This window comes from Streptomyces sp. NPDC107517, from assembly GCF_055582645.1.
Genome location: NZ_JBVJPM010000003.1, coordinates 395,452 through 510,794, shown reverse-complemented (window position 1 = coordinate 510,794; position 115,343 = coordinate 395,452). Strand labels below are relative to the sequence as shown.

The following is a 115,343-nucleotide window of genomic DNA, read 5'->3' as shown; positions in this document are numbered from 1 at the left end:
ATCGCCGTGCGGATCTCCTGGATGGTGACGTCCAGCTCGTCGACGGCCCTGCCGACACCGACCTGCACCTCGGGCACGACGGACCTGCGCTGAACGCTCTCCAGCATCATCCCCGTGGCGAACAGGCGCTGGATGACCAGGTCATGGAGATCGCGGGCGATCCGGTCGCGGTCCTCGTACACCGCGAGCCGCTCCCGGTCGCGCTGCGCCTCCGCCATCATCAGCGCGAGTGCGGCCTGCGACGCGAACTGGGTGGCGAGGGTGCGCTCCGCGTCACTGAACGGCCGGGCGCCACGCGCGCGTGGCGTGACAAGGGTGCCGAGGACGCGGCCGTCGCTCTGGAGGGGCAGCATCATCGCCGGTCCGTATTCGTGCGCGAGATCGGTCAGTATGCGCGGGTCGGTGGACACGTCCTCGATGAACTCGGCCGCGCCGCCCAGGAGTTCGGTGACGATCTCGCTCTCGGCCGGGATGATCACGCCGAGGGCCTGCGACGGCTCGTCCGACGAGGCGGCGACGATCTCCATGCCGCCCTCCTCTGCCGGCAGGAGGACGAAGCCGGCCGCCGATCCCGACAGGTGCCTGGCCTGTTCGGCGACGACCTGGAGGGCATCCTCGGCGTCGCTGCCCGACAGCAGGGCGGTCGTGACGGCCACGGACCCGTCGATCCACCGCTCGCGCTGCCTGGCGGCCTCGTACAGGCGCGCGTTGCCGATGGCGATGCCGGCCTCCGTGGCGAGGACGCGGACCATGTTCAGGTCGTAGTCGTTGAACTCGACCCCGCCCTGCTTCTCCGTCAGATAGAGGTTGCCGAAGATCTCCCCCTGTACGCGGATGGGGACGCCCAGAAAGGTCCGCATCGGCGGGTGGTGGGCCGGAAAGCCGCAAGAGCGGGGGTCGTCGGCGAGGTCTGCGAGGCGAACCGGGTCCGGGTCGTCGATGAGCGCACCGAGGAGCCCGCGGTGGCCGTCGGGCAGCCGTCCGATGAGCTCCGCCGTCTCTGCGTCGACTCCGTGGAAGACGAAGTCCGAGAGAGCCTCGCCGTCCTCCGAGACCACGCCGATCGCCGCGTAACGGGCGTCGGCGAGCTCGGCGGCCGTCTCGCAGATGCGGTCGAGGGTGGAGTGCAGCTCCAGGCCGGTGCCTACGGAGCGCATCGCTTCGAGCAGTTGCGGCACCCGCGCGGTCAGCTCGGCGGACAGTCCATGAAGCCCGCGCGTCGCCTGCGTCGCCGCCTCCAGCGCGTCGGAGGACTCCCGCTCACCGTCGGACGGTGGGGTGGCGCCGGGCCCCGGAGCAGCTGACATGCCTTGAGACTAGTTAGTCCCATTTGGAGAGGAAAGTCGGGACGAGTCCCGCCCGGTCGCCCGGTCCGCACGGCTATGCGCCGACCAGCAGCTCCGCCTCCCGCTCGCGTTCCCACAGCGCGCGCAACGGCCCCTCGACCGCGACCAGATCCTCGTACGTGCCGCGCTGCACGACCCTTCCCGCGTCGAGGACGATGACCTCGTCCACGGCGTCGAGACCGGCCATCCGGTGCGTGATCAGCAGCGTGGTCCGGCCTTCGGTCGCGGACAGGAGGTCCGCCGTCAGCGCGTCCGCCGTCGGCAGGTCGAGGTGCTCGGCGGGCTCGTCGAGCACGAGGACGGGGAAATCGGCGAGGAGGGCGCGGGCCAGGGCGAGCCGCTGCCGCTGGCCTCCGGACAGGCGCGCGCCGTGTTCGCCGACGAGGGTGCCGAGCCCGTCGGGCAGCGAATCGACCCACTCCAGGAGGCGCGCGGCAGCCAGGGCTTCGCGCAGTCCGTCGTCGGTGGCGTCCTTCTTCGCCAGGAGCAGGTTCTCGCGCACCGAGCTGTCGAAGAGGTGCGCGTCCTGCGCGCACAACCCGACGAGCCGCCGCACCGCGTCCCCTTCGAGCCCGTACGCGTCCTGCCCGGCCAGGGTGTACGACCCCTCACCCGCGTCCAGGAAACGCAGCAGGACCTGCGCGAGCGTCGTCTTGCCGGACCCGGACGGGCCGACGACGGCGACCCTGCGGCCCCGCTCCAGCGTGAGGTCGACCCCGTGGAGCGCGTCCCGGCCCTGCCCGTCGTGGCGCGCGGCGAGACCGCGCACGACCAGAGGGAAGGGATCCTGCGGCGCCTGCGCGGGCGATTCCGGCTCCCGTACGGGGACCGTCGCGTCCAGGACCTCGTGAACGCGTTCGGCGCTCTTCTTGACCCGCTGGCGGTACTGCACGGCGAGCGGCAGGCCCATGACGGCCTCGAACGCGGCCAGCGGCGTCAGGACGACGACCGCGAGCTGGACCCCGTCCAGGCGGCCCTCGCGCACACCCTGCACCCCGGCGAGGGCCGCACCGGCCACGGTGAGACCGGTGATCAGCGCGGTGAGTCCGTCGCCCAGCGCGGTGGCAGTGGCGGCGCGGGACGCGATCCGCGTCAGCACGGAGTCGGCGGTCTTCGCCTGCGAGGTCCGCGCGGAAAGCGCTCCGGAGACGGTCAGTTCGGCGGTGCCGGTAAGGAGTTCGGCCACGTGGGTGGCCAGCGTCCCGCGCGCGGGGGCCAGCCGGCGCTCGGCGCGGCGGGCGACGGCTCCGGAGAGCAGCGGTACGCCGACCCCTGCGAGCAGCAGGCCCGCGGCGAGCACGGCACCGGCGGAGGGCAGCATCCAGGCGGTGAACGCGACGGAGGCCGCACCGACCACCGCGGCGGCCGACGCGGGCAGCAGCCAGCGCAGCCAGTAGTCCTGGAGGGCGTCCACATCGGCGACGAGTCGGGAGAGCAGATCGCCGCGGCGCGTCGCGCGCAGGCCCGCGGGGGCGAGCCGCTCAAGGCGCCGGTAGACGGCGACCCTGGTGTCGGCCAGCATCCGCAGCACGGCGTCGTGCGACACGACCCGCTCGGCGTACCGGAAGCAGGCGCGGCCGATCCCGAAGGCGCGGGTCGCCGTGACGGCGACCATCAGGTACATCACGGGCGGCTGTTGCGAGGCCCGCGAGATGAGCCACCCGGAGGTCGCCATGAGCCCGACGGCGCTGCCGAGAGCGAGCGCTCCGAGCAGCAGAGCGAGCGCAAGGCGCCCCCGCCGCGCCCGCGCGGCACCCCGCACGCGCGCGAGCACACTGCCCGCCCTCTCTCCGGAGTGATCGGATACCTGACGGTCCTCTCCGTGTACGGGCACTTCGGCCGCCTCGGCCGACGGCACGGGTCGCACCTCAGCCTCCCCCGCCACCGCAGGGGAACGCGGTACGTCGAGACGCACCACTCGGTCCGCGACGGCCAGCAGCGCGGGACGGTGCACCACCAGCAGGACGGTCCGGCCGGCGGCGAGCCTGCGGACCGCCTCGACGATCCCCGCCTCGGTCTCGCCGTCGAGCGCGGCCGTCGGCTCGTCCAGCAGCACCACGGGCCGGTCGGCGAGGAACGCCCGCGCCAGGGCGAGGCGTTGCCGCTGCCCGGCGGAGAGCCCGGCCCCGTCCTCGCCGAGCAAGGTGTCCGCGCCGTCGGGCAGCGCACGGACGAAGTCCTGGGCCCCCGCCTCACGCAGCGCCTCCTCGACGTCCGCGGGCGACGCGTCGGGCCGCGCGAGCCGCACATTGTCCGCGACCGACCCGGCGTACAGCTGCGGCCGCTGCGGCACCCAGGCCACACGCGCGTGCCACGCCTCCCGGTCGAGACCGGCCAGATCGGCGCCACCGACGAGGACTCGCCCCGCGTCGGGACGGACGAATCCGAGCGCCGCGCTCAGCAGCGTCGACTTACCCACGCCGCTCGGGCCGACGAGTGCCACCGTCTCCCCGGGCGCGACCTCGAAGTCGGCCTCCGAGACGGCGTCCGTGGACCGGCCGGGATAGCGGACGGTCACTCCGTCGAAGGCGATACCGGTGGCGGCGGGCACCGCTCCGGCGCCGGAGCGCGGCACCGGGGTCTCCAGGACGGCGAAGATCTCCTCCGCGGCGGCGAGCCCCTCGGCCGCCGCGTGGTACTGCGCGCCGACCTGACGCAGTGGCAGATAGGCCTCGGGCGCGAGGACGAGGATGACAAGGCCCACGTAGAGGTCCATGTCGCCGTGCACGAGCCGCATGCCGATGGTCACGGCCACCAGGGCGACCGACAGTGTCGAGAGCAGTTCGAGGGCGAACGACGACAGGAAAGCGATGCGCAAGGTCCGCATCGTCGCCTGCCGGTACTCGCCGGTGATCCGGCGGATCGACTCGGCCTGCGCCTTGGCCCGGCCGAACACCTTCAACGTCGGAAGTCCGGCGACCACGTCCAGGAAGTGCCCCGAGAGCCGGGACAGGAGCCGCCACTGACGGTCCATGTGGGACTGGGTGGCCCAGCCGATGAGGATCATGAAGACGGGGATCAGGGGCAGTGTGCAGACGATGATCGCCGCGGACACCCAGTCCTCGGTGACGATGCGCGCGAGCACCGCCACGGGCACCACCACCGCGAGGCCCAACTGCGGCAGACAGCGCGAGAAGTAGTCGTCGAGCGCGTCCACACCCCGCGTCGCGAGCGCCACCAGGGATCCGGTCCGCTGCCCGCTGAGCCACCCCGGACCCAGCTGGGAGGCGCGCTCCAGCAGCCGTCCGCGCAACTCTGACTTGACCGCCGCGCTGGCCCGGTGAGCGGCCAGCTCGGTCAGCCAGGAGACAGCACCGCGCCCGGCCGCCACCAGAGCAAGCAGCAGGAGCGGTGTGCGCAGGGCGGCGACATCAAGGCCGTGCTCGAAGGCCCCCACCACCACTTCGGCGATGAGCATCGCCTGAGCGATGACCAGGCCCGCCCCGGCCACGCCGAGGACCACCACCGCGATCAGGAAGAGGCGAGTGGCCCTGGCGTACCGGAGCAGACGCTGGTCGATCGGTTTCACGTGAAACACACCCTCGGATCAGGGGCTCAGTGTGCGACGTCGGCGATGTGCTGGGTGCCGATCCGCTTGCGGAACACCCAGTACGTCCACGACTGGTAGAGCAGCACGATGGGCGTCGCCACCGCCGCGCACCAGGTCATGATCTTCAGGGTGTAGGGGCTCGACGAGGCATTGGTGACCGTAAGGCTCCAGTCCGGGTCGAGCGACGACGGCATGACGTTCGGGAACAGCGTCAGGAAGAGCATCGCGACGGCTGCCGCGATCGTGATGCCGGACAGCGCGAACGACCAGCCCTCACGCCCCGCCTTGATGGCGATGATGGCACCGACGAGGGCGGCCACCGTGACAATCATCGCGATCAGCGACGAGCCGTCGCCCTTGTCGGCCTGGGTCCAGATCAGGAAGGCGAGCGCGAGGGCCGCGGCGACGGGACCGAGCCCCAGCGCCGTCTTCCGCGCCCGCACCCGGATGTCGCCCACCGTCTTGAGCGAGGCGAACACCGCACCGTGGAAGGTGAACAGCGTCAGCGTCACCAGACCACCGAGGAGCGCGTACGGGTTGAGCAGGTCCCAGAAGCTGCCCACGAACTCCTTGTGCGCGTCGATCTTCACTCCGCGCACGATGTTCCCGAAGGCCACACCCCATAGAACCGCCGGTATCAGCGAGGTCCAGAAGATCGCGTGCTCCCAGTTGGTCTGCCACTTCTCCTCGGACCGCTTTGCCCGGTACTCGAAGGCGACACCGCGCACGATCAGGCAGACCAGGATCATCAGGAGCGGCAGGTAGAAGCCCGAGAAGAGCGTCGCGTACCAGTCCGGGAAGGCGGCGAAGGTCGCGCCGCCGGCCGTGAGCAGCCACACCTCGTTGCCGTCCCAGACGGGTCCGATGGTGTTGATCAGGACGCGCCGCTCGGTGCGTCCGCGGGCGAGAACCTTGGTCAGAACCCCGATCCCGAAGTCGAATCCCTCCAGGAAGAAGTAGCCGATCCACAGGACCGCTATGAGTACGAACCAGACGTCGTGAAGTTCCATGCCTCAGCAGCTCCTCAGTCTCAGTACGAGAAGGCCATGGGCCGGTCGGCATCGGACGCGTCGCCGGAATCCGCTCCGGATCCAGGACCGCCGATCTTGGTGGGCGGGTTGAGGTCGGCCTCGGTGAGCTCGGGCGGCCCCTGCTTGACGTACTTGAGCATCAGCCTCACCTCGATGACGGCGAGTGCGGCGTAGACCAGCGCGAACACGATCAGGGAAGTGAGGACCTCGCCCTGCGAGACGCCGGGGGAGACCGCGTCCTTGGTCCTGAGCACGCCGTAGACCACCCACGGCTGACGCCCTGTCTCGGTGAAGATCCAGCCCCAGGAGATGCCGATGATCGGGAAGATCAGCGTCCACTGGGACAGGCGCCACCACCAGATGCCCACCTTCGGCATCAGCTCCTTGTTCTTGGTGAGCATCAGCCTGGGCACTTCGTCCTCGCCGGTGCGGCGCTCCGGCGCCAGCCAGAACCTGCGCCGGGTGAGCCACAGGCCAGCCGTGCACAGGGCCATCGAGACACCGCCGAAGCCGATCATCCAGCGGTACGACCAGTAGGCGGTGGGGATGTTGGGGCGGTAGTCACCGGGCCCGAACTTCTCCTGCTCCGCCTTGTTGATGTCGTTGATCCCGGGGATCTCGGCGTTGAAGTCGTTCTTGGCGAGGAAGGACAGCACACCGGGGACCTCGACGGCGACGGTGTTGTGGCCCTTGGAGACATCGCCGTACGCGAAGATCGAGAACGGCGCCGGCTTCTGCGTGTCCCACAGCGCCTCCGCGGCCGACATCTTCATCGGCTGCTGCTCGTACATCACCTTGCCGAGCGTGTCCGCGCTGACGACGGTGAGGAGCGTGCCGACCATGGCCGTCACCAGGCCGAGGCGCAGCGACATCCGCATGGTGCGGATGTGCTGCTTCTTGCGCAGGTGGAAGATCGCTATGCCGGTCATGAACGCGCCACCGACCAGGATGGACGCGCTGATCACGTGCCAGAAGTTGACGAGCACCGTCTCCTGGAAGAGCACGGCGGCGAAGTCGGTCAGCTCGGCACGCTTGGTGCCGTCCCGCTCCACGATCCGGTAGCCGACCGGATGCTGCATAAACGAGTTGGCGGCCATGATGAAGTACGCCGACAGGATCGTGCCGATGGACACCAGCCAGATCGTGGCGCAGTGCAGCTTCTTCGGGAGCTTGTCCCAGCCGAAGATCCACAGACCGATGAAGGTCGACTCGAAGAAGAAGGCGATCAGCGCCTCGAAGGCGAGCGGAGCGCCGAAGATGTCGCCGACGAAGCGGGAGTAGTCCGACCAGTTCATGCCGAACTGGAACTCCTGCACGATGCCGGTCACGACACCCATGGCGATGTTGATCAGAAAGAGCTTGCCCCAGAACTTGGTCGCCCGGAGGTAGTGCTCCTTGCCCGTGCGCACCCAGGCCGTCTCCAGGATCGCCGTCAGCGCGGCGAGCGAGATGGTCAGGGGGACAAAAAGGAAGTGATAGACGGTCGTGATGCCGAACTGCCATCGCGCCAGAGTTTCCGGCGCCAGAGCCATCAACGTCGGGTCCACTGCGTCATCTCCTTAAGTCGCCGTGGGTCAGCGGCAATTTGCCCCTTTAATCCCACTGCTCTCCGGATCAACCGGACACGCTTGTGAAAGCGTTCACATTCACAAGCATTATGTACTACCGGCTCCGGACAGCAGAAGGGGGGTCCCCCCTTACTCCGGGGAACCCCCACCGCGCCACAGAGCGGCCGCAGCCGCCCGGTCTACAGCTCCTTGCGGAACGCCGCCGCCGTGTTCAGGAAGACGTCGTTGGCCTCGGCCTCCGCGATCGTGGCCCGCATGCCCTCGCCGGCGAACGGCCGCACGACCACACCGGCCTGCTCGCACGCCGCGGCGAAGTCCGCCGTGCGCTCCCCCAGGCGCAGCCACACGAAGTTCGCGTGCGTCTCGGGCACGGTCCAGCCCTGCCCCCGCAGCGCCTCGACCACGCGATTGCGCTCGCACACCAGCGAGCCCACCCGGCCGAGCAGCTCGTCCTCGGCCCGCAGCGAGGCGACCGCCGCATCCTGCGCGAGCTGGCTCACGCCGAACGGCACCGCCGTCTTGCGCAGCGCGGCCGCCACCGGCTCGTGGGCGATGGCGAAACCGACCCGCAGGCCCGCGAGCCCGTACGCCTTGGAGAACGTCCGCAGCACGGCGACATTCGGACGGTCCCGGTAGATCTGTACGCCGTCCGGCACCTCGGCGTCACGGATGAACTCGCGGTACGCCTCGTCGAGCACGACCAGCACGTCGCTCGGGACCCGGTCGAGGAACCGCTCGAGCTCGGCCCGGCGCACCACCGTGCCGGTCGGGTTGTTCGGGTTGCACACGAAGATCAGGCGCGTGCGATCGGTGATCGCGTCGGCCATCGCGTCGAGGTCGTGGACCTCGCCGGACGTCAGCGGCACCTCCACCGCCTTGGCGCCGCTGATCTGCGTGATGATCGGATACGCCTCGAAGGAACGCCAGGCGTACATGACCTCGTCGCCGGGGCCGCTGGTCGCCTGGAGCAGCTGCTGCGCGACCCCGACCGAGCCGGTGCCCGTGGCCAGGTGCGTGACCGGGACAGCGAATCGTTCCGCCAGCTCGTTCATCAGCCCTGTGCAGGCCATGTCCGGGTAGCGGTTGAAGGAACCGGCCGCCGCGATGGCGCTCTCCATCACGCCGGGAAGCGGCGGATACGGGTTCTCGTTCGAGGACAGCTTGTACGCCACCGGCCCACCGGCCGCGGCAGCCTTGCCCGGCTTGTAGGTGGGAATACCCTCCAGCTCGGCACGCAGCTTGGGGCTCGTCTCGCTCACCGCAGTCCTCCTCGCGACCACCATTTCAATACTGCTCACCTTAAGAGGATTCGCGGCAGACCCCAATGGCTCGGGGCCCTCGACCTCCCGGGTGGTCGTCCGACACCACCCATGACGACGGCCACGGACCTCCCACAGGCGTACGGAGGAGGGGGAGCGCTCCCCTTTTCAGCGCGCGCCGGTAGCTCGCGCCGTGGCGCGCATCGCCCGTGAAGGTGAGTTGAGACCTACTCGCAACATCGCCGACTTGGCAGGCCCACGCGCGCCGACAAGCGACGTCCTGGCGTCGATACGCTCAACTCCCTTGATTTCCAAGGTCATTGACGTGCTTCGGCCATGCAGAAACGTCCCTGTCAACGCGTGCATATGCACTCACGCCACCCCGCCACATGAGCCCTACTATCGGCTCGCCATGACAGCAGCAGGGAAGCACCAGGTGAGCCGGGCAGAGACCACCCGGCGGGGCACCCGGCAGGTGCGGGCGGGCATCAGAGACGTTGCCGCCGCCGCCGGGGTCTCCATCACGACTGTCTCCGATGCCCTCAACGGTAAGGGCCGGCTCCCGGACGCCACCCGACGCCATGTCCGCGAGGTCGCCGACCGGTTGGGCTATCGCCCCTCCGCGGCGGCCCGAACGCTCCGTACCGGAAAGTCGGGCCTGATCGGCCTGACCGTCACGACCTACGGGGATGAACCTTTCACCTTCACCGAATTCGCGTACTTCGCGGAAATGGCGAGAGCAGCCACCTCGGCGGCGCTCGCCCGCGGGTACGCCTTGGTCATCCTGCCCGCCACCTCACGCCATGACGTCTGGTCGAACGTCGCTCTCGACGGCACCGTCGTCATCGACCCCTCCGACCACGACCCGGTCGTCACCGAGCTGGTCCGCCAGGGCCTGCCCGTCGTCTCCGACGGACGCCCCGCCGGCACGCTCCCCGTCACCGCCTGGGTCGACAACGACCACGAGGCCGCCGTCCTCGGCATCCTCGACCACCTCGCCGCCGCGGGCGCCCGCCGCATCGGACTGCTCACCGGCACGACCACGGACACCTACACCCATCTGTCCACCTCCGCGTACCTGCACTGGTGCGAGCGGATCGGGCAGGAACCCGTGTACGAGTCGTATCCCGCGCACGACCCGTGCGCGGGGGCCGTCGCCGCCGACCGGCTCCTGGCCCGCCCCGACCGGCCCGACGCCGTGTACGGACTCTTCGACCCCAACGGCACGGACCTGCTCGCCGCCGCCCGCCGCTACGGCCTGCGCGTCCCCGAGGACCTGCTGCTCGTCTGCTGCAGCGAATCGACCGTCTACGCCACCACGGAACCGCCCATCACGACCCTCTCGCTCAAGCCCCGGCGCATCGGCACCGCGGTCGTCCAGCTGCTGATCGACGCCATCGAAGGGGTTGAATCGGACCAGCCGGTCGAGCAGGTGATACCGACGGAACTCATCGTCCGGACCTCGTCCCAGCGCCGTCCGCCCCGCACGAAAGTCAGCCCGCCCCGCTCCCCGGGACACGGCTGAACGACGGCTTCCGGGTGGTCGCCCCGAAGACCACCCGGAAAAGCCCGTACCAATTCGGGAGAAAAGCACGGTGAACAGCCGTCCGGATCCGATTCACCACCCCTGGTGCATCACACAGCGCGAGCCGCATTCCTATGATGGGCGCACGACACCGCGGGCGGCTGCGACCAGGCAGTCCGATCGGGTGCAGAGGCGGCGCAATGGTGGTGGAGGGGTCGATGACTCAGGGGGCCGGTCAGGGACCCGAGGTGCGCACGGCGACGCTGCGCGACTTCCGCGTTCCGGCGTACGTCCATGACGTACCGGCATACGTCCAGGAGCCCGGCCACGACCCCGCTCCGCCCACTCCTGCCATGCCCGCGCAGGCGGAGCCGGATCCCGCTCACCAGGAGCCGTCGTACCCATCGGCGTCGCACCCGAATGCGTCTCACCCCGAGCCCTCTTACGCGGAGCCGTCCCCTCAGGACCCCGCGTTCGACCAGCCCGACGGGTACACGCCCACCCAGCGCGACCTGCCGGTCATCAACCGCGGTGACACGGTCCAGGTGCAGATCGACACCGAGCCCGCGCCCCGTCCCGCCGAGGGGCTCGGCCCCCTGTACGTCGTCGGCGACGTGCACGGCTACCTCGACGAACTGATCGCGGCCCTGTACGAGCAGGGCCTCATCGACGCCGAGGGCAGCTGGTCGGCCGGCACCGCCCGGCTCTGGTTCCTCGGCGACTTCACCGACCGCGGGCCGGACGGCATCGGCGTCATCGACCTCGTGATGCGCCTGTCCGCGGAGGCCGCGGCCGCGGGCGGCTACTGCAAGGCCCTCATGGGCAACCACGAACTGCTCCTGATCGGCGCCAAGCGCTTCGGCGACACCCCGGTCAACTCGGGCGCCGGCACCGCCACTTTCCAGGCGGCCTGGCTGCTCAACGGCGGGCAGAAGTCGGACATGGACCGCCTCCAGGACGTCCATCTCCAGTGGATGTCCCGGCTCGACGCGATCGAGCTGGAGGACGACCACCTCCTGATGCACTCCGACACGACCTCGTACCTCGACTACGGCGACTCGATCGAGGCGGTCAACGACACGGTCCGAGAGACCCTCACGCGTAACGACGCGGACGAGTGCTGGGACCTCTTCCGCAAATTCACCAAGCGCTTCGCGTTCCGCGACGATTCCGGACCCGAAGCCGTGCGTGAGCTCCTCGACACCTACGGCGGCGCGCGCGTCGTCCACGGCCACAGCCCCATCCCGTACCTCCTCGGCGAGGTGGGAACCGAGGACGCGGCGGACGGATCCGAGGACAGCCGCCCGCAGATCGAGGGCCCGCATGTGTACGCGGGCGGGCATGCGATCGCGATGGACGGCGGAGTGACCATGGCCGGAAAGCTGCTGGTCCAGCAACTCCCCATGGATAGCTAGGCGTTCCCCGGGCAGGCGCACCGAACGGGGGCTGGTCCGGCCACCGGGCCGAATTCGGGAAACCCCCTGTCACCGCGTGCCGTCGCCGCTCTACCATCGGCTTATCCGTAGCAGGCTCCCCTCCGTTTCTGCCCGACGGCTCGTACCCATGCGAGCCCCCAAGCCCTACGGAGCATCGGGGGATGCACATGAACAGCGCTCCGCACCTGCTGAACGAGGACCGCCCCGAGTTCGAGCGGATCCTCGACGATGCGCTGCGTACCGCACCGGACCGCCCTGATCTCGCCGCAGTGGGTCAGCGGCTCAACCCCGAACAACTGCGCACCATGGCGCTCAACGCCACCGCACTGATCGCGGCCGCCGCCGCGACCGAGTACCAGAACTACGTGAAGGTCCGCGCCGACCTGCGCGCCTCGCCCCGGCCCGTACGTCCCCTGCGCGAAGGAGAGAGCGCGGCGGAATCCGGCGGCGGAGCGATCGGCCTGGCCGCCACCGTGGGTGAGGTGGCGGAGACCACCGGCGCCGGCGTCATAGCCGTCGTCGCGGTGCTCGCCCCCGTGCTCGCCGGGACGGCCGCCGCGATATTCCTGCTCGTCGGCTACATCCTGAAGATGCTCGATCCGGAACCGGCTTTCGCCCAGACCCTGTTGACGGCCGGCTGGGTGTTCGGTGCGCTCACTGCGGCGGGCATCCTCGTCGCCGGAGTGGGCCTGCTGCTCACCGCTCTGCGCAACGGCTCGACGTCCTTGCCGGCCGGCGCGCACATCGAGTCGAACGAGGAGGTGGACCGGGCCAGGGAAGCCTGGTGCCTTGTGCTCCTGGAGCGCGGCATCCTGCCGTTCCTCCGGGAGGCACTCGCGGAACCACCGCCAGCCCCCGCCAATCGCGGGGGCGTCCCCGGAGCAGCGGGCCGCATGCCGCACCTCGGGTACAACAGGCCCGGGTTCAGCAGCCCGGGCACCGACGGCGGCTCCCCTGCGGGCCCGCGCCCGACGTACTCGAGCCCGGACTTCACAAGCCCCGACTTCGGAGGCCCGGACCACAAGCCGGACTAGGGCCGGCAGGCGCTGGTCCCGGAACACCCTGTCCACCGGCCGCGAAAGGCGACCGGTGGACAGCGCGCGGCGCCCGCATGGGCGTGGGCGGGGTCAGTCCGCGATCGGCAGATAGACCCGGTTGCCCGCGGCGGCGAACTCCTTGGACTTCTCCGCCATGCCCTCCTCGATCTCGCTCTTCGTCCCGCCGTGCTGCCGGCGGATGTCCTGGGAGATCTTCATCGAGCAGAACTTCGGCCCGCACATCGAGCAGAAGTGGGCCGTCTTCGCCGGCTCGGCCGGGAGCGTCTCGTCGTGGAACTCCCTTGCCGTGTCCGGGTCGAGGGCCAGATTGAACTGGTCCTCCCAGCGGAACTCGAACCGTGCGTCGGAGAGCGCGTCGTCCCAGTCCTGGGCACCCGGGTGCCCCTTGGCGAGGTCCGCCGCATGGGCCGCGATCTTGTAGGTGATGACGCCGGTCTTGACGTCGTCCCTGTTCGGCAGACCCAGGTGCTCCTTGGGCGTGACGTAGCAGAGCATGGCCGTCCCCCACCACGCGATCATCGCGGCTCCGATGCCGGAGGTGATGTGGTCGTACGCCGGGGCGATGTCGGTCGTCAGCGGGCCGAGTGTGTAGAAGGGCGCCTCCTCGCACACCTCCTGCTGAAGGTCGATGTTCTCCTTGATCTTGTGCATCGGGACGTGCCCGGGGCCCTCGATCATCGTCTGGACGTTGAAGCTCTTCGCGATCGTGTTGAGCTCCCCGAGCGTCTTCAGCTCGGCGAACTGCGCCTCGTCGTTGGCGTCCGCGATCGAACCGGGCCGCAGGCCGTCACCCAGCGAGTACGTGACGTCGTACGCCGCGAGGATCTCGCAGAGCTCCGCGAAGTTCTCGTAGAGGAAGCTCTCCTTGTGGTGCGCCAGGCACCAGGCGGCCATGATCGAACCGCCGCGCGAGACGATGCCCGTCTTGCGGTTCGCGGTGAGCGGGACGTACGGCAGCCGCACACCGGCGTGGACCGTCATGTAGTCCACGCCCTGCTCGGCCTGCTCGATGACCGTGTCCTTGTAGATCTCCCAGGTCAGCGCCTCGGCGCGGCCGTCGACCTTCTCCAGCGCCTGGTAGAGCGGCACCGTGCCGATCGGGACGGGGGAGTTGCGCAGGACCCATTCGCGCGTTGTGTGGATGTTGCGGCCGGTGGAGAGGTCCATGACGGTGTCGGCGCCCCAGCGGGTCGCCCATGTCATCTTCTCCACCTCCTCCTCGATCGACGAAGTGACCGCGGAATTGCCGATGTTGGCGTTGACCTTCACCAGGAACCGCTTGCCGATGATCATCGGCTCGATCTCCGGGTGGTTGACGTTGGCCGGCAGGACCGCGCGGCCCGCGGCGATCTCCTCACGGACGACCTCGGGCTCCACGTTCTCCCGGATGGCCACGTACTCCATCTCGGGCGTGACCTCTCCGCGCCTGGCGTACGCGAGTTGGGTCACCGCCCGGCCGTCCCGCCCGCGCCGAGGCTGGCGGGGGCGGCCGGGAAAGACCGCGTCGAGGTTGCGCAGGCCGCCGCGCGGAGCGGTGTGCTTGATGCCGTCGTCCTCGGGGCGGACCGGGCGGCCCGAGTACTCCTCGGTGTCGCCGCGGCCGATGATCCAGTTCTCCCGCAGCGGGGCAAGGCCCCTGCGGACGTCGGTGTCGACACTCGGATCGGTGTACGGCCCGGACGTGTCGTAGAGCGTGACCGCCGTGCCGTTGGTGAGGTGCACCTGGCGGACCGGCACCTGGAGGTCGGGGCGCGAGCCCGTGACGTACCCCTTGTGCCAGCCGATGGACTTCCCGGCCTCGCCTGTCTCTGCGGACAGGTTGGAGGCAGGCGTGCGTGCGTCCGATGTGGTCATGAGACCTACTCCCTACGCCGGCATTACCCGGTAACAGGTTCGGCGGTCGACGCAGCGGCTTCCGTCGGGCGATGTTTCATGTGAAACATCGCCTAAGCGGAGGTCAGCGCCCTCTCAGCCCGGTGCTCCGAGCTCCCGCGTGTGCAAAGGTGCCCCCACGCTAGCGTCATTTCTGGCGCGCTGAACAGAGGGCCCCTGCCGTTCTTGCGATGATCGGGCGGTGACCAGCACGCCGCAGTCTCCGCCCGCGCCGCCGCATCCGCCCCATGGCCAAGGGAGCGCCGAACACGGGCACTCCCACAGCCACGGCCCCGCCGCGCCCGTTTCCAAGCACTTGCGCAAGGTCATCGCCGCGGTGCTGATCCCGTTCTCCATGGCGGTCGTGGTCGGCCTCGTGGCGCTCTGGCCCGGCGGCGCCCCGTCCCACGCCCGTACCGGCGTCGGCTTCGACCGGCAGACCCAACAGGCCACCGTCACAAAGGTCGACAAGGTCGACTGCAAGTCCGTCAACGCCTCCGGTGACACTCCCACCGGCGATACGTCGACCGCCGAGGGCCGGACCGCCGAGCAGCAGGCGAAGGGCACATGCGAGAAGGCCACGGTCCGTGTCGACAGCGGCAAGGACACCGGCCGTACGTTCACGGAGATCGTGCAGCCGGACTCACCACGGCAGTTGCACGAGGGCCAGAAGGTGATCGTGGCCTACGCTCCCGACGCTCCGAAGGAACTTCAGTACTCCGTCACCGATGTGGACCGCAAGTTCCCGATGGCGCTGCTCGCCGGGATCTTCGCGCTGGCGGTGGTCGTCGTGGGCCGGCTGCGGGGTCTCATGGCGCTCGTCGCGCTGGCGATCAGTTTCATGGTGCTGACCTTCTTCATCCTGCCCGCGATCCTGCAGGGCTCGAATCCCCTGGTGGTGGCGGTGATCGGGGCAAGCGCCATCATGCTGATCGCGCTCTACCTGTGTCACGGTCTGACGGCCCGGACGTCGGTCGCCGTGCTCGGCACGCTCGTGTCGCTGGTCCTGATCGGTCTGCTCGGCTCGCTGTTCATCGGCTGGGCGGCGCTGACCGGCAACACGGACGACAACACGGGCCTGATCCACGGTCTTTACCCGTCCATCGACATGAGTGGTCTGCTGCTCGCCGGCGTCATCATCGGTTCGCTCGGTGTGCTCGACGATGTGACGGTCACACAGACGTCGGCGGTGTGGGAGCTGCATCAGGCGGACCCGACTATGGGCTGGCGCGGTCTGTACCGCGCGGGCATCCGGATCGGCCGCGACCACATCGCGTCCGTGGTCAACACGCTCGTCCTGGCGTACGCGGGCGCGGCGCTGCCGCTGTTGCTGCTCTTCTCGATCGCGCAGAGCAGTGTGGGCACCGTGGCCAACAGTGAGCTGGTGGCCGTGGAGATCGTGCGGACCCTGGTGGGCTCGATCGGGCTGGTCGCCTCGGTACCGGTGACGACCGCGCTCGCGGCCCTGGTGGTCTCGGCCGACCGGCCGGGATCCCCGTCCAGGCCGGGATCCCCGTCCACTGCCGCGGCCGGTCCGGCACGCGGAGGAAGGGGCCGACGACGGAAGCGCTGAGCCCGTGCGAGGGCACTCCGAGGGCACCGGTCTGCTGAAGCGTTACGTCAGTTGATGGTCCGCGGACCCCCTGGAGCCCGTCAGCCGGCGCTCTGCTCCTCGGCGAGGATCCGGTCGAGCGCCTCGTCGAGATGCGCCTCGAAGTCGGCGAGCGCCCGCTCCTGGCCGAGCGGTACGAGCTTGTCGGTGCGGTCGAGGAAGGCGACGAGGGGAGCGACGCCCGCCCGGAACAGCGCCTGGTCACCGCCGACTTGGAGCCTGATGTGCACCTCGCCCGGCATCTCGCCCGGTCTGCCGGCCAGTTCCACCGGCTCGATGCGCACATCGCCGTCGCCGCAGGGACCGGCCACCCCGTCCACCAGGAGCTCTCGGCCGAAGGCCCAGGTCACCGGGGCGTCTCCGGGGAGGTGGAAGGTCAGCCGCACGGCGTAGGGATCAGCGGCGGCGTACCGCAGCTCCACCGGGATGCGGAACGAGAGTTCCTCGGAGACGAGGAAGCTCATCATGACCTCTGCTTGTACTGCCTGTACCGACTCGCGCATCGCCTACCCCGTCAATTTGCCGTCGATCGGCCGGGAACAGCCTTCCCGGCACCCTTCGCATCTTGCTTAACGTACATGCGGGATCACAAGGAGTGAGTTTTCAGATGCTGATAGAGAAGGCGAGTGTCCTGACGAGTTTCCCGACTTCGTTCTGCAGCTGCCGTGCCGCGGGCAGCAGACGACCGGCCTGATGGGACGGGAGAGACACCGCCATCGTGGCCGCGGTGGACCCGACGGTGATGGGAAATGCCGCACAGACCGTGCCCAACGCGTACTCCTGGCGCTCCACGACCGGTTGCATGCGCCCCAGCCCGTTGAGGCGTCGTAGCAGCGAGCGATCGTCGCGCACCGTGTACGGGGTGATCGAATACGCGGGATAGCGGTCGAGGTGGTCGCGTCGGCTCTCGTCGTCGAGCTGGGCGAGGAGGCACTGGCCGATCGCGTGCGCGTGCCCCGTCTCGCGGAAATCGGCCCATTCCGCGACCGCCGGATTCCCGGGCGTGTCGGCGACGGCCACGACTTCGATCTCGCCCTCGCGGTAGACCGAGAAGTACACCGGGACGCCGATGGCGTCGCGCCAGTGCTGCAGGGCGTCGGTGATCATGCCGCGACGATTCTGCTGGCCTGCGCTGCTACTCAGCCGCTCGGCCGCCGCGCCCAGAACGAACAGGCCCTTCTCCTTGCGGAGATAGCCCTCGTGGGCGAGCGTGCGCAACAGGTGGTACGCCGTGGGAAGCGCGAGGCCGGCCTCGCGGGCGAGCTGCTTGGCCGGCGCTCCCTCTTCGTGCGACGCGACGGCCTCGAGGAGGCGCATCGCGCGCTGGACGGAACCGATGAGGGTGGGCGGGGCGCCGGTCGGGCCGCCTTCGGGGTGGGCCTCGGCCTGAACGTCGTCGTAGCTGTCCGTGCGACAGCCGAGGGGTGGGGGCATCGCGTGTGGGGCCGTGGCGTCGGCAGACATGGTGTCGGGGGACGTGATGTCGGCGGACAACGGGGCGGCGGAAAGCGGTTCAGCCGTGGCCAAGGTTCACTCCCGAAACGCGTGGGGTCCCCCCCGCTTCTCGGGAATCACGGGGGTGCGGCCGTCGAGTTGTGGACTCTAGCCCTGGCCACCACTTCAAGAGAGCCCCGCGGGGAAACTTCCCCCGCGCGAGGGAACCGTTGCCCAGAGCTACCAGTCGCTGCGTGAGGACGACCCCGTTATGAACTTCCGTACGACGTAGATGAGTCCACCGACCAAGGCCACGAAGACGAGCACCTTGAAGAGCAGACCGATCACGAAGCCCACGACGCTGGCTATCAGTCCGCCGAAGACGACCAGGGCGATGACCGGCACCGCGACCCACTTAACCCACCACGGCATGCCCGCGAAGATCTCTCGCACTGCCATCGTCCTTACCTCTCTCCCTAGCCGTACCGCTTCGATACGGCTTCTGCATTCGATGCTGGCATGCCGAGGCGCCGTGTGGGGGCCGCGGACCCCTTGTCCTCCCCTGAGCGACCCCCTAGGGAACCCCGAGATCCGCCGTCAGCTCTCAGGCGGAGAGAACACCACCAGAACCCGCAGGTCCTCGCTGATGTGATGGAACTTGTGGGTCACCCCGGCCGGCACGTACACGACGCTGCCGCGCGCCACCTGGGTCGTCTCCATGCCGACGGTGATCGAACCGCGACCGCTGACGACGAGATACACCTCGTCCTGCTGGTGGGGCTGCTGCGGGTCCTGGTCCCCCGCGTCGAGGGCGTAGAGCCCGACCGACATGTTCCGCTCCTGCAGGAACTGCAGATACGCGCCGTCGTTCGCGGCGCGTTCCGCTTCCAGTTCGTCCAGCCGGAATGCCTTCATCCCACTTGTCCGCCTCTTGCCCGCGAGCGGCCTCGCAGGGCCGCTCTCATGATCCGGTCTCGTCTGCCACGATCAGACACATGAAGAATTTCGTAGTCAAGACGATCGCCAACGCGGGGGCCCTCGCCGTCGCGGTGTGGCTGCTCGACAAGATCACGCTGACAGGTGACAGCACCGGCAAGAAAGTCGGCACGCTGATCATCGTGGCGCTGCTGTTCGGCCTGGTGAATCTCCTGGTCAAGCCGATAGTGAAGCTCCTCACCTTCCCGCTCTTCATCCTGACTCTGGGCCTGATCACGCTCGTGGTCAACGCCCTGATGCTGCTGCTGACCTCATGGCTGGCCGACCAGCTCAACCAGAGCTTCCATGTCGAGGGGTTCTGGACCGCCGTCCTCGGTGGCCTGATCATTTCGGTCGTCTCCTGGGCGCTGAACGTCGTCCTGCCCGACGACAAGGACTGACTCCAGCCCCATGTCCTTCCATCTGTGCTTCGTCTGCACCGGCAACATCTGCCGCTCGCCCATGGCCGAGTCGGTCTTCCGCGCGCGCGTCCACGAGGCCGGTCTCGCCGGCCTCGTGGAGGTGGACAGCGCGGGCACCGACGGCTGGCACGAGGGGGACGGTGCCGACCACCGCACCGTCTCCGTGCTGACGGCCGGCGGCTATGAAAGCGGCCATACGGCCCGGCAGTTCAGCGCCTCGTGGTTCTCCCGGCTCGACCTGGTGATCGCCCTGGACGCCGGGCATCTGCGCACCCTGCGCCGGCTGGCACCGACCCCGCAGGACGCCGAGAAGGTCCGCCTGCTGCGTTCCTACGACCCCTCGGCAGGGACTGACCTGGACGTCCCGGACCCGTACTACGGCGGCATCGATGGCTTCGAGGAGTGCCTGAGAATGGTGGAGGCGGCGAGCGACGGTCTGCTCGACGCGGTACGCGCGGCGCTGGAAGGGCGGGTGGCATGACGCAACCGACACAGATCGGGGACGGCACAAGGGCAGTGCGGGCCGGGCTGCCCGAGGCCTCGAAGAACGATCCGACGCTCCCAGGGCCTGTCTTCGCCGCACACTTCCACCTGCCGGGCGATGTCTCGGGGCCCTATACGTACGGCCGGGACGCCAACCCGACGTGGACCCACCTGGAGCGGGCCATCGGCGAGCTCGAGGCGCCCGGCGAGGAGGATGTCGACACCCTCGTCTTCGCGTCCGGGATGGCCGCCATCTCGGCAGTGCTGTTCTCGCAGCTCAAGGCCGGCGACGTGGTCGTGCTGCCGAGCGACGGCTACCAGGTGTTCCCGCTCGTCCGCGAGCAGCTCACAGCGTTCGGCATCGAGGTCCGCACCGCCCCCACCGGCGGCGACGCCCAGCTCGGCGTCCTGGACGGCGCGAAGCTCCTGTGGATCGAGACACCGTCGAACCCCGGTCTCGACGTGTGCGACGTGCGGCGGCTCGCCGAGGCGGCACACGCGCGTGGCGCCCTGGTGGCGGTCGACAACACGCTCGCCACGCCGCTCGGCCAGCGCCCCCTGGAACTCGGCGCCGACTTCTCCGTGGCCAGTGGCACCAAGCAGCTCACCGGCCATGGCGACATCCTGCTCGGCTACGTGACCTGCCGCGACGCCGAGCTGACCGCGTCGGTTCGGGGCTGGCGCAAGATCGTCGGTGCGATTCCCGGCCCGATGGAGGCCTGGCTCGCCCATCGCTCCCTCGCCACGCTCCAGTTGAGGGCGGAGCAGCAGAACGCCAACGCTCTCGCGCTCGCTCTCGCCCTGCGCGACCGCGACGACATCGAGGGCCTGCGTTACCCGGGTCTGCCCGGCGACCCCTCGCACAAGGTCGCCGCTCAGCAGATGCGGCGCTTCGGGTGCGTGGTCTCCTTCACGCTGCCCACGCGCGCGCGTGCCGAGCAATTCATGGAGTCCCTGACGCTGGTGGACGACGCGACGAGCTTCGGCGGCGTGCGGTCCACGGCCGAGCGCCGTCGCCGCTGGGGCGGGGACGATGTCCCGGAGGGCTTCATCCGCTTCTCCGCCGGCGCCGAGGATCCGGACGACCTGGTGGCCGATGTGCTGCGCGCACTCGACGAGGCGGCCATCTAGGGCCCCTCACGGGCCACTTCATGCCGCGCGCGGCCTCGGTCTCATCACCGGCTACGCACAATGGACGGCCCGAGCCTCCCCCCTCGTGGCTCGGACCGTCCCCGGTTCTTGCGCGCTAAGAACCGCGCGCATAAGGCTAGTTGACTCTGTGTCAGTGTCCAATCACGGTAGCGACAGAGACCTATCGACATATTTATAGTTGGGGCCGACCCGGAGGCCGAGAGGGGAGGGCACCGCCATGGATCTCGCCCTGCTGCGCACGTTCGTGACCGTGCACCGGGCGGGTTCCTTCACGCGGGCCGCCGCGCTGCTCGGCCTTTCGCAGCCCGCGGTGACATCTCAGATCCGCACCCTGGAGCGGCAGTTGGGCCGCCCCCTGTTCCTGCGCCAGGCGCGCGGCGTGACCCCCACCTCCATCGGCGACGAACTCGCGCACAAGGCCGCTCCGCACCTCGACGCCCTCGTGGAGATCACCGAGACCGGCATCGACGAGGAGTCGCCGGTGCGCACGCTGCACCTCGCGGGGCCTCCCGAGTTCACCGCCGAGCGCGCACTGCCCGCCCTCACCGCGCTCACCCGTGACGACGGCCAGAGCTTCGCCCTGCGCGCCTCCTTCGGCAACGCCGAGGAAGTCCTGGAGGGGCTTGGCGCCGGACATCATGATCTGGCCATCACGACAGCCCGCCCGCGCGGCGCCCTGCTCACCGCGACTGCGCTCTGCGACGAGGAGCACGTCCTCCTTGCCTCACCGCGGTGGGCCGCCCGCATAGGGCCCGGCACTCTGCGCCGCAACGGCGCGGCCGCGCTGGAGGATCTGCCGCTTGTCGAGGCGCACGAGTCACTGCCGTTCGTCACCCGCTACTGGGCCGCTGTCTTCGACTCCCGCCCGGCCACGTCGGGCACGGTCATCGTGCCGGATCTACGCGCTGTGCTCGCCTGCACCATCGCCGGTGCCGGGCTCTCGGTACTGCCGCGCTACCTCTGCGCGCCGGCCCTGGAGCGCGGCGAGATCGTGGCCCTGCTCGATCCCCCGGTGCCCCCGCTGCGGACGTACTTCCTCGTGGTGCGCACGGGAACGCTGGCCATGCCGCACATCGCGCGAGCGCACGAGTGGCTGCTGCGCACCGCCGTCGATTGGTGCTGATCCGTTCGTGCTGGACGATTCGTGGTGATCAACTAGCGCTGGTCAATCAGCGTCTGCCTGAGGCCAGGTCGGTACGGAATGTTTCACGTGGAACCGGCGGGGCCACATTTCTCCCATGACCGTCCGACCCGTGGTCAAGCGCACCGCACGCGCCGTCCTGCTCGACGGCGACGACCTGATCCTGATCAAGCGGACCAAGCCCGGCCTGGATCCGTACTGGCTGACCCCTGGCGGCGGGGTCGAACCCGAGGACGAGACCGTCGTCGACGCCCTGCACCGCGAGGTGCACGAGGAGCTCGGCGCCAAGATCCTCGATGTGGTGCCCTGCTTCGTGGACACCGTCGAGCACATCGGCGAGGACGGCGGCGCCACTGGCGTGAAGGTCCAGCACTTCTTCGTCTGCCGCCTCGAGTCGATGGACCTCAGTCAGCGGCACGGCCCCGAGATCGAGGAGCCGTGCGGCGAGTACGAGATCGTGCGAGTGCCTTTCACCCGCGTCGGCATCGCCTCGGTCCATCTCGTCCCGCTGTCCCTGCGGCACTATCTGGACGGCAACATCGAGGGTGTACGTGCGATGCACGCGCCTGACCTGGGCTGACGGAGCGGGGCTGGGACTTCCCGTCTGGGCTTCAGAGCCAGCGCCGCGGGCCTGGTCCGGGGGCGTCTGCTGTACGCGGCTCTCTTCGGGCCCGGCACTCGGCTGCCGGCGTCAGCTGCCGGTCACGACGAGCTCCTCCACGGAGTCGTGGCGGATCCGGTCCACCGGGATCCCGATGTCCCGCAGGGCGTCGACCCCGTTGCGGATCATGCCGGGCGGGCCCGACAGATAGGCGTCGTACTCGTTCCAGGGGCCGTACTCGCGTACCGCGTCGGGCAGTTGCAGATGGGCCTGCTGATCGACGATCGGGCGGACCGCCAGCCACGGGTGGGTCTGCTGGAGCCGCAGCATCGTGTCGATGTCGTACAGGTCGTGGTCGGTGCGAGCCCCGTAGAACACCTCGACCCGGCGCCGCTGGCCGTGCTCGGCGACGTCCTCGACCAAGGCCTTGATGGGCGCGATCCCCGTACCACCGCCGAGACAGAGCAGTCCGCTGTCGGAGCTGTGGTCCACCGTCATCGAACCGGAGGGCGGGCCGAGCCGGATCACGTCGCCGGGACGGGCGCGGTGCACGAGCGCGTTGGAGACCCACCCCGCAGGGACGGCCTTCACATGGAACGAGAGCAGCCCGTCGGAGCGGGGCGCCGAGGCGAAGGAGTAGTGCCGCCAGATCCGCGGCCACCAAGGCGTCTCCAGGCTCGTGTACTGCCCGGCGAGAAACGGGTACGGCTGGTCGGGCCGGACCGTGACCACGGCGATGTCCGGGGTCCTCAGGTCGTGCGAGACCACCTCGCCGTACCACCACGCGGGCGCGCGCAGCTCGTCCGCTGCCGACGCGTCGATCATGACCTGCGAGATCGTCGTGTACGTGCGGACCCAGGCCGCCTCCGTCTCCTGGTCCCACGTCGTCGTCGCGTACCGGGTCAGCGCGCCGATCAGGCACTCGCCGACCGCGGGGTAGTGCTCGGGCTGCGTGCCGTACTTGCGGTGCCCACGGCCGAGGTTCTGCAGGTACGGGACGAGGACGCTCTTGTTGTCGGCGTGCTCGGCCGCCGTCAGCAGAGCCTTGAGGAGCCGGTCGCGCTGGGTGTCCATCGAGGCGGGGAACAGGGGCCGGAGTTCGGGGTGACGCACGAACAGCAGCGCGTAGAAGTACGAGGTGACCTTGTCGGCGTCGGGGCCGACCTCCTCCAGCGTGCGGCGGATGAGCCGCGCGTCGGGGGAGGCTTCGGGCGCGGGAGCGGGGCGGGGGGTGGCCTCTGCCGTGGGCTCCGGTGCCGGCGCCGGGGGCGCGGAGTACTGCGGGTGCGTGGGGCTCGGCCCTTGTCCGTGCTGGGCGGCGTGGGGGCGCGCGGTCGCGTCCGGGTCGGGCTGGGCAGGGCGCGCGTTCCCACCGGGGGCGGTGGCCTGGCGAGGGCGAGAGGCAGACGCGTGCTGAGGTGCGGGCGCGCCCTCCGCAGCCGGGGCGGGGTTCTGCGCGGGCACCGTCTCCGCGTGGTCGTCCGCTATTCGCTCGGGCCGGCCCACGGGCCGTATCGGCGTGACCTTGCGCCCCTCTGACGGCCTGTCCTGGTCCGTGCCCGGGCCGGTGGGCGGCGCCTTGCGCGGAGTGAACCAACCGCCCCCGCCGCCGGAGCCGGAGTCGGCCGACGTAGTGGTCGGAGCGTCCATGCTGTGCCTCGCCTCGAACATCTTTCGGTCGGTCTGCGTACTCCCGCGATCGGAAGTCGCTCTTTCCCCGTTCTGCCGCGGCAGAATGCGGCGGCCCAAGTGAACCCGCATTCCGGTCCGCTACGGACAAGTAAGGGAGGAATGTGACATTGCCCGCAGTTCCTCACCGCAGCGTGCCACCCGGCGCGACCGCGCAAGCCGCATAGCGGAAATAGCAGGTCTTCGATCTCTCCGTCCCGTTAGGCTGTCCACTTGGCCTGCGTGCACGGCCCGGGATCTGCCGAGCGCGCCGGCCCTCGGACCGGAGTCGACCATACCGGCACCCGCCAAACGCACAAGTCCCCCTTGCCCAGCAAGGAATTCAACAGGGGATATGCCCCTGCAATCCCTCAATTGGCGGGCGTGCCACTCCAATTTGCATGCCTCCCGCAGATCACGGCCGGCATACGAGTGAGTCGCCAGACCCCCGACGTGCTGATCCACATTGATCGCGACCGATACCGGCACGGCGCCGAACAGCTCCGCCTCGTCGAACGAGTCGCCGCAGGCAGTGCAAGCGGCCCGTGACACCTCGAACTCTTCACAGAGTCGGTCCGTGATCTTCACCTTTGCCGCGGCGCCGAGCAGGACATGCACTCGCCGCACGTACTCCGGCGGTCCGATGCGCTGCGCGCCGATCTCACGGCCCAGGGCCACCATCTCGGCCTCGAGCCCCGGTTGACGGGAGATTTCCACGGCATCGCCGTTCCGTGCAGCGGCCTTGCGTCCAGATCGAGGGGATGCAGCCGCGCCACGTACGCCGAGGCTAGTACCCGGGGTTACTCCCTCTGTCGGACGCCCTCGATGGGCGCTCCCGGCACGGTGTTTCACGTGAAACTACGCCGTCCCGCTCGCCGGGCCACCCTCGTCGTCCATGTGACGTTCTCCGCTTGCTGGCTGGGGCTCACACTCGGCCTGCTCGCGCTCGCCGTCACGGCGATCACCACGGGTTCCGACCCGATGGTCGAGGCCGCCTGCCGCGCCATGAAGGTCTTCACGGACTGGCTGGTGATCCCGCTCGCTCTGCTCACTCTGCTGAGCGGCCTGCTGCTGTCACTGGGCACCCCCTGGGGCCTCGCCCGGCACCGCTGGGTCTATGCCAAGTTCTGGCTCACGCTCGCCACAACCGCCGCCTCGATCTTCGCGCTGCGTCCCGGCGTGAACGCCGCGGTCGCGACGGTCACGGCAGGTACTCCGCTGCCCCAGCCGAGCGATCTGGTGGCCGGCCCCGTTGTCTCCCTGACCGCCTATCTCTTCATGACGGTGATCTCGGTACTCAAGCCATGGGGGCTGACGCGACGTGGCCGAAAGCAGCATGCTGCCCGCAAAGCGGTGGACGCGGACCGGCTGCGTCAGTCAGCCTGACCTGCGTGTCGACACCTCCCCTCTCCGATCTGCCCATCCGCCGGCTCACCCCGCGCGACCTCACGGCGTGCGCCGATCTCTCCGAGGACCGCGGCTGGCCCCGCGAGGAACACAAGTGGGGCCTGCTGCTCGCGGCCGGTACCGGCTACGGCATCGACGACCCCGACGGGGGCCTGGTGAGCGCCTGCGTGGTGACCGACTACGGCCCGCCGAACCGACCCTCGCTGAGCGCCATCGGCATGGTGCTCGTCGCCGAACGCCACGCCCGCCGCGGGATCGGCCGCCGCCTCATGCAGTACGTCGCCGAGCAGGCGGACACCACACCGCTCACCCTGCATGCGACCCCGTACGGCCGCCCGCTCTATGAAGGTCTGGGCTTCAAGGTCACCGGGCGGGCGGAGATGGTGCGGGGACACTTCACCCCCGGTGGACCGATGCCGTCCGTGGCCACGCGCGCCGCGACCGCTGAGGATCTCTCGGCCATGCTTCGCCTGGACGCAGAGGTCTTCGGCCCCGACCGCACCCACATCCTGACCCGCCTCCCGGCCTTCGCGGATCAGTTGCGCGTGGCCGAGGACGGAGGCGAACTCATCGGCTTCGCGGCCGCCTGGCCCAACATGGACACCCATGTCATCGGCCCGCTGATCGCCCGCGACACCGAGACGGCGAAGGCTCTTGTCAGCTCGCTCGCAGCCGGTACGGATCGCCCTCTGCGTACCGACATCGACGTGCGCCATGAGGAACTGCTGGCGTGGATCAAGGCACGAGGGGTGGAGTCCCAGGCCTTCAACGCCGTGATGACCTACGGCGCCCCCGAACTTCCCGGCGACTGGACACGCCGTTTCGCGCCCCTGACGGTCGCCGCGGGCTGACCTGACCGGGCAGCGCGTGCGCAGAAGTCCGCCCCTGAACACCGTGGGATCACGGCGTCCAGGGGCGGACTTCTGTGTGGGGAGGCGCGTCGCGCTCGGGCCTCGTGGCGCGTCAGACGAGCTCTGCCACGGCTGCCGTGGCGAATCCGTGGTCCTGCTCCGGTGCCCCGCCGCCGACACCGACCGCGCCGATGAGGTGACCGTCGCGGTGGACGGGGAGGCCGCCCGCGATGAAGAGCAACGGCCGGTCCAAGGCAGTGGCCAGGCTGTGGAACGGGCCGTCGGGCTTGACCAGATCGACGAGGTCCGCGGTCGGGGCGTTCAGCTGGAGGGCGGTGTACGCCTTGCGGGTGCTGGTCTCACCGGAGATCAGCACGGCCCGGTCGTCGCGCCGGAAGGCGAGCAGGTGTCCGCCGGCATCGAGAACGGTGACGCTGACGTTCACTCCGGCGGACTCGGCCGCACGACGGGCGGCGGTCACGAGGATCTCCGCGTCCTGGATGGTCAGCGGCGCGACAGCCGTGGTGGTGCTCATGAGGAGTTTCTCCTTGCGGGGATGTGCGGTGGAACGGGTGCGGGGACGACGTCGGCCCCGGGGGTAGGGGTGAAGTAGTGAGGGTCTGCGGACCGCTCAGCTGTGAGCGGGTCAGCCTGCCGGGCCGACGGGTCGCTCAGCTGTGAGCGGGTTCCGTCTGTCGGGCCCCTGCGGGAGTCGCGCTTGCGACGACCGGACTCGAGGCCTTGGACTGGCGCTCAAGGCCGGCGGACACTACGGCCAGGACGAGTGCGGCGGCGGCGAGGACAGCGCCGACCCAGTTGGGGGCCGTGTAGCCGAGGCCGGCCGTGATGACGATGCCGCCGAGCCAGGCCGAGAGAGCGTTGCCGAGGTTGAAGGCGCCGATGTTGACCGCGGAGGCCAGCGTGGGGGCGCCGTGGGCCTGGTCGAGAACCCTCTTCTGCAGCGGTGGCACCGTGGCGAATCCGAGAGCGCCGATCAGCGCGATCGAGATCGCCGCAAGGACCTTGTTGTGAGCGGTCAGCGTGAACAGGGCCAGCACGACGGCCAACCCGCTCAGTGCGACGTACAGCAACGGCATCAGCCTGCGGTCGGCGAACTTGCCGCCGATCAGGTTGCCCGCGACCATGCCGAGGCCGAACAGAACGAGGAGCCAGGTCACCGACGTGTCGGCGTAACCGGCGACGTTCGTCATCATCGGTGCGATGTAAGTGATGGCGGCGAAGACTCCTCCGAACCCGAGCACGGTCATGGCCATCGCCAGCAGGACCTGGACGTTCTTGAAGGCGGCGAGTTCGTGCCGCAGGTGGACGCCTTCGGCCTTGGGCATGTCGGGGACGAGCTTGGCGATGCCGAGCAGTCCGACGACTCCGAGCGCCGCGACGGCCACGAAGGTGACGCGCCAGCCGACGCTCTGGCCGATGAGCGTGCCCAGGGGTACGCCGACGACGTTGGCCACAGTCAGACCGGTGAACATCATGGCGATGGCTCCGGCCTTCTTCTCGGGGGCGACCAGCTCGGCCGCGACGACCGCGCCGATTCCGAAGAAGGCGCCGTGCGCGAGTGAGGCGACCACGCGGCCGATCACCATCACGAGGAAGACGGGCGCCACCGCGGAGAGCACGTTGCCCAGGATGAACAGGCCCATCAAGAGCAGCAGCATCCGCTTGCGCGAGATGCGGGTGCCCAGAATCGTCATGAGGGGGGCGCCGAACATGACGCCGAGGGCGTAGCCGGTGACCAGGAATCCGGCCGTGGGGATGGAGACGCCGAAGTCACCCGCGACCTCGGGGAGCAGCCCCATGATCACGAATTCCGTGGTTCCGATCCCGAAGGCCCCGATCGCGAGAGCCAGAAGCGCGAGAGGCATAGGGTTCACCTTCCCAGACTGTTGCAGATGCGCTTTGCGTGCGTTCACAATACTTGCATACGCGCACTACTTGCAAGCGCCGACAATTTCATGCGTGGACTATCCTGGGTTCAGCCGCTTCGGGACGGAGGAACCAGAGCCATGACCGCCACAGACCCCGCACTGACCGCCCTGGCCCAGGGCTGGTGCGCCCTCTCCCTGCTCCACGGGAGGATCGAGAGCCACATCGAGCGCGCTCTGCAGGCCAAGCACGACCTGAGCGTGCGCGAGTACTCGCTGCTCGATGTCCTCAGCCGCCAGCACGACGGTGAAGGCGGTCACCTGCAGATGAAGCAGGTCGCGGACGCCGTTGTCCTCAGCCAGAGCGCCACCACACGTCTGGTGACGCGTCTGGAGGACCGCGGTCTGCTCGCCCGCTACCTCTGCCCCACCGACCGTCGCGGCATCTACACGGACGTGAGCGAGACGGGACTGGCCCTGCTCGCCGATGCGCGGCCGACCAATGACACCGCCCTGCGCGAGGCACTCGACGAGGCGGCCAAGAACCCCGAACTCGCCCCGCTGGTCCGCGCGGTCGAAGCCGTACGCGTCCCCGCCTGAGACGTCACCCCGAAAGAAGCACCGGGGGGCCGCCCGGCGCCGGGCGGTCCAGGACTGACGACACCATCGCCGCATAGGCTGCGGCCATGGGAGATCTTGAGATACGGCCTGCCGTGGCCGCCGACATCCCGGCCATCGTGGAGATGCTGGCGGACGACCCCCTGGGCGCCCGCCGCGAGTCGCCGGACGACCTCACGCCATACCTGGAGGCGTACACGCGCATCGCCGGTGACCCGAACCAGCACCTGGCCGTCGCCGTGCGCGAGGGGCGCACTGTCGGCACCCTTCAGCTCACCGTCATCCCCGGGCTCTCCCGGAAGGGCTCCACGCGCTCGATCATCGAGAGCGTCCGCATCCACGCGGACGAGCGTGGCAGCGGGCTCGGCACGTTGCTCATCGAGTGGGCCGTGGAAGAGTCCCGTCGGCAGAACTGCCAGTTGGTGCAGCTGACCTCCGACGCAACCCGGACCGACGCCCATCGCTTCTACGAGCGACTGGGTTTCGAGGCCTCACATGTGGGCTTCAAGCTCCAGCTCTGACAACGCCGAGGGGCCGGGTGGTCGTCTGTTTCACGTGAAACAGACGACCACCCGGCCCCTTCACCATCCCGACCAGGAACTAGGCCGGACAGGAGCGATCCTGACCGGAAACAAGACCGGCTAGGACCGAGGAAGCCCTCGCCAGCCCTCCGGGTCCACACCGCCGGGAACCGGCGCCCCCTTCTCGTACGGCTCACGCGTGAAGACGAACGATCCGAGATCGAGATGGCTCACCGACCCGTCGGACCGGCGCTCGACGTGCAGGAGTTCCCCCGCGTAGTAGCCGTCCAGTCCGGTCCAGGTGCCGTCGCCGTTCGGGCGGAATCGCGAGTCCCGCGCCCCAACCGTCAGCGGTCCGAGCGAGACTCCTCCGTCGGCCGTCAGCCGCAGCACCGTGCTCTGTGTGCCCCAGTACCAGGGCCCGGCGAGCTCCAGCACCGTCACATCGACGTCCGGCAGGGGCCGCCACGGCTCGGGGATGCGCGGCTCGGCCTCGGCGACGATGCGGAGGAGGTCCGTGCTGACCGTCGATGCGGGCACGCCCGACGTGCAGTTGGCGAGCGTGACCGCGGCCAGACCGTCCTCCTCGCTCAGCCACAGCCCCGCCACGAACCCGGGGAGCGAACCACCGTGCCCGGCCAGCACCCGGCCGTTCCTCCGTGCCAGCTGAAGACCGAGGCCGTACGAGGTGTCCCAGTCCCCCGACAGCGTGGGCGCGGCGGGCGTACGCATCTCACGTACGGACTGCGCACTCAGAACCCGGTCGTCGCCCTCCATCAGGAATACAGCGAACCGCCCCAAGTCCGCTGCCGTCGACCAGAGTTGTCCCGCAGGAGCCATCAGACCCAGATCTTCCGCGGGCTCCGGCATCATCACATCGGCCCAGGGATGCACGGCCCAGCCACCGGCATGCGGGGCCTGCGGCTGCCCGCTCGTCCGGTCCAGACCGAGCGGCTCCAGGACCTCGCGACGCAGGACGTCCTCCCAGGGAGCACCGCGCAACGCCTCGACCAGCGAACCCAGCAGCGTGTAGCCGGGATTGGAGTAGTGATGCTGCTTGCCGACCGGATGCCTGAACGGCTTCTCGCCCAGCACATCGGCGAGCTCGGGACGCAGCGTGGAAGACGAACGCTCCCACCAAGGACCAGGAGTCTCGGCCGCCAACCCACTCGTGTGCGCCAGAAGTTCGGCGATGGTGACCTGCCCGGCGCCGGTGTCCGGCAGATGCTTCTCCAGCGGGTCCCCGAGGTCGAGCACACCCTCGTCCCGCAGCCTCAGCACCAGTACGGCCGTGAACGTCTTGGTGATCGAGCCGATCCGGTATTGCACGTGCTCGTCCGGAGCATGCCCGTCCACGCAGGTACGCCCACCGCTCCACACCAGCTCGCCGTCGCGAACGACCGCCGCCACCAGCGAAGGGGAACGGCCTTCCGCCTGAGCGGTGGCAATGTGGTGCAAGAGGGCTCGGCGCGTCGTGGGCAGCAGCTCTTCAGGGGATGTCGTCATGCCCCAAGTCCACCCCGCCGGCCGCCAGGCGTCGACCGCTTTTAGGCCTACAGCTCCAGGTCGCACGTCCATGCCGTGCGGTTGCGGTCGTGCGGGGGCAGGTCGTACGGGATCAGGTCTGCGCCATGTCCACGAAGCGCGAGTAGTGGCCCTGGAAGGCGACCGTGATCGTTGCCGTCGGACCGTTACGGTGCTTGCCCACGATGATGTCCGCCTCGCCGGCGCGGGGTGACTCCTTCTCGTAGGCGTCCTCGCGGTGGAGCAGGATCACCATGTCCGCGTCCTGCTCGATCGAGCCGGATTCACGCAGGTCGGACACCATCGGCTTCTTGTCCGTGCGCTGCTCGGGGCCACGGTTCAGCTGGGAGAGCGCGATGACCGGCACTTCCAGCTCCTTGGCGAGCAGCTTCAGATTTCGCGACATGTCCGAGACCTCCTGCTGACGACTCTCGGAGCGCTTCGAACCACCGGCCTGCATCAGCTGCAGATAGTCGATGATCACGAGCTTGATGTCATTGCGCTGCTTGAGGCGACGGCACTTCGCGCGGATCTCCATCATCGACAGGTTCGGCGAGTCGTCGATGTAGAGCGGTGCCGCCGAGACCTCGGGCATCCGGCGCGCGAGCCGGGTCCAGTCCTCGTCCGTCATGGTGCCGGAGCGCATGTGGTGCAGCGCGACCCGCGCCTCCGCGGACAGCAGACGCATCGCGATCTCGTTCCGGCCCATTTCCAGGGAGAAGATGACGCTGGGCAGGTTGTGCTTGATCGAGGCGGCCCGGGCGAAGTCCAGCGCGAGCGTGGACTTACCCATGGCAGGACGGGCGGCGATGACGATCATCTGGCCGGGGTGCAGGCCGTTCGTCAGGGAGTCGAAGTCGGTGAACCCGGTGGGCACACCGGTCATCTCGCCACTGCGGGAGCCGATCGCCTCGATCTCGTCGAGCGCGCCCTCCATGATGTCGCCGAGCGGGAGGTAGTCCTCGCTGGTGCGCTGCTCGGTGACCGCGTAGATCTCGGCCTGCGCACTGTTCACGATCTCGTCGACGTCGCCGTCGGCCGCGTATCCCATCTGCGTGATGCGCGTGCCCGCCTCGACGAGCCGACGCAGGACCGCACGCTCGTGGACGATCTCGGCGTAGTACTCGGCGTTCGCCGCCGTCGGAACCGTCTGGACGAGGGTGTGCAGATACGATGCGCCACCGACCTTGGTGATCTCGCCACGCTTGGTGAGCTCGGCCGCGACCGTGATCGGGTCGGCCGGCTCGCCCTTCGCATACAGGTCGAGAACCGCGGTGAAGATCGTTTCGTGCGCGGGGCGGTAGAAGTCGTGGCCCTTGATCACCTCGACGACGTCGGCGATCGCGTCCTTCGACAGGAGCATGCCACCGAGGACGGACTGCTCGGCGTCGAGGTCCTGGGGCGGTACCCGCTCGAAGGACGGAGCTCCGTCGTCCCAGCCGCCGTCGCCACCGCGGTCGTGCTGCTCCTCGCGCCCCCTCCCGCCGCTGCCACGCTGGCGGGAGACAGGCAGACGGTCACTGGGACCGCTGTCGGCCCAGGGGTCGTCCAAAGGCTCGGAGATACTCACCGGGCCACCTCCTCCAGTCCGCCGGGCGGACCTCGCCGTGCCCTCTTTCTTACGGCACGACACTGACAAATACGGGGACCCGACTCCGGTTCTGACGCGTCGGTTCATGACGTTTCCGAGGCCTGAAATCGTGGCGGGCGCCGCACCACGGTAGGCCCCTGGGCACCTTCAGCCAATCTGGTTATCCACAGGCGGTGTGGATGAAGGGCCTCTCGCTGTGGAGAACTCCGCAAAACCTGTGCACGACACGGTGGACAGCCTTGTGAACAAGCCCTCAGGAAGCGCGCAGAAACGTGCCTGACCTGCAACTTTCCCGTCCACTGGCTGTGCAGGAAAAATACTTTCCCGGTCGGCTCAAGATCGCCGTAAACGGTGCGTGACGCCGCGCCCGCTAGGCGCAAAAGTAAGGACTCAAAGGCGGTTGCATCTCTTACCTGTGGAAGATTACATTGGTGCTCATGACACAGGCTCCCGCGGCGACCAAGGCCGCCCGGCGTCGGCATGACCGCGAGATCGTCGCGCTGGCCGTCCCCGCCTTCGGCGCGCTCGTCGCCGAGCCTCTTTTCGTGATGGCCGACAGCGCCATCGTCGGACATCTGGGCACCGCACAGCTGGCCGGCCTTGCTGTCGCCTCGTCCCTCCTGATGACCGCCGTCAGCGTCTTTGTCTTTCTGGCCTACGCGACCACGGCCGCGGTGGCCCGCCGCGTCGGCGCCGGAGATCTGCAATCCGCGATCCGTCAGGGCATGGACGGGATCTGGCTCGCGTTCCTGCTCGGTGCCGCGGTCATCGCCGTTGTCCTTCCCACCGCTCCCACGCTCATCGAGTTGTTCGGTGCCTCGCACACCGCGGCGCCCTACGCGATCACCTATCTGCGGATCTCCTCGCTCGGCATCCCCGCGATGCTCGTCGTCCTCGCCGCGACAGGAGTCCTGCGTGGCCTCCAGGACACCAAGACCCCGCTCTATGTCGCGGTCGGAGGCTTCGTCGCCAACGGCGCACTCAACGCGGGGCTCGTCTACGGCGTCGGCCTCGGCATCGCAGGATCCGCCTGGGGCACCGTCGTCGCCCAGGTCGCCATGGCCGTCGTCTATCTTTTCGTCGTCGTACGCGGGGCCCGTCGTCACGGCGCTTCCCTGCGTCCCGACGCCGCCGGGATACGGGCCTGCGCCCAGGCAGGCGCGCCGCTGCTCGTCCGCACCCTCTCGCTGCGCGCCATCCTCATGATCGCCACCGCTGTTGCGGCCCGGCTCGGCGACGCGGACATCGCCGCGCACCAGATCATCATCTCCCTGTGGAGCCTGCTGGCGTTCGCGCTCGACGCCATCGCCATCGCGGGCCAGGCCATCATCGGGCGCTACCTCGGAGCGGGCGACGCCCAGGGCGCACGGGATGCCTGCCGCCGCATGGTGCAGTGGGGCATCGCCGCAGGAGTCGTCCTCGGACTCCTGGTGATCGTCTCCCGACCGCTCTTCATTCCACTGTTCACGAATGATCAGGTGGTGCAGAACGTGGCACTGCCCGCTCTCCTGATGGTCGCGCTGTCCCAGCCCATCTGCGGCATCGTCTTCGTTCTCGACGGGGTCCTGATGGGAGCGGGAGACGGTCCGTATCTCGCCTGGGCGATGCTCGCGACCCTGGCGGTCTTCACGCCGGTCGCCCTGCTGGTGCCGGTCTTCGGCGGGGGGCTCACCGCGCTGTGGGGCGCGATGACTTTGATGATGACCGTGCGGATGGTGACCCTGTGGCTGCGTTCGCGCTCCGGCCGTTGGATCGTCACGGGCGCCACGCGCTGACCCGTTTCACGTGAAACGGTGATTGTGAAACGCGTTGGGCCGCACCCCCGAGGGGTGCGGCCCAACGTTTGCTTCAGCTCTGCCAAGCGCAGTGCTTAGGCGGAGACGACCTCGACGCTGACCTTGGCGGCAACCTCGGGGTGCAGACGCACGGTCGCCTCGTGGGCGCCCAGCGTCTTGATCGGCGAGCCCAGCTCGACGCGTCGCTTGTCGACCTTCGGGCCACCAGCGGTCTCGATCGCCGAAGCGACGTCAGCCTGGGTGACGGAGCCGAAGAGACGACCGGCGTCGCCGGAGCGGACGGACAGGCGGACCTTGACGCCCTCGAGGCGGGCCTTGATCTCGTTGGCCTGCTCGATGGTCGCGATCTCGTGGATCTTGCGGGCGCGGCGGATCTGCGCCACGTCCTGCTCGCCACCCTTGGTCCAGCGGATCGCGAAACCACGCGGGACCAGGTAGTTGCGGGCGTAGCCGTCCTTGACGTCGACGACGTCGCCGGCGGTGCCGAGGCCGGAGACCTCGTGGGTCAGGATGATCTTCATTAGTCGGTCACCCTTTCCTTATCGCGCGGTGGACGTGTAGGGCAGCAGCGCCATCTCACGGCTGTTCTTCACGGCCGTGGCGACGTCACGCTGGTGCTGGGTGCAGTTGCCGGTCACGCGGCGGGCACGGATCTTGCCGCGGTCGGAAATGAACTTCCGCAGCATGTTCGTGTCCTTGTAGTCCACGTACGTGACCTTGTCCTTGCAGAAAGCGCAGACCTTCTTCTTAGGCTTGCGCACAGGCGGCTTCGCCATGGTGTTTCTCCTGTGTGATCAAGAAGTGTGGGTGCGGCCCACCCTTGGCCCTGGGGCCTAGAAGGGGGGCTCGTCCGAGTAGCCGCCGGAGGAGGAACCGCCGGAGCTTCCGCCCCAGCCGCCTCCGCCGCCCTGCTGGCCGCCACCGGCCGGCGCACCGGTCGCCCAGGGGTCATCGGCGGGAGCACCGCCACCCTGCTGCTGACCGCCACCGGAGCCACCGCCCCAGTTGCCGCCGCCCTGCTGGCCGCCGCCACCGCCGCCGTATCCGCCCTGGCCACCGCGACCGGTGGTCTTGGTGACCTTGGCCGTGGCGTTCTTCAGGCTGGCGCCGACTTCCTCGACGTCCAGCTCGTAGACCGTGCGCTTGACGCCCTCACGGTCCTCGTAGGACCGCTGCTTCAGCCGGCCCTGCACGATGACGCGCATGCCTCGCTGGAGCGACTCCGCGACGTTCTCCGCCGCCTGACGCCAGACCGAGCAGGTCAGGAACAGGCTCTCGCCGTCCTTCCACTCGTTCGTCTGACGGTCGAAGGTGCGGGGAGTGGACGCGACACGGAACTTCGCGACCGCCGCACCGGAAGGGGTGAAGCGCAGCTCGGGGTCGTCGACAAGATTGCCGACGACCGTGATGACGGTCTCGCCTGCCATGGGGGAACCTCTCGGCGGGTTTGCTGCTGGCTGCTTGCTGCTACTCGAAACCCGAGTGCCGCTGAGCTAGGAAGCTCAGTGGGTCTCGGGACGGAGGACCTTGGTCCGGAGGACCGACTCGTTCAGGTTCATCTGGCGGTCGAGCTCCTTGACGACCGCAGGCTCGGCCTGCAGGTCGATGACCGAGTAGATGCCCTCGGGCTTCTTCTTGATCTCGTACGAGAGACGACGACGGCCCCAGGTGTCGACCTTCTCAACCTTTCCGTTGGCCTCGCGGACAACGGAGAGGAAGTTCTCGATCAGCGGGGAGACAGCGCGCTCCTCGAGATCGGGGTCGAGGATGACCATCACTTCGTAGTGACGCATGTGGAACCCACCTCCTTTGGACTCAGCGGCCACGGTCGTTCCGTGGCAGGAGGGTCGTGATGCGTACGCAACGGTATCGGCGACCACTGACAATCGGGCCCCGCTGGCGGGGATCCCTGGTCAGGGCGTGAGCAGACACCGGTGCAGACGGTACAGACTACCCGCACCACGGCTTCCGGTTGAAATCCGACCGCGGGAGGGCACAATCTGTACACATCGGGTGTGTATGGCGCTACGATGCGCCGCCTTCCGCAGGAGGTGCCACATGGCACAGGCAATGCGACCCAATACCGCGACATCTCTCCTCGCCACGGACGGGAAGCCCCATCACCTTCAGGACTCGCTGGTCGCGGTGGCGATGGTTCTCGGGGCGATCGCCATCATCTCTTCGCTCTTCAGCAGCCTCCACCTGCTCAGCTCCTGGGCAGGGCTGATCGGCGTCCTGACCGCCGGATACGGCCAGTTCATCTCGGTGACGACGCGCGAGCGCTTCGGTCTCATCCTGGGCCTCGGCGCCTCGGCGATCGGCCTCTTCATCGGCATGGCCCACGGGGGTCTGTTCGGCGGCGTCGTCGGCTGACGGCCCGCGTAGCTCCCATAGGCCCATTCGGGGCGCTCCCAGGGCGCAGTAGGCTTCGGCGCGAGAGCCGGAGCCCTTGTACCCATGGGGACACACCAGCCCGAGGAGCGCCCCGAATGAGCCTGACCCTGAGGACCATCAGCCGAGAGCAGCATCTGGCATACATCCAGAGCCTGCCCTCGGCTAGCCACATGCAGGTCCCGGCATGGGCTGATGTGAAGGCGGAGTGGCGCTCCGAGAGCCTGGGATGGTTCGACGAGCGGAACGGCGAGATGGTCGGCGCGGGCCTGGTCCTGTACCGGCAGCTGCCCAAGATCAAGCGCTATCTCGCCTATCTTCCCGAGGGCCCGGTCATCAACTGGTTCGCTCCGAACCTCGACGACTGGATGCGTCCGATGCTGGCGCACCTCAAGCAGCAGGGCGCCTTCTCCGTGAAGATGGGCCCGCCGGTGATCATCCGGCGCTGGGAGGCCACATCGATCAAGAAGGGCATCCAGGACCCGGACGTCAAGCGCCTGCGCGACATCGAGGCCGACTTCATCGAGCCGCGCGCCTTCGAGGTCGCCGACAAGCTCCGCCGCATGGGCTGGCAGCAGGGCGAGGACGGCGGCGCCGGCTTCGGCGACGTACAGCCCCGCTACGTCTTCCAGGTGCCGCTGGCCAACCGCTCCCTCGAGGACGTGCACAAGGCCTTCAACCAGCTGTGGCGCCGCAACATCAAGAAGGCCGAGAAGGCCGGCGTCGAGGTCGTCCAGGGCGGCTACCAGGACCTCGCCGAGTGGCAGCGTCTCTACGAGATCACGGCTGTGCGCGACCACTTCCGGCCGCGCCCGCTGTCGTACTTCCAGCGCATGTGGACGGCCCTCAACAGTGAGGACCCCAACCGCATGCGGCTGTACTTCGCCCGCCACAACGGGGTGAACCTGTCGGCGGCGACGATGCTGGTGGTCGGGGGGCACGTCTGGTACTCCTACGGAGCCTCCGACAACATCGGCCGTGAGGTCAGGCCCTCGAACGCGATGCAGTGGCGGATGCTCCGCGACGCCTACGCGCTCGGCGCGACGGTCTACGACCTGCGCGGCATCAGTGACTCGCTCGACGAATCGGACCACCTCTTCGGTCTGATCCAGTTCAAGGTGGGCACCGGTGGGCAGGCTGCCGAGTACCTCGGCGAGTGGGACTTCCCGCTCAACAAGCTGCTGCACAAGGCCCTCGACATCTACATGTCGCGGCGCTGAGCCCCTCCCGGTCAGCCCGGCCCACACGGCCCGGGCGGACCCTGCACAATTCAGGTAGCTCCAAAGCTTCTCCATACCTCTGATACACCGCAGCCACGAGAAAGGTTCCGGGACCGGCCATGGCGCTCACGCTCTACGTCGACACCGCGCGCTGGCGGGCACACCACAAGCACGTGCTCGAGCAGTTTCCGGGGATCGTCCCGGTCTGCAAGGGCAACGGCTACGGCTTCGGCCATGAACGGCTCGCGGACGAGGCCACCCGCTTCGGCTCGGACGTCCTCGCCGTCGGCACGACCTACGAAGCCGCCCGGATCAAGGACTGGTTCAGCGGTGACCTGCTGGTCCTGACCCCGTTCCGGCGGGGCGAGGAGCCCGTGCCGCTGCCCGACCGTGTGATCCGCTCCGTCTCCTCCGTCGACGGCGTGCACGGCCTCGTCGGCGCCCGTGTCGTCGTCGAGGTGATGTCCTCGATGAAGCGGCACGGCGTGAGCGAGCAGGAACTGCCCCAGCTCCACTCCGCCATAGAGGACGTCCGGCTCGAGGGCTTCGCGATCCACCTGCCCCTGGACCGCACCGACGGCTCCGACGCCGTCGAGGAGGTCATCGGCTGGATGGACCGTCTGCGCGCGGCCAGGCTGCCGCTGCACACGATGTTCGTCAGCCACCTCAAGGCCCAGGAACTCGCCCGCCTTCAGCAGCAGTTCCCGCAGACCCGGTTCCGGGCGCGCATCGGCACGAGGCTCTGGCTGGGCGACCACGACGCCACCGAGTACCGCGGCGCGATCCTGGACGTGACCCGCGTCGCCAAGGGTGACCGCTTCGGTTACCGCCAGCAGAAGGTCGCCTCGGACGGCTGGCTCGTGGTCGTCGCCGGCGGTACGTCGCACGGCGTGGGCCTGGAGGCTCCCAAGGCGCTGCACGGCGTCATGCCGCGCGCCAAGGGCGTCGCCCGCGCGGGCCTCGCGACCGTCAACCGGAACCTGTCGCCGTTCGTCTGGGGCGGTAAGCAGCGCTGGTTCGCGGAGCCCCCGCACATGCAGGTCTCGATCCTCTTCGTGCCGTCCGACGCCCCCGAGCCCCGGGTGGGCGAGGAGCTGGTGGCCCATCTGCGGCACACCACCACGCAGTTCGACCGGATCCTCGACCGCTGACCGAGGCTTGGAACAGGCCGGGCACGCGGACAAACGAAAAGGGCCGGACACCATCGCGGTGTCCGGCCCTTTTCATGCGTTCGCTCAGAGCGAACGCTCTTCGTCCTTGCCCCAGCCCCAACTCACTTGTGGCCGCTCCTCGTTGTGCACCGCGTGCCGTGGGGGATGGGCGGCGCGTCCGAGCACGAACACGTCCGGCGCTCCGTCCAGGACACCGCCCGACGGGTCGTCATCCCCGGAGCGTCTGACCACGTCCCGTTCCGGCATCAGGATGTCGCGCACGATCACCGCGCACAGGTAGAGCGTGCCCAGCAGGTGGATGAGGATGACGAGGTGGTAGCCGTCCGTGGGCAGCCCTCGGTGCTTGTCACCGCTCGTGGTGTACGCGAGGTACATCCAGATCCCCAGGAAGTACGCGACCTCACACGCCTGCCAGATCAACAGATCCCGCCAGCGCGGCCGGGCGAGGGCCGCGAAGGGGATCAGCCACAGGACGTACTGCGGCGAGTAGACCTTGTTGGTGAGGATGAAGGCGGCAACGACCAGGAAGGCCAGTTGTGCGAGGCGGGGCCGGCGTGGCGCCGTCAGGGCGAGCGCGGTGATACCCAGACAGGCCAGGACCATCAGCACCATCGCGTAGGTGTTGGCGTCGTCGGGGCTGATCTGCGCGTCCCACCGCTGCTGGATGATGAGCCAGACGGACCCGAAGTCGACGCCGCGTTCCTGGCTGAAGCGGTAGAACTTCGACCAGCCCTCGGGGGCGAGCAGCATCACCGGCAGGTTCACGACGAGCCACGCGCCCACCGAGCCGGCCAGGGCCTTCCCGAAGTCGCGCCAGCGTCCGGCGCGCCAGCAGAGCAACAGCAGCGGGCCGAGCACCAGGAACGGATAGAACTTCGCGGCCGTGGCCAGACCCAGCAGGACCCCGAAGGCGACCGGCCGGCCCCGCGACCACATCAGCATCGCGGCCGCTGTGAGGGCCACGGCGAGCAGATCCCAGTTGATGGTGGAGGTCAGCGCGAACGCGGGCGCAAGGGCGACCAGGAGGCCGTCCCAGGGGCGTCGCCGATGGGTGCGAGTCACGCAGATGGCGATCGCCACCGCGCAGATCATCAGCATCCCGGCGTTGACCATCCAGTACACCTTCTCCAGGTGCTGAATGGAGCCGCCGCCCAAGGTGAGCCAGGACGCGACCTCCATGAACACACCGGTCAGCACCGGGTACTCGAGGTAGTCCATGTCGCCGGGCAGCTTGTCGAAGTACGGCACCAGGCCGTCGGCGAAGCCCCGCCCCTGATAGAGGTGCGGGATGTCCGAGTAGCAGGCGTGCGTGTACTGCGAGCTGGCACCGAAGAACCACGCGCCGTCGTAGCAGGGGAACTTCTGCACCATGCCCAGCGCGAACATGCCGATCATCACCAGCGCGATGACGCGTACAGGGGTCCACCAGGAGCTCCCGAGCAGCGCCCATCGTCCGATGGGTCCGCCGATCAGCTCGCTTCCCGCTGCGGCGACCTCGTCCTCCTTGGTCGGCCGTACCGGGTCCGGCTGTTGCACACGCGTGCGCGTCGTCTCTGCACTGGGCATGCCGCACATCCTGCCGTACGCGCCTGAGAACGGGGCGAGGGCCGCCGCACCCGATCGGTGCGGCGGCCCTCACTTGGTAGAGATCACGCTCTGTTTCACGTGGAACACGCAGCGTTTCACGTGAAACAGGCAGCGTGGGATCCCTTCCGGCTAGCCCGTTGGGCCTCCGAAGATGCCTCCGTTGCCATTTCCGTTGTTGCCACCGTTGCCGCCGTTACCTCCTGGCGACGGCGAGTTGGTCACGCCTCCGTCGGTACCGCCTGTGGGTGTCTCACCGGTGCCACCGTCCGACGTTCCGCCGTTCTGGTTGCAGTTCCACGACCAGCTGCTGCAGGACTCGCTGGTCGACGGCGACGGGCCGGGGGAGGACTGACTGGGCGACGGTTCCACCGTTGCCGAGTCCGAGGGAGAAGGAGTTGCCGAGGGAGTGATGCTCGGGCTCGGAGTGGCGCCGACGATGGTGCCGATGGGCTCGGGCGTGGGGAACGGCATGGGCTGCGTCCCCTTGAGGGCCTCCATCATGTAGTCGTGCCAGATCTCGGACGGGAACGAGGCACCGTGGATCTTCTCCTGGTTACCCGTGCCGTACATCTCCAAGAACTGGCGCTTCTTGCTGTTCTCGTCGTCGTCCATCCGGTACATCGTGATCGCCGTCGAGAGCTGGGGGGTGTACCCCACGAACCAGGCCGACTTGTTGCCGTCGGTCGTACCGGTCTTGCCCGCGACCTGGCGGCCGGGCAGCTTCGCGTTGGTACCCGTTCCCTTGTCGACGACGGTCCTCAGGACGTCGGTGACGTTGTTGGCGACCGCCGGCTGGAAGGCCCTGACCGACTCCTTCTCGTGCCGGTAGACCGTGTCGCCTTGGTAGTCGACCGACGTCACGGAGAACGGATCGTTCCGCTGCCCGCTGGCCGCGAAGGTGCCGTAGGCGCCAGCCATGCGGATCGCGCTCGGATCGGAGGTGCCCAGGGAGAAGGACGGATAGTTGGCGCTCGCGAAGCTGGTGTCCTTGATGCCCGCGTCGCTTGCGGCCTTCTTCACCTTGTCCAGGCCCACGTCCATGCCCAGCTGGACGTAGGCGGAGTTGACGGACTCCCGCATCGCCTCACGAAGGTCGATCTGGAAGGTCGGCCGGTTGTAGGACTCCCCGCCGTCGTTCGTCTGGAGCCACTCCTTGCCGTCCTTGTCCGTCCAGACCTCGCCGTTGTACTTCTTGATCTTCAGCTTGTTCTGGCCGCTGTAGAGACTCTTCGGGGAGACCGGGATGCGCGTCCCTTCACCTTGTTCCTCGCCCCCCTTGGGGTCGCGGACGCCGTCCCTCATCGCGGCAGCCAGCACGAACGGCTTGAATGTCGAGCCGACCTGCGCACCGGTCTGGTCGGCATTGTTCGTGTAGTGCGTTGTCGCGTCCTCACCGCCGTAGATGGCCTCGATCGCGCCGCTCGTGGGGTTCACCGAGGCTCCGCCGAACTGGACGTACTTGTCCGTCTTCGGGCGGAGTTTTTGGTTGATGTTCTCCTTGCGGACCTTCTTCACGGCGTCTTCGAGCTTTTTCACCTTCGTCTGGTCGAAGGTGGTGTGGATCTCGTAGCCGCCCTTCTGCAGGTCGAGGGCGGTGATCTTGCCGTCGCTGTTGTTGATCACGTAGGCCTTCGCGAGGTCCACGAGATAGCCGGTCTGGCCACCCAGTGAGGGGTTGGACCGCGGGTTCTGCAGATGGGGGAACTCGCTGTAATCGCGTCGCTTCGCGGCGCTCAGGTGCTGGTCCTTGACCTCTTCGTCAAGGATCCAGCGCCAGCGCTTCTCGGCTCGGATCTTGTTCTTCTGGGGTGTCGCCTGGACCGGGTCGATCTCAGGCGCACCGGCGGGGTCGTAGTACGTGGCGCCCTTGAGCACCGAGGCCAGGAAGGCGCACTGGCTCGCATTGAGCCCGGAGGCGTCCTTGTCGAAATACGTCCGGGCGGCCGCCTGAATCCCGTAGGCACCGCGTCCGTAGTACGCGGTGTTCAGGTAGCCGGCCATCACCTTCTCCTTGGGCTCCGTACGGCCCACCTTTATGGAGACGAACAGCTCCTTGACCTTGCGCGAGATCGTCTGCGACTGGTCGTCGAGCATCGCGTTCTTCACGTACTGCTGGGTGATGGTCGAGCCGCCCTGCGTCGCGCCGCCCTTGGCCATGTTGACGAACGCGCGGGCGATGCCCATGGGGTCGACGCCCTTGTCCGTCTCGAACGTCTTGTTCTCGGCGGACATGACGGCGTACCGCATGGCCTCGGGGATCTCTTCGTACTTGATGATCTGCCGGTTCGTCTCGCCACCGGTCGAGACCATCGGCTTGCCGTTGGCCCAGTAGTAGACGTTGTTCTGGGCCTTGGCCGTGTCCGCCGTTTTCGGGACGTCCACCAGGGCGTACCCGATGCCCGCCGCGGCCATGAGGCTGCCGCAGAGAGCGACGAAGAGACCCGTCACCAGGCGCCAGGACGGCAGCCAGCGGTGCACCCCGTACTTGTCGGAGCGCGGGTAGTCGATGAATCTCTTCTTCTGCGGCGGTCGTGAGGGGCCGCGACCCCTGCCGCGCCCCGGCCCGCTCGATCCCTCGGGGCCACCTCCACCGCGGCGGCCGCCGCCTCCGCGGCCACCGCCGCCGTCGGGTGCCTTCCTGCGGCCCCCTCCGGCGCTGCGCTGCGCGGCTCGGCGCGCTTCCGCCCGGCCTCCGTACGGGCGGTCGTCGCCCGTGGAGCCGGACGGTCCTGCGGACCCCGGTGTTCCATATGCATCAGAAGGTGATCCGGTGGCGTCACGCGGTGCCGCGCGACGGCCCGGCGATGCGCCGGACGTGCCGCGACGGGCCGCGGCACGTCCGCCGCCCTGTGGCTGCGGCGGTTTGCGACGGTGCTCGCTCATCGAACGACTACTCCTCGGGCAGGCGCTGTGATACGCGCCTGGAAACGGCGGCTGGTTTCCGGTCCCCCCGAAATACGGATGCGCCCCTTCTGGCACTCACCCGCAATGCACCGGGGACAACGACGCCCACAGGTGTCACTTGGTTCCCGGCGGTCTGCATGGCGGACAGACTACGCACCGCCAAAACCCGCCTAGGGGGGAAGTTCACCCCAAATCAGGCAACTCGCTTGGTATGAATCGGTGATGTGACGCCGTTCACCGTGATCCCTCTTGTCCCATCCGTGGGGCCGTTCTATCGTCGTGATGTATCGAGTCGATACATCAGCTCGGCATAAAGAGTCCGTAAGAGGTCGTGACACCGACCGCGGCAGAGGAGGAGGCGACGATGAGCCGACGTTCCGGCATCCTCGAGTTCGCCGTCCTCGGACTGCTCCGCGAGTCCCCGATGCACGGCTACGAGCTGCGGAAACGACTCAATACATCGCTGGGGGTCTTCCGCGCCTTCAGCTACGGGTCCCTCTACCCCTGCCTCAAGACGCTGGTCGTAAGCGGCTGGTTGATCGAGGAATCGGGGAGCACACCCGAGGACGCCCTCGCCGCACCTCTCGCAGGGCGTCGCGCCAAGATCGTCTACCGGTTGACGGCGGAAGGTAAGGAGCACTTCGAGGAGCTGCTCTCGCAGACCGGCCCGGACGCATACGAGGACGAGCACTTCGCCGCGCGCTTCGCCTTCTTCGGGCAGACCTCGCGTGACGTACGCATGCGCGTGCTCGAAGGCCGTCGCAGCCGACTCGAGGAGCGCCTCGAAAAGATGCGCATCTCTTTCGCCCGCACCCGGGAACGTCTTGACGACTACACCCTTGAGCTCCAGCGGCACGGAATGGAATCCGTGGAGCGCGAAGTGCGCTGGCTGAACGAGCTCATCGAGAGCGAGCGGGCGGGGCGGGATCAGCGGCGATCCGACCCCTCCGACGCAGCTCAGCAGGACACATCTGGAGAGACGGGCGGCCTGCCCCGGCACCGGGACAGCACCCGGCCGGATCCGTCCGACGACACCGCCACGTGAGGCCCATTCGGGGTTTCACCGATACACACAGGGAGCAACCGGAATGGGTTCGGTTCGCGTAGCCATCGTCGGCGTGGGCAACTGCGCCGCCTCGCTGGTCCAGGGCGTCGAGTACTACAAGGACGCCGACCCGGACACCAAGGTCCCGGGTCTGATGCACGTCCAGTTCGGCGACTACCACGTACGTGACATCGAGTTCGTCGCCGCCTTCGACGTCGACGCGAAGAAGGTCGGCCTCGACCTCTCCGACGCCATCGGTGCCAGCGAGAACAACACCATCAAGATCTGCGACGTACCGAACACGGGCGTGACCGTCCAGCGCGGCCACACCCACGACGGCCTGGGCAAGTACTACCGCCAGACCATCGAGGAGTCCGCCGAGGCCCCGGTCGACGTCGTCCAGGTCCTCAAGGACAAGCAGGTCGACGTTCTGATCTGCTACCTGCCCGTCGGTTCCGAGGACGCCGCGAAGTTCTACGCGCAGTGCGCCATCGACGCCAAGGTCGCCTTCGTCAACGCCCTTCCGGTCTTCATCGCCGGCACCAAGGAGTGGGCTGACAAGTTCACCGAGGCGGGCGTGCCGATCGTCGGTGACGACATCAAGTCCCAGGTCGGCGCCACCATCACGCACCGCGTCATGGCGAAGCTGTTCGAGGACCGCGGTGTCCGTCTCGAGCGCACCATGCAGCTGAACGTCGGCGGCAACATGGACTTCAAGAACATGCTCGAGCGCGAGCGCCTGGAGTCCAAGAAGATCTCGAAGACGCAGGCCGTCACCTCGCAGATCCCCGACCGTGAACTGGGCGAGAAGAACGTCCACATCGGCCCGTCGGACTACGTCCAGTGGCTCGACGACCGCAAGTGGGCCTACGTCCGCCTCGAGGGCCGCGCCTTCGGTGACGTTCCGCTGAACCTGGAGTACAAGCTCGAGGTCTGGGACTCCCCGAACTCCGCGGGTGTCATCATCGACGCCCTGCGCGCCGCGAAGATCGCCAAGGACCGCGGCATCGGCGGCCCGATCCTCTCCGCGTCCTCGTACTTCATGAAGTCCCCGCCGGTTCAGTACTTCGACGACGAGGCCTACGCGAACGTCGAGAAGTTCATCAAGGGCGAGGTCGAGCGCTAACCACACACAGTGCGGCGCGCACCAGTGGTAACGCGCCTCTGCTTGTGGGCTGTTGAGGTCCCCGGATGCACCTGGTGTGCACCCGGGGACCTTTCCCGTGTGTGAGGCTGTGCTCCATGGCTGTCGTCCGTGACCTGCGGGTACTCCTGCGCTTGAGAGACTTCCGGCGCCTGTTGGCGCTGCGGCTGCTCTCGCAGGGCGCGGACGGCGTCTACCAGGTCGCACTGGCCACCTATGTGGTGTTCTCGCCGGAGAAACAGACATCGGCCGGCGCCATCGCCTCGGCCATGGCCGTGCTGCTTCTCCCGTACTCGGTCGTCGGCCCGTTCGCGGGCGTCCTCCTCGACCGCTGGCGCCGGCGCCAGGTCTTCCTCTACGGCAACCTCCTGCGGACCGTCCTGGCGTCCGTAACGGCCGTCCTGATGCTCGGCAATGCGCCGGACTGGCTCTTCTACGCCTCCGCCCTGTGCGTCACCGCCGTCAACCGGTTCATCCTCTCCGGGCTCTCCGCCGCCATGCCGCGCCTGGTCGACGCCGAGCGCCTGGTGATGGCGAACTCGGTCTCGCCGACGGCGGGCACCCTCGCCGCCACGCTGGGCGGCGGACTCGCGTTCGCCGTGCGGCTGCTCATCTCGGACTCCGACGCCCTCGTGGTGCTCGTCGGGGCGGCCCTCTACCTGTGCGCGGCGCTCGCCTCCCTGCCCATGTCCGCGGAACTGCTCGGTCCGGACGCGGAGTTGGTGCGTCCGGGCCTGCGGACGGCGCTCACCGGCACGGCGCAGGGGCTCGCCTCGGGCGTACGTCATCTGACCGCGCGCCCCGCGGCAGCCCGCGCCCTGGCAGCCATGACGCTGATGCGCTTCTGCTACGGGGCGCTGACCGTCATGGTCCTCATGCTCTGCCGCTACTCCTGGTCGTCCACGGAGTCCGACGGACTGGCCCTGCTGGGCCTCGCCGTGGCGATCTCGGGGGCCGGATTCTTCGCCGCCGCCGTGGTCACGCCCTGGGCCGCGGGGCGGCTGGGCCCCGCGGGGTGGATCATCGCCTGCGCGGCGGCGGCAGCCGTCCTCGAACCTGCCCTCGGACTCCCGTTCGCACCCGCCCCCATGATGGCCGCCGCCTTCGTCCTGGGCCTGACGACCCAGGGAGCGAAAATCGCCACCGACACGATCGTGCAGTCCTCGGTGAACGACGGCTTCCGTGGCCGAATCTTCTCCGTTTACGACGTGCTGTTCAACGTCGCGTTCGTCGGCGCGGCCTCAGTGGCCGCACTGATGCTGCCTCCTGACGGACAGTCGGTCCCGCTGGTACTCACAGTGGCCCTGATCTACGCGGCGATTGCTGGCGCTATGGCACGATTCGACACCCAGTAAGTGTCACATCAATGACACAGAGCCCCTCCCGACTTCAGAGTTGCCAGTCGGTACGGATAACTTACGGGCGTCTTATCCGCGCCATCGCGCCTAAGTTCGAGGGGGACCCCCAAAGTGACCACTCCGCCGCCGCAGGGCCAGAATCCGTTCGCCCAGGGCCAGCAGCCCTCTGGCCCGCCGCAGGGCGGTCCGTACACTCCGGCCGCCGGCCAGCCCGGGGTTCCCCAGCAGCCGTACCCGCCGCACGCGCCGGGTACGCCCATCCCGCCCGGGCGCCCGTCGGGCAGCGGTAAGAAGAAGGCCCTGCGCATCGTCGCGCTGATCGTGGTCGCCATCGCGCTCTACGGCGTGAAGTGGTACCTCGGCCAGAGCGACGCCGAGACGTCCGCGGTCGGCAGCTGCCTGCACAACAACGGCACGACGTCCGCTCCGAAGCTGAAGGACGTCGACTGCTCCTCGAGCGACTCCGAGTACAAGGTCATCGAGAAGTTCGACGGCACCAGCGACGTCAAGAAGTGCAACTCGGTTCAGGGCACCGAGGTCTCCTACTACCAGAGCGGTGGCAGCCACGACGTGGTGCTCTGCCTGAAGGAAACCAAGTAAGACCTCGCATCACCATGCCGAAGGGCGCTGTTTCACGTGAAACAGCGCCCTTCGGTATGTCTGCCCCGGGTCCATGTTTCACGTGAAACATGGACCCGGTTCACTCACTCGGCGTTCTACTGTGCCGCCCACCACTCCTTGAGCGCCGCCACCGCCGCGTCATGCTCCATCGGCCCGTTCTCGAGCCGCAGTTCCAGCAGGAACTTGTACGCCTGCCCGATCGCCGGCCCCGGCTTGATGCCCAGGATCTCCTGGATCTGATTGCCGTCGAGGTCGGGGCGGATCGAGTCCAGCTCCTCCTGCTCCTGGAGCCGCGCGATGCGCTCTTCCAGGCCGTCGTACGCGCGCCCCAGCGCGTTCGCCTTCCGCTTGTTGCGCGTCGTGCAGTCGGAGCGGGTCAGCTTGTGCAGCCGGTCAAGCAGCGGACCCGCATCACGGACGTAGCGGCGGACGGCGGAGTCGGTCCACTCGCCGGTGCCGTATCCGTGGAAGCGCAGGTGCAGCTCGACCAGTCGCGAGACGTCCTTCACGAGCTCATTGGAGTACTTCAGCGCTGTCATGCGCTTCTTCGTCATCTTGGCGCCCACCACCTCGTGGTGGTGGAAGGAGACCCGGCCGTCGCCCTCGAAGCGCCGCGTCTTCGGCTTGCCGATGTCGTGCAGCAGCGCCGCGAGACGGAGCACGAGATCCGGGCCGTCCGACTCCAGCGCCATCGCCTGCTCGAGGACGATCAGCGTGTGGTCGTAGACGTCCTTGTGCCGGTGGTGCTCGTCCCGCTCAAGGCGCAGCTCGGGCAGCTCGGGCAGGACATGGGCGGCGAGGCCCGTGTCCACGAGGAGGGTGAGGCCCTCGCGCGGATGTGCGGAGAGGATCAGCTTGTTCAGCTCGTCCCGCACCCGCTCCGCGGAGACGATCTCGATGCGGTCGGCCATGTCCTTCATCGCCTTGACGACCTCGGGGGCCACCTCGAAGTCGAGCTGCGCGGCGAACCGCGCGGCCCGCATCATCCGCAGCGGGTCGTCGGAGAAGGACTCCTCGGGGGTTCCGGGCGTGCGCAGTACGCGCTCGGCAAGGTCGTCGAGCCCGCCGTGCGGGTCGATGAACTCCTTCTCCGGCAGGGCCACGGCCATCGCGTTCACGGTGAAGTCGCGACGCACGAGGTCTTCCTCGATGGAGTCGCCGTACGAGACCTCGGGCTTGCGGGAGGTCCTGTCGTACGCCTCGGAGCGGTACGTGGTGACCTCGATCTGGTAGCCGTCCTTCTGGCAGCCGACCGTCCCGAAGGCGATCCCGACCTCCCACACGGCATCCGCCCAAGGCCTGACGATCTTGAGCACATCTTCGGGACGCGCGTCCGTGGTGAAGTCCAGATCGTTGCCGAGCCTGCCGAGGAGTGCATCCCTGACCGAGCCGCCGACCAGGGCGAGGGAGAACCCCGCCTCACGGAATCGACGGGCGAGGTCGTCGGCGACAGGGGCCACCCGCAGCAGCTCGCTCACCGCGCGGCGCTGCACCTGGCTCAGGGCACTGGGATTGTCTTCATTGGCGTTCGGCACAACAGAAAAGGGTACGTGGCCCGAGCCCGGGGTTCCGCCTCGTTTTCCCTGGGTGTGCGCGGGCCCTGCCGGATGCCCCCTACCCTGTCTTCCGATCATGTGGAGCAGTCCGCGGCACTTCGCCACAGCGCACCTCGTTACCATGCGTGGACTATCCGACGACCACTGACGACGACGAGGGACGGATGAGCGCGTGGCCGAGGCGGCAGACTTCCCAGGGATGACTCCCTCACGTGCCCGTCGAAGGTGGCGGCGTACGGGGGCGTTGCTCGCCGGAGCGCCTCTGCTGGCCGCCCTGACCTTGTTCGGCGGCTCCCCCGGATATGCCTCCCCGCAGACGCCGGCGGCCGACGCGATCGGCACGAGCACCGTCGATGTCGCCGTGAACTCGCTCACTCCGAGCGCACCGGTGGACGGCGACACGGTCACTGTCACCGGCACACTCACGAACGACGGCAAGCAGACCGTCTCGAACGCCCACGTGGCGCTCCGCCTCGGTTCCCCCCTCGGCGGGCGGGCCTCGATCGACAACGCATCCCGGCACGCGGCAGGAGGGGTGCCGGACGGCACGGAGATCGGCGGCAAGTACGCCAAGAAGATCTCCAGGCTGGCTCCTGGAGCGACGCAGGGCTTCAGCCTGTCCGTCCCCGTCAAGGAGATGGATCTCGGCGCCGACGGCGTCTACCAGCTCGGTGTCGCGCTGACCGGCCAGACGGAGACACAGCCGTACCAGCAGACGCTGGGCATCCAGCGGACCTTCCTCCCCTGGCAGCCCGAGGCCGCGGACACGAAGACGAAGATGACGTTCCTGTGGCCGCTCATCTCGCAGACCCACCTCACGGCGGAGACGGGATCGGACGAGCAGCAGACGCGCGTCTTCCACGACGACAGCCTCGCCAAGGAGATCGCTCCGGGCGGGCGCCTCCAGCAGATGCTGTCCCTGGGTACCGCCCTCGACGTGACCTGGGTGATCGACCCCGACCTCCTGGCCTCGGTCGACGCCATGACGCGGCCGTACAAGATCAAGGAGCCGGACGGCACCGAGATCAACGGCAAGAATCAGGCGGTCGCCAAGCAGTGGCTGAACGACCTGAAGAACGCCGTCGCCGACCAGAAGGTCGTCGCCCTCCCCTTCGCCGACCCGGATCTCGCGTCGCTGGCCCACAACGGCACGAAGGTGACCGGTTCCCTCGGGCACCTCAAGGACGCCACCGATGCGGCCTCCACGACCGTGGAGACCGTCCTGCACGTCAAGCCGGACACGAGCTACGCCTGGCCCGCCGACGGCGCGATCGACCCGAGCATCGTCAGTGTCGCGACGTCCGCCGGCGCCGACAAGGTCATCGCCCGCAGTGACAGCCTCGAGGAGCCCCGCGGCCTGCCGTACACGCCGTCGGCGGCCCGCCCCATCGGCCGCGGCACGACGGCCGTGGTGACCGACGCACGGCTGTCGGAGGCCTTCCAGGGCGATATGACGAAGGCCGAGGACTCGACGCTCGCCGTGCAGCAGTTCCTCGCGCAGAGTCTGACGATCAACCTTCAGGAGCCGGACAACGAGCGCAACATCGTGGTCGCGCCGCAGCGCATGCCTTCCGCCAGCCAGGCGCAGTCCATGGCGCGGGCGCTCAAGGCAGAGCAGGGCAGCAGCTGGTCGGAGTCCGAGGACCTGGCCGCCGCCACGAAGGCGAAGCCCGACCCCGAAGCGACGACCCGGGTCCCCTCCTCCCGGTCCTACCCCTCGTACCTGCGCAAGCAGGAACTGCCCCAGTCGGCTTTCCAGGCGATCCAGGACACCCAGACCAAGCTCACCAACTTCCAGGTGATCCTCTCCGACCCGTCCCGAGTGGTGACGCCGTTCGGACGGGCCATGGACCGCCAGATGTCCACGTCCTGGCGGGGCCGCCCCGCCGAGGCGCAGGCGTACCGCGACGGCGTCGCCGATTACCTCTCGGCGCTCACCAAGCAGGTCAGGCTCATCGACAAGTCCGAGGCGAAGCTGTCCGGGCGCAGTGCGACGATCCCGGTGACGGTCCAGAACAACCTGGTGCAGGGCGTCGAGCACCTCCGCCTGCGCCTCACGTCGACGAACGGCACCCGCCTCAAGATCGGCGACGGACCGTACGACGAGCAGCCGGTGAAGGTCGCCGGCGGGCACAGCCAGTCGGTGAAGTTCACGACCACCTCCAACGCCAACGGCAGGGTCCCGGTCTTCGCTCAGCTGTACACGGAGGACGGCCAGCCCTACGGCGCCGAGGTCCGGTTCGACGTGAACGTCACCGAGATCACGCCTACCGTGATGCTCGTCATGGCCGGCGGCGTCCTGCTCCTCGTCCTGGCCGGGTTCCGCATGTACACGCAGCGCAAGCGTGCCGCCGCGCAACGCGCCGAGGAAGGGCCTGACGACGGTACGAACGGGGAGTCGGGCTCCGAGCCCGGGGAAGGCGACCCCGAGCAGCCGAGTGACCCGACACCGGACACCGCTCCGGAAAGCACGGACCCGTCCGGCACGGGTGAGAGAGTGGACCGTTGAGCGATGTCGTGGCCGTGGGCCCGGGGACTATGAGGTGGGGTAACCATGAACGCGCCGTACGACGGTGACCGTGGCCAGGACCCGGGCGGCTCAGCCTCGGCCGGGAGCCCGCCCTCTGGTCATCAGGGAGCGCCGGGCCAGGTCCCGCCGTCCCACCCCGCCCCGGACGCGTATCCGCAGGACGCGTACTTCCAGGACGCCTACGACCAGGATCCGTACCGGGCCCAGGACCTCACTGCCCAGGATCCGGTGACGGAGGCGCTCTACGACCGTGCCGCGCATCCTCCGCCGCCTCCGGGCACCTATGAGGCTCCTCAGCCGCTCTACGCCCCGCCGCCCGCGGCCCAGTACCCCCCGGACCCGCGCGTGTGGGCCCAGACGCCGGCTCCCGAGCCGGAGGGCCCCTCGCAGCTCCTTCCCTACGGCGACGACGCCCGGACCACGCAGTTCCTGGGCGTCGACGATCTGATGACGCAGGCCGGCGAGGAGCAGCACGAGCCCGACGCCTTCGCTCACCTCTTCCGCGACCAGCAGAGCAACGGCGGCGGCCGTCCGCCGGCCGACGCCCCCGGCGTTCCGGCGCCCACCGCCGGAACGGCGCAGCCTCCCGTCCAGGGCGGCACGCCTGCACCTGCCCCCGCCCCTGCGAAGGGGGGCCGCGCGTCGAGCCTCCTGAAGTCGAGTGCCGTCATGGCGGCGGGCACCCTGGTCTCACGCCTCACCGGTTTCGTACGCACCGTGGTCATCACGGCGGCTCTCGGCTCCGCGCTGCTCGGTGACGCCTGGACGGTGGCGTACACCCTGCCGACGATGATCTACATCCTGACCGTCGGTGGCGGCCTCAACTCGGTGTTCGTGCCGCAGCTCGTGCGGTCCATGAAGGAAGACGAGGACGGCGGCGAGGCCTACGCCAACCGCCTGCTGACGCTCGTCATGGTCGCGCTCGGCGTGATCGTCGCCGTGGCGGTCTTCGCGTCGCCGCTCCTCATCCGGCTGATGTCGACCTCCATCGCCAACAATCCGGACGCGAACAACGTCGCCGTCACCTTCGCCCGCTACTGCCTGCCCACGATCTTCTTCATGGGCGTGCACGTGGTCATGGGCCAGATCCTGAACGCCCGCGGAAAGTTCGGCGCGATGATGTGGACCCCGGTCCTGAACAACATCGTCATGATCTTCACGTTCGGCATGTTCATCTACGTCTACGGCACCGCGGCAGATTCTCAGCTGCGTGTCGACACGATCCCCGCGGACGGCGTCCGGCTACTCGGCATCGGCACCCTGCTCGGTCTGACCGTGCAGGCGCTGGCGATGATCCCGTACCTGCGCGAGACCGGCTTCCGGTTCCGGCTGCGGTTCGACTGGAAGGGCCACGGCCTCGGCAAGGCGGTCAAGCTCGCCAAGTGGACCGTGCTGTTCGTCCTCGCCAACCAGGCGGGCGTCCTCGTCGTCACCCAGCTCGCCACCGCCGCGGGCAAGGAGTCCGACCTGTCCGGCGCGGGCATCATGGGCTACTCGAACGCCCAGCTGATCTGGGGCATGCCGCAGGCGATCATCACCGTCTCCGTCATGGCGGCGATGCTGCCGCGGATCTCGCGCGCGGCCCACGACGGCGACCCCGGAGCGGTCCGCGACGACATCTCGCAGGGCCTGCGCACCTCCGCGGTCGCGATCGTCCCGGTCGCCTTCATGTTCGTCGCCCTCGGCGTCCCGATGTGCACCCTGCTCTTCGGGTCCAGCGGCGCCGACGGCGCCCGCTCCATGGGCTACATCCTCATGGCGTTCGGCCTCGGCCTGATCCCGTACTCCGTGCAGTACGTCGTGCTGCGCGGCTTCTACGCGTACGAGGACACCCGGACGCCCTTCTACAACACGGTCATCGTGGCCGCCGTCAACGCGGCCGCGTCGGGGATCGCCTACCTCCTGCTGCCCGCCCAGTGGGCCGTGGTCGGCATGGCCGCCTCGTACGGTCTCGCGTACGCGATCGGTGTGGGCGTCGCCTGGCAGCGCCTGCGCAAGCGTCTCGGCGGTGACCTGGACGGCTCTCAGGTCATCCGTACGTACGCCCGCCTCTGCATGGCCTCGATCCCGGGAGCCGTCGTCGGCGGCGCGGTAGGTTTCCTGATCATGGGTGCGCTCGGCAGCGGCGCGGCTGGTTCGATCGCGGCGCTGATCGTGGGCGGGGCCGTACTGCTGGGCGTCTTCTACGTCGCCGCCCGGCGCATGCGGATCGAAGAGCTCAACTCGATGGTCGGAATGGTCCGCGGGCGCCTCGGCCGCTAGCGGACCGGCGGGCCGCACAACCATCGCGGGCTGCCGCGTGTCGTGCTTATCGCCGGACTGTGGGCACAATTGGCTTTGGCGTCGCAGAGCGCGCAACGGATGGGGAGGCAGGAACGACGGTGGCGGAACGGAGTACGGCTGCCGTCGACGTGGCAGACAACAGTGGTGACGAGCCATTGACCGCGAAAGCGGAGCAGACCACGGCCGACGGGGTGGCCCAGACCCGGGAGCGGGACACGGCAGCGAACGAGGACGCGGAGGACACCGACGGGTCGACGAGCCCCGGCTCGTCCACTCCCCCCGAACTGCACAGCGGTCACAAGCTCGCCAGACGCTATCGCCTGGAGGAGTGCGTCACCCGGCTGGACGGATTCAGCAGTTGGCGCGCGGTGGATGAGAAGCTCCGCCGGGCTGTCGGGGTGCACCTGCTCCCCGCGGACCATCCGCGGGCACGGTCCGTCCTCGCGGCGGCCCGCTCATCGGCGCTTCTCGGCGACCCTCGATTCGTCCAGGTCCTGGACGCGGTTGAGGAGAACGACCTTGTTTACGTGGTGCACGAGTGGCTGCCCGATGCCACGGAGCTGACCGCGCTGCTCGCCTCGGGTCCCCTCGAGGTGCACGAGGCGTACCAGCTCGTGAACCAGGTCTCCCAGGCGATGGCCGCCGCGCACCGCGAGGGCCTCGCGCATCTGCGGCTCACTCCGAGCGCGGTGCTGCGCACCTCGACCGGCCAGTGGCGCATCCGCGGCCTCGCCGTCAACGCCGCCCTGCGCGGCATCGCCTCGGAAACACCGCAGCGCACGGACACCGAGGCGATCGGTGCCCTCCTGTACGCCGCTCTGACGCAGCGCTGGCCCTACGAGGACGACGCGTACGGCCTGTCCGGGCTGCCCAAGGACATCGGCCTCATCGCGCCCGACCAGGTGCGGGCCGGAGTGCACCGCGGGCTCTCCGAGCTGGCCATGCGTGCCCTCGTCAACGAGGGGGCAACGGCGTCGCGGCAGGATCCGCCGTGCACCACCACCGAGGACCTGGTGAAGGCCGTCGGCGAGATGCCCCGCATCCGGCCCCCGGAGCCCGTTTTCACGGCCCCCGCGGAGTATCAGCGGACGACCTACCAGCAGGGCACCTACGGCCGTCCGGCCCCGCGTCCCGGTGTGGCGCAGCCCATGCCGGCCGCGCCCCCGCCGCCGCTGCAGAGCCGGACGGGCAAGGCGCTCAAGTGGGCCGTGTCGGCATTGCTCATCGTGGCCCTCGGCCTCGGCAGCTGGCAGCTCGCGGAAGCCCTGATGGACCGCGGCACGTCGAGCGACTCCAACACGTCGCACAACACCGACGGCAACGACAAGGGCGACGATCACAAGCCCACGAAGCCGATCACCATCGAGGACGCCAGGGAGTACGTCGTCAAGGGCGAGGCACAGGCCCCGGGGGACGTGGCGAAGACCTATGACGGTGACAGCAAGACCTTCTGGCGTACCAAGACCTACAACGACGGCCCGAAGCTGGCGCCCTACAAGCCCGGCGTCGGTATCGTCTACGACCTCGGCTCGGCCAGGGACGTATCGGCCTCGTCGGTAGCTCTTCAGTACGGCGGCGACCACACGACGGTCTCCCTGTACGCGACCGATTCGCTGTCGCCCACGACATCGATCGATTCCATGAAGAGCATCGGTACGGACACCACTACGGGCACCACCGCCAAGATCGAGGCCGACAAGCCGGTGAAGACGCGGTACGTGCTCCTGTGGATGACGGCCCTGCCGCAGTCCGGATCCGACGGTTACTACGGCGCGGGTTACAAGCAGGCTCTCACCGACGTGAAGTTCACCGGCTGAGGGCTCACCTGGGGGAGGGGGTTCGAAAGTGGACGACGCCGCCTACGGCGAAGCAAGCGATCAGGACCTCCTCACCAGCCATGTCGCGGGTGACAAGGACGCCTTCGGTGAGCTCGTGCGCCGCCATCGTGACCGGCTCTGGGCCGTGGCCCTGCGCACCCTGGGAGACCGGGAGGAAGCCGCCGACGCCGTCCAGGACGCCCTGGTCTCCGCCTACCGGGCGGCACACACCTTCCGCGGGCAGTCAGCCGTCACGACCTGGCTGCACCGCATCACCGTGAACGCCTGCCTCGACCGGGCCCGCAAGGCCGCATCGCGGAAGACCTCGCCCGTCGAGGACACGGAGCGCCTGGAGCAGCTCCTCGAACCTCACGAGTCCGCGTCCGCTCCCGCCGAACGCAACGACCTCCACCGCGAGCTCTTCGAAGCGCTGGGCACCCTTCCCGTAGACCAGCGGGCCGCGCTCGTCCTGGTCGACATGCAGGGCTACCCGGTGGCCGAGGCGGCCCGCGTTCTCGGCGTTCCCACCGGCACGGTCAAGAGCCGCTGCGCGCGCGGCAGAGCCAGACTCCTGCCGTTGCTCACCCATCTGCGGATCGACAACGGCGAGAGCGAGAGTGGCAAGAACCCGCCTGCGGACGCGCCCGGAAGGAACCGGACGCAGGGGACATCCGTCCCACCGGCAGCAGGGCCCCGGGACGGGGCAGGACCAAGTGATTCAGCTGCCGTGAAGGGCGGAGGTGGGCGAGCGTGACATCCACGACCGACACGGCCGAGCACCCCGAGATCGCCGAGATCTCCGAACTCACCGAGGGCCTCCTCGCTCCGTCGCGCACGGAGGAGGTACGGGAGCACCTGAACGGCTGCGAGCTGTGCGTCGACGTCTACGCCTCCCTGGAGGAGATCCGTGGCACGCTCGGCACGCTCCCCGGGCCGCCGCACATGCCTGCCGACATCGCGGGCCGCATCGACGCCGCGCTCGCCGCGGAGGCACTACTCGACACAAAGGCACCGGCCTACACCGAGCACGAGGCCGAAGTGGAAGCCGGAGCGGAAGCCGAAGCACCGTCCGCGTCGCCTGTTTCACGTGAAACAACGCCTGAGACCACGCCGACCGACTCACCGACCGCCCCCGCGGACCGCCCTTCCGGTCATCCCCGTGCCACGACAGGGCCGGGGCGGGGCAGCCGGACGCGCACCCGGCGCCGTCGGGGCGCCGCGCTCGGAGCCGTCTTCACAGCCGCCGCGATCGGCATGGGAGTCCTGCTCCTGCAGAACGGGGGCAGCACACCTACCGGCGCTCCCGAGAGCGGCACGCCCCGTCAGGCGAGCTCCGCACTCTCCTTCTCCGAGAGCAAGCTCGAGAACCAGGTGCAGAGCCTTCTGACGGAGAAATCCTCCGCGCCCTCCGCGCCCTCCGACTCGTCGACGTCCAAGCCGTCCCTCCACACCGAGCAGTCCGGACCGAAGACCCCCAGGACGAACTCCCCGATGCGAGGGAAGACCGTCGTGGTGCCGGACTGCATACAGCGGGGCACCGGCCGTGAGACGCCCGCCCTCGCCATCGAGCGGGGAGACTACAACGGCACCGCCGCCTACCTCGTCGTGTTGCCTCACCAGTCGGATCCTGCCCAGGTCTCGGCCTACGTCATCGACGCGACCTGCGTGAAGCAGGCGTCCTCGGCTCCGGGCAAACTGCTGCTCACCCACTCCTACGCGCGGCGCTGACTTCACACGGGGGCACACTTCGCGTGTGCTCCCGGACACGGCGGGAATGCGCGCCCCGTAGGATCCGTTGGGTGGGGTGAGAGTCCGGAGACGGGCTCCCCCGGCAGTACGCAGCAGTCCCGCAGAGACGAGGAATCAAGCCGTGAGCGACGTCCGTAACGTGATCATCATCGGCTCCGGGCCCGCCGGTTACACGGCGGCCCTGTACACCGCACGCGCGTCGCTGAAGCCGCTGGTGTTCGAGGGTGCTGTCACCGCTGGCGGTGCCCTGATGAACACCACCGAGGTGGAGAACTTCCCCGGCTTCCAGGACGGCATCATGGGCCCCGAGCTCATGGACAACATGCGCGCCCAGGCCGAGCGCTTCGGCGCCGAGCTGGTCCCGGACGACATCATCTCCGTCGACCTGACGGGCGAGATCAAGACCGTCACCGACACGGCGGGCACCGTGCACCGCGCGAAGGCCGTCATCGTCACGACCGGCTCCCAGCACCGCAAGCTCGGCCTGCCGAACGAGGACGCTCTCTCCGGCCGCGGTGTCTCGTGGTGCGCGACGTGCGACGGCTTCTTCTTCAAGGACCAGGACATCGCCGTGATCGGCGGCGGTGACACCGCCATGGAGGAGGCCACCTTCCTCTCCCGCTTCGCCAAGTCCGTGACGATCGTCCACCGCCGCGACACGCTGCGTGCCTCCAAGGCCATGCAGGAGCGCGCCTTCGCCGATCCGAAGATCAAGTTTGCCTGGGACAGCGAGATCGCCGAGGTCCACGGCGACCAGAAGCTCTCGCACCTGACGCTGCGCAACGTCAAGACGGGTGAGACCTCCGAGCTCCCGGTCACCGGCCTGTTCATCGCGATCGGCCACGACCCGCGCACCGAGCTCTTCAAGGGCCAGCTCGAGCTGGACGACGAGGGCTACCTGAAGGTCGAGGCCCCCTCGACCCGGACGAACCTGACCGGCGTCTTCGGTGCCGGTGACGTCGTCGACCACACCTACCGCCAGGCGATCACCGCGGCCGGCACCGGCTGCTCCGCCGCCCTTGACGCCGAGCGCTTCCTCGCCGCTCTCACAGACAGCGAGTCCGCCGCGGCCGCCGCCGTCTGATCTCACACCCGCATCACCAAAGTAGCTAAGGAGCCAGCCGTGGCCGGCAACCTCAAGAACGTGACCGACGCTTCCTTCGATGAGGACGTCCTCAAGAGCGACAAGCCCGTACTGGTGGACTTCTGGGCCGCCTGGTGCGGACCGTGCCGCCAGATCGCGCCGTCCCTCGAGGCGATCGCCGCCGAGTACGGCGACAAGATCGAGGTCGTCAAGCTCAACATCGACGAGAACCCGGCCATCGCCGCGAAGTACGGCGTCATGTCGATCCCGACGCTGAACGTCTACCAGGGTGGCGAGGTCGCCAAGACCATCGTCGGCGCCAAGCCGAAGGCCGCCATCGTGCGCGACCTCGAGGACTTCATCGCCAACTGATCGGCGATGCGGCTCCACGGCGGAGCGATGTTTCACGTGAAACACGAACGGGCCAACCCAACCGGGTTGGCCCGTTTGCGTGACCGCAGCAGATGGATCCGGGCTCACAGAGGGCGGAGCGCCGGTTCCTTCTGCACCGCTCCGAGGAGCCGGTCCAGGGCGAGCTCGACGTCCTCCTTCCACGAGAGCGTCGTACGCAGCTCAAGGCGGAGGCGCGGATAAGAGGGGTGAGGACGCACGGTCTTGAAGCCCACGGCCAGCAGATGGTCCGCGGGCAGCATGCAGGCCGGTTCCTTCCACTGCGCGTCGCCGAACGCCTCGATCGCCCTGAACCCCCGGCGCAGCAGATCCTTCGCGACGGTCTGCACGATCACCCGGCCGAGCCCCTGCCCTTGATAGCCGGGCATGATCCACGCCGTCATCAGCTGCACGGCATCGGGGGAGACCGGGCTCGTGGGGAAAGCGGTCGATCGGGGGACATACGCCGGCGGCGCGTAGAGCACGAAGCCGACCGGCGCATCGTCCACATAGACGACCCGTCCGCAGGAACCCCACTCCAGGAGGACAGCCGAAATCCAGGCCTCCTTCTCCAGCTCCGGAGTGCCTGCCTCTATCGCGGCTTGGCCGCTGACCGGATCCAGCTCCCAGAAGACACACGACCGGCAACGCTTGGGAAGGTCCGGAAGGTTGTCCAGTGTGAGCGGTACGAGCCGACGCCCCATGAAGGCAGATCCTCACTTCCTTCGCCCGCCGCGTCACGGGCGGCTGTGAGAGCGCTCCGTTCCCTGAGCAGCATGCCGACGAACCCGCCGACCGCGCCCAGCCCGAGACCTGCGGTCATCAGCCCGGCACGACTCACCGATTGCATGACCCGCCTCCCGAATGAGGTGACTTTGAGGGGTGCGCTCTTCCCCGTCGCATCGTATCCACGAAGCGATTCCATCGATACCGACAGAAAGCAAAGAGCAGGCCGTGTTCCGGTACACACCGGACACGGCCTGCTCTCCTGAGACTTTCGTCGAACGGGACCAGCCCCCGTTCTCCTAGACCTCGTTCTCCTGGTCCTCGTCCTCCGTCGCTCCATGCTGGAGGACGGGCCCCTCACCCGGAGCGAGCTGACCGAGGATGCGCTCCAGATCGTCCATCGAGGCGAACTCGACGACGATCTTGCCCTTCTTCTGCCCGAGGTCGACCTTCACTCGCGTTTCGAACCGGTCGGAGAGCCGCGTGGCAAGTTCGCTGAGCGCCGGCGAGAGACGAGTCCCGGCCCGCGGACCCTTGGCGCGCGCCGGGCTCGCCGGGCTCGCCGGGTGTGAGCCCATCAGGGTCACGATCTCCTCGACGGCGCGCACCGAGAGACCCTCGGCGACGATCCGGTGAGCGAGACGGTCCTGCTCCTCCGAGTCCTCCACGGAGAGCAGGGCACGCGCATGCCCGGCCGAAAGCACGCCCGCGGCCACCCGGCGCTGAACGGCAGGAGAGAGCTTCAGGAGCCGCAGCGTGTTGGAGACCTGCGGCCGCGAACGGCCGATCCGGTCGGCCAGCTGGTCGTGCGTGCAGTTGAAGTCCTTCAGCAACTGGTCATAGGCGGCTGCCTCTTCCAGCGGGTTCAGCTGAGCGCGGTGCAGGTTCTCCAGGAGCGCATCGAGGAGAAGCTTCTCGTCGTCCGTCGCCCGCACGATCGCCGGAATGCGCTCCAGACCGGCCTCGCGGCAGGCGCGCCAGCGGCGCTCGCCCATGATGAGCTCGAAGCGCGACGAGCTCAGCTGCCGTACGACGACGGGCTGGAGAAGCCCGACTTCCTTGATCGAGGTGACGAGCTCGGCGAGGGCGTCCTCGTCGAACACCTCGCGCGGCTGCCGCGGGTTGGGCGTGATGGCGTCAATCGGAAGCTCGGCGAAGTATGCTCCCGCCGGCGCTTCCGGAGCGTCCACCGGACCGCCGAACAGATCCTCGGTTTCATGTGAAGCCTGGGGCTGCGGAAGGGAGGCTACCTTCGCCGCCGCCACTCCGCGCTCCGCCGTCAGGATGGGCCCGGCGGAAGGTGAACCGGGGGCACCTCCCATCGCGCCGCCTGGTGCCGTCTTGTCGGGGGTGGGGGCTGCTGGAATCAGTGCGCCGAGGCCACGGCCCAGTCCCCTCCGTCGCTCGCTCACTGGATACCCTCCACCGTGCTGTGCTGGTCAAGTTGAGTGCCCGTATGGGCGTGCTGAGCGTCGTAGCGGATACCGACCCCGCGCAGCGCCATCTCCCGCGCCGCCTCGAGGTAGGAGAGCGCACCGCTCGACCCCGGATCGTAGGTGAGCACGGTCTGCCCATAGCTCGGGGCCTCGGAGATCCGCACGGAGCGCGGGATGCTCGTCCGCAGGACCTCTTCGCCGAAGTGGCTCCGGACCTCGTCGGCGACCTGCGACGCCAGCCGGGTGCGGCCGTCGTACATCGTGAGCAGGATCGTCGACACATGCAGATCCGGGTTCAGATGCCCGCGCACGAGATCCACGTTGCGCAGAAGCTGCCCCAGGCCCTCCAGCGCGTAGTACTCGCACTGGATCGGGATCAGCACCTCGGCGCCGGCGACCAGAGCGTTGACCGTCAACAGGCCGAGCGATGGGGGGCAGTCGATGAGGATGTAGTCCAAGGGCTGCTCATACGCCTGAATCGCGCGCTGCAGTCTGCTCTCGCGGGCCACCAGCGAGACCAGCTCGATCTCCGCACCGGCGAGGTCGATGGTGGCGGGGGCACAGAAGAGGCCCTCTACATCGACCACGGGCTGTACGACTTCGGAGAGCGGCTTGCTCTCGACCAACACGTCGTAGATCGAAGGGACTTCGGCGTGATGGTCGATTCCCAGAGCCGTGGAGGCGTTGCCCTGTGGATCCAGGTCGATCACCAGGACGCGGGCACCGTGCAGTGCCAGCGAAGCGGCAAGGTTGACCGTTGTGGTGGTCTTACCGACCCCGCCCTTCTGGTTGGCAACCACCATGACGCGGGTCTGCTCAGGTCGTGGCAGGCCCTCGCCTGCGCGACCAAGAGCTTCTACCGCCAGCTGGGCAGCACGACCGATAGGGGTGTCGTCCATCGGAGGCGGTGTTTCACGTGAAACATCCTCCCCCACCGACTCGGTACGGGGACCGGGGACCGGATCGGTCATCGGTCCCGCGATGTTGGCGTCGGACCGCAAGGATTCACTCTCCTCGACTTCAGGCTCGCAATGAACAGAGCCTCCCATGCTTTCGGGGTCGTGAACCAGCGAGGCCCTGTCTTCTGTGGAGGAAACAGCCTCTGTGGACAACTCCGTGCCCGATTCGAGGGATCCGAGAGGTCTTCGGTCGCGGGGTGCAGACGCGGCGCGACCGCGACTGATGATGCCATGCAGCAGTGAGCGACGTTTCACGTGAAACACGATGCACCGCAGCCCGGTCGGCACCCGTGCGACACCCCGACATACATACGTTTGGCAGGTTTCGCGGAGTGCAAGTCGTCGCCAGGGGGGATCACTGCGGATGGATCAGTGCCAGTCCGCCGACGTCTCTCGGAGTGAGTCAACCCGCACCCTTCGGAGCCGACCGGCGCACGAACACCGGCAGGAGATCCGCGCCGCCGACGCCAGACGCAAGAAACCCACGAGACAAGCATCACCCAAAAAGCAATGGCCGCTCAGGACCCAAGGGCCCGAGCGGCCATCACCGCGAGAAGCGAACTGTCGCCTAGAACACAGCTGACGCCTCGAAGACGAGGAGCGACGTCAGCGTCGACGCCGGACCCGCCCGACGCGAGCCGCCTTGGCGCGCTTCGCCGCGAACCGCACCCCGCCGGGGCTCTCTCCCACCTCGACGCGCACCACGGTCGAGAGGGGGTCCACCACGCCCTCACCGACATGCAGCACCGAGGTGGCCACCGCACCGAGCTTGCTCAGGGCGGTCCCCGCGCTCTTGACCTCTTCCTCGGCGGTGTCCCCCTTGAGGGCGAGCATCTCGCCGTACGGCCGCAGCAGCGGAACGCCCCACGCCGCGAGGCGGTCCAGCGGAGCGACAGCGCGCGCCGTGACCACATGGACGGGAGTCAGCTTGCCGAGAACCTCCTCGGCACGGCCGCGGACCACGGTCACATGATCGAGGCCGAGGAGCTCAACGACCTCGGTGAGGAAGGTCGTGCGCCGCAGCAGCGGTTCCAGGAGCGTGATCTTCAGATCGGGCCGGACCAGGGCCAGCGGGATGCCGGGCAGTCCGGCGCCGGAGCCCACGTCGCACACGGTGACGCCCTCCGGCACGACCTCGGACAGCACGGCGCAGTTCAGGATGTGCCGCTCCCACAGTCGGGGCACCTCCCGGGGACCGATGAGACCACGCTGCACACCCGCGTCGGCCAGCAGCTCCGCGTACCGGACCGCGTCCGTGTAACGCTCGCCGAATACCGCTCGGGCCTGTTCAGGAGCCGGGGGAAGCTCTGCTGCCTCCGTCACGTGGACCGTCCTTCCGTACCGCGCTGCCGCGTTGGGTGGCTGACTATCAGGCTGACAAAGATCGGCCCCGCCTGCGAACAGACGGGGCCGTAGAGCGACGTACCGCTCAGGCAGGGAGCACGACGACGAAGCGCTGCGGCTCCTCGCCCTCGGACTCGCTGCGCAGGCCGGCGGCCTTGACCGCGTCGTGGACGACCTTGCGCTCGAAGGGCGTCATCGGGTCGAGCTTGACCGGCTCGCCGTTGCTCTTCACCTCGGCCGCGGCCTTGGCGCCCAGCTCGGAGAGCTCCGCACGCTTCTTCGCGCGGTAACCGGCGATGTCCAGCATGAGGCGGCTGCGGTCCCCGGTCTCCCGGTGAACCGCCAGGCGGGTCAGCTCCTGGAGGGCCTCGAGGACCTCACCGTCGCGGCCGACCAGCTTCTGCAGGTCGCGGGTGGACGCGTCGCTGACGATCGAGACGGCGGCGCGGTCGGCCTCGACGTCCATGTCGATGTCGCCGTCGAGGTCGGCGATGTCCAGCAGACCCTCGAGGTAGTCCGCCGCGATCTCGCCTTCCTGCTCGAGGCGAGTCAGGGTGTCGCTGCCCTCAGGAGCGGCGGAGGTGGTGCCTTCCGTCACGGGATGGACTCCTTCTTACTTCTTGGACGGGGACTTGGGCCGCTGCGGGCCCTTGCGCTGTCCGGACTTGGCTTTGCTGCGGGCAGGGGTGCCGGAAGCAGGCTTGTCGCCGGCCGGCTTGGCCTCGGGCTCGGCGCCTTCCGCCTCGTCCTTCTTCTCGAGGGACGTGGGCTCCGGCGCGTCGGACTCGCCCTTGGCCCCGCTCTGGGCGGTGCCGTGCTGGCGCTGCGACTTGGACTGGCGCTTGGGCTGCTGCCTCTTCGGCGTACCGCCCGTCGTCTGAGTCCCGTCCTCATCCTCGGTCAGAGTGCCGGCCGCGCTCTTGATGACCGTTCCGTCGGCCTGGGCGGCGAGGTTCACCTTGGTCAGGCCGTTGATGAACTTGCGCTCGAACTCGTTGCGGTCGCGGCCCTTGGCAACGATCGCCTTCACGATGCCGCGCTCCCGACGGTTGCGGGTCTTCTCGGCGTGCGTGACGTGCTTGAGCAGGCGCTCCAGGTGGGCCGCCTGGGCCTTGCTGCCCGGGGTCGGGTTCTGGCGGATGACGTACATCTGCTGGCCCATGGTCCACACGTTGGTGGTCAGCCAGTAGACGAGAACACCGACCGGGAAGTTGATGCCGAAGACGGCGAACATGACCGGGAAGACGTACATCAGCATCTTCTGCTGCTGCATGAACGGCGTCTTGACCGTCATGTCGACGTTCTTCGTCATCAGCTGGCGCTGCGTGTAGAACTGCGACGCCGACATCAGGACGATCATGATCGCGGTGACGACACGGACGTCGGTCAGCGTGGCACCGAGCGAGGCGACCTTGTCCGCGGAGTCGGTGAACTTGGCCGCGAGCGGGGCGCCGAAGATGTGCGCCTTACGCGCGCTCGCCAGCAGGTTGTCGTCGATGACACCGATGGTGGTGCCCGTCGCGATGCCGTTGAGCACGTGGTACAGGGCAAAGAAGAACGGGGACTGCGCCAGGATGGGAAGGCACGAGGAGAGCGGGTTGGTACCCGTCTCCTTGTACAGCTTCATCATCTCTTCGGACTGGCGCTGCTTGTCGTTCTTGTAGCGCTCCTGGATCTTCTTCATCTCGGGCTGCAGCGTCTGCATCGCCCGAGTGGCCTTGATCTGCTTCACAAAGAGCGGGATCAGGCAGATACGGATCAGGATCACCAGGGACACGATGGACAGGCCCCAGGCCCAGCCCGTGTCCGGGCCGAAGATCGCCCCGTACAACGAGTGGAACTGGACGATGACCCACGAAACGGGTGTCGTGATGAAACTGAAAAAACCGGCAATCGTGTCCACTAATCAGGCTCCTTGAGCATGGGACGGGGTCTCGGCGGCGGGGCTCGAGGGGCTGGTGTGGCCACACTCTGAAGGCGCGCCGGCGGCGGAAGGCCCGCCCTTGCGTTCGCGCCAGGCGTTACGCAGCATTTCGTGCCACCGCGGACGCTTGCGCGGCGGAACGTGGTCGACACCGCCGAGCGACCACGGATTGCACCGGAGGATGCGCCAGGCGGTGAGAGCTGTTCCCTTGATCGCACCATGGCGGTCGATCGCTGTGAAGCCGTAGTGGGAACACGACGGGTAGTACTTGCACACAGGCCCCAGCAGCGGGCTGATGGTCCACTGGTAGAGCTTGATCAGAGCAAGCAGCGGGTATTTCATCGCGCGCCCCCTCCCAGCAACCGCTGAAGGGCGGCATCCAGGTCTCGGGCCAGCTGTGCATGGTCGGCGTCACCCGCGCCGGGCAACGCACGTACGACTACCAGGCTACCGGGGGACAACTGTGCGAGTCGGTCGCGCATGAGGTGGCGAAGTCTGCGCTTCACCGCGTTACGTACGACAGCTCCACCGACTGCCTTGCTCACGACGAAACCCGCACGCGTCGGGGGAACGCTCTCCCCAGGCGCGTGCGGGTCCGTTGCACCGCTACGTAGATGGACGACGAGGAGCGGGCGGCCAGCCCGGCGTCCTCGGCGTACCGCGGTCGCGAAGTCTTCGCGCCGCCTCAGCCGATTCTCGGTAGGCAGCACGTCATGACCTGTACGCGATCAGGCGGACAGGCTGGCGCGACCCTTGCCACGGCGGTTCGCGAGAATCGCGCGGCCGGCACGGGTGCGCATCCGCAGGCGGAAGCCGTGGGTCTTGGCGCGACGACGGTTGTTCGGCTGGAAGGTGCGCTTGCTCACTCGGGGGCTCCAGAAATGATTGTGTGGTGGCGGGACATCGCCTGGCTGTCACCGTGCGCCCACGAGAAGCTCGCGTATACGCACCGAGTGCACCGCTTCACAATCACAGATCGTGATCTTTGCCCATCGGAGGCAGGCGGCAGCAGCCATCGACAACTCGACCTGGTCACGGTACGCGCGGCTCAGCCATCCGGTCAAACCGGCATCGGGTGAGGGACACTGTGCACAGCCTGTGGACAACAACTTGAACCGCACCGGTTGCCCTGACTACCGTGGCTGAACTCCGATTCGTTCCCTTCTCACCGCCCCACCCCGATTTTCTTCCGAACCGTCCCAGAACCACACCTTCGTGGGACCTGCGAGAGAGCGTGCCCTGTGGCTGACGTACCTGCCGATCTTGCCGCAGTGTGGCCACGAGTTCTGGAGCAGCTCCTCGGGGAGGGCCGTGGGCAGGGCGTCGAGACGAAGGACGAACACTGGATCCGGCGCTGCCAGCCTCTCGCGCTGGTCGCCGACACCGCGCTGCTCGCCGTTCCGAACGAGTTCGCGAAGGGCGTACTCGAAGGACGGCTCGCGCCGGTCGTGGCCGAGACGCTGAGTCGCGAGTGCGGCCGCCCGATCCGCATCGCGATCACGGTCGACGACTCCGTCGGTGAACAGCCCGTTCCGTCCGCACCCCCCGTACCGCAGCACCGCTACGAAGAGCCCGAGCTGCCGCCGGCCCAGAACCAGGGCCAGAACCAGGCCCACGAGCCGTACGACCCGTACGGCCGCCGGGCGGACGACCACGCGCAGGGCCCCCGCGGGGATCAGTCCCAGGGCGCCCGCGCCGACCAGCTGCCGACCGCCCGCCCCGCGTACCCGGACTATCAGCGTCCGGAACCGGGCGCCTGGCCGCGGTCGCAGGACGAGTACAGCTGGCAGCAGCCGCGGCTCGGCTTCCCCGAGCGCGACCCCTACGCGAACCCGCCCCAGCAGCACGACTACCGGCAGCAGGAACGCTCCCCCTACGAGCCGCAGAACGAGCGCTCCCCTTACGAACAGCAGCAGGAACGCTCTCCCTACGAGCCGCAGGAGCGCTCGCCCTACGACCAGCAACCGGACCGGACGGGATACGACCAGCAGCCGGACCGCAGTGGTTACGACCAGCAGCCGGACCGCAATGGTTACGACCAGCAGGTCGAGCGCTCCGGATACGAGCAGCAGTCGGATCGGTCGTCGTACGAGCAGCAGATGTCCGACCGTCAGGGGCGGCACGGCCGGCACGAGCGCCGCGACCTCAACGACGGTCCGATGGGCGGCCGTCCCGGGCAGGACGGTGGCCGAGGCCGCGGTGTCCCCAGTGGCGCCCCCGGACCGCTCGCCGCGCAGCCCGCGCCGGCGACGGGTCCCGGGGAGCCGACCGCGCGACTGAACCCCAAGTACCTGTTCGACACCTTCGTCATCGGTGCCTCGAACCGTTTCGCCCACGCGGCCGCGGTCGCCGTCGCCGAGGCGCCGGCGAAGGCGTACAACCCCCTCTTCATCTATGGGGAGTCGGGGCTCGGCAAGACCCACCTGCTGCACGCGATCGGGCACTACGCGCGCAGTCTGTACCCGGGCACGCGCGTGCGTTATGTGAGCTCCGAGGAGTTCACCAACGAGTTCATCAACTCGATCCGCGACGGCAAGGGCGACAGTTTCCGCAAGCGGTACCGCGAGATGGACATCCTTCTCGTCGACGACATCCAGTTCCTCGCGGACAAGGAATCGACGCAGGAGGAGTTCTTCCACACCTTCAACACGCTCCACAACGCGAACAAGCAGATCGTGCTCTCCAGTGACCGGCCGCCCAAGCAGCTGGTGACCCTGGAGGACCGGCTGCGCAACCGCTTCGAGTGGGGCCTGATCACCGACGTCCAGCCGCCCGAGCTGGAGACCCGTATCGCCATCCTTCGTAAGAAGGCGGTGCAGGAGCAGCTGAACGCTCCGCCGGAGGTCCTCGAGTTCATCGCGTCCCGCATCTCGCGCAACATCCGCGAGCTGGAGGGGGCGCTGATCCGGGTCACGGCGTTCGCGTCGCTGAACCGGCAGCCCGTGGACCTCGGTCTGACGGAGATCGTCCTCAAGGACCTGATCCCCGGCGGCGAGGACTCGGCCCCCGAGATCACGGCGACGGCGATCATGGCGGCGACGGCCGACTACTTCGGTCTGACGGTGGACGACCTGTGCGGATCCTCGCGCAGCCGCGTCCTGGTGACGGCACGCCAGATCGCGATGTACCTGTGCCGTGAGCTCACCGACCTGTCCCTGCCGAAGATCGGTGCGCAGTTCGGCGGCCGCGACCACACGACGGTCATGCACGCGGACCGCAAGATCCGCGCGCTGATGGCCGAGCGGCGGTCCATCTACAACCAGGTCACCGAGCTCACCAACCGCATCAAGAACGGCTGACAGCAGCAGTCAGACCCCTCTGTACGCCGTCGAAGGGCGCTCCGGGACCACTCCTGGGGCGCCCTTCTTCGTTGCTGTGGGACGGCGCGGCCGGACGGGTTGTTCGATTCCCGTCCCTGGTTACGGGTGTTCTCCACAGATGTGCCGACTTTCTTGCGTCCACACCCTGGGGACTGCCAAGTTGTCCAGACTGTGTCCACAGCGCCCCCTGCTGAATGACCATCAGACCAGGTCAGGCGGCTGTGGATTCGTGGACAAAAGATCTCCACAGGCTGTGGACAAGATCTTCCTCCACAGGGTGTGGGTTTCGTTGTCCACCGTCGACCCACAGGTCAGAGGCCCTTGTGCACAGCTGGGAGCGGCTTCTCCACACGGCTGTCCACTGTTCGGCAACGCAGCGCGCGGAATCACCGTGCCGAGTGAAAGGCGTCACATCGAGGGGTGTGGTTGGGCTGTGGGGAACCGGGGCAAAGCTGGGGACAGCTCTGGGGAGAAGTGGCCCCGGCCTGTGTATCGGGTGTGCAGAACTTTTCCCCGTCCACAGAGAACCCCGGTTGTCCACCGCTCGCGCCCACAGGCCCGGTGGACAAAAAACAGACTCTGACCTGCGAAAAGGCAGTTATCCACGGTTTCCACAGCCCCTACTACTACTCCCAACTAGAGAGAGCTGGGAATCAGGATCGAAGTGGGGGCTGTGCACAACTCGGGGTCCGGTGCCCGACAGCGGGTCGGCACGACTTGACCCCGAGCGGCAACGACTGTCAGCGCCGTACGTCAGACTGTTCCCCGGTGTCCTTCCCATGTGGCGGCTGAGCGACACCGAGTCACACGACGAAGACCGAAGACCAACGCAGGGCGAGAGCAGCCAGCAACAGCAGGAGGCGGCTTACGGTGAAGATCCGGGTGGAACGCGATGTACTCGCGGAGGCAGTGGCCTGGGCGGCGCGCAGCCTTCCGGCCCGACCGCCTGCGCCGGTCCTCGCGGGCCTTCTCCTGAAGGCCGAGGAGGGCGCACTGAGCCTGTCGAGCTTCGACTACGAGGTCTCGGCGCGGGTCTCGGTCGACGCGGAGATCGACGAGGAGGGCACCGTCCTCGTCTCCGGCCGGCTCCTGGCAGACATCTGCCGTGCCCTGCCGAACCGTCCGGTGGAGATTTCCACAGACGGTGTACGAGCGACCGTGGTCTGCGGCTCCTCGCGATTCACACTCCACACCCTGCCTGTGGAGGAGTACCCGGCGCTGCCGCAGATGCCGACGGCGACGGGCACCGTCCCCGGTGAGGTCTTCGCCTCCGCCGCGGCCCAGGTGGCCATCGCCGCCGGCCGTGACGACACCCTGCCGGTGCTCACGGGGGTGCGCATCGAGATCGAGGGCGACACGGTCACCCTGGCGTCCACCGACCGCTACCGCTTCGCGGTCCGCGAGTTCCTGTGGAAGCCGGAGGACCCCGAGGCGTCCGCGGTCGCCCTGGTGCCCGCCAAGACGCTCCTGGACACCGCCAAGGCGCTCACGAGCGGTGACACGGTCACCCTGGCTCTGTCGGGCTCCGGCGCCGGTGAGGGCCTCATCGGCTTCGAGGGTGCCGGCCGCCGTACGACGACGCGTCTGCTCGAGGGCGACCTGCCGAAGTACCGCACCCTGTTCCCGACGGAGTTCAACTCCGTGGCCGTCATCGAGACCGCCCCCTTCGTGGAGGCAGTCAAGCGTGTGGCCCTTGTCGCCGAGCGGAACACCCCGGTGCGGCTCAGCTTCGAGCAGGGCGTGCTCATTCTGGAGGCCGGCTCCAGCGACGACGCACAGGCTGTGGAAAGGGTCGACGCCCAGCTCGACGGCGACGACATCTCCATCGCCTTCAACCCGACGTTCCTCCTGGACGGCCTGAGCGCGATCGACTCCCCGGTCGCCCAGCTCTCCTTCACGACTTCCACGAAGCCGGCGCTGCTCAGTGGCCGGCCCGCCGTGGACGCCGAGGCGGACGACGCGTACAAGTACCTGATCATGCCGGTGCGGCTGTCGGGCTGACGCTCCACAGGGCATGGCCGCCGGGCGTTCGCCTGAGCGGCTATGCCCACAGGTGTGCGTGAGCGTCCGGGTTTAGGCTCGGAACACAGGTGCGGGAGTGCCTCACGCACCACCTCACGCCCCGTCGCAACTTAAGGAACCACCTGATGGAGCTCGGTCTCGTCGGTCTCGGCAAGATGGGCGGCAACATGCGCGAGCGCATCCGCCGCGCAGGCCACACCGTCATCGGATACGACCGCAATCCGGACCTCGCGGACGTCCACAGCCTCGGAGAGCTTGTGGACAAGCTCAAGGGTCCGCGTGTGGTGTGGGTGATGGTCCCCGCCGGCGCGGCGACTCAGGCCACGGTCGACGAACTCGCCGATCTCCTCTCGCCCGGCGACGTCGTGGTGGACGGCGGCAACTCGCGCTGGACCGACGACGAGAAGCACGCCGTCGAGCTGGGTATCAAGGGCATCGGCTTCGTGGACTGCGGCGTCTCCGGCGGGGTCTGGGGCCTGGAGAACGGCTACGCCCTGATGTACGGCGGCACCAAGGAGCACGTCGCCAAGGTCCAGCCGATCTTCGACGCGCTCAAGCCGGAGGGCGAATTCGGCGCCGTACACGCGGGCAAGGTCGGCGCGGGCCACTTCGCGAAGATGGTCCACAACGGCATCGAGTACGCCATGATGCAGGCCTACGCCGAGGGCTGGGAGCTCCTGGAGAAGGTCGACTCGGTGGAGAACGTCCGTGAGGTCTTCCGCTCCTGGCAGGAAGGCACGGTCATCCGTTCCTGGCTGCTCGACCTTGCGGTCAACGCGCTGGACGACGACGAGCACCTGGACAAGCTGCGCGGCTTCGCCGCGGACTCCGGTGAGGGCCGCTGGACGGTCGAGGCGGCCATCGACAACGCGGTGCCGCTGCCCGCGATCACCGCGTCCCTCTTCGCGCGCTTCGCCTCGCGTCAGGACGACTCGCCGCAGATGAAGATGATCGCTGCCCTGCGTAACCAGTTCGGCGGCCACGCCGTCGAGAAGAGCTGATCCACAAAGCGAACCCACAACGCGTCCACGAAGCTCCACGACGAAGTAATCCACACCCGCTCCACACCTTGGGGGAGGTCGGCGAACGACCATGCATGTGACGCATCTGTCGCTGGCCGACTTCCGCTCGTACGCCCGGGTCGAGGTCCCTCTCGATCCGGGCGTCACCGCGTTCGTGGGTCCGAACGGGCAGGGCAAGACCAACCTCGTCGAGGCCGTCGGCTATCTGGCCACCCTCGGCAGCCACCGGGTCTCCTCAGACGCGCCGCTGGTCCGCATGGGAGCCGAGCGCGCCGTCATCCGGGCCGCGGTCCGGCAGGGCGAGCGCCAGCAGCTCATCGAGCTCGAACTCAACCCGGGCAAGGCCAACCGCGCCAGGATCAACCGATCCTCACAGGTCAGACCGCGTGACGTGCTCGGCATCGTGCGCACGGTCCTGTTCGCGCCGGAGGACCTCGCGCTCGTCAAGGGCGACCCCGGCGAGCGCCGCCGCTTCCTCGACGAACTCATCACCGCCCGCTCCCCGCGCATGGCCGGCGTGCGGTCCGACTACGACCGCGTACTCAAGCAGCGCAACACGCTCCTCAAGTCGGCCGCGCTCGCCCGCAGGCACGGCGGCCGGTCGATGGACCTGTCGACCCTCGACGTGTGGGACCAGCACCTCGCGCGCGTGGGCGCCGAGCTGCTCGCGCAGCGGTTCGACCTGATCGCCGTGCTCCAGCCGCTCGCCGACAAGGCGTACGAGCAGCTGGCGCCCGGCGGAGGCCCGCTCGCCCTCGACTACAAGCCGTCCTCGCCCGAAATCGACGGCCACGCGCGCGAAGAGCTCTACGAGCAGCTGATGGCCGCCCTCGAAGCGGCCCGCAAGCAGGAGATCGAGCGGGGCGTCACCCTCGTCGGACCGCACCGCGACGACCTGGTCCTCAAGCTCGGCCAGCTGCCCGCGAAGGGGTACGCCAGCCACGGCGAGTCCTGGTCGTACGCGCTGGCTCTGCGCCTGGCCTCGTACGACCTGCTGCGGGCCGAGGGGAACGAGCCGGTGCTCGTGCTCGACGACGTCTTCGCGGAGCTCGACGCGCGGCGCAGGGAGCGTCTCGCCGAGCTGGTCGCCCCCGGCGAGCAGGTTCTGGTGACGGCCGCGGTGGACGACGACGTGCCGGGCGTCCTGGCGGGCACGCGGTACGCGGTGTCCGAAGGAACGGTGGAGCGGATATGACCGAGAACACATCCGGCGACGCCCCCCAGAAGGCCCCAGAGCCGTCCGGCGTCGACCTGGCGCGCGTGGCCCTGCGCGCCGCGAAGGAGCAGGCACGCGCGCGTGGAGTGGCCGACCAGCAGAAGAAGCAGGCCCGGCGAGGCGGCGGACTGAGGTCCGGGGCGCGCGCCGACGGCCGCGACCCGGTCGCGTTCGGCGCGGCCATCAACCGTCTGATCACCGAGCGCGGCTGGGAGGCGCCGGCCGCTGTCGGCGGTGTCATGGGCCGCTGGCCGGAGATCGTGGGCGAGGACCTCGCCAAGCACTCCGAGCCCCTGAAGTACGACGAGGACGAGCGTGTCCTGACTGTCCAGTGCGACTCGACGGCCTGGGCGATGCAGCTGCGTTACCTGGCTCCGACGCTGGTGGCGCGGCTCAACGAGGACCTGGGGCACGGCACCGTACGGCTTCTGAAGATCCTTGGGCCCAACGCTCCCGCCCGTCGCTTCGGCCCCCTGCGTGCCCCAGGAAGCAAGGGTCCCGGCGACACCTACGGGTGAGTCGGGGGAGCTGCCGACCGGGGGTTGACACCCGGTTGACGCTCGGAAGCGCTGAGTGCCGCTGTGAGCCTCTTGGAGCCCCGGGACGCATATGGGGAGTCGGCAGAGGCCGGTTCAGGGCGGCACATGCGGACTCAGGTACCGGCAAACCCCCATCACTGTCGGCGCTACCGGTAGACTGAGAGTTAATCCCGCCCCACTTGTGGGACGCACCGAGCAACGCTGACTATCGCTGAACGACGCAGCCGCTCCGGCCACCGCCAGAGTTTGGCTTGTGCTGTGCCAGAAAGGGCGCTTCGTGGCCGATTCCGGCAACCCCAACGAGAACATCCCGTCCACTGCCGCCGACGCCGTCGGCCAGGCCCCGGCAGAGGTCAATCAGTCCTCCGGCGAGGTGACCCCGGCCTACGACGCCAGCGCCATCACAGTCCTCGAGGGTCTGGACGCGGTCCGCAAGCGGCCCGGCATGTACATCGGTTCGACCGGTGAGCGCGGCCTGCACCACCTGGTGCAGGAGGTCGTCGACAACTCCGTCGACGAGGCGCTGGCCGGCCACGCGGACACGATCGACGTGACGATCCTGCCCGACGGCGGTGTGCGCGTCGTGGACAACGGCCGCGGCATCCCGGTGGGCATCGTCCCGTCCGAGGGCAAGCCCGCCCTCGAGGTCGTGCTGACCGTGCTGCACGCGGGCGGCAAGTTCGGCGGCGGCGGCTACGCGGTCTCCGGCGGTTTGCACGGCGTGGGTGTCTCCGTCGTCAACGCGCTGTCTATGAAGGTCGCCGTCGAGGTCAAGACCGACGGCCACCGCTGGACCCAGGACTACAAGCTGGGCGTCCCCACGGCCCCGCTCGCGCAGCACGAGGCCACGGACGAGCACGGCACGTCGGTCACCTTCTGGGCCGACCCGGACATCTTCGAGACCACCGACTACTCCTTCGAGACGCTGTCGCGGCGCTTCCAGGAGATGGCGTTCCTCAACAAGGGTTTGAGGATCAAACTCACCGACGAGCGTGAGTCGGCGAAGGCCGTCGCCGGGGCGGACGAGGCGGGCGCCGACGAGAAGCCCGAGGTCAAGGCCGTCGAGTACCACTACGAGGGCGGCATCGTCGACTTCGTGAAGTACCTCAACTCCCGCAAGGGAGACGTGGTGCACCCCTCCGTCATCGACCTGGAGGCCGAGGACAAGGACAAGCTCCTGTCCCTCGAGGTCGCGATGCAGTGGAACAGCAGCTACACCGAGGGCGTGTACTCCTTCGCCAACATCATCCACACGCACGAGGGCGGTACTCACGAAGAGGGCTTCCGCGCCGCGCTGACCTCGCTGATCAACAAGTACGCGCGCGACAAGAAGCTGCTCCGGGAGAAGGACGACAACCTCACGGGTGACGACATCCGCGAGGGTCTGACGGCGATCATCTCGGTGAAGCTGAGCGAGCCGCAGTTCGAGGGCCAGACCAAGACCAAGCTGGGCAACACCGAGGTGAAGACCTTCGTCCAGAAGGTGGTCTACGAGCACCTGAACGACTGGCTGGACCGTAACCCCGTCGAGGCCGCGGACATCATCCGCAAGGGCATCCAGGCGGCCACCGCGCGCGTGGCGGCCCGCAAGGCCCGCGACCTCACCCGCCGCAAGGGCCTGCTGGAGTCGGCGTCCCTGCCGGGCAAGCTCTCCGACTGCCAGTCGAACGATCCCACCAAGTGCGAGATCTTCATCGTCGAGGGTGACTCCGCCGGCGGCTCGGCCAAGTCCGGCCGTAACCCGCAGTACCAGGCCATTCTGCCCATCCGAGGCAAGATCCTGAACGTCGAGAAGGCGCGGATCGACAAGATCCTGCAGAACCAGGAGATCCAGGCGCTGATCTCCGCCTTCGGCACCGGAGTCCACGAGGACTTCGACATCGAGAAGCTCCGCTATCACAAGATCATTCTGATGGCGGACGCCGACGTCGACGGCCAGCACATCAACACCCTGCTGCTGACCTTCCTGTTCCGCTTCATGCGGCCCCTCGTCGAGGCCGGCTACGTGTTCCTCTCGCGCCCGCCGCTCTACAAGATCAAGTGGGGTCGTGAGGACTTCGAGTACGCGTACTCGGACCGTGAGCGCGACGCCCTGACGGAGCTCGGCCGTCAGCAGGGCAAGCGGATCCGCGAGGACTCGATCCAGCGCTTCAAGGGTCTCGGCGAGATGAACGCCGAGGAGCTGCGCATCACCACGATGGACATCGAGCACCGCGTGCTCGGCCAGGTCACCCTCGATGACGCCGCCCAGGCGGACGACCTGTTCTCCGTCCTGATGGGCGAGGACGTCGAGGCGCGCCGCTCGTTCATCCAGCGCAACGCCAAGGACGTCCGCTTCCTCGACATCTGAGTCGGTCTCAGCTGACCGCATCAGAAAGGATCTTGACCAGCAATGACCGACGAGAACACTCCCCCCACGCCTGAAGAAGGCGTCGAGATCAGCGTCAGCGTCGAAACGGTGCCCGAGGAGGGCGCCCAGCGCATCGAGCCCGTCGGGCTCGAGACCGAGATGCAGCGCTCGTACCTCGACTACGCGATGTCCGTCATCGTGTCGCGCGCCCTGCCCGACGTACGGGACGGCCTCAAGCCCGTCCACCGCCGCGTCCTGTACGCGATGTACGACGGCGGCTACCGGCCCGAGAAGGGCTTCTACAAGTGCGCCCGCGTCGTCGGCGACGTCATGGGCAACTACCACCCGCACGGCGACTCCTCGATCTACGACGCCCTGGTCCGCCTGGCCCAGCCGTGGTCGATGCGTATGCCGCTGGTGGACTCGAACGGAAACTTCGGCTCCCCGGGCAACGACCCCGCCGCCGCCATGCGCTACACCGAGTGCAAGATGGCGCCGCTGTCCATGGAGATGGTCCGTGACATCGACGAGGAGACCGTCGACTTCACGGACAACTACGACGGCCGCTCCCAGGAGCCGACCGTCCTGCCGGCCCGCTTCCCGAACCTGCTGATCAACGGCTCCGCGGGCATCGCGGTCGGCATGGCCACCAACATCCCGCCGCACAACCTGCGCGAGGTCGCCTCCGGCGCCCAGTGGTACCTGGAGAACCCGGAAGCCTCGCACGAGGAGCTCCTGGACGCGCTCATCGAGCGCATCAAGGGCCCGGACTTCCCGACCGGCGCCCTGGTCGTGGGCCGCAAGGGCATCGAGGAGGCGTACCGCACGGGCCGTGGCTCCATCACGATGCGCGCGGTCGTCGAGGTCGAGGAGATCCAGAACCGCCAGTGCCTGGTGGTCACCGAGCTCCCGTACCAGGTCAACCCGGACAACCTCGCGCAGAAGATCGCCGACCTGGTGAAGGACGGCCGCGTCGGCGGCATCGCCGACGTGCGCGACGAGACCTCGTCGCGCACCGGCCAGCGCCTCGTCATCGTCCTGAAGCGCGACGCCGTCGCCAAGGTCGTCCTGAACAACCTCTACAAGCACACCGACCTCCAGACGAACTTCGGCGCCAACATGCTGGCGCTCGTCGACGGCGTGCCGCGCACCCTCTCCCTGGACGCCTTCATCCGTCACTGGGTGAGCCACCAGGTCGAGGTCATCGTCCGCCGCACGAAGTTCCGCCTGCGCAAGGCCGAAGAGCGCGCCCACATCCTGCGCGGCCTCCTGAAGGCCCTGGACGCCATCGACGAGGTCATCGCGCTCATCCGGCGCAGTGACACCGTCGAGATCGCCCGCGAGGGCCTGATGGGCCTCCTGCAGATCGACGAGATCCAGGCCAACGCGATCCTCGAGATGCAGCTGCGCCGACTGGCCGCCCTGGAGCGCCAGAAGATCGTCGCCGAGCACGACGAACTGCAGCTCAAGATCGACGAGTACAACGCGATCCTGGCCTCCCCGGAGCGCCAGCGCCAGATCATCAGCCAGGAACTCGGGGCGATCGTCGAGAAGTTCGGCGACGACCGTCGCTCCAAGCTGGTGCCCTTCGACGGCGACATGTCCATTGAGGACCTGATCGCCGAAGAGGACATCGTCGTCACCATCACGCGCGGCGGCTACGTCAAGCGCACCAAGACGGTCGACTACCGCTCGCAGAAGCGCGGCGGCAAGGGCGTACGCGGCACGAAGCTCAAGGAAGACGACATCGTCGACCACTTCTTCGTGTCGACGACGCACCACTGGCTGCTGTTCTTCACGAACAAGGGCCGCGTCTACCGCGCGAAGGCGTACGAGCTCCCGGACGCCGGCCGTGACGCGCGCGGCCAGCACGTGGCCAACCTGCTGGCCTTCCAGCCGGACGAGGCGATCGCCGAGATCCTCGCGATCCGTGACTACGAGGCGGCCCCTTACCTGGTCCTCGCCACAAAGGGCGGCCTCGTGAAGAAGACCCCCCTCAAGGACTACGACTCGCCCCGCTCGGGCGGCGTCATCGCCATCAACCTCCGCGAGACGGAGGACGGCTCCGACGACGAGCTGATCGGCGCCGAGCTGGTCTCCGCCGAGGACGACCTGCTGCTCATCAGCAAGAAGGCGCAGTCCATCCGTTTCACCGCAACGGACGACGCGCTGCGCCCGATGGGCCGCGCCACATCCGGTGTGAAGGGTATGAGTTTCCGCGAGGGCGACCAGCTGCTCTCGATGAATGTCGTCCGGCCGGGTACGTTCGTGTTCACCGCCACCGACGGCGGGTACGCGAAGCGGACCGCCGTCGACGAGTACCGCGTCCAGGGTCGCGGCGGCCTCGGTATCAAGGCCGCCAAGATCGTGGAGGACCGCGGATCGCTCGTCGGCGCGCTGGTGACCGAGGAGACCGATGAGATCCTCGCCATCACGCTGTCCGGCGGTGTGATTCGTACGCGAGTCAACGAGGTCAGGGAGACGGGCCGTGACACCATGGGCGTCCAACTGATCAACCTGGGCAAGCGCGATGCCGTGGTCGGTATCGCTCGTAACGCCGAGGCCGGTCGCGAGGCGGAGGAGGTCGACGGTGACGTCATCGTCGACGAGGCCGTCGAGGTCGAGACGGCTGTCGAAACGGACGAGGGCACGGAGTCCACGGCCGAGTAGCGCGAGGAGTGAGTCATCGTGAGCGGAGCCACGGGCGCCGGATCGACCGGTACGGAAACGGACGGCGGCCGTGGCCCCGCCAATGACTCGAACGACTCGCCCGAGTCTCATGGATCCCAGGGGGGAACTGTGACGGACACCCGAGGTCCGCAGACGCAGCAGTACGCGGCCGGCACGGACGGGGCGCTGCCCGGGGAGCGGCAGCAGCCCCCGCAGTCCTCGCAGCCGTACCAACCGCCGCAGGCCTACCAGGCGGCTCCGCCGGCCGGAGCGGTCCGCAGGCCGCGCACGGGGGCCCGCACGACGCCTCGTACGCGCAAGGCGCGCCTGAGGGTCGCCAAGGCCGATCCGTGGTCGGTGATGAAGGTCAGCTTCCTGCTCTCCATCGCGCTCGGTATCTGCACCGTCGTCGCGGCCGCGGTGCTGTGGATGGTCATGGACGCCATGGGCGTCTTCTCGACCGTCGGCGGCACGATCTCCGAGGCCACCGGCTCGAACGAGTCCAATGGCTTCGACCTTCAGTCGTTCCTGTCGCTGCCGCGCGTCCTGATCTTCACGTCGATCATCGCGGTCATCGACGTCGTCCTCGCGACGGCGCTGGCCACGCTCGGCGCGTTCATCTACAACCTCTCCGCCGGCTTCGTGGGCGGCGTCGAGCTGACCCTCGCCGAGGACGAGTAGCAGCCGAGCGGCAGCCGTTACGGCCGCCGCTCCGGTCGCCGTGACACATGTGGAGCGCATTCCCTGACGGGGTGCGCTCCACAGTCCTTTTGGCCGATGGAGCGGGGTCCCAGCTATCGATTTTGGGACTGGCCGGGTCGTGCGCTAATCTTCAGAGGTCAGCGCGCGGGACACACACCGCAAAGCGCGGCGGGGCTATAGCTCAGTTGGTTAGAGCGCATCCCTGATAAGGATGAGGCCACAGGTTCAAATCCTGTTAGCCCCACAGAAGCAGTACATGAAGATGAGGTCTTCTCCCCCTGGTGGGAGAGGGCCTCTCTTCGTTTTGGCGTCCTTGTTGACTCGCCGCGCCGGGTAGGCCTGGATGCCGTCCATGACAGTGCGGGTGTCCAGCCGTCCGTCGACTTCGACGGCTGTCAGGTGATCCCCTGATCCCTGCTGGTGGTGATGCATCCGCCGACCGCGGCAGTTCCGATCCGGCCGCCCTGCTTCACGCTCAGGGCGGTGGCGGCCGGTTCGCTCTGCTCGCCCCCCGTACGAGGCTGATGCCGATAACCCCGTTGGCGAGTAGCAGCGCCTGTCCCGTGGTGTGTGCGCACGCCGCGCAGTGGGAGGGTGCCAAGGCTGGACATCGAGGTGCCATTGCCGGCGGCAGTCTCGTGCTCGAGGCAGCGCGCGATCATGTCCTCAATGGCCCGGACCAGGCGCGCCAAGGTGGCGGGACGGGGCCGTAGCCCGGGGGCACACGCCGAGAAGACCCTCAGCCTGTGCCGGCCGGGGTCGTGAAAGGTCGAGGGCGCGGGAGCGCGGTCCGTCGACGGCGCGGTGTCGCGGTGGGCGTTTCGCCTGCCGTTCGGTGCCGTCTGGATCTGGATGTGGATCGGGATCGGGATCTGGATCGGGAGTGCGGCGGGCAGGTTCGGGGCGTGGCTGCGCTGGTGAAGCGCTGCCTGGTGCCGCCGCCGTGGCTCTGCTGTGCCGCGCTGCTGTGCCGTGGTGCGGGTAGTGCGTCGGTCTGTGCTGTTCGTGCTCGTGCTGGCTGCTGAGCGGCGCTGTCGGCTTGGGCCGATGACCGTGCTGCCGGACGTTCTCTGCGGTGGTGCCTGCCGGTGGTGCCTGTCGGTCTTCCTCACCGGCTGTTCTTGCGGTGGAGCTTCTTGCTGCGATGGGTCTACTGCGAAGATTCTGGTGCGGTTCTCCAGGGCCGGCTCTCTTGCCGTTGCCGCTTTCGTTGCCGCTGCTGGTACTGCTGTGGCTACTGCCGTTGTGGCTACTGCTGGTGGAGCTTCGTCGCACGCACTGCTGTTGCTACGCCTGCGAGTGGATAGCGCTGATTCCTGCCGCGGTCTCTTCGAACTCGTTCCCGAACAACGCGTCGACCGGCGGGCGGTGGCGGCAGCTGGGGGAGGAACCGTGGGCCTCGGCGCGGATGCGCTGCTTCATTGTGGGAGGCAGGGACCGTTTGAAGGCCCAGGGAGCTCGGACGGCGGTAGCGACGGGGGTGCTCACCGCCGCGTTGCGGGCGCCCTCCGTCTGCTGTACGGGAGTGGCCGCGGCGGCCGGGGAGGTGAGACCCATCGCGGTCAGTACCGCGAGGAAGGCGGTGATGAGGACGGTCCACAGCTTGATGACCTTGTTGGTGGCCATGATCCCTCACTTTCGGGTTGGGCGATTTGCGTACTTTCCTCATGATGTGTATGTGGGCTCCGTAGTGGGGGACCGACGCCCGTGGCGCGTCGATGTTCAGATGAACAGCACTCGAATGGGCGTAATCGCGCCGTAAGTCCGTCAATCACGCTGAATGTCACGTTCCGTGAAGTGTGATCGGCGCCCCGTGGTCCGGTTCGACTGGTCGACGGGGTGCGGGAGTTGGGCCCGGGTGCAGGTCACCGATCGGTATCGGCCGGTGTGTATAGTCGGGCGCCAGAGGTCCCCTACGTCAAAGAAAGACGAGGTCGCGCGGTGAAGAAGCTTCTCCTGGTCGCACTGGCCGCCATCGGCGGGCTCCTCGTGTACCGCCAGATCCAGGCGGATCGCGCCGAGCAGGATCTGTGGACGGAGGCGACTGACTCCGTACCCACGGGTTCGTGAGTATCGACGACAGTCTCTTCAGGGCCCCGATCGCATGAGCGGTCGGGGCTTTGTGCTGTCCGGGGTGAGGTGGGCGCAAGGTCGCCCCGGGCTTCATATTCGCTTACGTAAATCATTTGCTTGCTTTCGTGAATGCCGGTGGGGCGTATGGGGCCCTGGCGGCAGGATGGTCGTCCGGCGATGAAAGCGATGGCTGTGGCGGGGGCGACGAAGGGGCGCGTGATGAGTCGGCGCGGAGGGCGGCGCGTGGTGCTGCGCGGGCGGGGACGGCCGGTGCCGGCGTTCACGGCAGCGATGTGCGCGGTGGCCGCTGCGGTCGCGGTGGTGGCGGTGCCCGGGACGGCGGCGGCCGGGGAATCGGCCCCGTATGTCTTCGCGCACGATGCAAAAACCGTTCAGGGTGCGGTGACCAGTACGGATGCGGTGGAGCTCAAGGCCGGGGAGACCTATCGGAGCTCCATCGAGGCGGGGGTGAAGGGCACCGGGCTCGGCAGTGGGTCGGGTGCGAAGGGGGCGGCCGGCACGCGTTACTACCGCGTCGGCCTGGATGGATCCTCCGACACGTATGTCTCGGCGGTGGCGGTGCCGAAGGCCGGGGCGGACGTGAAGGTGGCGTTCAACGACAGCATTTCCGTGACCCTGCAGGATCGACAGGGCAATCGCTGTGACTCCGAGGTCGCGGCGTTCCGCTCCGCCGAGTACCCGAGGCCGATAGCCGCCACCGCGGAGCGGGTCGTCCGGAAGGGCGGCGGGCGCTGCCAGGATGCGGGCACGTATGACGTGGTCGTCGCGCGCAGGACCGCGCCTGACTCCACGCGGGAGCGCTGGGACCTGGAACTGAGCGTCTCCTCGGAGCCCGCGCTCAAGTCGCCGCCCGCCACCACCGGGCCCGGGGCCTGGCCGTCGTCTTCGCCGCGGCCGCCCGCCGGGATCCCTTCCGAACGCCGCGGCGGCACGGGCTTCAACGACGCGCAGAGCTTGCGGCAAGGCGTGTGGAAGGACCGGATCCGCCCGGGGCAGACGCTGTTCTACCGGGTACCGCTGGACTGGGGACAGCAGCTCTTCACCGGGGCCGAGCTGGGTGCCTCGGCGGGGGACGCGCACCGTACGGGCTTTGTGCCGAATGCCCTCAGTGTGGCGCTGTACAACCCGGCGCGGACACAGATCACGTCGAAGGACGCCTCGTACGGAGGGGAGCCCGCCGTGGCGGCCCTGGACTCCCTGCCTCCGGTCGCCTACGAGAACCGCTATCTGTCGCGCCCGGACGAAGCGGGCATGCGGTTCGCCGGCTGGTACTACCTGAAGGTCTCCCTCACGCCGGAGATGAAGGGGACCTTCGGGAACAAGGAGTCCGGGCTGACGCTCCGTCTGACGGTCCAGGGGGACGCGGCTTCGGCGCCCGCGTATGTGCGGAATCCGGGGGCGTTCCAGGTCACTGACGCGGACCGGGCCGCCGCTGCGAGCGGGTCCGCGCAGGGCGGGGACTCATCGGTGCCCTCGGCGGGTGGGCAGGGCGGCGGGCAGGGGGCGCAGGGCGGGTCCGGTCGGGCGAACCGCATGACGGTCGTCGGGATCGCCGGGATCGGCACGGGGTCCGTGCTGGTGCTGGGGCTCGTCGTATGGACGTACGTCGCTCGTCGGCGGGTGTCTGCCGGCTGGTAGGCGGGGCGAGCCGGGGTTCTCAGGCCTGGGTCAGCGCCCAGATGCCCACCGCGAAACTGATCAGGGCGACGAACAGCACCGGGATCGCCACCTTCGCGGGCGGTCCCGGTCGCCGTTTCCGTACCCGCCGATGGGGGGTCGGGCTCTGGGGCGCGCCGCCGGGATTCGGGTGGCCGAGGAGTGGAACCTGAACGCTCTGGGCGGTGTACGTAGAGATAGAGGCGGGCTGAGCGGGCGCCGGTGCGGGAGCTGGAGCGGCGTAGGAGCGCTGCGTGGCCGGGGTCGTGGCCGGGGTGTGGGGGGAGGGCTCGTGGGGGTGCGGGCGGGTTGGTGGGGTTGGTTGTGGTTCCGGGTTAGGCGCCGGTTGTGGTGCGGTTTGTGGTGCTGTGGGGTGAGGGTGTGGCTGGGCGGTGTACTCGGGAGCGTGGTGGGGCGCCGTGTTGGGGGCGATTGCCTGACGCTCGGGAGAGGTCTGTGCGAATGGATGCGCGGGGGGCTGCACGCGTGGCTGTGTGGGGGGCTGCGCGGGAGGAGGCGGTGGCAGGTGGAAGCTGCCGGTTTCGGACATGCCGGTGCCGGGCGTGACCGTTCCCGACGTGCGGGACCCGGGCCTGTCGGTTGCCGACGGGGAGGTCCCGGGCGGGACGGGTCCGGACGGGGTGGGTCCGGGCGTGACGCTGGGCCCGCGCACGCCGGGTTGTGGTGCGAAGGGCTCCGGCCCCTGGGGCGCGGCGGTGGCGGGGCCTCGGACGGACGAGTCCGCCAGTGGGACGTCGTCCGGCACCGCGGGGGCATACAGCGGTGGCGGTGGCACCGGCGCCGGCGGCTCCGGTGGGAGTGCCGGCAGGGACTCTCCCGGAGCAGGCTTCCGCGTGGTGGAACGGCCTGGCGTACGGCCGGTCGAGCCATGGTTCGGGGTCCGGTCGTGTACGAGGCCGGGGGCGACCGCCCGGGAGGTCGTGGTCGGGCCGGTCGGGGCGAACCCGGGTGGGAGTGCGCCGAGTTGATCGAAGACCTCGACCAGTTCGTCGTCGGGTCCGGGCTCGGGAAGCAGCTCGGAGGCCGCCAGGAGGGCCTTGCGGGCGCCTGTGGCGGTACGGAAGCGCGCTTCCGGATCAGGCTGCAGCAGACCGGCCACGACGGTCCACAGAGGGCCGGGAATCCCCTGGGGCGCGCCAGGGGTGCCGTGATCGGTGAAGCGCTCGATCAGTGCCCTGGAGTCCGGCCGGGCGCCCTGGAGCAGATACAGGGCGACCAGACCGACGGCGAACAGGTCTGCGGGGAAGTCCGGCTCACCGCCCATCGCCTGTTCGGGGGCGAAGTAGCCGGGCGTTCCCACCACATAGTCGGTCTCGGTGAGCCGGGGCTCGCCCTTGCGCATCGCGATGCCGAAGTCCGAGAGGCGCAGATGAGGCCGGGCCGTGCCGGTCGCCTCCAGGAGGATGTTGGCCGGCTTGATGTCGCGGTGCACGACCCCCTCCGCGTGCACCGCGGTGAGGCCGGCGAGGAGCTGATCCAGGAGGAGACACACGAAGGACGGTGGCAGAGGCCCGTAGTCGCCGATCAGATGCGCCAGCGAGCCACCGGCGACGAGGTCCATGGTGAACAGGACCTTGTCGTCGTCCGCGGCCCAGCTGGCCGGGGCGAGGACGTGGGGGTGGTCGATCCGCAGTGCCTGTTCGCGCACGAAGCGGAGCAGGGTGTGGGCATCGCTCTGCAGCAGGACCTTGGCGGCCACATATCGGCGGCGCCGGTGGTCCCAGGCGCGCCATACGGCGCCTGCTCCCCCGCGGCCGATCGGGTCGGCCAGTTCGTAGCGTCCGGCGAAGACCTCACCCATCGTGGTGCGTCGCTCCCCCCTCGGCCGTCACGACGCGTCCGGCCTCTCGGATGGTCCCGCGGCCCAGGACCGGCCGCGGGACGCGCGGCCGGCCCGATGTCGCTGGCGTTCGGCCGGGATCAGCTCTGGTGCGCCTGATAGTGGGTCACGGCGTCGGAGGTGCGCCCGGCGCCGTAGACCCGGAGGAACTCTGCCAGTTCCGGGTGGCTCGGGGCGAGAGTGTCCGCCGCATCGATGATGTCCCCGGCCGCGGAGACGGAGCGCAGCAGCGACTGGATCTCGCGGACCACGCGCTTGACCGTGGGTGCGCCCGAACTGGTTGTCGTCTGCGCGGTGTTGGTGAGCACCGAGCCCCCCTGTGACTTCTTGATCTCGTCCATGCGCTCGGTGGCCTCGGCGGCGCTGACGCTTCCGTCGGCGACCTGACCCGCCAGGTCCTGGAGCAACTGGACACGCTGGACGACGGCCGGGTTGCCTATCTTCGCGCGCTGACCGCTCATCAGCTGGGAGAGCATGGGCGCGGACAGGCCGAGAACCCCCGCGAGCCGGGCCTGGTTGAGGCCCAGATCATCGATGAGGCGACGGAAGAGCGCCCCCAGTGGCTCTCCGTACCAGTTTCGCTGGAGCTCCCGGGCTCTTGCGGTAGCTTCCTGCTGTGCGGCGTCCATTGCGTCTCCCCATCGCTTCCCCAAATACGGCGGTTCGCTGCCGCGAACCACGTGGGGCATCTTACGGAGAGTGGTTGTGGACCGGGAGTCCCAATCCTTTTGCGAGATCCGGGGGGTGACCCGGTACTCTGGTCTGCGATGCGCACCGGATCGCACTTCTTCTGGTTCGACGTATCGTTTTCGGGGCCTTAGCTCAGTTGGTAGAGCGCTGCCTTTGCAAGGCAGATGTCAGGAGTTCGAATCTCCTAGGCTCCACAGGTTCCACGTGAAACACGTGAACGCCGTAGGGCGGGAGACCACTGGTCTCCCGCCCTACGGCGTTACTGCAAGTTCGAGGCTCAGCCGCGGTCGTTGCGGTCGGCGGCGTCCGCCTCCGCTTCGGCCTGCTTGGCCTGTACCTCGGGGTCGAGGGAGCCCTGGCTGCCGTCCACCGACGACAGGGGCGTACTGTCCGCGACCTCGGTCGCGGCCGGCGGTTCGACCAGCCAGTCCGGGTTGGCCTGCTTGTCCCACCACTTCCAGGCGGCGAAGGCGCCCCCGGCGAGGATGCCGACGACGAGGAAGCCCTTGGCGACGCGTCCCGCCCGCGCCCGCCGTTCGTGCTTGCGGACGAGCTTCTGGATCTCCTTCGGCGACACCTGCCCACGCAGGGCGGCGATCGCCGCGACGCTGCGGGCCGTCGCCTCCTCGCGGACGGGCTGGGCGGCGGCCACGGCCTGCTCGATCCGCGGCCTGGCGTAGTCGGCGGCCTGGCGGGCTGCCTTCCGGGTGCGGACGGCTGCGTCCTGCGCGGCCTGGTCGACCTTCGGCGGCACATGGCTGCGGGCCTGTTCAAGATGCGGTGCGAGGTACGTGTCGTATTGGTCGCGGGTCTGCTGCGCAGCCTGCGACATCACGGGCGCGAGCCGTACGCGCGCTTCCTGCGCATACAGTGCGGCCCGGTCCTTGGCCGTCTCGGCGTAGGGCGCCACCACTTCCGCGGCGTGCAGCACGCTGTCCTTCGCCGAGCCGGTCGCGGCGCGCACGCTGTCGATGCGGGTCACGGGATCCTCCTCCTCGGTGGCGTATAGGTTTTCACCTTTCCACCCTTTTTCGGATCATGCCTGCCCGGCGGCAGTGCGGCATGCGAGGGCGGGCATTCGGGGCACAAGCCGCCTTTGGACGTGCCGAGGTATTCCAGGCAATAGCTGATCAATACGGTGCAATAGGGCTTGCGGACGACAATGCCACGGATCGCCTTGCGGCGCGCCTCCTCGGTGGCGACTCGGCCGGAAATTCTGCGGCTGCCGCCGGGCGACGGGTCAACGGGGGCGTGCGAGGATCGGATCGTCACAGAAGGCAACGGAAGGCAGATCGTGGCTGAGCAGCTCTACGCCACCCTGAAGACCAACCAAGGCGACATCGAAGTCCGGCTGCTGCCGAACCACGCGCCCAAGACGGTCAAGAACTTCGTCGAGCTCGCTCGGGGTGAGCGGGAGTGGACGAACCCGGAGACGGGCGAGAAGTCCACCGACAAGCTCTACGACGGCACGGTCTTCCACCGGGTGATCAGCGGTTTCATGATCCAGGGCGGTGACCCGCTGGGCAACGGCACCGGCGGCCCCGGCTACCAGTTCGAGGACGAGTTCCACCCCGACCTCGCCTTCGACAGGCCGTACCTGCTGGCCATGGCGAACGCCGGCCCGGGCACCAACGGCTCCCAGTTCTTCATCACGGTGTCGCCGACGGCCTGGCTGACCCGTAAGCACACGATTTTCGGCGAGGTCGTCGACGAGGCCAGCCAGAAGGTCGTGGACGGCATCGCGACCGCGCAGACGAACCCGCGTACGGACCGGCCGGTCAACGACGTGGTCATCGAGTCGGTCGTCGTGGAGACCCGCTGACGCGAACCGGGCCGACGGGAACCAATACGCCCCGCTCATCCGTAAGGATGGGCGGGGCCATGTGTTGACCGCGCCCGTTGCGTACGAGGGGATTCCGATGGATCAGGTGCCAGGCAGTCCGCAGAGTCCTCAGGAAGCGCAAGGCACGCCCCGCTGCTATCGGCACCCTGACCGCGAGACCGGGATCCGCTGCGCCCGCTGCGACAAGCCCATCTGCCCGGACTGCATGGTCAGCGCCTCGGTGGGCTTCCAGTGCCCGGACTGTGTGCGGGGCGGTTCCGTTACGGGGCACGGCCCGGCAGCCAGCAGGCCGAGGACGATCACGGGCGGCACCATCGCGGCCGATCCTCGCCTGGTCACGAAGATCCTTATCGGGATCAACGTGGCGGTGTTCATCGCGGTCCATGTGTGGGACCGGCTGCTCTCCGACTTCGTTCTGATCGGGGCCTGGCCTCCCGCGCCCTTCGCCCCGGACCAGGGCGTGGCAGGCGGCGAGTGGTACCGCCTGGTGACGGCGATGTTCACGCACCAGGAGGTGTGGCACATCGCGTTCAACATGCTGGGCCTGTGGTGGCTCGGCGGCCCGCTGGAGGCGGCGCTCGGCCGGGCCCGCTACATCGCGCTGTACATGGTCTCGGGGCTGGCCGGCAGCGCGCTGACCTACGCGATCGCGGGGCCGAGCGAACAGTCCCTCGGTGCGTCCGGTGCCGTCTTCGGGCTCCTGGGCGCGACGGCGGTGCTGGTGCGGCGTCTCAACTACGACATGCGCCCCGTGATCGCCCTTCTCGCGCTGAACCTGCTCTTCACGTTCACGTGGGGCAACATCGCCTGGCAGGCCCACGTCGGCGGGCTCGTCGCCGGCGTGGTCGTCGGGTACGCGATGGTCCACGCCCCCAGGGAGCGCCGCTCGCTGGTGCAGTACGGGACCTGTGCGCTCGTCCTCGCCGTGGTGGTCGTCACTGTGCTTGTGAGGACGGCCCAGCTCACTTGAGCTCAGTCCGTGGCCCACGTTGTCCACAGACGGTGCCGGATCCTGTGCACTCGGTGGGGAACAGGTGTGCCCCTTGTCGCTGACCTGGGTTTCCCCAGCCAGGACAAGGGGCGAACATGTGGGCGAGCTGCGGTGCGTCAGTCACACCGGCGTCAACGCCCGGTGGGTTATCCACAGATCTTCCGACCTTTTCCCCACTGTGGAAAGAGCTGTGGATAACTCAGTGGATAACTAGGGGCAGAGCTACTTCCACTGCGTGGAAACGCCGAACCCGGCCGCGATGAAGCCGAAGCCCACGACGATGTTCCAGTTGCCGAGCGCGTCCAGCGGCAGGGTGCCGTCGGTGACGTAGAAGACGACGATCCAGGCGAGCCCGATCAGGAACATCGCGAGCATCACCGGGGCTACCCAGCCGCGATTGGTCAGCTTGATATTCGCCGCCTGCTTCGACGCCGGAGGCGGCGTGTAGTCGGCCTTCTTGCGGATACGTGACTTCGGCACGAGGGTCTCTCCTGTCGATGCGCTGCGTGGCCGCGCAGGGGACGTGGGCTGGCTCCGGGCAGCGTACAAGGGGAATCTCTGCGCTCCCCCGGGCGTCCGTTAGCGTAGTGCTTCCGCGGCGCTGAAGGAGATAAGGGTACGTTGAGCAATTCTGCCGACTCCCGGGAAGAGCCCCCCGGCGGGGGCCGCCCCCGCGTGCGCCTCCGTCCCATGCGGCTGCTGACCGTGGCCGTGTTCGCCCTGGCCGGGCTGATCTTCTTCACCAGCTTCAACACCGCCAAGGGCACCAACATCCGCACCGACACCTCGCTGCTGAAGCTCTCCGACCTCATCCAGGAGCGCAGCCACAAGAACGGCCAGCTCGAGGAGTCCAACAGCGCGATCCGCGACGACGTCGACGCTCTCACCGAGCGCGGCGGCGCCGGCACCAAGGCCGGGGACGCCAAACTGTCCGCCCTGGAGAAGGCGTCCGGCACCAAGAAACTGCGCGGACAGGCCGTCTCGGTCACGCTCGCGGACGCCCCGCCGAACGCCACCGCCAAGCTCCCCGGCTACCCCGAACCCCAGCCGAACGACCTGGTCATCCACCAGCAGGACCTCCAGGCCGTCGTCAACGCCCTGTGGAACGGCGGCGCGCAGGGCATCAAGGTCATGGACCAGCGGCTCATCTCCACCAGCGCCGTGCGCTGTGTCGGCAACACCCTGATCCTCCAGGGCCGGGTCTACTCACCCCCGTACAAGATCACCGCGGTCGGGGACCCGGAGAAGCTGAAGCAGGCGCTCGCCGTCTCGCCCCAGATCCAGAACTACATGCTCTACGTCAACGCCTACGGCCTCGGCTGGAAAGTCGAGGACGACGGGGCGGTGACTCTTCCCGGTTACTCGGGCACAGTGGATCTCCACTACGCGAAGCCCGTGGAGTAGCCGCCTGGGGGAGCCTGTGTCGGTCCGAGTGCTCGTCAGGACGTTCAGCGAACTGTGCATCACGGTCGGCGCCCTGATCGTGCTGTTCGTCGCCTACGTGCTGTTCTGGACCGGCGTGAAAGCCGACAGCGCCATGGACCACCAGATCGACACGCTCCAGGACCAGTGGTCCAAGGGGTCGGTGGCGGTCGAGCAACCCCGCCCGGGCCCGTCCCCGAGCCAGAGCCCTGCCCAGGACCGGAGCCGGCCCCAGACACCCTCGCCGTCCCCGTCCCCGTCCCCGTCCCCGTACAAGGACGGCAAGCCGTTCGCCGTCATGTACATCCCGCGGCTCGGTTTCACGTGGAACAAACCGGTGCTCCAGGGGACGGGCGTGGACATCCTCAAGAAGGGCCTCGGTCACTACGCGGGCACGGCGCAGCTCGGGCAGAAGGGGAACTTCTCCGTCGCCGGCCACCGCCGCACCTACGGCGACCCGTTCAAGGACTTCCCCGAGCTGCGCCCCGGCGACGCCGTCGTCCTCACCGACGGTACGACCTGGTTCACCTACCGCATCGATACCAAGCCCTACAAGACGCTGCCCAGCGATGTCGCCGTCATCGACCCGGTGCCGCGCAAGTCCGGATACACGGAGCCGGGCCGCTATCTGACACTGACGACGTGCGAGCCGGAGTGGGGTCACAGCCACCGGCTGATCGTCTGGGCGCACCTTGATGCCACCCAGCCCGCGGAGGCCGGGAAACCGGAGGCCCTGCGCCGTTAGTCTGTTGCCGTACGGCGACGGAAGGGACGGCATGTACGGCTGGATCTGGCGGCATCTGCCGGGAAACACGTGGATCAGAGCACTGATCTCGCTTCTGCTCGTCCTCGCGGTGGTCTACGTACTGTTCCAGTACGTCTTCCCGTGGGCCGAGCCCCTGCTGCCCTTCAACGATGTGACGGTGAACAACTAGTGGGCGCGAGCAGCCGCATTCTCGTGGTCGACAACTACGACAGCTTCGTCTTCAACCTCGTCCAGTACCTGTACCAACTGGGCGCCGAGTGCGAAGTGCTGCGCAACGACGAGGTCGGGACCCGGCACGCGCAGGACGGCTTCGACGGCGTACTGCTGTCCCCGGGCCCCGGAGCCCCCGAACAGGCCGGTGTCTGTGTCGAGATGGTGCGCCACTGCGCACAGACCGGCGTGCCCGTCTTCGGTGTCTGCCTCGGCATGCAGTCCATGCAGGTCGCGTACGGCGGTGTCGTGGACCGGGCCCCCGAACTGCTGCACGGCAAGACGTCCCTGGTGCGGCACGAGGGCAAGGGCGTCTTCGCGGGGCTGCCGAACCCCTTCACGGCGACCCGCTACCACTCGCTCGCCGCCGAACCGGACACCGTCCCGGACGAGCTCGAGGTCACCGCGCGCACCGACGACGGCATCATCATGGGCCTGCGCCACCGTGAACTGCCCGTCGAGGGCGTGCAGTTCCACCCCGAATCCGTCCTCACGGAACACGGTCACCTGATGCTGGCCAACTGGCTGACCGTCTGCGGCGACAAGACCGCGGTGGCACGATCGGCCGGGCTCGCCCCGGTCGTGGGCAGGGCCTCGGCGTGACCGCCCTGCGCCCCGAGCGCGAGGGAGCCTCGTACGAGCAGGAACCGTACGAGGCTGCCGGTGCGTTCGAGGCGGCCGTTCAGCGGCTCGACGACCCGCTGAACGATCCACTGCCCGGGCAGCACCCCTCGCCCTGGTTCCGCGCCACGGACGAGTCTCAGGAGCCCCAGCCGTACGCGCAGCCGCAGCCGGACGCTCACCAGCCGCTCCAGGCCCAGCCGTCGCCTCAGCCGGAGCAGGAGTGGTACGACCCTCAGGGCTACGTACAGGACTGGTACGGCGGCGAGCAGCAGGCTCCGCAGACACCACATCCGCCGCAGGTGCAGCAGGCGCAGCAGCCCGCGTACGTGCCGCCCGTCCGCGAGTACGAGGCGAGACCGCCGCGGCCGGTCCCGAACGACGAGACCGTGGCCCTGCGCACCGCGGACACCCGGGGAGCAGCCGAGCCCGACACGGCCGCATACACAGACACAGACACAGACGCCTCCACGGGCGCAGAGACCGACACCGGGTCCGACTCCGGCGCCCCTGAGCGTGAGCGCGCTGCCGCGCCCGTGGTGACCGGTGGCCGGGCCGCGCGCAGGAAGGCCGCCAAGCACGGCGGCAGGCACTCGGCGGCGCCCGCGCAGACTCCGGAGCCCGCCTCCCCGCCCCGCAGCCGTCTGGAGGCGCGCAGGGCCGCGAGGGCGAGCAGGCCGAGTACGGGCGAGGTCGCCAGCCGGGCCATCGGCGAAACGTTCATCACCATCGGCGTGCTGATGCTGCTCTTCGTCACCTACCAGCTGTGGTGGTCGAACATCCGGGCCCACCAGCAGGCGGGCAGCGCGGCGCACCACCTCCAGGACGACTGGGCGAACGGCAAACGCGAGCCGGACAAGTTCGCGCCCGGCCAGGGCTTCGCGATCATGCACATCCCGAAGCTGGACGTCGTCGTGCCGATCGCCGAGGGCATCAGCAAGACGAAGGTCCTGGACCACGGCATGGTGGGCCACTACGGCAAGGACAGCATCGAGACGGCGATGCCGAGCGCCAAGACCGGCAACTTCGCGGTCGCCGGGCACCGCAATACGCACGGCGAGCCGTTCCGCTACATCAACCGGCTCCAGCCGGGCGATCCGATCGTCGTCGAGACGCAGGACACGTACTACGTGTACAAGATGACGAGCATCCTTCCGCAGACCCCGCCCAGCAACACGACCGTCCTCAATCCGGTCCCCCAGGGCTCCGGGTTCACGGCTCCGGGCCGGTACATCACGCTGACCACGTGCACGCCGGAATTCACCAGTACGTATCGAATGATCGTCTGGGGCAAGATGGTCGAGGAACGGCCGCGCAGCAAGGGGAAGCCGGACGCGCTCGTGCAGTAGCGGGCAGCGGCAGGGCATACGCGGGGCAGCGGGGCACGCAGGGGAAGCGGACAGCACACCCAGCAGGTAACAGCCAACAGGCGCAGGTTCAGGGACAGGGACGGGGCACAAGCAGTGGCAGCGACGACCGACCACGACGAGCGGGCCGGCGAGGCGCCGCCCGCGCCACCACGCGGCCGTGGCCGCATCGCCGGCGCCGTCAGTCTCTTCGGCGAGCTCCTCATCACGGCGGGCCTGGTCCTCGGCCTGTTCGTCGCCTACTCGTTGTGGTGGACGAACGTGGTCGCGGACCGCGCCGCGCACAAGCAGGGCGACAAGGTGCGCGACCAGTGGGCCGACCAGGGCCCCGGCGCGCTCGACACCAAGAACGGCATCGGCTTCCTGCACGTGCCGTCGATGAAGAACGGTGAGGTGCTCGTCGAGAAGGGCACCTCGTCGAAGATCCTCAACGACGGTGTCGCCGGCTACTACACCGACCCGGTCAAGTCCGCGCTGCCGACAGCCGAGAAGGGCAACTTCACGCTCGCCGCGCACCGGGACGGGCACGGGGCGAAGTTCCACAACATCGACAAGATCAAGAAGGGCGACCCGATCGTCTTCGAGTCGAAGGACAAGTGGTACGTCTACAAGGTGTACGACATCCTCCCCGAGACGTCGAAGTACAACGTGAAGGTCCTCGCCCCGGTCCCCAAGGAGTCGGGTGTGAAGAAGCCCGGCCGCTACATCACACTCACGACGTGCACGCCCGTCTACACGTCCACCTACCGCTACGTGGTGTGGGGCGAGCTGGAGCGGATCGACAAGGTCGACAGCGATCGGACGCCCCCCGCGGAGCTGCGCTGACGGCGCCACCGGCACATGTGAGAACCCCACATACAACAAGCCCTCGAAGCACCGCACGAAAGAACCCCGGCGCCGCCTGAGCGGTGCCGGGGTTCTCTCATGACTGGCGGGCGCCTACTGGCGGCCGGTGGCGCCTCCGAAGATCCCGCCGCCGTTGTCCCCGCCGCCGTTCTGGCCGCCAGGGGTGGTGAGCAGGGTGACTGTGTCGCCCTTGTTCACCGGCGAGTTGGGACCGGGCTGGCTCGTCACGACCGTGGAGTTCGGGTCGTTGGGCGAGCCGGTCGCCAGAGCGGGGACGAGACCGAGGTCCGTCAGCTCCTTCTGTACGTCCTTCAGCTTCTTGCCGGCGATGTCACCGGGCACCGTGATCTGCTCGGCCGCCTTGGCGACCTTCAGGGTGACCGTGGATCCGGGCTCGGCCTGGGAGTTGGCGGGGAGGCTCTGCGAGAACACCTTGCCGGCCTCGACCGTGGTGTTCTCCTCCTCGGTGCAGGTGCCCTTGAGGTTGTTGGCGGTCAGCTGTGCCTTCGCCTCGTCGCACGTCTTGTTGGTGACGTCCGGCACGGTGGAGAGCGTCTTCTTCTTGGCGACAGTCAGGGTGATGGTGCTCCCCTTCTGCTTCTCGGTGCCGCCCGACGGGTCCTGGCTGATGACGACATCGGGAGTCTGGCTCGACTCCTTGGTCTCCTTCACCACCTCGAAGCCCTTGTCGTTGAGCTGCGACTCGGCCTCGGTGAAGTCCAGGCCCCGCACGTCGGGCACCGCGACCTTCGGCGCACCGGTCGACACCGTCACCGTGATGGTGTCGCCCTTCTTGACGTCGGTCCCCGCGGCCGGGCTCTGCGTGCAGATCTGGCCGCTGGGGAACTTGTCGCAGGGCTCCTTCTTCGAGGCGTCGAGTTTGAGGTGCGTGTTCTTGGCGGCGAGCCTGGCCTCGGGGACCGTCTTGCCGATGAACTTGGGCGCCGCGAACGGTGTGTCGCTCCCGCTCCCGCTGTTGAACCACTTGCCGATCAGGATCGCACCGATGAGGACGAGGACGCCCGCGAGCACGAGCAGGATCGTCGACGTACGGTTCTTGCCCTGGTTCTGACGGCGCCGGTCGGGGCGCTCGTCGTAGCCGTAGCCGCCGTCGTCCGGGCTGACCGGCGGCAGCATCGACGTCTGGCCGCCGCCGTTCTGCGGGTGCAGCATCGCCGTCTGCTGGTCGTCAGGGTGGCCGCCGTAGCCGACCGCGCCCATCGCCGCGGTCGCCGCGACCGGCTGCCCGTCGAGGCACGCTTCTATGTCGGCGCGCATCTCGTCCGCGGACTGGTAGCGGTAGTCCGGGTCCTTGGTGAGGGCCTTGAGGACGATCGCGTCCATCTCCGGGGTGATCTCGGAGTCGAAGACGCTCGGCGGCTGCGGCTCCTCGCGCACGTGCTGGTACGCGACCGCGACCGGGGAGTCGCCCACGAAGGGCGGCCGCACGGTCAGCAGCTCGTAGAGGAGACAGCCCGTCGAATAGAGGTCGGACCGCGCGTCGACCTGCTCGCCCTTGGCCTGCTCCGGGGAGAGGTACTGGGCGGTGCCGATCACGGCCGACGTCTGCGTCATCGTCATGCCGGAGTCGCCCATGGCGCGGGCGATGCCGAAGTCCATCACCTTGACCTGGCCGGTCCTCGTCAGCATGACGTTGGCCGGCTTGATGTCACGGTGGACGATGCCCGCGCGGTGCGAGTACTCGAGCGCCTGGAGGATGCCGATCGTCATCTCCATGGCACGCTCGGGCAGCAGCTTGCGCCCGGAGTGCAGCAGCTCACGCAGCGTGGACCCGTCGACGTACTCCATCACGATGTACGGGATGGAGGTCCCGTCGATGTAGTCCTCACCGGTGTCGTACACGGCGACGATCGCGGGATGGTTGAGCGAGGCGGCCGACTGGGCCTCCCGGCGGAACCGGGCCTGGAACGACGGGTCGCGCGCGAGATCCGCGCGTAGCGTCTTCACCGCCACGGTGCGACCGAGCCGGGTGTCATGGGCGAGATAGACCTCCGCCATGCCACCACGGCCGAGCACCTGGCCCAGCTCGTACCGGCCGCCGAGGCGACGCGGCTCTTCCATGGTTACCTACCAGCCCTCTCCGTCGGTCCCGACCGTCACCCGTGCGGGGTCGGGCGGTGTGCTGTCCGGGCATACCGTACCCGGCCTGTCGTGCCTGACCTGCCTGGAGCCGTCACCCGATACAGGACCGGTATCGCAACGTGCACCGTTGTGAAGGAGTCGTGATCGGAGTCACTTCTTGGCGAGCACCGCTTCCATCACGCTCTTGGCGATCGGCGCCGCCAGACCGCCACCGGAGATGTCGTCACGGTTGGCGCTGCCGTCCTCGACGACCACGGCCACGGCGACCGGCGAGCTGCCGTCCTTGGCCTTCGCGTACGACAGGAACCACGCGTACGGCTTCTCGCTGTTGTTGAGGCCGTGCTGGGCGGTACCCGTCTTTCCGCCGACCGTGTAGCCGGGGATCTGCGCGTTCGTACCGGTGCCTTCGCTGACGACCGTCTCCATCATCGACTGAAGGATCTGGGCGTTCTTCTCCGACAGCGGCCGGCTCATCTCCTTCGGCGTGTGGTGCTCGATCGTGTCGAGGTTCGGCGCCTGGAGCTCGCTGACCATGTACGGCTCCATGAGCTTGCCGTCGTTGGCGACCGCGGAGGCCACCATGGCCATCTGCAGCGGCGTCGCCGCGGTGTTGTACTGACCGATCGAGGACAGGGCCGTCTGCGACTTGTTCATGTTGTCGGAGAACACGGACGCGTTCGAACGGACCGGGGTGAACTGCTCCTTGTTGAAGCCGAACTTCTCCGCGGTCTCCAGCATCTTGTCGTTGCCGAGGTCGGCGCCGACCTTGCCGAAGACGGTGTTGCAGGAGTAGCGCAGCGCCACGCGCAGCGTCGCGTCCTTGCAGGGGATGTTGCCCTCGTTCTTCAGCGGCGTCGTGGTGCCGGGCATGGTCCACGGCAGCGGCGTGTCGGTCTTCTCGTCGGCGCCCGTGTAGAGGTTGTGCTCCAGCGCGGCAGCGGCGGTCACGATCTTGAAGGTCGAGCCGGGCGGGTACGTCTCGCGCAGCGCGCGGTTCGTGAGCGGCTTGTCCTTGTTCTTGTCGAGCTTGCCGAACGTGTCGCCGTCCTTCTGCAGGATGCCGGCGAACGACGACGGGTCGTACGAGGGCGTCGACGCCATGGCGAGGATCGCACCGGTCTTCGGGTCGATCGCGACGGCGGCACCCTTGCCACGGTTCTTCAGACCGTCGTACGCGGCCTTCTGTGCGGCGGCGTTGAGGGTGGTGACGACGTTGCCACCCTCCTTCTTCTTACCGGTGATCATGTCGAGGGTGCGGCGGAAGAACAGCCGGTCGTCATTGCCGGTGAGGATGCCGTCCTCGATGGACTCGATCTGGCTCGCGCCGACCAGCTGCGAGGCGTACCCGGTGACGGGCGACCACATGGGCCCGTCCTTCCAGGTCCGCTTGTACTTGAGGTCGGTGCCGTCCGTTGCCACGGAACCCGTGATCGACTTGCCGTCGACGATGATGTCGCCGCGCGGCTGTGCGTACCGCTCGATGGCGACGCGCGGGTTCTGCTTGTCGGACTGCAGCTTGTCGGCCTGGGCGTACTGGAGCCAGTTGTCGCGGATCAGCAGGGCGAGGACGAGGAGCCCGCAGAAGATCGCGATCCGGCGCAGGGGCTTGTTCACGGTCGGACCACCTGGGTCATCTCGGCGTCGGGGCTGGGGGCGGGGGCCGGCGCCGGGCGGCGCGCGGTATCGCTGATCCGGATCAGGATGCCGATCAGTGCCCAGTTCGCGATCACGGAGGAACCGCCGTACGCGAGGAACGGCATGGTCATACCGGTCAGCGGGATGAGACCCATGACACCGCCGGCGACGACGAACACCTGGATCGCGAACGCGCCGGACAGGCCCGCGGCGAGCAGCTTGCCGAACGGGTCGCGGGCCGCGAGAGCCGTACGCAGACCGCGCTCCGCGATCAGCCCGTACATGAGCAGGATCGCCATGATGCCCGCGAGGCCGAGCTCCTCGCCGAACGTGGCGAGGACGAAGTCGGAGTTCGCGGCGAACTTGATCAGGTCGGAGTGACCCTGGCCGAGGCCCGTGCCGAGCACACCACCGGAGCCGAACGCCCACAGAGCCTGCATCGCCTGCTCGGAGTGACCGCTGACGCCCTGCCTGCTGAGCAGGTACTCGTGCATCGGGTCGAGCCACGCCTGGACACGGCTCTGCACGTGCGGCTCGAACGAGGCGACACCGACCGCGCCGACCGCCGACATCAGCAGACCGAACACGATCCAGCTGGTGCGCTCCGTGGCGACGTACAGCATCACGACGAACATGCCGAAGAACAGCAGCGACGTACCGAGGTCCGTCTCGAAGACCAGGATGAGGATCGACATCACCCAGACGACGATGATCGGTCCGAGGTCACGGCCACGCGGCAGGTACAGGCCCATGAAGCGGCGGCTGGCGAGCGCGAGGGCGTCCCGCTTCACCATCAGATAGCCCGCGAAGAACACCGCGATGACGATCTTCGCGAACTCACCGGGCTGGATGGAGAACCCGCCGATGCTGATCCAGATCTTCGCGCCGAACACGTTCATACCGAGACCCGGCACGAGCGGCAGCAGCAGCAGGATCAGCGCGCCCACCATGGAGATGTACGTGTAGCGCTGCAGGATGCGGTGGTCCTTGAGCAGCATGAGCACGCCCACGAACAGGGCGATGCCGATCGCGGAGTACATCAGCTGATTCGGCGCGTCCGGGCTGAACGACCCGTACTGCGACTTGGCCAGCTGCTGCAGGCGCTCCGACTGGTCCAGGCGCCAGATGATGACCAGACCCATGCCGTTGAGCAGGGTCGCGATCGGCAGGAGCAGCGGATCGGCGTACGGCGCGAACCGGCGGACGACGATGTGCGCGACGCCCGCGAGCAGGCCGAGGCCGAGGCCGTAGCCCAGGAGCCCGGCGGGCAGCGAACCGTCGATCGCCAGACCCACGTTCGCGTACGCGAAAACAGGGATGACGACGGCGAACGCGAGGAGCGCGAGCTCGGTGTTGCGCCGGCTCGGCGCACCGATCGCGCCGATGGTCGACGTGTGTGTAGTGCTACTGCTCATGGCGTGCAAAGGCCCCCAACGGCTGCTTACTGCTTACCGCACAGCGGGACCAGCTTCTGCTCATCCTCCGAGAGGCTGGGGCCAGGTGTGGGCGTCGGTGCGGTCTTGGACTTGGCCGTTCCGGACGGCGTGGGTGTCGGACTCGGCGCTGTCTTCGCCGAGGTGCGCGACGTGGTGAAAGACGTCTTGGTGGCGCCCGTGGTGCCACCCGCCTCGCCCTCGCCGGTCTTCGCGTTCTGCTCGTTCTCCGCCTGACGGCGCTCGGCGTCCTTCCTGCAGGCCGAGGCCTGCAGCGACAGCTCGCCGATCTTGTCCTTGGCGTCACCGAAGCTGCCTTCGGTGATCGTCGCCTCGACCTGCTTGCGCTGGTAGGGCGGCAGGTACTTGAGTTCGATCTCGGGGTGGTCCTTCTCGACCTTCGACAGACTCACCCACGCCAGGTCCTGGCTGATGCCGCGGTACAGCGCGACATGCGACTCGTTCGAACCGACGTAGTACTGCGTCTGCGTCCAGCGGTAGCCGCCGTACAGGCCACCGCCCACGACGGCCAGCACCAGGGCGATGAAGAAGGATCTCTTGAGCCACTTACGGCCGCGCCGCGGCTTGACGAAGTCGTCGTCCCCGTACGAGCCGAAGCTTCCCTCAGGAGCGTAACCGGCCGCGTCTCCGCTGCCGGGCGGGCCGAACTCGCCGCCGCCCTGCCCGGGCACCGGCCTGCCGGAACCGCGGCCGAGCTCCGACGCACGGCCCGCGGGGGTCTGCATCGCCCCGCCGTCGTGCAGCTGGTGCTGGTTCTCGGCGACCGCGCCCACGATGACCGGGGCGTCGGACAGCTGACCGGCGAGCGTGTCACCGCTGTCGATGTCCAGGACGTCCGCCACGATCACCGTGATGTTGTCCGGGCCACCGCCGCGCAGCGCCAGCTGGATCAGATCCTGCACGGTCTCCTGCGGGCCCTGGTAGCTGGCGAGGGTCTCCTCCATCGTCTGGTGGGAGACGACGCCGGACAGGCCGTCGGAGCAGATCAAGTACCGGTCGCCGGCCCGCACCTCACGGATGGAGAGGTCGGGCTCGACGTGATCGCCACTGCCCAGCGCGCGCATGAGGAGGGACCTCTGCGGGTGAGTGGTGGCTTCCTCTTCTGTGATGCGGCCCTCGTCGACGAGGCGCTGCACCCAGGTGTGGTCCTGCGTGATCTGCGTCAGTACACCGTCGCGCAGCAGATAGGCGCGCGAATCGCCGACGTGCACGAGACCGAGGCGCTGACCCGTCCACAGCAGAGCGGTCAGGGTCGTCCCCATGCCTTCCAGCTGGGGGTCCTCCTCGACCATCATCCGCAGCTGGTCGTTGGCCCGCTGCACGGCCGTGCCGAGCGACGTGAGGATGTCGGAGCCGGGAACGTCGTCATCGAGCGCGACGATCGTCGAGATCACCTCCGACGAGGCGACCTCACCGGCGGCCTGACCGCCCATGCCGTCGGCGATCGCGAGGAGACGCGGACCGGCGTAGCCCGAGTCCTCGTTCCCCTCGCGGATCATGCCTTTGTGCGATCCGGCGGCGAAGCGCAGTGACAGACTCATGCGCACCTCGCCCGTCGGCTCCGGGTACATCCGCACGGTGCCCACCCTCCGGTCGGGAGCGCGCTCAGGTCCTGGGTGACCGCGTCGGCTCGCTCGCTCCGCTCGCTCATTGTCGTACTACTTCCGCAGCTCGATGACGGTCTTGCCGATGCGGATCGGCGCGCCGAGCGGAATCGGTTGCGGGGTGGTCAGCCGGGACCGGTCGAGATAGGTGCCGTTGGTGGACCCGAGGTCCTCCACGATCCACTGTCCGTCCCGGTCCGGGTAGATCCTGGCATGCTTGCTCGACGCGTAGTCGTCGTCGAGAACGATCGTCGAATCGTGCGCACGGCCCAGCGTGATGGTCTGGCCCTGCAGCGCCACCGTGGTGCCCGTGAGGGTGCCCTCGGAGACGACGAGTTTCGTGGGGGCGCCGCGGCGCTGCCGCCCGCCTCCACCACTGTTCTGCTGCTGGGCGCGCTGCTGCGGCGGCGCGGCCTGGCGGGCCGTGGCCTGCTGCTGGCGCCCGCTGTCACGACGCGACCCGCGCTGGGTGACGCGCGTACCGAACAGGTCGCTGCGGATGACCTGGACGGCCACGATCACGAACAGCCACAGAACGGCCAGGAAACCCAACCGCATGACCGTCAGGGTCAGCTCTGACATTGCCCCCGCTTCACCCTTCGGCTTGCCGGTAAATGATGGTGGTACTGCCCACGACGATCCGCGAGCCGTCGCGGAGCGTAGCGCGGGTGGTGTGCTGCCCGTCCACCACGATGCCGTTGGTGGACCCGAGATCCTGGATCGTCGAGGGCGTTCCGGTCCGAATCTCACAGTGCCGGCGAGAGACGCCGGGGTCGTCGATCCGCACATCGGCTTCGGTGCTGCGGCCGAGGACCAGCGTGGGGCGCGAGATCTGATGGCGTGTGCCATTGATCTCGATCCAGTGACGCACCTGTGCGCCGGGCAGCGGTCCTGCCTGGTTGCGCGGCCGGGCTCCCGCCGGGGCCTGCGCAGGGCGGCCCGGAGGCGGCCCCGCGGGCATCGGCGGCGCGCTCGCCGGCGGATAGCCGTATCCGCCGCCGGCGTTCGCCGCCGGCGGATAGCCGTAGCCTCCGCCCGCCGCCGGGGGCGCCGAAGCGGGGCCCCGGCCGGGCTGCGGCGGCTGCTGGGACTGCTGCTGGTTGGTGCTCGACGCGAGCGTGCGGCTGCGTACCCGGTACAGACCCGTGTCCAGGTCGTCCGCCTTCTCCAGGTGGACCTTGATCGGTCCCATGAAGGTGTAGCGCTGCTGCTTCGCGTAGTCGCGCACCATGCCGGACAGCTCGTCGCCGAGCTGCCCCGAGTAGGGGCTGAGGCGCTCGAAGTCCGGCGCGCTCAGCTCCACGATGAAGTCGTTGGGGACGACGGTCCGCTCGCGGTTCCAGATCGTCGCGTTGTTGTCGCACTCGCGCTGGAGGGCGCCGGCGATCTCGACGGGCTGGACCTCGGACTTGAACACCTTGGCGAAGGTGCCGTTGACCAGACCTTCGAGACGCTGCTCGAACTTTTTCAGGACTCCCATGGGGCACCTCCTCCTTCGTTTTCGTCCTGGTACTGCTTACTGATCGTATCCACGCACCGGGAAATCGGCTGGTTCCCCCTGTCAGCCCGGTCGACGAGTGTCGACCCTCACAGCTGGATCGTAGAGGGGGTCCCTGGACAGTGTCCCGCACGCGGCGGCGGAGCCGGGAGGGGACGGGGAAGGTGAGACGGAGGGGGCGCTCGGATCCGGGGCTGCGGGGCTGTGGATCGGTACCTTTCGCTGCGTCGGCGGCGGGGCTTCGGGGCGGTGCCTCGGGGAGGGGCTCCGGGTTGGAGTGGATCTCTCCGGGGGCTTCGGACTGCTGGTGGAGTGCTGTCGGACCACCGGCTGACTGTCGGCTGACTGTTGTCGGACTGCTGTGGGACGGCTGACCGGTTGCATCGGATGCGAGGTCAGCGGGGGTGAGCGTGCCCAGCAGGTGCCCGCGAAAACGGATGTGAATCCACCCTCGGCAGCGTGCTAATCTTCTGCATGTCGGAAGGCGCTCACCCCGAAAGGGCGAGGGGCCGGAAGGCACACCCAATGCGCGGGTGGCGGAATAGGCAGACGCGCTGGATTCAGGTTCCAGTGCCCGAAAGGGCGTGGGGGTTCAACTCCCCCCTCGCGCACAAAGAAGAACCGACGAAACGGGTCTTCACCGGACGAAAGTCCTGGTGAGGGCCCGTTTCTCGTTGATCGGGCCGCTGGCTACGGCTCGGTAGCCGGTGCCGGCTCGCAAGAGTGGCATTGAACACACAAGAGCCCTCGCCTGTGACCGGTCGGTCGGGGCGAGGGCTCTGATGCTGTCCGGCGGGTCCTTCGGATGAGCGCCGGATGCCTACGTTGTCGGTGACTAGGTGACCGGTCGGGGTCCAGGCTCCGAGCGGCTTGGCCGTCCGGCGGTGGGGGGTGCGCCTGCGCGGGCGTTCTCCGCTCAGCGCCAGGGTCTCGAGGGTGATGCTGCGCTGGCGGCAGACCTTGAGCGGCCCGCGGGGTTCGGCTCCGGGTCGACGAGCGCCAGCTGGATGCCTCTGTCCATGAACCGGCTCTTGATGGGGCACTGGACCTTGCCGGCTTCTGCGGGACACATCACACGCTGTTGGCCCTCGCTGTCCTCGTGCTCCTTGGGCACCAGACGGTGAGCTCCGCGGGCCTCGATGAACCGGATCCAGGTCTCGCGGTCGATGCGGCCTGCGTACTGCAAGGTCGAACGATGCCAAGGACCACCGGGAACCACGCACTGTCAGCGGCCCTGGGATGTGTGTGCTTCGGTCGTGGGGCCACGCCTGAGCCCGGCGTACAGGTTGCTGAGCGGTTTGAGTGAGGAGAGGGCTTGTCAGATGCCCCGGCGAGACGATTGCGTCGTGAGTCTCATCGCGGATGGCAAGCGGTTCTGCACGGTGGCCATTGATGGGCTCGCTCAGTGAGGACTCTTGCTGTCGGTTGAGGCTCTGCCCATGGAATGAGGGGCAGGCAGTTCGATGAGCTTGATCGAAGAAAGGAATCAGCTGGTCAGCACACTAGCTCTTGATCACTCAAGTCGGTGAACCATCCCATCGGTCAGAAACATGATCGCGGCGTCGGAGTTCTTTCGGTGGGAGAGATTCTCCGCCGAAAGGGGATTGTTCATGGTCGCGCTTTATCGATCCAGGCTTTTGGCGGCCCTTGCCGCCGCATGCGCCGTCGTGCTGACGAGTTCTTCGGTGGCGCAGGCCGGTGCTGTCGGATCGACTCCTGTCCGAACCTTCGAGTACAGCGTTGGCGGCATGACGATGAAAGTTCCGACCGGGTGCGCGTTCACACACATCATTCGAGGTGGCGGGAAGAAGATCACTTATCAGAACGCCGGCGTCGACTGCGCTTTTGTCGCCGCGCTCGGCACTGGCTTCTGTAACTGGCGCATCGACTTCACGTACGCGAACACCAATAACAGGACATACAGGACCTCTCGAGGGCGAACGCACCCTGAGTGCAAGATCGATCCGATGCGGAACAACTCTCCCCAGATGCTGCCTCGTTATGGAAAGGCGTGTGCGCATCTCTACGTCAACGGGGTGCGCCGAGTGAGCCAGTGTCACCACATCACGAAGTGAGCCGTTCATGATTGATCGACAGCAGGGGCGGGACCAAGGATGGGAGGCGCGGCGGCGGCCTGCTGGGATCGCCGCGTTCTTGGCGGGTCTCGTCGTGACACTCGCCTTCTTCGCCTTCTTCCCTGGGCTTCCGCACATCATCGATTGGGGGGCGATCGTTGTTGCCGTTCTGGTAGGAGCACTCACCCGATGGATCTGCCTGACGTGGGTGGGAAAGAGGAGCAGAGATAGTGAGTGAACTCAGGCGTGGCGACGAGGGCTGGCAGAGAGACGCTTGCGGTTATTGAGCGTGGGGCGCGGACTGCGGGTGCTGGACGCTCAAGGCCATAACACCCCTGCCCTGCGCCGTGGGAAATCTGTGCCAACAGGCCGGGAAACGATCGATGCGTCGGGCTCGTGAGGCCTGCTCATTACGTCCCACAAGACGGAAGCCGCGCAGATCTCAGATCTGCGGGGCTTCTGCGTTTTTCGGATGCGATCGATCTGTGGTGAGGACAATCACACTGGCTGTTGAAGGGTCCCCGGAGTCGTACGGGACGCGTGGTCGTACGGGACAGGGGACCCCTCGGTGCCTCGGTGGCGGTGCGGAGCGTCAGGCGGCGTCGGCCGAGAAGCGGGCGGCCAGTTCCTTGGCCCGGGCGTCGGCGTCCTCCAGGGCCTTGGCGCGGGACGCCTCGGCGAGCGGGATGAGCTCGCTCATCGCCGGAGTCGTGTGCGCCAGGGTCAGCTCGGGAACGATGAAGGCCACGTCCAGGCCGAGCATCGTGCCGAGAAGGTCACGCAGGTAGTTCTGCACGTACTCGAAGGGCTCGCGCGGCGTGCCCGGCGCGTACGAGCCGCCACGGCTGGCGACGACCGTGACCGGCGTCCCCTTTGCGGACGGCGTCTCGCCGGCGGTGCGCCCCATGAGGATCACCTGGTCCAGCCATGCCTTCAGGGTCGACGGGATCGAGAAGTTGTACATAGGGGCGCCGATCAGCACCGCGTCCGCCTGCTCCAGCTCCTCGATGAGCTTCCGGCGCTCGGCGAAGGCCGCGGCCTGCTCCGGGCTGTGGGTGGCGGGATCGGCGAAACCGGCGGAGGCGCCGACCGTGTCCAGGTGCGGGACCGGGTTCAGGGCCAGATCGCGGTAGATCACGGTGCCGTCGGGGTGCTGCTCCTCCCAGGTCTTGCGGAAGGCGTCGGCGACGGTGCGGGAAGCGGAGGCCGAGCCGGGCCAGACGGACGAGTCGATGTGAAGAAGGGTGGGCATTGGGGGTCTCCAAAAGTGCGGGGCGGTCGGGAAGCGGGTGGTGGCTTGGTAGGTGTAGTTCCGTTCGGAGCTACCGTATGAACAGTAACTTACTTTTATTTAGTCCCCTACGAGAGGGCAGTACCCTGAAGACATGGCGGGCAACGGGGAACACGAGAGCGGCTCCGTACGCGAGGCGGGGATCCACAACCCCGACGCGTGCAAGCGGGTCGACGGCGGCATCACCCGCGTCTTCGGCCTGCTCGGCAAGCGCTGGACGGGACTCGTGGTCTCCGTCCTCCTCCAGCACCCCGTTCACTTCGCCGACCTGCGTCGAGCCATCCCCGGCATCAGCGAGCGCATGCTCTCGGACCGCCTCACCGAACTCGGCGCCGCCGGCCTCGTCGTACGCGAGGTCGACGAAGGACCCCCGCTCCGCGTCGCGTACCGCCTGACCGAAGCGGGCGCCGCCCTCGAACCGGCGCTGAAGGAACTCGGGCTGTGGGCCGAGGCGTATCTGCCTGAGGGGTAGAGCGGCGGGTGGGCGAGGGAGGGCTGGGTGCCGGTTCCGAGCTCGGCTTCCGTGCCCTGGTTCTGTGCCCTGGTTCTGTGTTCGGGTTCTGTGCTCCGGTTCTGTGCTCCGGTTCTGTGCTCGGGTTCCGTGCTCGTTTTCCACAACCGCGGGGTTATCCACAGGCTCTGACGGGTTTCGGCCGACGACGGTACGGTCGTTGCCAGTTGATGTTCAGAGACGGGGGAGGCGGTCCGCGTGACCGAGCTCGACACTGCGGTGCCGGCACAGCGTGAGGAACCGGCGGCTCGACGGCTGCCGACCGTCGAGGGGTTCGCGGCACGCCCCTCCTCCGGATCACCCAAGCAGGAGGGCAAGGCCCTGCGCGACCGCGTACCGCGCTCCGCGCACGCGACCCTCACCCTGCACCCCGCTCGCCCCGACGCCGTCAGGGCGGTCGAGGAGTCCAACCTCGGCCGGATCGAAGAACTCACGCCCATACGCGTCGGCAGGATGGCGGCGACCCCGTTCGCGTTCCTGCGCGGATCTGCCGGCCTCATGGCCCACGACCTCGCACAGACGCCCGTCACCGGCATCGGCGCCCAGATCTGCGGAGACGCCCACGCGGCGAACTTCGGCCTCTACGCCGATGCCCGCGGCGGCCTCGTCATCGACCTCAACGACTTCGACGAAACGGTGCACGGCCCCTGGGAATGGGACGTGAAGCGACTTGCCACCTCGCTCGTCCTCGCGGGCCGCGTAGCCGGAGCCGACGAGGACACGTGCCGGGAAGCCGCGCACAACGCGGTCGGCGCGTACCGCCGCACCATGCGCCTGCTGGCCCGACTGCCCGCCCTCGACGCGTGGAACGCCATCGCCGACGAGGAACTCGTCTCACACACAGACGCCCACGACCTCGTCGGCACGCTGGAACACGTCTCCGAGAAGGCGCGCAACAACACCAGCGGAAGATTCGCCGCCAAGTCCACCGAACTCGCCGAGGACGGCACCCGCCGCTTCGTCGACGCACCACCCGTACTGCGCCGCGTACCCGACCAGGAGGCGTCCGAGGTCGCTGCCTCCCTAGGTGACTACCTGCAGACACTCTCCGAAGACCGCCTGCCCCTGCTCGGCCGCTACGCGATCCAGGACGTCGCCTTCCGCGTCGTCGGCACCGGAAGCGTGGGCACGAGGTCGTACGTGGTGCTGCTCCTCGACCACCGGGGAGAGGCGCTCGTGCTCCAGGTGAAGGAAGCCCGCCCCTCCGCGCTGCTGCCGCACCTGCCCGCCGTCGGATTCGTTACGCCGACGGCCGCCCATGAGGGGCGGCGCGTGGTCCTCGGACAGAAGCGGATGCAGGTCGTCAGCGACATCCTGCTCGGCTGGACGACCGTGGCCGGACGGCCCTTCCAGGTAAGGCAGTTCAGAAACCGCAAGGGAAGCGTCGACCCCGCGGCTCTCGCCGCCGATCAGATGGACGACTACGGCCGCATGACGGGCGCGCTCCTCGCCCGCGCCCACGCACACAGCGCCGACCCTCGACTGATCGCCGGCTACTGCGGCAAGAACGAGGAACTGGACGAGGCCATCGCCCAGTTCGCGGTCACCTACGCGGACCGCACAGAACAGGACCACGCAGCCCTGGTCAGGGCTGTGCGGGAGGGGAGGGTGGGGGCCGAGGTGGGGGTTTGAGGTGCAGGTGTGAGGTGGGGCGGTGGAGAGGGCTGGCCTTCGGGGGCGAGGGCGAGGGAGGGGGAGGGGGAGGGGGAGGGGGAGCCCCCAGAACCTTTGAAATCAGGCGTCGAGCAATGCAGCCCGGACCGTGCCCTAGGCTGGACGGGTGACGACCCCGGAAGCCGAGTCGACCCCGTCCGACGCCCCTGCCGCTGAGCCGCAGGAGCAGCCTGTTGCTGAGGGGCGGCCCGAGGCGCGGCTTGAGCGGGCTGTGCTCGCCGCCGAGCAGGCTCTGATCGAGTACGAGATCGCGGTGGAGACGTTCCGGGTCGAGGTGGAGAACTTCTCTCGGCTGCACCACCAGAAACTCGGCCCCATGTATACGCGGCTGGACGAGCTCGAGGCGCAGATCGCCGAGGCGGTCGCCGCGAGGAGCGGGGATCCGGAGGACCGGCGTAAGGCGGACGAGGCCAGGGCGCGTGTGATGCCCATGCCCGCGGTCGAGGAACTGTTCGACCAGTGGATGGACGGGGATGGTCTCTCGCCGGAGGCCTCCGCCATGCTCACCGATCAGCCTGTGCGGCCGCCGCAGCGTGTGCGGCCGAGCGACGAGGCGCGCAAGCTCTACCGAGAACTCGTCCGCAAGGCGCACCCGGATCTGGCGCAGGACGAGAAGGACCGGGCGCGGCGTGACGAGTTCATCGTGCGGGTCAACGCGGCCTACGGCCGGGGGGACGAGGCCTTGCTGCGGGAGCTGTCCGACGAGTGGGCCGCGGGGCCTGTACCCGAGGCGCGCAAGCCCAGCCCGAGCGAGGAGCTGTACGAGCGGCTCGAGTGGCTGACGCAGCGCAAGGAGCTGCTGACGGCCGTTGCTCAGGAGCTGGAGGAGAGCGCGATCGGCGCGATGCTGCGGATGGCGCCGGACGACCCTGACCGGCTGCTCGAGGAGATCGCGGAGCAATTGCTCGCGCAGGTCGCTGAGCGCGAGGCTGAGCTGGAGCGGCTGATGCGCGAGCAGGCTGCCGATAGCTGAGCGGGCTGGCAAGCACGCCACTGGCGGTTGAGTGGTTGGGTGAGCAGGCTTTCGGCAGTTGGGCGAGCAGGGTTCTGGCAGTGAGTGGCTGAGCGAGCACACTGCGGCAGCAGGGCAGCAGGGCAGCAGGGCAGCAGGGCAGCAGGGCAGCAGGGCAGACGGTGTAGCTGGGCGGTTGCCCCCAGCCTGAGCGTCGTCGCGCCCGTTCCGCGTTTCTGAGGGTCGTCCGAGCCGTTGACCGGCCCGGTGCCCGGCGGGTCCGGCCCCCGCGCGGGGTCGGGTAGCGTCGGGGGTATGCATTTCGGATCTGGTGTGCCCACGGTTGAGGTCGGCGAGCTTGTGGACGGGGACTTTCTCCTCGATGTCCGTGAGGACGATGAGTGGCAGGCGGGTCACGCCGAGGGTGCGTTGCACATTCCGATCAGTGAGTTCGTGGCGCGTTTCGGTGAGCTGACCGAGGCGGCTCCCCAGGACGGTCGGGTCAACGTGATCTGCCGGTCCGGCAGCCGTTCCGCGCAGGTGACGATGTACCTCGTGCAGCAGGGCATCGACGCGGTGAACGTAGACGGTGGCATGCAGGTGTGGGCCGCCGCCGGGCGTGCCGTCGTGGACGAGAAGGGGCAGTCGGGCTTCGTTCTCTGACCCCCTGGGTCAGCCGAGGGGATGGGCCGCCAGCAGGTCGCCGAGTGTCTCCTCGTGTGCGGCGGCCGGGCCGAGGGACAGTTCGAGCTGTTTGGCCCAGGCGTGGTAGCGGTGCAGCGGGTAGTCGGTGTCGGCGCCGAATCCTCCGTGCAGATGCTGTGCGGTCTGGACGACGCGTCGTACGCCTTCCGAGGCCCAGATCTTGGCGACCGCGATGTCGCCTGCCGTCGGGAGTGCTCCGCCTGCCTGCGTGCTGATGCGCCAGGCGGCCTGCCAGAGAGTGGCTTCCATGGCGCGCAGGTCGATGTAACGGTCCGCGGCCTGGACCGCGACCGCTTGGAATGTGGCCACCGGGTAGCCGAACTGCTCGCGCTTGCTGGTGTAGTCGCCGGTCATCTGCAGGACGCGTTCGCCGAGGCCCAGTGCCAGAGCGCAGGTTCCGGTGGTGAGGAGCTGGTGCAGCCGGTCCCAGGCCTCGTCGGTCTCGATGATCTGGTGGGGTTCGAGGCGCACGGAGTCGAGGTGGAGTTCGCCGAGGCGTTCGCCGGTCGTGGAGATCTGTTCGGCGAGGGTGAGTCCTTCGTGCGGATGGGGCACTACGGCGATGACGGTGCGGCCCTGTGGGGTGTGGGCGGGTACGGCGATGTGGTCGGCGTTGTGCGCCCAGGTCACGCCGGTTTGGGCGCCGTCGAGGACCCAGGTGCCGGTGTCCGTGTCGTGGCGTGCGCTGACGGCGAGTTGGGCCGGGTCGTGGCCGGTGCGGCCCGCGGAGGCGGCGGTGAGGACGAGTTCGCCGCGGGCTGCCCGGGGGAGGATCTGCTCCTTCAACTCGTCGCTGCCGTAGGTCTGTACGGCGACGGCGGCCGCGGTGTGCTCCAGGAGCGGGACTCGGGCGAGTGCCTTGGCGGATTCCCGTAGGACCAGACAGAGCGCGATGGCGTCCAGGCCCGCGCCGCCGTGTTCGGGGGCGAGCAAGAGGCTGAGCAGGTCGGCGTCGGCGAGTTTCGACCACAGGGCGCGGTCGAAGTCGTCTGCGACCGTGCCGGCGGTGAGGGCCGGGCTCGGCACGCTGTCGGGCGCTACCGGGCCGAACACGACCTTGGCCGCCTCGACGGCCGCCTGCTGTTCTTCGGTGAAGGTGAAGTCCACTGCCCTGTCCCTCCGTGCACCGGTTCATCATGGCGACCCGCCAGGATCTGACGGTGCGTCAAGGTAGAACAAGTTCTACGAGAAGGGAATACGCGGAGGGAATGCGCGAAGGGAATGCGAGGGCAGTGGCGCGGCTCGAGCAGCCAGAGGCCAGAGGCCAGAGGCCAGGGATCAGCGTCAGCGGTCGAAGTCCAGTTCCACCGTCTCCGTGGCCGGGTGGGACTGGCAGGCGAGTACGTAGCCTGCGTCGGTCTCCTCGGGTTCGAGTGCGAAGTTCCGGTCCATACGCACCTCGCCCGAGATGAGGAACGCGCGGCAGGTCCCGCAGACGCCGCCCTTGCAGGCGTACGGAGCGTCGGGGCGGTTGCGCAGCACGGCCTCCAGGAGTGATTCGCCGTCGTCGACGGGCCAGGTGCCGGAGCGGCCGTCGAGCTGGGCGGTGACCGTGGAGTGCGCGAGGGCCGGTGCGGGGCGCGCGGGTGCCGCTCCGTCGTCGACGTGGAAGATCTCCTCGTGGATGCGGGCTCTTCGTACGCCGAGGGCGCGCAGTGTGCGCTCTGCTTCCTGTACGAGTCCGAAGGGACCGCACAGGTACCAGCCGGCTACGTCGTCCACGGGGAGCAGCGCGGGCAGGAGGGTCGTCAGGCGCTCCTGGTCGAGGCGGCCGGAGTCGAGGCCGGCCTGCTGCTCCTCCCGGGACAGGACCGTGACCAGCTGGAACCGGTCGGGGTAGCGGTCCTTCAGGTCGGCCACCTCGTCCAGGAACATCGTCGAGGCGGCGGTGCGATCGCTGCGGATGAGGCAGAACCGGGCGTGCGGTTCGCGGGCGAGCAGGGTGGCCGCGATCGACAGGACCGGGGTGATGCCGCTGCCGCCGACCACGGCGGCGTAGAGCCCGGGGGTGGGTTCGAGGATGAAGCGGCCGGCGGGGGTCATGACCTCCAGGGCGTCGCCGACGGCGATCTCCTTGAGGGCGTAGGTCGAGAAGGAGCCGCCTTCGACGAGGCGGACGCCGACGCGGAGCGTGCGGGGGCCTTCGGGGCCTGGTGCGGGTGAGCAGATCGAGTACGTGCGTCGGATCTCGCTGTCGTCGGCCGGCCGGCGCAGGGCGAGGTGCTGGCCCGGCGCATGGCGGAATTCCTCACGAAGGGATCCGGGGACCTCGAAGGTGAGGGCCACGGAGTCGTCGGTGAGCCGGTCGACCGCCGCTACGCGGAGCTGGTGGAAGCGGGCCATCACAACTCCTTGAAGTGGTCGAAGGGTTCGCGGCAGGCGAGGCAGCGTCGCAGGGCCTTGCAGGCGGTGGAGGAGAAGCGGCTCAGCAGTTCGGTGTCCGTGGATCCGCAGTGCGGGCAGCACAGGGGCGAGTCGCCTGCCTCGGGGGCGCCGAGGAGCGCGGCGGCGGCTGAGCGCGTGGGTGTGGTGGTGCGCGTGGGGCCCAGGGTGAGGGGCACCGGTTCCTGGTCCTTGAGGACGGCGCGGGGTGGCGCTATGCCGAACTCCCGGAGCTTGCGGCGGCCCTCGTCCGTGATGTCGTCCGTGGTCCAGGCCGGTGCGAGCACCCGACGGACGGTGACGTCCGGTATCCCGCGCTCGTGCAGGATGCGCTCGATGTCCGTGGACATGGCCTCGACGGCGGGGCAGCCGGTGTAGGTGGGGGTCAGCTCCACCTCGACGCTGCCTGGAGTGAGGCAGTGGACGGCGCGGAGCACGCCGAGCTCTTCCAGGGTGAGAACGGGCAGTTCGGGGTCGGGCACGGAGCCGGCGAGGCGGCGCAGCTCAGCTTCGAGCGGCGTCTCCGGTCGGTCGGCGGTGTCCTGAGGGGAGGCCTCGGGGGCTTTGGTCACCATGACGCCCCCGGGTGGCTGCGGTGGAGGTGCTGCATCTCGGCGAGCATCCGTCCGAACGGCTCCGTGTGCAGGCCCTGGCGGCCCGCTCCGGCGCTCCAGGCTCCGGTCCGTGGTCCCTCGGGGACGGTCAGGGTCGCCCGGTCCAGGACGGCAGTGACCGATGCGGTCCAACCGGCCTCCATCTCGGGCCAGTCGATGCCGATTCCGTCCACGGGCTGGAACATCTCGCCGGTGTGACGCCAGAGTGCGTCGCAGGCCAGCTGCATCCGGTCGTGGCTTTCGGCGGTGCCGTCCCCGAGGCGTACGGTCCACTGTTCGGCGTGGTCCTGGTGGTATGCGACTTCCTTGACCGCCTTGGCGGCGAGGCCGGCGAGCGGTCCGTCGGTCGCGGCCAGGTGGCCGTACAGGAGGCGCTGGTACGTGGAGAAGTACAGCTGGCGGGCGATGGTGTGGGCGAAGTCGCCGTTGGGCTGTTCGACCAACTGGACGTTACGGAAAGCCCGTTCCTCGCGCAGGTACGCCAGCTCGTCCTCGTCACCGACGAGGGAGAGCAGGACCCGGGCCTGGCCGAGGAGGTCGAGCGCGATGTTGGCCAGGGCGACTTCTTCTTCGAGGACCGGGGCGTGTCCGGCCCACTCCCCCAGTCGGTGCGACAGCACGAGCGCGTCGTCGCCCAGGGCGAGCGCCGCGGCAGCGGTGGCGGTGCCGACGGACGAGGCGGGGTTCAGGGACGTGGTCACAGGTGCTTCACCCCTTCCGGGATCTCGTAGAACGTCGGGTGCCGGTACGGCTTGTCGGCGGAGGGCTCGAAGAAGGGGTCTTTCTCGTCGGGCGAGGAGGCCGTGATCGAGGTGGACGGGACGACCCAGATCGAGACGCCTTCGCCGCGGCGGGTGTACAGGTCGCGGGCGTTGCGCAGGGCGAGCTCGGCGTCCGGTGCGTGCAGGCTTCCCGCGTGGGTGTGTGACAGCCCGCGCCGGGAGCGTACGAAGACCTCCCACAGCGGCCAGTCCTTCGCGTCGCTCATGCCGTCGCCTTCCCGTTCGCCCCGGAGTCTTGTGCTCCGGAGTGTTTCGCCTCGGAGTGTTTCGCCGCGTGGGCCGCGGCAGCTTCCCTGACCCAGGCACCTTCGTCGTGCGCTCGCCTGCGCTGGGTGATCCGCTGTTCGTTGCACGGTCCGTTGCCCTTCAGGACCTCCCAGAACTCCGTCCAGTCGATGGCTCCGAAGTCGTGGTGCCCGCGCTCCTCGTTCCACACGAGGTCCGGGTCGGGGAGGGTGAGTCCGAGGGACTCGGCCTGCGGGACGCAGATGTCGACGAATCGCTGGCGCAGCTCGTCGTTGGAATGGCGCTTGATCTTCCACTCCATCGACTGCGCGGAGTGCGACGACTCGTCGTCCGGAGGGCCGAACATCATCAGGGACGGCCACCACCAGCGGTCGACGGCGTCCTGCGCCATCGCGTGCTGGGCCTCGGTGCCGCGGCTCAGGGCGAGGAGCAGCTCGTAGCCCTGGCGCTGGTGGAAGGACTCCTCCTTGCAGATCCGCACCATGGCGCGCGCGTACGGCCCGTACGAGCAGCGGCACAGGGGTACCTGGTTCGTGATCGCGGCGCCGTCCACGAGCCAGCCGATGGCGCCGACGTCCGCCCAGGTCAGCGTCGGGTAGTTGAAGATCGACGAGTACTTCTGGCGGCCGCTGTGCAGCTTGTCGAGGAGCTCGTCGCGGCCCGTGCCGAGCGTTTCGGCGGCGCTGTACAGGTACAGGCCGTGGCCGGCCTCGTCCTGGACCTTGGCCATCAGGATCGCCTTGCGCCGCAGCGAGGGGGCGCGCGTGATCCAGTTGGCCTCCGGCTGCATGCCGATGATCTCGGAGTGGGCGTGCTGCGCGATCTGGCGCACGAGCGTCGCGCGATAGGCGTCCGGCATCCAGTCGCGGGGCTCGATGCGCTCCTCCGCCGCGACGGCGGTGTCGAACGCTGTCTGGTACGCGGCGGTGCCCGAGGCTTGGCCCGAGGCGGTGCCGGTGGCGTCGGACGTGGCGTGGGCCGCCTGTGTCCGCGCCGCTTGGTGCGCAGCTGCTGTCGCCATCCCGGTCTCCCTCGACCTTGAGCGAATCTCCCGACCGATCGTTCGGTTCGTTGGATTCAATGGTGGGACGTGGCGCCGTAGGGTGTCAACCCTGCGAGGTCCGGCCTGTGGATAAGTCCGACTGCCAGTCCCATGGCTCTGGGCCTCGCGAGCGCGGCTGAGTACCGTGCCGGTGCGGCGGCGGGAGCGGGCCGCGGGGCGAGGAATCGGTTCGGCGCGAGCGCGGACCGGAGGCATCGGGAAACTCGGGGAGACGGGGCGGCATGGACGCGTACGACAAGGGCTCGACCGCCCGGCGTTCTGACCTGGAGCCGCAGCCGGGGCCGGGGCCGGAGCCGGGCCCTTCGCGCAGTCCGGCACCGAATCAGGTGCGCGACCCGAATCAGGTACTCGACCCGAATCACGACCCCGACCCGAACCACGTGCCCGAGCCGGATCCCGCGTCCCCGCCCCTCGCGCCACCGCTGCCACCCGATATACCCCGTATCGGACTGTCGGCCCTCTCCCTCCGCTACCAGGTCGTCGCTGCCTGCGCGCTCGTCGTCATCGCGCTCGGGGCGTGTGTGCACGTCGCGATGGTGTTTCTGCACGTTGCGCCGTCCAACACGGTCTCCAAGGAGTACGGCAGGGCCGTCGACAGCTGGATCTATCCGGAGTTCGAGCAGAACTGGAAGCTGTTCGCGCCCAACCCGCTCCAGCAGAACATCGCCGTGCAGGCCCGCGCGGAGATACGTACGGCCGCCGGCACGCGTACGACCGGTTGGTACGACCTGTCGGCACAGGACGGCGCCGACATCGACGGGAATCTGCTGCCCAGCCACACGCAGCAGAACGAGCTGCGCCGGGCCTGGGACTTCTATGTGTCCGCGCACGACAGTGAGAACCGCCCGAACGGTCTGCGCGGCCAGCTCTCCGAGCGCTACATCCGCCGCATCGTCGTCCTGCGGCTCTCCCACGATGACGCGCTGAAGGCCGCCGGCGAGAGAGCCACCATCGTCCGCGTCCAGGTCCGCTCGCGGAC

At 68.6% G+C, this 115,343-nt stretch carries 103 protein-coding genes and 3 tRNA genes (2 of these 106 only partly in view); 55 read left to right on the top strand and 51 right to left on the bottom strand.

Annotation, left to right across the window (positions count from 1 at the left end; translation table 11 throughout):
- From ACZ67T_RS10075 to hisC, 5 genes are all read right to left on the bottom strand, one after another.
- Positions 1 to 1,307 carry the 5' portion of a sensor histidine kinase gene (locus ACZ67T_RS10075; protein ID WP_469982897.1) on the bottom strand. The gene continues 439 nt to the left of window position 1, outside the view, so 1,307 of the gene's 1,746 nt are visible here — the first part of the coding sequence; its start codon is at positions 1,305 to 1,307; the stop codon falls past the left edge of the window.
- 73 nt (positions 1,308 to 1,380) lie between these two features.
- Complete coding sequence (gene cydD, locus ACZ67T_RS10070; protein ID WP_469982895.1) at positions 1,381 to 4,875, bottom strand: thiol reductant ABC exporter subunit CydD; 3,495 nt, start codon at positions 4,873 to 4,875, stop codon at positions 1,381 to 1,383.
- A 26-nt stretch (positions 4,876 to 4,901) separates the two neighbouring features.
- Positions 4,902 to 5,906, bottom strand: a complete 1,005-nt coding sequence (gene cydB, locus ACZ67T_RS10065) for a cytochrome d ubiquinol oxidase subunit II (protein WP_469982893.1) — start codon at positions 5,904 to 5,906, stop codon at positions 4,902 to 4,904.
- Positions 5,907 to 5,926: 20 nt separating this feature from the next.
- On the bottom strand, positions 5,927 to 7,459 hold the full coding sequence (locus tag ACZ67T_RS10060) for a cytochrome ubiquinol oxidase subunit I (RefSeq protein WP_469983091.1): 1,533 nt from the start codon (positions 7,457 to 7,459) through the stop codon (positions 5,927 to 5,929).
- A gap of 215 nt (positions 7,460 to 7,674) precedes the next feature.
- A complete protein-coding gene (hisC, locus tag ACZ67T_RS10055; RefSeq protein ID WP_469982889.1) occupies positions 7,675 to 8,754 on the bottom strand; it encodes a histidinol-phosphate transaminase in 1,080 nt (359 codons plus the stop codon).
- Positions 8,755 to 9,166: 412 nt separating this feature from the next.
- On the opposite strand from hisC, the gene ACZ67T_RS10050 reads away from it, so the two are divergent.
- From ACZ67T_RS10050 to ACZ67T_RS10040, 3 genes are all read left to right on the top strand, one after another.
- The gene (locus ACZ67T_RS10050) at positions 9,167 to 10,279 is read left to right on the top strand and encodes a LacI family DNA-binding transcriptional regulator (RefSeq protein ID WP_100597180.1); all 1,113 of its coding nucleotides are present in this window, start codon (positions 9,167 to 9,169) and stop codon (positions 10,277 to 10,279) included.
- Between the two features lie 218 nt (positions 10,280 to 10,497).
- Positions 10,498 to 11,694 (top strand): metallophosphoesterase family protein, encoded by a 1,197-nt coding sequence (locus ACZ67T_RS10045; protein ID WP_469982887.1) that lies wholly within the window; start codon positions 10,498 to 10,500, stop codon positions 11,692 to 11,694.
- 182 nt (positions 11,695 to 11,876) lie between these two features.
- Positions 11,877 to 12,749 (top strand): hypothetical protein, encoded by an 873-nt coding sequence (locus ACZ67T_RS10040; protein ID WP_469982885.1) that lies wholly within the window; start codon positions 11,877 to 11,879, stop codon positions 12,747 to 12,749.
- Positions 12,750 to 12,842: 93 nt separating this feature from the next.
- On the opposite strand, the gene thiC is transcribed toward ACZ67T_RS10040, so the two are convergent.
- Positions 12,843 to 14,627, bottom strand: coding sequence for a phosphomethylpyrimidine synthase ThiC (gene thiC, locus ACZ67T_RS10035; RefSeq protein ID WP_469982884.1), 1,785 nt, complete (start codon positions 14,625 to 14,627; stop codon positions 12,843 to 12,845).
- Between the two features lie 220 nt (positions 14,628 to 14,847).
- Here thiC and ACZ67T_RS10030 point away from each other — a divergent pair, with 220 nt between their 5' ends.
- Positions 14,848 to 16,218: a YibE/F family protein gene (locus tag ACZ67T_RS10030; protein WP_469982882.1), complete on the top strand. Its 1,371-nt coding sequence runs from the start codon at positions 14,848 to 14,850 to the stop codon at positions 16,216 to 16,218.
- A gap of 80 nt (positions 16,219 to 16,298) precedes the next feature.
- Here ACZ67T_RS10030 and ACZ67T_RS10025 read toward each other — a convergent pair whose 3' ends face one another.
- The 4 genes from ACZ67T_RS10025 to ACZ67T_RS10010 all read right to left on the bottom strand — a co-directional run bounded on the left by ACZ67T_RS10025 (position 16,299) and on the right by ACZ67T_RS10010 (position 18,606).
- Complete coding sequence (locus ACZ67T_RS10025; protein WP_100597185.1) at positions 16,299 to 16,760, bottom strand: SsgA family sporulation/cell division regulator; 462 nt, start codon at positions 16,758 to 16,760, stop codon at positions 16,299 to 16,301.
- 100 nt (positions 16,761 to 16,860) lie between these two features.
- On the bottom strand, positions 16,861 to 17,574 hold the full coding sequence (locus ACZ67T_RS10020; RefSeq protein ID WP_469983090.1) for an IclR family transcriptional regulator: 714 nt from the start codon (positions 17,572 to 17,574) through the stop codon (positions 16,861 to 16,863).
- Between the two features lie 357 nt (positions 17,575 to 17,931).
- The gene (locus ACZ67T_RS10015) at positions 17,932 to 18,144 is read right to left on the bottom strand and encodes a DUF5326 family protein (RefSeq protein ID WP_100597186.1); all 213 of its coding nucleotides are present in this window, start codon (positions 18,142 to 18,144) and stop codon (positions 17,932 to 17,934) included.
- Positions 18,145 to 18,288: 144 nt separating this feature from the next.
- The gene (locus tag ACZ67T_RS10010; protein WP_469982880.1) at positions 18,289 to 18,606 is read right to left on the bottom strand and encodes a cupin domain-containing protein; all 318 of its coding nucleotides are present in this window, start codon (positions 18,604 to 18,606) and stop codon (positions 18,289 to 18,291) included.
- A gap of 80 nt (positions 18,607 to 18,686) precedes the next feature.
- Here ACZ67T_RS10010 and ACZ67T_RS10005 point away from each other — a divergent pair, with 80 nt between their 5' ends.
- The 5 genes from ACZ67T_RS10005 to ACZ67T_RS09985 all read left to right on the top strand — a co-directional run bounded on the left by ACZ67T_RS10005 (position 18,687) and on the right by ACZ67T_RS09985 (position 22,444).
- Complete coding sequence (locus tag ACZ67T_RS10005; RefSeq protein WP_454399414.1) at positions 18,687 to 19,067, top strand: phage holin family protein; 381 nt, start codon at positions 18,687 to 18,689, stop codon at positions 19,065 to 19,067.
- A gap of 10 nt (positions 19,068 to 19,077) precedes the next feature.
- On the top strand, positions 19,078 to 19,569 hold the full coding sequence (locus ACZ67T_RS10000) for a low molecular weight protein-tyrosine-phosphatase (RefSeq protein ID WP_469982878.1): 492 nt from the start codon (positions 19,078 to 19,080) through the stop codon (positions 19,567 to 19,569).
- The gene (locus ACZ67T_RS09995; RefSeq protein ID WP_469982877.1) at positions 19,566 to 20,702 is read left to right on the top strand and encodes a cystathionine gamma-lyase; all 1,137 of its coding nucleotides are present in this window, start codon (positions 19,566 to 19,568) and stop codon (positions 20,700 to 20,702) included. The genes ACZ67T_RS10000 and ACZ67T_RS09995 overlap by 4 nt, the downstream gene beginning before the upstream one ends.
- A gap of 238 nt (positions 20,703 to 20,940) precedes the next feature.
- Entirely contained in the window at positions 20,941 to 21,846 is a 906-nt protein-coding gene (locus tag ACZ67T_RS09990; RefSeq protein WP_469982875.1) for a LysR family transcriptional regulator, read from the top strand.
- 115 nt (positions 21,847 to 21,961) lie between these two features.
- Complete coding sequence (locus tag ACZ67T_RS09985) at positions 21,962 to 22,444, top strand: NUDIX domain-containing protein (protein WP_100597192.1); 483 nt, start codon at positions 21,962 to 21,964, stop codon at positions 22,442 to 22,444.
- 111 nt (positions 22,445 to 22,555) lie between these two features.
- Here the strand turns inward: ACZ67T_RS09985 and ACZ67T_RS09980 are convergent, their stop codons facing one another.
- Positions 22,556 to 24,115 (bottom strand): globin domain-containing protein, encoded by a 1,560-nt coding sequence (locus ACZ67T_RS09980; protein ID WP_469982873.1) that lies wholly within the window; start codon positions 24,113 to 24,115, stop codon positions 22,556 to 22,558.
- Between the two features lie 870 nt (positions 24,116 to 24,985).
- Here ACZ67T_RS09980 and ACZ67T_RS09975 point away from each other — a divergent pair.
- On the top strand, positions 24,986 to 25,519 hold the full coding sequence (locus ACZ67T_RS09975) for a DUF2269 domain-containing protein (protein WP_469982872.1): 534 nt from the start codon (positions 24,986 to 24,988) through the stop codon (positions 25,517 to 25,519).
- Between the two features lie 5 nt (positions 25,520 to 25,524).
- Positions 25,525 to 26,391 carry a GNAT family N-acetyltransferase gene (locus ACZ67T_RS09970; RefSeq protein ID WP_469982870.1) on the top strand — a complete coding sequence of 289 codons (867 nt, stop codon included), beginning with the start codon at positions 25,525 to 25,527 and terminating at the stop codon, positions 26,389 to 26,391.
- Between the two features lie 112 nt (positions 26,392 to 26,503).
- On the opposite strand, the gene ACZ67T_RS09965 is transcribed toward ACZ67T_RS09970, so the two are convergent.
- Entirely contained in the window at positions 26,504 to 26,926 is a 423-nt protein-coding gene (locus ACZ67T_RS09965) for a GlcG/HbpS family heme-binding protein (protein WP_469982869.1), read from the bottom strand.
- 136 nt (positions 26,927 to 27,062) lie between these two features.
- On the bottom strand, positions 27,063 to 28,277 hold the full coding sequence (locus tag ACZ67T_RS09960; protein ID WP_469982868.1) for an MFS transporter: 1,215 nt from the start codon (positions 28,275 to 28,277) through the stop codon (positions 27,063 to 27,065).
- Positions 28,278 to 28,418: 141 nt separating this feature from the next.
- On the opposite strand from ACZ67T_RS09960, the gene ACZ67T_RS09955 reads away from it, so the two are divergent.
- Complete coding sequence (locus tag ACZ67T_RS09955) at positions 28,419 to 28,877, top strand: MarR family winged helix-turn-helix transcriptional regulator (protein WP_469982867.1); 459 nt, start codon at positions 28,419 to 28,421, stop codon at positions 28,875 to 28,877.
- An 86-nt stretch (positions 28,878 to 28,963) separates the two neighbouring features.
- Positions 28,964 to 29,416: a GNAT family N-acetyltransferase gene (locus ACZ67T_RS09950; protein ID WP_469982865.1), complete on the top strand. Its 453-nt coding sequence runs from the start codon at positions 28,964 to 28,966 to the stop codon at positions 29,414 to 29,416.
- Positions 29,417 to 29,536: 120 nt separating this feature from the next.
- Here ACZ67T_RS09950 and ACZ67T_RS09945 read toward each other — a convergent pair whose 3' ends face one another.
- Both ACZ67T_RS09945 and dnaB read right to left on the bottom strand, forming a co-directional pair.
- Positions 29,537 to 30,922, bottom strand: coding sequence for a serine hydrolase domain-containing protein (locus ACZ67T_RS09945; RefSeq protein ID WP_469982864.1), 1,386 nt, complete (start codon positions 30,920 to 30,922; stop codon positions 29,537 to 29,539).
- Between the two features lie 112 nt (positions 30,923 to 31,034).
- On the bottom strand, positions 31,035 to 32,510 hold the full coding sequence (gene dnaB, locus ACZ67T_RS09940; protein ID WP_469982862.1) for a replicative DNA helicase: 1,476 nt from the start codon (positions 32,508 to 32,510) through the stop codon (positions 31,035 to 31,037).
- A 458-nt stretch (positions 32,511 to 32,968) separates the two neighbouring features.
- Here dnaB and ACZ67T_RS09935 point away from each other — a divergent pair, with 458 nt between their 5' ends.
- Positions 32,969 to 34,306, top strand: a complete 1,338-nt coding sequence (locus ACZ67T_RS09935) for an MATE family efflux transporter (protein ID WP_469982860.1) — start codon at positions 32,969 to 32,971, stop codon at positions 34,304 to 34,306.
- A gap of 95 nt (positions 34,307 to 34,401) precedes the next feature.
- Here ACZ67T_RS09935 and rplI read toward each other — a convergent pair whose 3' ends face one another.
- From rplI to rpsF, 4 genes are all read right to left on the bottom strand, one after another.
- Positions 34,402 to 34,848, bottom strand: a complete 447-nt coding sequence (gene rplI / locus ACZ67T_RS09930; RefSeq protein ID WP_266672314.1) for a 50S ribosomal protein L9 — start codon at positions 34,846 to 34,848, stop codon at positions 34,402 to 34,404.
- Between the two features lie 18 nt (positions 34,849 to 34,866).
- A complete protein-coding gene (rpsR, locus tag ACZ67T_RS09925) occupies positions 34,867 to 35,103 on the bottom strand; it encodes a 30S ribosomal protein S18 (RefSeq protein ID WP_003949403.1) in 237 nt (78 codons plus the stop codon).
- Positions 35,104 to 35,160: 57 nt separating this feature from the next.
- Positions 35,161 to 35,754, bottom strand: a complete 594-nt coding sequence (locus ACZ67T_RS09920; protein WP_469982859.1) for a single-stranded DNA-binding protein — start codon at positions 35,752 to 35,754, stop codon at positions 35,161 to 35,163.
- A 75-nt stretch (positions 35,755 to 35,829) separates the two neighbouring features.
- Positions 35,830 to 36,120, bottom strand: coding sequence for a 30S ribosomal protein S6 (gene rpsF, locus ACZ67T_RS09915; RefSeq protein ID WP_052578287.1), 291 nt, complete (start codon positions 36,118 to 36,120; stop codon positions 35,830 to 35,832).
- 265 nt (positions 36,121 to 36,385) lie between these two features.
- Here rpsF and ACZ67T_RS09910 point away from each other — a divergent pair, with 265 nt between their 5' ends.
- The 3 genes from ACZ67T_RS09910 (at position 36,386) to ACZ67T_RS09900 (ending at position 39,089) form a co-directional block, all read left to right on the top strand.
- Complete coding sequence (locus tag ACZ67T_RS09910; RefSeq protein WP_469982857.1) at positions 36,386 to 36,700, top strand: hypothetical protein; 315 nt, start codon at positions 36,386 to 36,388, stop codon at positions 36,698 to 36,700.
- Positions 36,701 to 36,816: 116 nt separating this feature from the next.
- Complete coding sequence (gene femX / locus ACZ67T_RS09905) at positions 36,817 to 37,938, top strand: peptidoglycan bridge formation glycyltransferase FemX (protein WP_329572206.1); 1,122 nt, start codon at positions 36,817 to 36,819, stop codon at positions 37,936 to 37,938.
- Positions 37,939 to 38,057: 119 nt separating this feature from the next.
- Positions 38,058 to 39,089, top strand: coding sequence for an alanine racemase (locus tag ACZ67T_RS09900; protein ID WP_326774958.1), 1,032 nt, complete (start codon positions 38,058 to 38,060; stop codon positions 39,087 to 39,089).
- An 84-nt stretch (positions 39,090 to 39,173) separates the two neighbouring features.
- Here ACZ67T_RS09900 and ACZ67T_RS09895 read toward each other — a convergent pair whose 3' ends face one another.
- Together ACZ67T_RS09895 and ACZ67T_RS09890 are read right to left on the bottom strand one after the other, a co-directional pair.
- Complete coding sequence (locus ACZ67T_RS09895) at positions 39,174 to 40,685, bottom strand: glycosyltransferase family 87 protein (protein ID WP_469982855.1); 1,512 nt, start codon at positions 40,683 to 40,685, stop codon at positions 39,174 to 39,176.
- A gap of 141 nt (positions 40,686 to 40,826) precedes the next feature.
- The gene (locus tag ACZ67T_RS09890; protein WP_469982853.1) at positions 40,827 to 43,580 is read right to left on the bottom strand and encodes a transglycosylase domain-containing protein; all 2,754 of its coding nucleotides are present in this window, start codon (positions 43,578 to 43,580) and stop codon (positions 40,827 to 40,829) included.
- 385 nt (positions 43,581 to 43,965) lie between these two features.
- On the opposite strand from ACZ67T_RS09890, the gene ACZ67T_RS09885 reads away from it, so the two are divergent.
- From ACZ67T_RS09885 to ACZ67T_RS09870, 4 genes are all read left to right on the top strand, one after another.
- Entirely contained in the window at positions 43,966 to 44,646 is a 681-nt protein-coding gene (locus tag ACZ67T_RS09885; protein WP_453466078.1) for a PadR family transcriptional regulator, read from the top strand.
- Positions 44,647 to 44,689: 43 nt separating this feature from the next.
- Positions 44,690 to 45,772, top strand: coding sequence for an inositol-3-phosphate synthase (locus tag ACZ67T_RS09880; RefSeq protein WP_469982851.1), 1,083 nt, complete (start codon positions 44,690 to 44,692; stop codon positions 45,770 to 45,772).
- A gap of 116 nt (positions 45,773 to 45,888) precedes the next feature.
- A complete protein-coding gene (locus tag ACZ67T_RS09875) occupies positions 45,889 to 47,145 on the top strand; it encodes an MFS transporter (protein ID WP_469982849.1) in 1,257 nt (418 codons plus the stop codon).
- 114 nt (positions 47,146 to 47,259) lie between these two features.
- Positions 47,260 to 47,748 carry an LppU/SCO3897 family protein gene (locus ACZ67T_RS09870; RefSeq protein ID WP_469982847.1) on the top strand — a complete coding sequence of 163 codons (489 nt, stop codon included), beginning with the start codon at positions 47,260 to 47,262 and terminating at the stop codon, positions 47,746 to 47,748.
- A 116-nt stretch (positions 47,749 to 47,864) separates the two neighbouring features.
- Here ACZ67T_RS09870 and ACZ67T_RS09865 read toward each other — a convergent pair whose 3' ends face one another.
- Positions 47,865 to 49,304: a CCA tRNA nucleotidyltransferase gene (locus ACZ67T_RS09865; RefSeq protein WP_469982846.1), complete on the bottom strand. Its 1,440-nt coding sequence runs from the start codon at positions 49,302 to 49,304 to the stop codon at positions 47,865 to 47,867.
- Between the two features lie 193 nt (positions 49,305 to 49,497).
- Here ACZ67T_RS09865 and ACZ67T_RS09860 point away from each other — a divergent pair, with 193 nt between their 5' ends.
- From ACZ67T_RS09860 to trxA, 7 genes are all read left to right on the top strand, one after another.
- Positions 49,498 to 51,834, top strand: a complete 2,337-nt coding sequence (locus tag ACZ67T_RS09860; protein ID WP_469982844.1) for a DUF6049 family protein — start codon at positions 49,498 to 49,500, stop codon at positions 51,832 to 51,834.
- 45 nt (positions 51,835 to 51,879) lie between these two features.
- A complete protein-coding gene (murJ, locus tag ACZ67T_RS09855; RefSeq protein ID WP_469982843.1) occupies positions 51,880 to 54,117 on the top strand; it encodes a murein biosynthesis integral membrane protein MurJ in 2,238 nt (745 codons plus the stop codon).
- A 119-nt stretch (positions 54,118 to 54,236) separates the two neighbouring features.
- Entirely contained in the window at positions 54,237 to 55,955 is a 1,719-nt protein-coding gene (locus ACZ67T_RS09850; RefSeq protein WP_469982841.1) for a protein kinase family protein, read from the top strand.
- A gap of 28 nt (positions 55,956 to 55,983) precedes the next feature.
- Positions 55,984 to 56,709: an RNA polymerase sigma factor SigM gene (gene sigM, locus ACZ67T_RS09845; protein WP_469982840.1), complete on the top strand. Its 726-nt coding sequence runs from the start codon at positions 55,984 to 55,986 to the stop codon at positions 56,707 to 56,709.
- Positions 56,706 to 57,683: a hypothetical protein gene (locus tag ACZ67T_RS09840; RefSeq protein ID WP_469982838.1), complete on the top strand. Its 978-nt coding sequence runs from the start codon at positions 56,706 to 56,708 to the stop codon at positions 57,681 to 57,683. Before sigM ends, ACZ67T_RS09840 begins: the two co-directional genes overlap by 4 nt.
- Positions 57,684 to 57,825: 142 nt before the next feature.
- Positions 57,826 to 58,788 carry a thioredoxin-disulfide reductase gene (trxB, locus tag ACZ67T_RS09835; protein ID WP_469982837.1) on the top strand — a complete coding sequence of 321 codons (963 nt, stop codon included), beginning with the start codon at positions 57,826 to 57,828 and terminating at the stop codon, positions 58,786 to 58,788.
- A gap of 39 nt (positions 58,789 to 58,827) precedes the next feature.
- Complete coding sequence (gene trxA, locus ACZ67T_RS09830) at positions 58,828 to 59,160, top strand: thioredoxin (RefSeq protein WP_100597220.1); 333 nt, start codon at positions 58,828 to 58,830, stop codon at positions 59,158 to 59,160.
- 104 nt (positions 59,161 to 59,264) lie between these two features.
- Here the strand turns inward: trxA and ACZ67T_RS09825 are convergent, their stop codons facing one another.
- From ACZ67T_RS09825 to rpmH, 9 genes are all read right to left on the bottom strand, one after another.
- The gene (locus tag ACZ67T_RS09825) at positions 59,265 to 59,882 is read right to left on the bottom strand and encodes a GNAT family N-acetyltransferase (RefSeq protein ID WP_469982836.1); all 618 of its coding nucleotides are present in this window, start codon (positions 59,880 to 59,882) and stop codon (positions 59,265 to 59,267) included.
- A 321-nt stretch (positions 59,883 to 60,203) separates the two neighbouring features.
- On the bottom strand, positions 60,204 to 61,316 hold the full coding sequence (locus tag ACZ67T_RS09820; protein ID WP_469982835.1) for a ParB/RepB/Spo0J family partition protein: 1,113 nt from the start codon (positions 61,314 to 61,316) through the stop codon (positions 60,204 to 60,206).
- Complete coding sequence (locus ACZ67T_RS09815; protein ID WP_100597223.1) at positions 61,313 to 62,389, bottom strand: AAA family ATPase; 1,077 nt, start codon at positions 62,387 to 62,389, stop codon at positions 61,313 to 61,315. Before ACZ67T_RS09815 ends, ACZ67T_RS09820 begins: the two co-directional genes overlap by 4 nt.
- Before the next feature lie 516 nt (positions 62,390 to 62,905).
- Complete coding sequence (gene rsmG / locus ACZ67T_RS09810; RefSeq protein WP_329572180.1) at positions 62,906 to 63,622, bottom strand: 16S rRNA (guanine(527)-N(7))-methyltransferase RsmG; 717 nt, start codon at positions 63,620 to 63,622, stop codon at positions 62,906 to 62,908.
- 106 nt (positions 63,623 to 63,728) lie between these two features.
- Positions 63,729 to 64,241, bottom strand: coding sequence for a Jag family protein (locus tag ACZ67T_RS09805; protein WP_116512078.1), 513 nt, complete (start codon positions 64,239 to 64,241; stop codon positions 63,729 to 63,731).
- 15 nt (positions 64,242 to 64,256) lie between these two features.
- Positions 64,257 to 65,546 (bottom strand): membrane protein insertase YidC, encoded by a 1,290-nt coding sequence (gene yidC / locus ACZ67T_RS09800; protein ID WP_469982834.1) that lies wholly within the window; start codon positions 65,544 to 65,546, stop codon positions 64,257 to 64,259.
- A 3-nt stretch (positions 65,547 to 65,549) separates the two neighbouring features.
- A complete protein-coding gene (yidD, locus tag ACZ67T_RS09795; RefSeq protein ID WP_100597227.1) occupies positions 65,550 to 65,909 on the bottom strand; it encodes a membrane protein insertion efficiency factor YidD in 360 nt (119 codons plus the stop codon).
- Positions 65,906 to 66,277, bottom strand: coding sequence for a ribonuclease P protein component (rnpA, locus tag ACZ67T_RS09790; protein ID WP_469982833.1), 372 nt, complete (start codon positions 66,275 to 66,277; stop codon positions 65,906 to 65,908). Before rnpA ends, yidD begins: the two co-directional genes overlap by 4 nt.
- A gap of 18 nt (positions 66,278 to 66,295) precedes the next feature.
- Positions 66,296 to 66,433: a 50S ribosomal protein L34 gene (gene rpmH, locus ACZ67T_RS09785; RefSeq protein WP_006381191.1), complete on the bottom strand. Its 138-nt coding sequence runs from the start codon at positions 66,431 to 66,433 to the stop codon at positions 66,296 to 66,298.
- Positions 66,434 to 66,808: 375 nt separating this feature from the next.
- Here rpmH and dnaA point away from each other — a divergent pair, with 375 nt between their 5' ends.
- The 9 genes from dnaA to ACZ67T_RS09740 all read left to right on the top strand — a co-directional run bounded on the left by dnaA (position 66,809) and on the right by ACZ67T_RS09740 (position 79,652).
- Positions 66,809 to 68,866, top strand: a complete 2,058-nt coding sequence (gene dnaA, locus ACZ67T_RS09780) for a chromosomal replication initiator protein DnaA (protein ID WP_469982831.1) — start codon at positions 66,809 to 66,811, stop codon at positions 68,864 to 68,866.
- 891 nt (positions 68,867 to 69,757) lie between these two features.
- Positions 69,758 to 70,888, top strand: a complete 1,131-nt coding sequence (gene dnaN, locus ACZ67T_RS09775) for a DNA polymerase III subunit beta (protein WP_116512073.1) — start codon at positions 69,758 to 69,760, stop codon at positions 70,886 to 70,888.
- Between the two features lie 146 nt (positions 70,889 to 71,034).
- Positions 71,035 to 71,910 carry a phosphogluconate dehydrogenase (NAD(+)-dependent, decarboxylating) gene (gnd, locus tag ACZ67T_RS09770; protein ID WP_469982830.1) on the top strand — a complete coding sequence of 292 codons (876 nt, stop codon included), beginning with the start codon at positions 71,035 to 71,037 and terminating at the stop codon, positions 71,908 to 71,910.
- A gap of 91 nt (positions 71,911 to 72,001) precedes the next feature.
- Positions 72,002 to 73,126, top strand: coding sequence for a DNA replication/repair protein RecF (recF, locus tag ACZ67T_RS09765; RefSeq protein WP_469982828.1), 1,125 nt, complete (start codon positions 72,002 to 72,004; stop codon positions 73,124 to 73,126).
- The gene (locus tag ACZ67T_RS09760; protein ID WP_100597235.1) at positions 73,123 to 73,665 is read left to right on the top strand and encodes a DciA family protein; all 543 of its coding nucleotides are present in this window, start codon (positions 73,123 to 73,125) and stop codon (positions 73,663 to 73,665) included. The genes recF and ACZ67T_RS09760 overlap by 4 nt, the downstream gene beginning before the upstream one ends.
- A 274-nt stretch (positions 73,666 to 73,939) precedes the next feature.
- Complete coding sequence (gyrB, locus tag ACZ67T_RS09755) at positions 73,940 to 76,036, top strand: DNA topoisomerase (ATP-hydrolyzing) subunit B (protein ID WP_469982827.1); 2,097 nt, start codon at positions 73,940 to 73,942, stop codon at positions 76,034 to 76,036.
- 42 nt (positions 76,037 to 76,078) lie between these two features.
- Positions 76,079 to 78,706 (top strand): DNA gyrase subunit A, encoded by a 2,628-nt coding sequence (gene gyrA, locus ACZ67T_RS09750; RefSeq protein WP_469982825.1) that lies wholly within the window; start codon positions 76,079 to 76,081, stop codon positions 78,704 to 78,706.
- Positions 78,707 to 78,724: 18 nt separating this feature from the next.
- Positions 78,725 to 79,387 (top strand): DUF3566 domain-containing protein, encoded by a 663-nt coding sequence (locus tag ACZ67T_RS09745; RefSeq protein WP_469982824.1) that lies wholly within the window; start codon positions 78,725 to 78,727, stop codon positions 79,385 to 79,387.
- Between the two features lie 191 nt (positions 79,388 to 79,578).
- Positions 79,579 to 79,652: transfer RNA gene (locus tag ACZ67T_RS09740), tRNA-Ile, on the top strand.
- Positions 79,653 to 80,695: 1,043 nt separating this feature from the next.
- Here ACZ67T_RS09740 and ACZ67T_RS09735 read toward each other — a convergent pair.
- Entirely contained in the window at positions 80,696 to 81,034 is a 339-nt protein-coding gene (locus tag ACZ67T_RS09735; RefSeq protein ID WP_469982823.1) for a DUF6344 domain-containing protein, read from the bottom strand.
- Between the two features lie 315 nt (positions 81,035 to 81,349).
- On the opposite strand from ACZ67T_RS09735, the gene ACZ67T_RS09730 reads away from it, so the two are divergent.
- Positions 81,350 to 81,478: a DLW-39 family protein gene (locus ACZ67T_RS09730; RefSeq protein WP_003999697.1), complete on the top strand. Its 129-nt coding sequence runs from the start codon at positions 81,350 to 81,352 to the stop codon at positions 81,476 to 81,478.
- Between the two features lie 222 nt (positions 81,479 to 81,700).
- On the top strand, positions 81,701 to 83,140 hold the full coding sequence (locus tag ACZ67T_RS09725; protein ID WP_469982821.1) for a hypothetical protein: 1,440 nt from the start codon (positions 81,701 to 81,703) through the stop codon (positions 83,138 to 83,140).
- Between the two features lie 19 nt (positions 83,141 to 83,159).
- Here the strand turns inward: ACZ67T_RS09725 and ACZ67T_RS09720 are convergent, their stop codons facing one another.
- Complete coding sequence (locus ACZ67T_RS09720; RefSeq protein WP_469982819.1) at positions 83,160 to 84,980, bottom strand: serine/threonine-protein kinase; 1,821 nt, start codon at positions 84,978 to 84,980, stop codon at positions 83,160 to 83,162.
- Positions 84,981 to 85,099: 119 nt separating this feature from the next.
- The gene (locus ACZ67T_RS09715; protein ID WP_100597242.1) at positions 85,100 to 85,648 is read right to left on the bottom strand and encodes a helix-turn-helix domain-containing protein; all 549 of its coding nucleotides are present in this window, start codon (positions 85,646 to 85,648) and stop codon (positions 85,100 to 85,102) included.
- A gap of 182 nt (positions 85,649 to 85,830) precedes the next feature.
- Between ACZ67T_RS09715 and ACZ67T_RS09710 the strand changes: the two genes are divergently transcribed.
- Positions 85,831 to 85,903, top strand: a tRNA-Ala gene (locus ACZ67T_RS09710).
- 83 nt (positions 85,904 to 85,986) lie between these two features.
- Here ACZ67T_RS09710 and ACZ67T_RS09705 read toward each other — a convergent pair.
- Both ACZ67T_RS09705 and ACZ67T_RS09700 read right to left on the bottom strand, forming a co-directional pair.
- Positions 85,987 to 86,691, bottom strand: a complete 705-nt coding sequence (locus ACZ67T_RS09705) for a DUF5324 family protein (RefSeq protein WP_469982817.1) — start codon at positions 86,689 to 86,691, stop codon at positions 85,987 to 85,989.
- Positions 86,688 to 86,981, bottom strand: coding sequence for a hypothetical protein (locus ACZ67T_RS09700; protein WP_469982815.1), 294 nt, complete (start codon positions 86,979 to 86,981; stop codon positions 86,688 to 86,690). The genes ACZ67T_RS09705 and ACZ67T_RS09700 overlap by 4 nt, the downstream gene beginning before the upstream one ends.
- A gap of 22 nt (positions 86,982 to 87,003) precedes the next feature.
- Between ACZ67T_RS09700 and ACZ67T_RS09695 the strand changes: the two genes are divergently transcribed.
- Both ACZ67T_RS09695 and ACZ67T_RS09690 read left to right on the top strand, forming a co-directional pair.
- Positions 87,004 to 87,531, top strand: coding sequence for a peptidylprolyl isomerase (locus tag ACZ67T_RS09695; RefSeq protein WP_383093611.1), 528 nt, complete (start codon positions 87,004 to 87,006; stop codon positions 87,529 to 87,531).
- A gap of 97 nt (positions 87,532 to 87,628) precedes the next feature.
- Complete coding sequence (locus ACZ67T_RS09690) at positions 87,629 to 88,522, top strand: rhomboid family intramembrane serine protease (RefSeq protein WP_469982814.1); 894 nt, start codon at positions 87,629 to 87,631, stop codon at positions 88,520 to 88,522.
- Positions 88,523 to 88,765: 243 nt separating this feature from the next.
- On the opposite strand, the gene crgA is transcribed toward ACZ67T_RS09690, so the two are convergent.
- Entirely contained in the window at positions 88,766 to 89,023 is a 258-nt protein-coding gene (gene crgA, locus ACZ67T_RS09685; RefSeq protein ID WP_326774929.1) for a cell division protein CrgA, read from the bottom strand.
- A 141-nt stretch (positions 89,024 to 89,164) separates the two neighbouring features.
- On the opposite strand from crgA, the gene ACZ67T_RS09680 reads away from it, so the two are divergent.
- From ACZ67T_RS09680 to ACZ67T_RS09655, 6 genes are all read left to right on the top strand, one after another.
- Positions 89,165 to 89,947, top strand: a complete 783-nt coding sequence (locus ACZ67T_RS09680) for a DUF881 domain-containing protein (protein ID WP_469982812.1) — start codon at positions 89,165 to 89,167, stop codon at positions 89,945 to 89,947.
- A 16-nt stretch (positions 89,948 to 89,963) separates the two neighbouring features.
- Positions 89,964 to 90,710, top strand: coding sequence for a class E sortase (locus ACZ67T_RS09675; RefSeq protein WP_469982811.1), 747 nt, complete (start codon positions 89,964 to 89,966; stop codon positions 90,708 to 90,710).
- A 31-nt stretch (positions 90,711 to 90,741) separates the two neighbouring features.
- Positions 90,742 to 90,900, top strand: a complete 159-nt coding sequence (locus tag ACZ67T_RS09670) for a hypothetical protein (RefSeq protein WP_384264638.1) — start codon at positions 90,742 to 90,744, stop codon at positions 90,898 to 90,900.
- Positions 90,900 to 91,544, top strand: coding sequence for an aminodeoxychorismate/anthranilate synthase component II (locus ACZ67T_RS09665; RefSeq protein ID WP_469982810.1), 645 nt, complete (start codon positions 90,900 to 90,902; stop codon positions 91,542 to 91,544). Before ACZ67T_RS09670 ends, ACZ67T_RS09665 begins: the two co-directional genes overlap by 1 nt.
- Positions 91,541 to 92,911 (top strand): class E sortase, encoded by a 1,371-nt coding sequence (locus tag ACZ67T_RS09660; RefSeq protein WP_469982809.1) that lies wholly within the window; start codon positions 91,541 to 91,543, stop codon positions 92,909 to 92,911. The genes ACZ67T_RS09665 and ACZ67T_RS09660 overlap by 4 nt, the downstream gene beginning before the upstream one ends.
- A 114-nt stretch (positions 92,912 to 93,025) precedes the next feature.
- Positions 93,026 to 93,754: a class E sortase gene (locus ACZ67T_RS09655; RefSeq protein WP_469982807.1), complete on the top strand. Its 729-nt coding sequence runs from the start codon at positions 93,026 to 93,028 to the stop codon at positions 93,752 to 93,754.
- Between the two features lie 114 nt (positions 93,755 to 93,868).
- On the opposite strand, the gene pknB is transcribed toward ACZ67T_RS09655, so the two are convergent.
- From pknB to ACZ67T_RS09625, 6 genes are all read right to left on the bottom strand, one after another.
- On the bottom strand, positions 93,869 to 95,857 hold the full coding sequence (gene pknB / locus ACZ67T_RS09650; RefSeq protein ID WP_469982805.1) for a Stk1 family PASTA domain-containing Ser/Thr kinase: 1,989 nt from the start codon (positions 95,855 to 95,857) through the stop codon (positions 93,869 to 93,871).
- Between the two features lie 171 nt (positions 95,858 to 96,028).
- Positions 96,029 to 97,492, bottom strand: a complete 1,464-nt coding sequence (locus ACZ67T_RS09645; RefSeq protein ID WP_469982804.1) for a peptidoglycan D,D-transpeptidase FtsI family protein — start codon at positions 97,490 to 97,492, stop codon at positions 96,029 to 96,031.
- On the bottom strand, positions 97,489 to 98,928 hold the full coding sequence (locus ACZ67T_RS09640) for an FtsW/RodA/SpoVE family cell cycle protein (RefSeq protein ID WP_469982803.1): 1,440 nt from the start codon (positions 98,926 to 98,928) through the stop codon (positions 97,489 to 97,491). The genes ACZ67T_RS09645 and ACZ67T_RS09640 overlap by 4 nt, the downstream gene beginning before the upstream one ends.
- A gap of 26 nt (positions 98,929 to 98,954) precedes the next feature.
- Positions 98,955 to 100,538 carry a Stp1/IreP family PP2C-type Ser/Thr phosphatase gene (locus tag ACZ67T_RS09635; RefSeq protein ID WP_469983089.1) on the bottom strand — a complete coding sequence of 528 codons (1,584 nt, stop codon included), beginning with the start codon at positions 100,536 to 100,538 and terminating at the stop codon, positions 98,955 to 98,957.
- An 87-nt stretch (positions 100,539 to 100,625) separates the two neighbouring features.
- A complete protein-coding gene (locus ACZ67T_RS09630) occupies positions 100,626 to 101,153 on the bottom strand; it encodes an FHA domain-containing protein FhaB/FipA (RefSeq protein ID WP_469982801.1) in 528 nt (175 codons plus the stop codon).
- A 10-nt stretch (positions 101,154 to 101,163) separates the two neighbouring features.
- Positions 101,164 to 102,051 (bottom strand): FhaA domain-containing protein, encoded by an 888-nt coding sequence (locus ACZ67T_RS09625; RefSeq protein ID WP_469982800.1) that lies wholly within the window; start codon positions 102,049 to 102,051, stop codon positions 101,164 to 101,166.
- 545 nt (positions 102,052 to 102,596) lie between these two features.
- Here ACZ67T_RS09625 and ACZ67T_RS09620 point away from each other — a divergent pair.
- Positions 102,597 to 102,680 (top strand) — tRNA-Leu (locus ACZ67T_RS09620).
- Positions 102,681 to 102,985: 305 nt separating this feature from the next.
- Here the strand turns inward: ACZ67T_RS09620 and ACZ67T_RS09615 are convergent.
- Entirely contained in the window at positions 102,986 to 103,255 is a 270-nt protein-coding gene (locus ACZ67T_RS09615; RefSeq protein ID WP_469982799.1) for a hypothetical protein, read from the bottom strand.
- Positions 103,256 to 103,679: 424 nt separating this feature from the next.
- On the opposite strand from ACZ67T_RS09615, the gene ACZ67T_RS09610 reads away from it, so the two are divergent.
- Complete coding sequence (locus tag ACZ67T_RS09610; RefSeq protein WP_469982798.1) at positions 103,680 to 104,144, top strand: hypothetical protein; 465 nt, start codon at positions 103,680 to 103,682, stop codon at positions 104,142 to 104,144.
- A 592-nt stretch (positions 104,145 to 104,736) separates the two neighbouring features.
- Here ACZ67T_RS09610 and ACZ67T_RS09605 read toward each other — a convergent pair.
- A complete protein-coding gene (locus tag ACZ67T_RS09605; RefSeq protein ID WP_469982796.1) occupies positions 104,737 to 105,396 on the bottom strand; it encodes an FMN-dependent NADH-azoreductase in 660 nt (219 codons plus the stop codon).
- Between the two features lie 133 nt (positions 105,397 to 105,529).
- Here ACZ67T_RS09605 and ACZ67T_RS09600 point away from each other — a divergent pair, with 133 nt between their 5' ends.
- The 4 genes from ACZ67T_RS09600 (at position 105,530) to ACZ67T_RS09585 (ending at position 109,235) form a co-directional block, all read left to right on the top strand.
- Positions 105,530 to 105,907, top strand: a complete 378-nt coding sequence (locus ACZ67T_RS09600) for a winged helix-turn-helix transcriptional regulator (protein WP_100597261.1) — start codon at positions 105,530 to 105,532, stop codon at positions 105,905 to 105,907.
- Between the two features lie 237 nt (positions 105,908 to 106,144).
- On the top strand, positions 106,145 to 107,578 hold the full coding sequence (locus tag ACZ67T_RS09595; protein ID WP_469982794.1) for a DUF2252 domain-containing protein: 1,434 nt from the start codon (positions 106,145 to 106,147) through the stop codon (positions 107,576 to 107,578).
- Between the two features lie 148 nt (positions 107,579 to 107,726).
- Complete coding sequence (locus ACZ67T_RS09590; RefSeq protein WP_469982792.1) at positions 107,727 to 108,593, top strand: J domain-containing protein; 867 nt, start codon at positions 107,727 to 107,729, stop codon at positions 108,591 to 108,593.
- Positions 108,594 to 108,905: 312 nt separating this feature from the next.
- The gene (locus ACZ67T_RS09585) at positions 108,906 to 109,235 is read left to right on the top strand and encodes a rhodanese-like domain-containing protein (protein WP_469983088.1); all 330 of its coding nucleotides are present in this window, start codon (positions 108,906 to 108,908) and stop codon (positions 109,233 to 109,235) included.
- Positions 109,236 to 109,244: 9 nt separating this feature from the next.
- On the opposite strand, the gene ACZ67T_RS09580 is transcribed toward ACZ67T_RS09585, so the two are convergent.
- The 6 genes from ACZ67T_RS09580 to paaA all read right to left on the bottom strand — a co-directional run bounded on the left by ACZ67T_RS09580 (position 109,245) and on the right by paaA (position 114,322).
- On the bottom strand, positions 109,245 to 110,384 hold the full coding sequence (locus tag ACZ67T_RS09580; RefSeq protein WP_469982790.1) for an acyl-CoA dehydrogenase family protein: 1,140 nt from the start codon (positions 110,382 to 110,384) through the stop codon (positions 109,245 to 109,247).
- A 177-nt stretch (positions 110,385 to 110,561) separates the two neighbouring features.
- Complete coding sequence (locus ACZ67T_RS09575; RefSeq protein WP_469982788.1) at positions 110,562 to 111,620, bottom strand: 2Fe-2S iron-sulfur cluster-binding protein; 1,059 nt, start codon at positions 111,618 to 111,620, stop codon at positions 110,562 to 110,564.
- A complete protein-coding gene (gene paaD, locus ACZ67T_RS09570; protein ID WP_469982786.1) occupies positions 111,620 to 112,234 on the bottom strand; it encodes a 1,2-phenylacetyl-CoA epoxidase subunit PaaD in 615 nt (204 codons plus the stop codon). The genes ACZ67T_RS09575 and paaD overlap by 1 nt, the downstream gene beginning before the upstream one ends.
- Positions 112,228 to 112,974 carry a 1,2-phenylacetyl-CoA epoxidase subunit PaaC gene (gene paaC / locus ACZ67T_RS09565; protein ID WP_469982785.1) on the bottom strand — a complete coding sequence of 249 codons (747 nt, stop codon included), beginning with the start codon at positions 112,972 to 112,974 and terminating at the stop codon, positions 112,228 to 112,230. The genes paaD and paaC overlap by 7 nt, the downstream gene beginning before the upstream one ends.
- On the bottom strand, positions 112,971 to 113,261 hold the full coding sequence (gene paaB, locus ACZ67T_RS09560) for a 1,2-phenylacetyl-CoA epoxidase subunit PaaB (RefSeq protein WP_227296143.1): 291 nt from the start codon (positions 113,259 to 113,261) through the stop codon (positions 112,971 to 112,973). Before paaB ends, paaC begins: the two co-directional genes overlap by 4 nt.
- Entirely contained in the window at positions 113,258 to 114,322 is a 1,065-nt protein-coding gene (gene paaA, locus ACZ67T_RS09555; RefSeq protein ID WP_469982783.1) for a 1,2-phenylacetyl-CoA epoxidase subunit PaaA, read from the bottom strand. The genes paaB and paaA overlap by 4 nt, the downstream gene beginning before the upstream one ends.
- Before the next feature lie 263 nt (positions 114,323 to 114,585).
- Here paaA and ACZ67T_RS09550 point away from each other — a divergent pair, with 263 nt between their 5' ends.
- A protein-coding gene (locus ACZ67T_RS09550) for a DUF5819 family protein (protein ID WP_469982782.1) crosses the window boundary here: on the top strand, positions 114,586 to 115,343 show its 5' portion. Its footprint extends 184 nt past the window's final position; only the first 758 of its 942 coding nucleotides appear in the window; its start codon is at positions 114,586 to 114,588; its stop codon lies beyond the right edge, outside the window.

Coding starts and splice junctions, on each gene's coding strand:
- cydB (WP_469982893.1), bottom strand. CDS start 5,906: ATGGAACTTCACGACGTCTGGTTCGTACTCATAGCGGTCCTGTGGATC.
- ACZ67T_RS10060 (WP_469983091.1), bottom strand. CDS start 7,459: ATGGCTCTGGCGCCGGAAACTCTGGCGCGATGGCAGTTCGGCATCACG.
- ACZ67T_RS10050 (WP_100597180.1), top strand. CDS start 9,167: ATGACAGCAGCAGGGAAGCACCAGGTGAGCCGGGCAGAGACCACCCGG.
- ACZ67T_RS10045 (WP_469982887.1), top strand. CDS start 10,498: ATGACTCAGGGGGCCGGTCAGGGACCCGAGGTGCGCACGGCGACGCTG.
- ACZ67T_RS10040 (WP_469982885.1), top strand. CDS start 11,877: ATGCACATGAACAGCGCTCCGCACCTGCTGAACGAGGACCGCCCCGAG.
- thiC (WP_469982884.1), bottom strand. CDS start 14,627: ATGACCACATCGGACGCACGCACGCCTGCCTCCAACCTGTCCGCAGAG.
- ACZ67T_RS10025 (WP_100597185.1), bottom strand. CDS start 16,760: ATGCGCGAGTCGGTACAGGCAGTACAAGCAGAGGTCATGATGAGCTTC.
- ACZ67T_RS10020 (WP_469983090.1), bottom strand. CDS start 17,574: ATGCGCCTCCTCGAGGCCGTCGCGTCGCACGAAGAGGGAGCGCCGGCC.
- ACZ67T_RS10010 (WP_469982880.1), bottom strand. CDS start 18,606: ATGAAGGCATTCCGGCTGGACGAACTGGAAGCGGAACGCGCCGCGAAC.
- ACZ67T_RS10005 (WP_454399414.1), top strand. CDS start 18,687: ATGAAGAATTTCGTAGTCAAGACGATCGCCAACGCGGGGGCCCTCGCC.
- ACZ67T_RS10000 (WP_469982878.1), top strand. CDS start 19,078: ATGTCCTTCCATCTGTGCTTCGTCTGCACCGGCAACATCTGCCGCTCG.
- ACZ67T_RS09995 (WP_469982877.1), top strand. CDS start 19,566: ATGACGCAACCGACACAGATCGGGGACGGCACAAGGGCAGTGCGGGCC.
- ACZ67T_RS09990 (WP_469982875.1), top strand. CDS start 20,941: ATGGATCTCGCCCTGCTGCGCACGTTCGTGACCGTGCACCGGGCGGGT.
- ACZ67T_RS09985 (WP_100597192.1), top strand. CDS start 21,962: ATGACCGTCCGACCCGTGGTCAAGCGCACCGCACGCGCCGTCCTGCTC.
- ACZ67T_RS09980 (WP_469982873.1), bottom strand. CDS start 24,115: ATGGACGCTCCGACCACTACGTCGGCCGACTCCGGCTCCGGCGGCGGG.
- ACZ67T_RS09965 (WP_469982869.1), bottom strand. CDS start 26,926: ATGAGCACCACCACGGCTGTCGCGCCGCTGACCATCCAGGACGCGGAG.
- ACZ67T_RS09960 (WP_469982868.1), bottom strand. CDS start 28,277: ATGCCTCTCGCGCTTCTGGCTCTCGCGATCGGGGCCTTCGGGATCGGA.
- ACZ67T_RS09955 (WP_469982867.1), top strand. CDS start 28,419: ATGACCGCCACAGACCCCGCACTGACCGCCCTGGCCCAGGGCTGGTGC.
- ACZ67T_RS09950 (WP_469982865.1), top strand. CDS start 28,964: ATGGGAGATCTTGAGATACGGCCTGCCGTGGCCGCCGACATCCCGGCC.
- ACZ67T_RS09945 (WP_469982864.1), bottom strand. CDS start 30,922: ATGACGACATCCCCTGAAGAGCTGCTGCCCACGACGCGCCGAGCCCTC.
- ACZ67T_RS09935 (WP_469982860.1), top strand. CDS start 32,969: ATGACACAGGCTCCCGCGGCGACCAAGGCCGCCCGGCGTCGGCATGAC.
- rplI (WP_266672314.1), bottom strand. CDS start 34,848: ATGAAGATCATCCTGACCCACGAGGTCTCCGGCCTCGGCACCGCCGGC.
- rpsR (WP_003949403.1), bottom strand. CDS start 35,103: ATGGCGAAGCCGCCTGTGCGCAAGCCTAAGAAGAAGGTCTGCGCTTTC.
- ACZ67T_RS09920 (WP_469982859.1), bottom strand. CDS start 35,754: ATGGCAGGCGAGACCGTCATCACGGTCGTCGGCAATCTTGTCGACGAC.
- rpsF (WP_052578287.1), bottom strand. CDS start 36,120: ATGCGTCACTACGAAGTGATGGTCATCCTCGACCCCGATCTCGAGGAG.
- ACZ67T_RS09910 (WP_469982857.1), top strand. CDS start 36,386: ATGGCACAGGCAATGCGACCCAATACCGCGACATCTCTCCTCGCCACG.
- femX (WP_329572206.1), top strand. CDS start 36,817: ATGAGCCTGACCCTGAGGACCATCAGCCGAGAGCAGCATCTGGCATAC.
- ACZ67T_RS09900 (WP_326774958.1), top strand. CDS start 38,058: ATGGCGCTCACGCTCTACGTCGACACCGCGCGCTGGCGGGCACACCAC.
- ACZ67T_RS09895 (WP_469982855.1), bottom strand. CDS start 40,685: ATGTGCGGCATGCCCAGTGCAGAGACGACGCGCACGCGTGTGCAACAG.
- ACZ67T_RS09890 (WP_469982853.1), bottom strand. CDS start 43,580: ATGAGCGAGCACCGTCGCAAACCGCCGCAGCCACAGGGCGGCGGACGT.
- ACZ67T_RS09885 (WP_453466078.1), top strand. CDS start 43,966: ATGAGCCGACGTTCCGGCATCCTCGAGTTCGCCGTCCTCGGACTGCTC.
- ACZ67T_RS09880 (WP_469982851.1), top strand. CDS start 44,690: ATGGGTTCGGTTCGCGTAGCCATCGTCGGCGTGGGCAACTGCGCCGCC.
- ACZ67T_RS09875 (WP_469982849.1), top strand. CDS start 45,889: ATGGCTGTCGTCCGTGACCTGCGGGTACTCCTGCGCTTGAGAGACTTC.
- murJ (WP_469982843.1), top strand. CDS start 51,880: ATGAACGCGCCGTACGACGGTGACCGTGGCCAGGACCCGGGCGGCTCA.
- ACZ67T_RS09825 (WP_469982836.1), bottom strand. CDS start 59,882: ATGGGGCGTCGGCTCGTACCGCTCACACTGGACAACCTTCCGGACCTT.
- ACZ67T_RS09815 (WP_100597223.1), bottom strand. CDS start 62,389: ATGGGAGGCTCTGTTCATTGCGAGCCTGAAGTCGAGGAGAGTGAATCC.
- yidD (WP_100597227.1), bottom strand. CDS start 65,909: ATGAAATACCCGCTGCTTGCTCTGATCAAGCTCTACCAGTGGACCATC.
- gnd (WP_469982830.1), top strand. CDS start 71,035: ATGGAGCTCGGTCTCGTCGGTCTCGGCAAGATGGGCGGCAACATGCGC.
- recF (WP_469982828.1), top strand. CDS start 72,002: ATGCATGTGACGCATCTGTCGCTGGCCGACTTCCGCTCGTACGCCCGG.
- ACZ67T_RS09760 (WP_100597235.1), top strand. CDS start 73,123: ATGACCGAGAACACATCCGGCGACGCCCCCCAGAAGGCCCCAGAGCCG.
- gyrA (WP_469982825.1), top strand. CDS start 76,079: ATGACCGACGAGAACACTCCCCCCACGCCTGAAGAAGGCGTCGAGATC.
- ACZ67T_RS09735 (WP_469982823.1), bottom strand. CDS start 81,034: ATGGCCACCAACAAGGTCATCAAGCTGTGGACCGTCCTCATCACCGCC.
- ACZ67T_RS09725 (WP_469982821.1), top strand. CDS start 81,701: ATGAGTCGGCGCGGAGGGCGGCGCGTGGTGCTGCGCGGGCGGGGACGG.
- ACZ67T_RS09720 (WP_469982819.1), bottom strand. CDS start 84,980: ATGGGTGAGGTCTTCGCCGGACGCTACGAACTGGCCGACCCGATCGGC.
- ACZ67T_RS09715 (WP_100597242.1), bottom strand. CDS start 85,648: ATGGACGCCGCACAGCAGGAAGCTACCGCAAGAGCCCGGGAGCTCCAG.
- ACZ67T_RS09690 (WP_469982814.1), top strand. CDS start 87,629: ATGGATCAGGTGCCAGGCAGTCCGCAGAGTCCTCAGGAAGCGCAAGGC.
- ACZ67T_RS09670 (WP_384264638.1), top strand. CDS start 90,742: ATGTACGGCTGGATCTGGCGGCATCTGCCGGGAAACACGTGGATCAGA.
- pknB (WP_469982805.1), bottom strand. CDS start 95,857: ATGGAAGAGCCGCGTCGCCTCGGCGGCCGGTACGAGCTGGGCCAGGTG.
- ACZ67T_RS09640 (WP_469982803.1), bottom strand. CDS start 98,928: ATGAGCAGTAGCACTACACACACGTCGACCATCGGCGCGATCGGTGCG.
- ACZ67T_RS09635 (WP_469983089.1), bottom strand. CDS start 100,538: ATGTACCCGGAGCCGACGGGCGAGGTGCGCATGAGTCTGTCACTGCGC.
- ACZ67T_RS09630 (WP_469982801.1), bottom strand. CDS start 101,153: ATGTCAGAGCTGACCCTGACGGTCATGCGGTTGGGTTTCCTGGCCGTT.
- ACZ67T_RS09625 (WP_469982800.1), bottom strand. CDS start 102,051: ATGGGAGTCCTGAAAAAGTTCGAGCAGCGTCTCGAAGGTCTGGTCAAC.
- ACZ67T_RS09610 (WP_469982798.1), top strand. CDS start 103,680: ATGGTCGCGCTTTATCGATCCAGGCTTTTGGCGGCCCTTGCCGCCGCA.
- ACZ67T_RS09605 (WP_469982796.1), bottom strand. CDS start 105,396: ATGCCCACCCTTCTTCACATCGACTCGTCCGTCTGGCCCGGCTCGGCC.
- ACZ67T_RS09600 (WP_100597261.1), top strand. CDS start 105,530: ATGGCGGGCAACGGGGAACACGAGAGCGGCTCCGTACGCGAGGCGGGG.
- ACZ67T_RS09575 (WP_469982788.1), bottom strand. CDS start 111,620: ATGGCCCGCTTCCACCAGCTCCGCGTAGCGGCGGTCGACCGGCTCACC.
- paaD (WP_469982786.1), bottom strand. CDS start 112,234: ATGGTGACCAAAGCCCCCGAGGCCTCCCCTCAGGACACCGCCGACCGA.
- paaB (WP_227296143.1), bottom strand. CDS start 113,261: ATGAGCGACGCGAAGGACTGGCCGCTGTGGGAGGTCTTCGTACGCTCC.
- paaA (WP_469982783.1), bottom strand. CDS start 114,322: ATGGCGACAGCAGCTGCGCACCAAGCGGCGCGGACACAGGCGGCCCAC.